Source organism: Stenotrophomonas sp. 14P6.2.3 (genome assembly GCF_057799055.1).
This window is the reverse complement of record NZ_JBYOLA010000002.1, coordinates 163131-275357: the sequence shown is the minus strand read 5'-3', so window position 1 is coordinate 275357 and position 112227 is coordinate 163131. Positions and strand designations below refer to the sequence as shown.

The 112227-nt window shown below is 66.2% G+C and carries 105 protein-coding genes and 6 tRNA genes (2 of these 111 running past the window's edge); 53 read left to right on the top strand and 58 right to left on the bottom strand.

The genetic code is table 11. The features are described from left to right. Together parC and AC27VL_RS03130 are read right to left on the bottom strand one after the other, a co-directional pair. Positions 1-1657 carry the 5' portion of a DNA topoisomerase IV subunit A gene (parC, locus tag AC27VL_RS03135; protein ID WP_488765516.1) on the bottom strand. 587 nt of this gene lie to the left of the window's left edge, so only the first 1657 of its 2244 coding nucleotides appear in the window; the start codon lies at positions 1655-1657; the stop codon falls past the left edge of the window. Positions 1658-1716: 59 nt separating this feature from the next. After that, positions 1717-2625 (bottom strand): AraC family transcriptional regulator, encoded by a 909-nt coding sequence (locus tag AC27VL_RS03130; protein WP_100552030.1) that lies wholly within the window; start codon positions 2623-2625, stop codon positions 1717-1719. Between the two features lie 145 nt (positions 2626-2770). Between AC27VL_RS03130 and emrR the strand changes: the two genes are divergently transcribed. From emrR to emrB, 4 genes are read left to right on the top strand one after another with little or no spacing between them, the layout of a single operon-like run. Then, the gene (emrR, locus tag AC27VL_RS03125) at positions 2771-3214 is read left to right on the top strand and encodes a multidrug efflux system transcriptional regulator EmrR (RefSeq protein WP_089239884.1); all 444 of its coding nucleotides are present in this window, start codon (positions 2771-2773) and stop codon (positions 3212-3214) included. Continuing rightward, the gene (gene emrC / locus AC27VL_RS03120) at positions 3211-4704 is read left to right on the top strand and encodes a multidrug efflux transporter outer membrane subunit EmrC (protein WP_100552031.1); all 1494 of its coding nucleotides are present in this window, start codon (positions 3211-3213) and stop codon (positions 4702-4704) included. The genes emrR and emrC overlap by 4 nt, the downstream gene beginning before the upstream one ends. Before the next feature lie 11 nt (positions 4705-4715). After that, entirely contained in the window at positions 4716-5894 is a 1179-nt protein-coding gene (gene emrA, locus AC27VL_RS03115) for a multidrug efflux MFS transporter periplasmic adaptor subunit EmrA (protein WP_089239888.1), read from the top strand. An 8-nt stretch (positions 5895-5902) separates the two neighbouring features. Beyond that, complete coding sequence (gene emrB / locus AC27VL_RS03110) at positions 5903-7489, top strand: multidrug efflux MFS transporter permease subunit EmrB (RefSeq protein WP_488765514.1); 1587 nt, start codon at positions 5903-5905, stop codon at positions 7487-7489. Between the two features lie 161 nt (positions 7490-7650). Here the strand turns inward: emrB and AC27VL_RS03105 are convergent. Beyond that, positions 7651-7737: transfer RNA gene (locus AC27VL_RS03105), tRNA-Leu, on the bottom strand. Positions 7738-7787: 50 nt separating this feature from the next. After that, on the bottom strand, positions 7788-8699 hold the full coding sequence (locus AC27VL_RS03100) for a LysR family transcriptional regulator (protein WP_488765513.1): 912 nt from the start codon (positions 8697-8699) through the stop codon (positions 7788-7790). Positions 8700-8798: 99 nt separating this feature from the next. Between AC27VL_RS03100 and AC27VL_RS03095 the strand changes: the two genes are divergently transcribed. Continuing rightward, positions 8799-9545, top strand: a complete 747-nt coding sequence (locus AC27VL_RS03095) for a sulfite exporter TauE/SafE family protein (protein ID WP_180164197.1) — start codon at positions 8799-8801, stop codon at positions 9543-9545. A 60-nt stretch (positions 9546-9605) separates the two neighbouring features. Here AC27VL_RS03095 and AC27VL_RS03090 read toward each other — a convergent pair. Both AC27VL_RS03090 and AC27VL_RS03085 read right to left on the bottom strand, forming a co-directional pair. After that, a tRNA-Leu gene (locus AC27VL_RS03090) sits at positions 9606-9692 on the bottom strand. 159 nt (positions 9693-9851) lie between these two features. Beyond that, positions 9852-9936, bottom strand: a tRNA-Leu gene (locus AC27VL_RS03085). Between the two features lie 23 nt (positions 9937-9959). Here AC27VL_RS03085 and rnr point away from each other — a divergent pair. The 3 genes from rnr to rlmB all read left to right on the top strand — a co-directional run bounded on the left by rnr (position 9960) and on the right by rlmB (position 14004). After that, the gene (gene rnr, locus AC27VL_RS03080) at positions 9960-12524 is read left to right on the top strand and encodes a ribonuclease R (protein WP_488765512.1); all 2565 of its coding nucleotides are present in this window, start codon (positions 9960-9962) and stop codon (positions 12522-12524) included. A gap of 121 nt (positions 12525-12645) precedes the next feature. Next, a complete protein-coding gene (locus AC27VL_RS03075; RefSeq protein ID WP_488765510.1) occupies positions 12646-13131 on the top strand; it encodes a GFA family protein in 486 nt (161 codons plus the stop codon). Positions 13132-13260: 129 nt separating this feature from the next. After that, positions 13261-14004, top strand: coding sequence for a 23S rRNA (guanosine(2251)-2'-O)-methyltransferase RlmB (gene rlmB, locus AC27VL_RS03070; RefSeq protein ID WP_488765509.1), 744 nt, complete (start codon positions 13261-13263; stop codon positions 14002-14004). 113 nt (positions 14005-14117) lie between these two features. Here rlmB and AC27VL_RS03065 read toward each other — a convergent pair whose 3' ends face one another. The 3 genes from AC27VL_RS03065 to AC27VL_RS03055 are packed head-to-tail and all read right to left on the bottom strand — an operon-like array spanning position 14118 to position 18747. After that, positions 14118-15557, bottom strand: coding sequence for a TolC family protein (locus AC27VL_RS03065; protein ID WP_488765508.1), 1440 nt, complete (start codon positions 15555-15557; stop codon positions 14118-14120). Next, positions 15554-17512, bottom strand: a complete 1959-nt coding sequence (locus AC27VL_RS03060) for a MacB family efflux pump subunit (RefSeq protein WP_100552038.1) — start codon at positions 17510-17512, stop codon at positions 15554-15556. The genes AC27VL_RS03065 and AC27VL_RS03060 overlap by 4 nt, the downstream gene beginning before the upstream one ends. Beyond that, complete coding sequence (locus AC27VL_RS03055) at positions 17509-18747, bottom strand: efflux RND transporter periplasmic adaptor subunit (protein ID WP_089239906.1); 1239 nt, start codon at positions 18745-18747, stop codon at positions 17509-17511. Before AC27VL_RS03055 ends, AC27VL_RS03060 begins: the two co-directional genes overlap by 4 nt. Before the next feature lie 205 nt (positions 18748-18952). On the opposite strand from AC27VL_RS03055, the gene AC27VL_RS03050 reads away from it, so the two are divergent. From AC27VL_RS03050 to AC27VL_RS03040, 3 genes are all read left to right on the top strand, one after another. Continuing rightward, entirely contained in the window at positions 18953-19681 is a 729-nt protein-coding gene (locus tag AC27VL_RS03050; protein WP_025875399.1) for a response regulator, read from the top strand. A gap of 6 nt (positions 19682-19687) precedes the next feature. Continuing rightward, positions 19688-21079 carry an ATP-binding protein gene (locus AC27VL_RS03045; RefSeq protein WP_191077551.1) on the top strand — a complete coding sequence of 464 codons (1392 nt, stop codon included), beginning with the start codon at positions 19688-19690 and terminating at the stop codon, positions 21077-21079. Between the two features lie 204 nt (positions 21080-21283). Then, positions 21284-24304: a two-component regulator propeller domain-containing protein gene (locus tag AC27VL_RS03040; RefSeq protein ID WP_488765507.1), complete on the top strand. Its 3021-nt coding sequence runs from the start codon at positions 21284-21286 to the stop codon at positions 24302-24304. 288 nt (positions 24305-24592) lie between these two features. On the opposite strand, the gene rnt is transcribed toward AC27VL_RS03040, so the two are convergent. From rnt to AC27VL_RS02960, 16 genes are all read right to left on the bottom strand, one after another. After that, on the bottom strand, positions 24593-25177 hold the full coding sequence (rnt, locus tag AC27VL_RS03035; protein ID WP_032951815.1) for a ribonuclease T: 585 nt from the start codon (positions 25175-25177) through the stop codon (positions 24593-24595). 157 nt (positions 25178-25334) lie between these two features. After that, complete coding sequence (locus AC27VL_RS03030; RefSeq protein WP_346558806.1) at positions 25335-25856, bottom strand: HvfX family Cu-binding RiPP maturation protein; 522 nt, start codon at positions 25854-25856, stop codon at positions 25335-25337. Between the two features lie 23 nt (positions 25857-25879). Continuing rightward, positions 25880-26635, bottom strand: coding sequence for an HvfC family RiPP maturation protein (locus tag AC27VL_RS03025; protein ID WP_100554075.1), 756 nt, complete (start codon positions 26633-26635; stop codon positions 25880-25882). Further along, complete coding sequence (locus tag AC27VL_RS03020) at positions 26628-27503, bottom strand: HvfB family MNIO-type RiPP peptide maturase (protein ID WP_488765505.1); 876 nt, start codon at positions 27501-27503, stop codon at positions 26628-26630. Before AC27VL_RS03020 ends, AC27VL_RS03025 begins: the two co-directional genes overlap by 8 nt. Next, positions 27490-27840: an HvfA family oxazolone/thioamide-modified RiPP metallophore gene (locus tag AC27VL_RS03015; RefSeq protein WP_100552043.1), complete on the bottom strand. Its 351-nt coding sequence runs from the start codon at positions 27838-27840 to the stop codon at positions 27490-27492. Before AC27VL_RS03015 ends, AC27VL_RS03020 begins: the two co-directional genes overlap by 14 nt. Positions 27841-28020: 180 nt before the next feature. Continuing rightward, positions 28021-28728: a phosphate signaling complex protein PhoU gene (phoU, locus tag AC27VL_RS03010; protein ID WP_108267825.1), complete on the bottom strand. Its 708-nt coding sequence runs from the start codon at positions 28726-28728 to the stop codon at positions 28021-28023. A gap of 65 nt (positions 28729-28793) precedes the next feature. Beyond that, a complete protein-coding gene (pstB, locus tag AC27VL_RS03005; protein ID WP_025875381.1) occupies positions 28794-29624 on the bottom strand; it encodes a phosphate ABC transporter ATP-binding protein PstB in 831 nt (276 codons plus the stop codon). Between the two features lie 19 nt (positions 29625-29643). Beyond that, positions 29644-30507 carry a phosphate ABC transporter permease PstA gene (gene pstA / locus AC27VL_RS03000; protein ID WP_089239920.1) on the bottom strand — a complete coding sequence of 288 codons (864 nt, stop codon included), beginning with the start codon at positions 30505-30507 and terminating at the stop codon, positions 29644-29646. Next, positions 30507-31475: a phosphate ABC transporter permease subunit PstC gene (gene pstC / locus AC27VL_RS02995; RefSeq protein WP_033830733.1), complete on the bottom strand. Its 969-nt coding sequence runs from the start codon at positions 31473-31475 to the stop codon at positions 30507-30509. Before pstC ends, pstA begins: the two co-directional genes overlap by 1 nt. An 82-nt stretch (positions 31476-31557) precedes the next feature. After that, positions 31558-32646 carry a phosphate ABC transporter substrate-binding protein PstS gene (gene pstS, locus AC27VL_RS02990; protein WP_099819984.1) on the bottom strand — a complete coding sequence of 363 codons (1089 nt, stop codon included), beginning with the start codon at positions 32644-32646 and terminating at the stop codon, positions 31558-31560. A gap of 460 nt (positions 32647-33106) precedes the next feature. After that, positions 33107-34126: a phosphate ABC transporter substrate-binding protein PstS gene (gene pstS, locus AC27VL_RS02985; RefSeq protein ID WP_025875374.1), complete on the bottom strand. Its 1020-nt coding sequence runs from the start codon at positions 34124-34126 to the stop codon at positions 33107-33109. Positions 34127-34262: 136 nt separating this feature from the next. Beyond that, positions 34263-35042, bottom strand: coding sequence for a PA3715 family protein (locus AC27VL_RS02980; RefSeq protein ID WP_488765504.1), 780 nt, complete (start codon positions 35040-35042; stop codon positions 34263-34265). A gap of 110 nt (positions 35043-35152) precedes the next feature. Continuing rightward, positions 35153-36364 (bottom strand): OprO/OprP family phosphate-selective porin, encoded by a 1212-nt coding sequence (locus AC27VL_RS02975; protein WP_100552046.1) that lies wholly within the window; start codon positions 36362-36364, stop codon positions 35153-35155. Positions 36365-36592: 228 nt separating this feature from the next. Continuing rightward, positions 36593-37282 (bottom strand): endonuclease III, encoded by a 690-nt coding sequence (gene nth / locus AC27VL_RS02970; RefSeq protein ID WP_099819987.1) that lies wholly within the window; start codon positions 37280-37282, stop codon positions 36593-36595. Next, on the bottom strand, positions 37282-37635 hold the full coding sequence (locus tag AC27VL_RS02965) for a hypothetical protein (RefSeq protein WP_099819988.1): 354 nt from the start codon (positions 37633-37635) through the stop codon (positions 37282-37284). The genes nth and AC27VL_RS02965 overlap by 1 nt, the downstream gene beginning before the upstream one ends. Before the next feature lie 4 nt (positions 37636-37639). Then, the gene (locus AC27VL_RS02960) at positions 37640-38434 is read right to left on the bottom strand and encodes an enoyl-CoA hydratase/isomerase family protein (protein ID WP_100552047.1); all 795 of its coding nucleotides are present in this window, start codon (positions 38432-38434) and stop codon (positions 37640-37642) included. A gap of 166 nt (positions 38435-38600) precedes the next feature. On the opposite strand from AC27VL_RS02960, the gene AC27VL_RS02955 reads away from it, so the two are divergent. From AC27VL_RS02955 to AC27VL_RS02945, 3 genes are all read left to right on the top strand, one after another. Continuing rightward, complete coding sequence (locus AC27VL_RS02955) at positions 38601-39302, top strand: FKBP-type peptidyl-prolyl cis-trans isomerase (RefSeq protein WP_089239934.1); 702 nt, start codon at positions 38601-38603, stop codon at positions 39300-39302. Positions 39303-39430: 128 nt separating this feature from the next. After that, positions 39431-40234, top strand: coding sequence for a CoA pyrophosphatase (locus AC27VL_RS02950; protein ID WP_100464395.1), 804 nt, complete (start codon positions 39431-39433; stop codon positions 40232-40234). After that, positions 40231-41133, top strand: coding sequence for a sulfurtransferase (locus tag AC27VL_RS02945; protein WP_180164234.1), 903 nt, complete (start codon positions 40231-40233; stop codon positions 41131-41133). Before AC27VL_RS02950 ends, AC27VL_RS02945 begins: the two co-directional genes overlap by 4 nt. A 216-nt stretch (positions 41134-41349) precedes the next feature. Here AC27VL_RS02945 and AC27VL_RS02940 read toward each other — a convergent pair whose 3' ends face one another. After that, positions 41350-41916 carry an N-acetylmuramoyl-L-alanine amidase gene (locus tag AC27VL_RS02940; RefSeq protein ID WP_488765503.1) on the bottom strand — a complete coding sequence of 189 codons (567 nt, stop codon included), beginning with the start codon at positions 41914-41916 and terminating at the stop codon, positions 41350-41352. Positions 41917-41988: 72 nt separating this feature from the next. Between AC27VL_RS02940 and AC27VL_RS02935 the strand changes: the two genes are divergently transcribed. Beyond that, entirely contained in the window at positions 41989-42516 is a 528-nt protein-coding gene (locus tag AC27VL_RS02935; protein WP_488765502.1) for an alpha/beta hydrolase, read from the top strand. Between the two features lie 144 nt (positions 42517-42660). After that, on the top strand, positions 42661-44799 hold the full coding sequence (rlmKL, locus tag AC27VL_RS02930; protein ID WP_488765500.1) for a bifunctional 23S rRNA (guanine(2069)-N(7))-methyltransferase RlmK/23S rRNA (guanine(2445)-N(2))-methyltransferase RlmL: 2139 nt from the start codon (positions 42661-42663) through the stop codon (positions 44797-44799). A 150-nt stretch (positions 44800-44949) separates the two neighbouring features. Here rlmKL and AC27VL_RS02925 read toward each other — a convergent pair whose 3' ends face one another. The 7 genes from AC27VL_RS02925 to aptA all read right to left on the bottom strand — a co-directional run bounded on the left by AC27VL_RS02925 (position 44950) and on the right by aptA (position 53574). Then, positions 44950-45279, bottom strand: a complete 330-nt coding sequence (locus AC27VL_RS02925) for a DUF3325 domain-containing protein (protein ID WP_100552051.1) — start codon at positions 45277-45279, stop codon at positions 44950-44952. Then, positions 45276-46904 carry a PepSY-associated TM helix domain-containing protein gene (locus AC27VL_RS02920; RefSeq protein ID WP_488765499.1) on the bottom strand — a complete coding sequence of 543 codons (1629 nt, stop codon included), beginning with the start codon at positions 46902-46904 and terminating at the stop codon, positions 45276-45278. The genes AC27VL_RS02925 and AC27VL_RS02920 overlap by 4 nt, the downstream gene beginning before the upstream one ends. Continuing rightward, positions 46901-47221 (bottom strand): DUF3649 domain-containing protein, encoded by a 321-nt coding sequence (locus tag AC27VL_RS02915; RefSeq protein ID WP_089239947.1) that lies wholly within the window; start codon positions 47219-47221, stop codon positions 46901-46903. Before AC27VL_RS02915 ends, AC27VL_RS02920 begins: the two co-directional genes overlap by 4 nt. A 106-nt stretch (positions 47222-47327) precedes the next feature. Further along, complete coding sequence (locus tag AC27VL_RS02910) at positions 47328-49556, bottom strand: TonB-dependent siderophore receptor (RefSeq protein WP_488765498.1); 2229 nt, start codon at positions 49554-49556, stop codon at positions 47328-47330. A gap of 306 nt (positions 49557-49862) precedes the next feature. After that, on the bottom strand, positions 49863-51149 hold the full coding sequence (locus AC27VL_RS02905) for a DUF445 domain-containing protein (RefSeq protein WP_488765497.1): 1287 nt from the start codon (positions 51147-51149) through the stop codon (positions 49863-49865). A gap of 124 nt (positions 51150-51273) precedes the next feature. Beyond that, complete coding sequence (locus AC27VL_RS02900) at positions 51274-52158, bottom strand: ParB N-terminal domain-containing protein (RefSeq protein ID WP_089239953.1); 885 nt, start codon at positions 52156-52158, stop codon at positions 51274-51276. 63 nt (positions 52159-52221) lie between these two features. Then, complete coding sequence (gene aptA, locus AC27VL_RS02895) at positions 52222-53574, bottom strand: omega-aminotransferase AptA (RefSeq protein ID WP_488765496.1); 1353 nt, start codon at positions 53572-53574, stop codon at positions 52222-52224. Positions 53575-53727: 153 nt separating this feature from the next. Between aptA and AC27VL_RS02890 the strand changes: the two genes are divergently transcribed. Further along, complete coding sequence (locus tag AC27VL_RS02890) at positions 53728-55224, top strand: aldehyde dehydrogenase (RefSeq protein ID WP_488765495.1); 1497 nt, start codon at positions 53728-53730, stop codon at positions 55222-55224. A 220-nt stretch (positions 55225-55444) separates the two neighbouring features. Then, on the top strand, positions 55445-56725 hold the full coding sequence (locus AC27VL_RS02885; RefSeq protein WP_100552058.1) for an MFS transporter: 1281 nt from the start codon (positions 55445-55447) through the stop codon (positions 56723-56725). Here AC27VL_RS02885 and AC27VL_RS02880 read toward each other — a convergent pair whose 3' ends face one another. After that, on the bottom strand, positions 56726-57187 hold the full coding sequence (locus tag AC27VL_RS02880) for a bacteriohemerythrin (protein ID WP_025875341.1): 462 nt from the start codon (positions 57185-57187) through the stop codon (positions 56726-56728). 85 nt (positions 57188-57272) lie between these two features. Continuing rightward, positions 57273-58616: a diguanylate cyclase gene (locus AC27VL_RS02875; RefSeq protein WP_089239961.1), complete on the bottom strand. Its 1344-nt coding sequence runs from the start codon at positions 58614-58616 to the stop codon at positions 57273-57275. 202 nt (positions 58617-58818) lie between these two features. On the opposite strand from AC27VL_RS02875, the gene AC27VL_RS02870 reads away from it, so the two are divergent. After that, complete coding sequence (locus AC27VL_RS02870; protein WP_223880014.1) at positions 58819-59205, top strand: hypothetical protein; 387 nt, start codon at positions 58819-58821, stop codon at positions 59203-59205. 112 nt (positions 59206-59317) lie between these two features. Here the strand turns inward: AC27VL_RS02870 and AC27VL_RS02865 are convergent, their stop codons facing one another. Continuing rightward, a complete protein-coding gene (locus AC27VL_RS02865; RefSeq protein WP_243381702.1) occupies positions 59318-60928 on the bottom strand; it encodes an MASE1 domain-containing protein in 1611 nt (536 codons plus the stop codon). Positions 60929-61125: 197 nt separating this feature from the next. After that, positions 61126-62403 carry an NAD(P)/FAD-dependent oxidoreductase gene (locus tag AC27VL_RS02860; protein WP_100552061.1) on the bottom strand — a complete coding sequence of 426 codons (1278 nt, stop codon included), beginning with the start codon at positions 62401-62403 and terminating at the stop codon, positions 61126-61128. 161 nt (positions 62404-62564) lie between these two features. Between AC27VL_RS02860 and AC27VL_RS02855 the strand changes: the two genes are divergently transcribed. From AC27VL_RS02855 to AC27VL_RS02825, 7 genes are all read left to right on the top strand, one after another. After that, the gene (locus AC27VL_RS02855; RefSeq protein WP_100552062.1) at positions 62565-63326 is read left to right on the top strand and encodes a gamma-glutamyl-gamma-aminobutyrate hydrolase family protein; all 762 of its coding nucleotides are present in this window, start codon (positions 62565-62567) and stop codon (positions 63324-63326) included. Beyond that, positions 63323-64717, top strand: coding sequence for a glutamine synthetase family protein (locus AC27VL_RS02850; protein WP_089239973.1), 1395 nt, complete (start codon positions 63323-63325; stop codon positions 64715-64717). The genes AC27VL_RS02855 and AC27VL_RS02850 overlap by 4 nt, the downstream gene beginning before the upstream one ends. A 91-nt stretch (positions 64718-64808) precedes the next feature. Beyond that, entirely contained in the window at positions 64809-65918 is a 1110-nt protein-coding gene (locus AC27VL_RS02845) for a polyamine ABC transporter substrate-binding protein (protein WP_100552063.1), read from the top strand. Positions 65919-66107: 189 nt separating this feature from the next. Continuing rightward, positions 66108-67244, top strand: a complete 1137-nt coding sequence (locus AC27VL_RS02840; RefSeq protein WP_089239975.1) for an ABC transporter ATP-binding protein — start codon at positions 66108-66110, stop codon at positions 67242-67244. Further along, entirely contained in the window at positions 67241-68173 is a 933-nt protein-coding gene (locus AC27VL_RS02835) for an ABC transporter permease subunit (protein ID WP_089239977.1), read from the top strand. The genes AC27VL_RS02840 and AC27VL_RS02835 overlap by 4 nt, the downstream gene beginning before the upstream one ends. Beyond that, positions 68170-69012, top strand: coding sequence for an ABC transporter permease subunit (locus AC27VL_RS02830; protein ID WP_100464457.1), 843 nt, complete (start codon positions 68170-68172; stop codon positions 69010-69012). The genes AC27VL_RS02835 and AC27VL_RS02830 overlap by 4 nt, the downstream gene beginning before the upstream one ends. A gap of 64 nt (positions 69013-69076) precedes the next feature. Beyond that, positions 69077-70441 carry an NAD-dependent succinate-semialdehyde dehydrogenase gene (locus AC27VL_RS02825; RefSeq protein WP_488765493.1) on the top strand — a complete coding sequence of 455 codons (1365 nt, stop codon included), beginning with the start codon at positions 69077-69079 and terminating at the stop codon, positions 70439-70441. A 79-nt stretch (positions 70442-70520) separates the two neighbouring features. Here the strand turns inward: AC27VL_RS02825 and AC27VL_RS02820 are convergent, their stop codons facing one another. The 6 genes from AC27VL_RS02820 to AC27VL_RS02795 form a co-directional block, all read right to left on the bottom strand. Next, positions 70521-71555 carry a magnesium and cobalt transport protein CorA gene (locus AC27VL_RS02820; protein ID WP_089239983.1) on the bottom strand — a complete coding sequence of 345 codons (1035 nt, stop codon included), beginning with the start codon at positions 71553-71555 and terminating at the stop codon, positions 70521-70523. Between the two features lie 6 nt (positions 71556-71561). Beyond that, positions 71562-72803, bottom strand: a complete 1242-nt coding sequence (locus AC27VL_RS02815; RefSeq protein ID WP_488765492.1) for a lipoprotein N-acyltransferase Lnb domain-containing protein — start codon at positions 72801-72803, stop codon at positions 71562-71564. Next, the gene (locus AC27VL_RS02810) at positions 72800-73681 is read right to left on the bottom strand and encodes a CorC family transporter (RefSeq protein WP_089239987.1); all 882 of its coding nucleotides are present in this window, start codon (positions 73679-73681) and stop codon (positions 72800-72802) included. Before AC27VL_RS02810 ends, AC27VL_RS02815 begins: the two co-directional genes overlap by 4 nt. Positions 73682-73745: 64 nt before the next feature. Continuing rightward, on the bottom strand, positions 73746-74300 hold the full coding sequence (locus AC27VL_RS02805; protein WP_488765491.1) for a hypothetical protein: 555 nt from the start codon (positions 74298-74300) through the stop codon (positions 73746-73748). Between the two features lie 117 nt (positions 74301-74417). Beyond that, positions 74418-74903, bottom strand: a complete 486-nt coding sequence (gene ybeY, locus AC27VL_RS02800) for an rRNA maturation RNase YbeY (RefSeq protein WP_100552066.1) — start codon at positions 74901-74903, stop codon at positions 74418-74420. Further along, on the bottom strand, positions 74900-75886 hold the full coding sequence (locus tag AC27VL_RS02795) for a PhoH family protein (RefSeq protein ID WP_100552067.1): 987 nt from the start codon (positions 75884-75886) through the stop codon (positions 74900-74902). The genes ybeY and AC27VL_RS02795 overlap by 4 nt, the downstream gene beginning before the upstream one ends. A 364-nt stretch (positions 75887-76250) precedes the next feature. Here AC27VL_RS02795 and AC27VL_RS02790 point away from each other — a divergent pair, with 364 nt between their 5' ends. The 3 genes from AC27VL_RS02790 to AC27VL_RS02780 are packed head-to-tail and all read left to right on the top strand — an operon-like array spanning position 76251 to position 79260. Then, positions 76251-77207, top strand: a complete 957-nt coding sequence (locus tag AC27VL_RS02790; protein ID WP_488765490.1) for an HlyD family secretion protein — start codon at positions 76251-76253, stop codon at positions 77205-77207. A 20-nt stretch (positions 77208-77227) separates the two neighbouring features. Continuing rightward, the gene (locus AC27VL_RS02785) at positions 77228-78151 is read left to right on the top strand and encodes an ABC transporter ATP-binding protein (RefSeq protein ID WP_488765489.1); all 924 of its coding nucleotides are present in this window, start codon (positions 77228-77230) and stop codon (positions 78149-78151) included. Continuing rightward, positions 78148-79260, top strand: coding sequence for an ABC transporter permease (locus AC27VL_RS02780; protein WP_488765488.1), 1113 nt, complete (start codon positions 78148-78150; stop codon positions 79258-79260). Before AC27VL_RS02785 ends, AC27VL_RS02780 begins: the two co-directional genes overlap by 4 nt. Before the next feature lie 125 nt (positions 79261-79385). Here the strand turns inward: AC27VL_RS02780 and miaB are convergent, their stop codons facing one another. After that, a complete protein-coding gene (gene miaB / locus AC27VL_RS02775) occupies positions 79386-80804 on the bottom strand; it encodes a tRNA (N6-isopentenyl adenosine(37)-C2)-methylthiotransferase MiaB (protein WP_100552071.1) in 1419 nt (472 codons plus the stop codon). Positions 80805-80973: 169 nt separating this feature from the next. Next, positions 80974-81594: a glutathione S-transferase family protein gene (locus AC27VL_RS02770; protein ID WP_488765486.1), complete on the bottom strand. Its 621-nt coding sequence runs from the start codon at positions 81592-81594 to the stop codon at positions 80974-80976. 80 nt (positions 81595-81674) lie between these two features. On the opposite strand from AC27VL_RS02770, the gene AC27VL_RS02765 reads away from it, so the two are divergent. From AC27VL_RS02765 to AC27VL_RS02735, 7 genes are all read left to right on the top strand, one after another. Beyond that, the gene (locus AC27VL_RS02765) at positions 81675-82643 is read left to right on the top strand and encodes a helix-turn-helix transcriptional regulator (RefSeq protein WP_488765484.1); all 969 of its coding nucleotides are present in this window, start codon (positions 81675-81677) and stop codon (positions 82641-82643) included. A gap of 46 nt (positions 82644-82689) precedes the next feature. Continuing rightward, a complete protein-coding gene (locus tag AC27VL_RS02760) occupies positions 82690-83619 on the top strand; it encodes a lytic transglycosylase domain-containing protein (protein ID WP_488765483.1) in 930 nt (309 codons plus the stop codon). A gap of 159 nt (positions 83620-83778) precedes the next feature. Continuing rightward, positions 83779-84399 carry a ubiquinol-cytochrome c reductase iron-sulfur subunit gene (gene petA / locus AC27VL_RS02755; RefSeq protein WP_447934458.1) on the top strand — a complete coding sequence of 207 codons (621 nt, stop codon included), beginning with the start codon at positions 83779-83781 and terminating at the stop codon, positions 84397-84399. After that, positions 84399-85658: a cytochrome b gene (locus tag AC27VL_RS02750; protein WP_025875284.1), complete on the top strand. Its 1260-nt coding sequence runs from the start codon at positions 84399-84401 to the stop codon at positions 85656-85658. The genes petA and AC27VL_RS02750 overlap by 1 nt, the downstream gene beginning before the upstream one ends. Beyond that, complete coding sequence (locus tag AC27VL_RS02745) at positions 85651-86400, top strand: cytochrome c1 (RefSeq protein ID WP_191077584.1); 750 nt, start codon at positions 85651-85653, stop codon at positions 86398-86400. Before AC27VL_RS02750 ends, AC27VL_RS02745 begins: the two co-directional genes overlap by 8 nt. Positions 86401-86534: 134 nt before the next feature. After that, positions 86535-87170 carry a glutathione S-transferase N-terminal domain-containing protein gene (locus AC27VL_RS02740; protein ID WP_089240017.1) on the top strand — a complete coding sequence of 212 codons (636 nt, stop codon included), beginning with the start codon at positions 86535-86537 and terminating at the stop codon, positions 87168-87170. 84 nt (positions 87171-87254) lie between these two features. After that, positions 87255-87710 carry a ClpXP protease specificity-enhancing factor gene (locus AC27VL_RS02735; RefSeq protein ID WP_100464519.1) on the top strand — a complete coding sequence of 152 codons (456 nt, stop codon included), beginning with the start codon at positions 87255-87257 and terminating at the stop codon, positions 87708-87710. Between the two features lie 83 nt (positions 87711-87793). On the opposite strand, the gene AC27VL_RS02730 is transcribed toward AC27VL_RS02735, so the two are convergent. From AC27VL_RS02730 to AC27VL_RS02715, 4 genes are all read right to left on the bottom strand, one after another. Then, positions 87794-88144: a DUF3301 domain-containing protein gene (locus AC27VL_RS02730; RefSeq protein WP_180164286.1), complete on the bottom strand. Its 351-nt coding sequence runs from the start codon at positions 88142-88144 to the stop codon at positions 87794-87796. 69 nt (positions 88145-88213) lie between these two features. Continuing rightward, positions 88214-89194, bottom strand: coding sequence for a DUF2272 domain-containing protein (locus AC27VL_RS02725; RefSeq protein ID WP_191077585.1), 981 nt, complete (start codon positions 89192-89194; stop codon positions 88214-88216). Positions 89195-89318: 124 nt separating this feature from the next. Next, entirely contained in the window at positions 89319-90170 is an 852-nt protein-coding gene (gene nadC, locus AC27VL_RS02720; RefSeq protein ID WP_346577562.1) for a carboxylating nicotinate-nucleotide diphosphorylase, read from the bottom strand. Beyond that, the gene (locus tag AC27VL_RS02715) at positions 90167-90436 is read right to left on the bottom strand and encodes a Trm112 family protein (protein WP_099820028.1); all 270 of its coding nucleotides are present in this window, start codon (positions 90434-90436) and stop codon (positions 90167-90169) included. The genes nadC and AC27VL_RS02715 overlap by 4 nt, the downstream gene beginning before the upstream one ends. A gap of 58 nt (positions 90437-90494) precedes the next feature. Between AC27VL_RS02715 and purE the strand changes: the two genes are divergently transcribed. Both purE and AC27VL_RS02705 read left to right on the top strand, forming a co-directional pair. Further along, positions 90495-90998: a 5-(carboxyamino)imidazole ribonucleotide mutase gene (purE, locus tag AC27VL_RS02710; RefSeq protein WP_025875268.1), complete on the top strand. Its 504-nt coding sequence runs from the start codon at positions 90495-90497 to the stop codon at positions 90996-90998. Then, positions 90995-92143, top strand: coding sequence for a 5-(carboxyamino)imidazole ribonucleotide synthase (locus tag AC27VL_RS02705; RefSeq protein WP_100552078.1), 1149 nt, complete (start codon positions 90995-90997; stop codon positions 92141-92143). The genes purE and AC27VL_RS02705 overlap by 4 nt, the downstream gene beginning before the upstream one ends. Before the next feature lie 160 nt (positions 92144-92303). Here AC27VL_RS02705 and AC27VL_RS02700 read toward each other — a convergent pair whose 3' ends face one another. Continuing rightward, positions 92304-92882: a superoxide dismutase gene (locus AC27VL_RS02700; RefSeq protein ID WP_100552079.1), complete on the bottom strand. Its 579-nt coding sequence runs from the start codon at positions 92880-92882 to the stop codon at positions 92304-92306. Between the two features lie 119 nt (positions 92883-93001). Here AC27VL_RS02700 and grxD point away from each other — a divergent pair, with 119 nt between their 5' ends. The 11 genes from grxD (at position 93002) to AC27VL_RS02645 (ending at position 106486) form a co-directional block, all read left to right on the top strand. Then, a complete protein-coding gene (grxD, locus tag AC27VL_RS02695) occupies positions 93002-93322 on the top strand; it encodes a Grx4 family monothiol glutaredoxin (RefSeq protein WP_025875264.1) in 321 nt (106 codons plus the stop codon). Continuing rightward, positions 93319-94116, top strand: a complete 798-nt coding sequence (locus AC27VL_RS02690; protein WP_488765481.1) for an SDR family NAD(P)-dependent oxidoreductase — start codon at positions 93319-93321, stop codon at positions 94114-94116. Before grxD ends, AC27VL_RS02690 begins: the two co-directional genes overlap by 4 nt. A gap of 208 nt (positions 94117-94324) precedes the next feature. Continuing rightward, positions 94325-97534, top strand: coding sequence for a TonB-dependent receptor (locus tag AC27VL_RS02685; RefSeq protein ID WP_415846942.1), 3210 nt, complete (start codon positions 94325-94327; stop codon positions 97532-97534). Positions 97535-97788: 254 nt separating this feature from the next. Further along, positions 97789-99177, top strand: coding sequence for a nucleotide 5'-monophosphate nucleosidase PpnN (gene ppnN, locus AC27VL_RS02680; protein WP_089240035.1), 1389 nt, complete (start codon positions 97789-97791; stop codon positions 99175-99177). Between the two features lie 173 nt (positions 99178-99350). Next, positions 99351-99866 (top strand): GspH/FimT family pseudopilin, encoded by a 516-nt coding sequence (locus AC27VL_RS02675; protein WP_191077588.1) that lies wholly within the window; start codon positions 99351-99353, stop codon positions 99864-99866. Then, positions 99863-100339 carry a type IV pilus modification protein PilV gene (pilV, locus tag AC27VL_RS02670; RefSeq protein ID WP_100552083.1) on the top strand — a complete coding sequence of 159 codons (477 nt, stop codon included), beginning with the start codon at positions 99863-99865 and terminating at the stop codon, positions 100337-100339. The genes AC27VL_RS02675 and pilV overlap by 4 nt, the downstream gene beginning before the upstream one ends. Continuing rightward, a complete protein-coding gene (locus AC27VL_RS02665) occupies positions 100336-101502 on the top strand; it encodes a PilW family protein (RefSeq protein WP_180164298.1) in 1167 nt (388 codons plus the stop codon). The genes pilV and AC27VL_RS02665 overlap by 4 nt, the downstream gene beginning before the upstream one ends. Before the next feature lie 4 nt (positions 101503-101506). Then, a complete protein-coding gene (locus AC27VL_RS02660) occupies positions 101507-102016 on the top strand; it encodes a pilus assembly PilX family protein (RefSeq protein ID WP_488765478.1) in 510 nt (169 codons plus the stop codon). 10 nt (positions 102017-102026) lie between these two features. Next, a complete protein-coding gene (locus tag AC27VL_RS02655; protein ID WP_488765477.1) occupies positions 102027-105890 on the top strand; it encodes a pilus assembly protein in 3864 nt (1287 codons plus the stop codon). Between the two features lie 39 nt (positions 105891-105929). Continuing rightward, positions 105930-106355 (top strand): type IV pilin protein, encoded by a 426-nt coding sequence (locus AC27VL_RS02650; RefSeq protein ID WP_279324068.1) that lies wholly within the window; start codon positions 105930-105932, stop codon positions 106353-106355. A 54-nt stretch (positions 106356-106409) separates the two neighbouring features. After that, positions 106410-106486: transfer RNA gene (locus AC27VL_RS02645), tRNA-Asn, on the top strand. A 77-nt stretch (positions 106487-106563) separates the two neighbouring features. On the opposite strand, the gene AC27VL_RS02640 is transcribed toward AC27VL_RS02645, so the two are convergent. Further along, the gene (locus tag AC27VL_RS02640; protein ID WP_100552087.1) at positions 106564-107079 is read right to left on the bottom strand and encodes a GspH/FimT family pseudopilin; all 516 of its coding nucleotides are present in this window, start codon (positions 107077-107079) and stop codon (positions 106564-106566) included. Between the two features lie 150 nt (positions 107080-107229). Here AC27VL_RS02640 and uvrB point away from each other — a divergent pair, with 150 nt between their 5' ends. From uvrB to AC27VL_RS02625, 3 genes are all read left to right on the top strand, one after another. Then, entirely contained in the window at positions 107230-109254 is a 2025-nt protein-coding gene (gene uvrB, locus AC27VL_RS02635; protein ID WP_180164302.1) for an excinuclease ABC subunit UvrB, read from the top strand. Between the two features lie 107 nt (positions 109255-109361). Next, a tRNA-Val gene (locus AC27VL_RS02630) sits at positions 109362-109436 on the top strand. Between the two features lie 97 nt (positions 109437-109533). Further along, a tRNA-Val gene (locus AC27VL_RS02625) sits at positions 109534-109608 on the top strand. Between the two features lie 112 nt (positions 109609-109720). Here the strand turns inward: AC27VL_RS02625 and AC27VL_RS02620 are convergent. The 5 genes from AC27VL_RS02620 to AC27VL_RS02600 all read right to left on the bottom strand — a co-directional run bounded on the left by AC27VL_RS02620 (position 109721) and on the right by AC27VL_RS02600 (position 111573). After that, entirely contained in the window at positions 109721-110053 is a 333-nt protein-coding gene (locus AC27VL_RS02620; protein WP_100552089.1) for a hypothetical protein, read from the bottom strand. Between the two features lie 261 nt (positions 110054-110314). After that, complete coding sequence (locus AC27VL_RS02615) at positions 110315-110509, bottom strand: hypothetical protein (RefSeq protein ID WP_312707155.1); 195 nt, start codon at positions 110507-110509, stop codon at positions 110315-110317. Positions 110510-110540: 31 nt separating this feature from the next. After that, positions 110541-110732: a hypothetical protein gene (locus tag AC27VL_RS02610; protein ID WP_488765473.1), complete on the bottom strand. Its 192-nt coding sequence runs from the start codon at positions 110730-110732 to the stop codon at positions 110541-110543. A gap of 65 nt (positions 110733-110797) precedes the next feature. Continuing rightward, positions 110798-110992 carry a hypothetical protein gene (locus AC27VL_RS02605; RefSeq protein ID WP_025875233.1) on the bottom strand — a complete coding sequence of 65 codons (195 nt, stop codon included), beginning with the start codon at positions 110990-110992 and terminating at the stop codon, positions 110798-110800. 11 nt (positions 110993-111003) lie between these two features. After that, the gene (locus AC27VL_RS02600; RefSeq protein WP_375067441.1) at positions 111004-111573 is read right to left on the bottom strand and encodes a TlpA family protein disulfide reductase; all 570 of its coding nucleotides are present in this window, start codon (positions 111571-111573) and stop codon (positions 111004-111006) included. Between the two features lie 107 nt (positions 111574-111680). On the opposite strand from AC27VL_RS02600, the gene AC27VL_RS02595 reads away from it, so the two are divergent. Then, positions 111681-111821 (top strand): hypothetical protein, encoded by a 141-nt coding sequence (locus AC27VL_RS02595; protein ID WP_165780968.1) that lies wholly within the window; start codon positions 111681-111683, stop codon positions 111819-111821. Between the two features lie 8 nt (positions 111822-111829). Here the strand turns inward: AC27VL_RS02595 and AC27VL_RS02590 are convergent, their stop codons facing one another. Beyond that, positions 111830-112117 (bottom strand): hypothetical protein, encoded by a 288-nt coding sequence (locus AC27VL_RS02590; RefSeq protein WP_025875229.1) that lies wholly within the window; start codon positions 112115-112117, stop codon positions 111830-111832. 39 nt (positions 112118-112156) lie between these two features. Beyond that, on the bottom strand, positions 112157-112227 hold the 3' portion of the coding sequence (locus AC27VL_RS02585; protein ID WP_488765471.1) for a MipA/OmpV family protein. 697 nt of this gene lie beyond the right edge of the window; 71 of the gene's 768 nt are visible here — the last part of the coding sequence; its start codon lies off the right edge, out of view; the stop codon is at positions 112157-112159.

Here is a 112227-nt window from a genome sequence, read left to right as displayed (position 1 = left end):
GGAACGCGACCTGCTGGGTGCTGCGTGCACGCACCGCGCCCTGCAGGGCATCGCCATCGCGATAGGACAGGGTCGAGGCGTCGATGTCGTGGCCCTTGGCCGCGCGGATCCAGCCCTTCTCGGACATCACCACCGTCATCGGCTCGCTCGGCACCAGCTCGGTCTCGTCGATGGCCTGCGCGGCCTGGCGCTGCACCAGCGGCGAACGGCGCGCGTCACCGAACTTCTTGGCATCGGCCTGCAGCTCGTCGCGGATCAGCTTCTTCAGCTTGGCCTTGCTGTCGAGGATGCTCAGGATCTTGTCGCGTTCCTTGGCCAGCTCGTCCTGCTCGCCGCGGATCTTCATCTCTTCCAGGCGGGCCAGCTGCTTCAGCTTGGTTTCCAGGATGTACTCGGCCTGATCCTCGGACAGGCCGAAGCGCGCGATCAGCGCCGCCTTCGGTTCGTCCTCGGTACGGATGATGTGGATCACCTCGTCCAGGTTGAGGAACGCCACCAGCAGGCCTTCCAACAGGTGCAGGCGACGCTCCACCTTCTGCAGGCGGTGCTGCAGGCGGCGGGTGACGGTGGTGCTGCGGAACGCCAGCCATTCGCTGAGCAGCGTCTTCAGGTTCTTGACCTGCGGACGGCCGTCCAGCCCGATCACGTTGAGGTTGACGCGGTAGCTGCGCTCCATGTCCGTGGTCGCGAACAGGTGGCCCATCAGCTGCTCGGCGTCGACGCGGTTCGAGCGCGGCACCAGCACCACGCGCACCGGGTTGGCGTGGTCGGACTCATCGCGGATGTCTTCCAGCCACGGCAGCTTCTTGGCGCGCATCTGTGCGGCGATCTGCTCGATCACCTTCGACGGCGACACCTGGAACGGCAACGCGGTGACCACCACGTTGTGTGCTTCCTTGATGTAGGTCGCACGCGCACGCACGCTGCCGTTGCCGGTCTCGTACATGTTCCGCAGGTCGTTGGCCGGGGTGATGATCTCGGCGTTGGACGGGTAGTCGGGGCCCTTCACATGCTCGCACAGGTCGCGCACGCTGGCGTCCGGATCGTCCAGCAGATGCAGCAACGCACTGACGATCTCGTTGAGGTTGTGCGGCGGCACATCGGTGGCCATGCCCACGGCGATGCCGGTGGTGCCGTTCAGCAGCAGATGCGGCAGGCGTGCCGGCATCCAGGTTGGCTCCTGCAGGGTGCCGTCGAAGTTCGGCGCCCAGTCGGTGGTGCCCTGGCCCAGTTCGCCCAGCAGCACTTCGGCGATCGGGGTCAGCTTGGATTCGGTGTAACGCATCGCCGCGAACGACTTCGGGTCGTCGCTGGAACCGAAGTTGCCCTGGCCTTCGATCAGCGGATAGCGGTACGAGAACGGCTGCGCCATCAGCACCAGCGCTTCGTAGCACGCGCTGTCGCCATGCGGGTGGTACTTACCGATGACGTCACCGACGGTACGCGCGGACTTCTTCGGCTTGGACGCGGCATTCAGGCCCAGCTCGCTCATCGCATAGATGATGCGGCGCTGCACGGGCTTCAGGCCGTCGCCGAGGAACGGCAGGGCGCGATCCAGGACCACGTACATCGAGTAGTCGAGGTAGGCGCGTTCGGCGTACTCGCGCAGCGGCAGTTGTTCGAAACCGTGGAACACGGGGCGGGCAAGATCGGTCATGCGGCGTTGTTACCTATGTCGGGAGGCGGTGACGGCGGTCGCCGCTCTCAATCCAGTGATTATCCGGATGCGGCGGGGGATGCCAAGCCGCGTGCAGGATCCAGGCCCGGTTCCAGGCCGTGGCCGGCCCGTGCCAGGTAGCGTCCGGGCGGTAGCCCGAAGTGTCGCCGGAACACGGTGACGAAGGCGCTGGCGCTGCTGAAGCCCAGTGCGTGGGCGATGTCGGCCACGCTGCGGCCCTCGCTGAGCTGGCGCAGCGCCTCGGCCAGCCGCGCCTGCTGGCGCCACTGGGCGAAGCTGAGGGTGGTCTCGTCGCGGAAATGGCGGGTCAGGCTGCGCGGCGACAGGCCGGCCCAATGCGCCCACTGCGCCAGACCGCGCTCGTCGGCCGGGTCGGCCAGCAGCTGCGAGGCGATCTTCAGCAGGCGCCGGTCGCGTGGCATCGGCAGGTGCATGCGCTGGCGCGGCGCGGTGCGGATCTCGTCCAGCAGCACGTTGATGATGTGCTGCCGTTCGGTGGTGCTTTCGTAGTCCTGCGGCCAGTCGCAGATGCGTTCGGCCACCGCCTGCGCCAGCCGCGAGATGCCCAGCACGCACGGATCGGCCGGCAGTTCGGCGCACAGCGGTGCGGCCAGCACCATGCCCCAGCCGCGCAGGGGTCCATCGATGTGGACCGTATGTGGTTCGGCCGGTGGCATCCAGCCCGCCGAGCCTGGCGCCAGTGACCAGGTGCCATGTGAGGTGCGGGTGGTCAGCAGGCCGCGTTCAACGCAGATCAGCTGCGCGCGGACGTGGTGATGCCAGTCCACTTCGCGGGCCAGCCCCTGCGGGCTGTCGAAGCGGAAGGCGATGACCGGCGGGCCGTCGTTGCGCTCGAACCAGTCCAACGCTTCTTCACGCAGCAGGGTGGCAGGTCCGGGTTCGCCCGCCTTCACGTGGACTGGGGGTGGCTTGAATGTGACATTCATTGGCTGGATTGTACTACCGGGCCAGTTGGGAGCGCCATTAAGGTGGCGCCTTCACCTGATCCAGCCCATTGCTGCAACACAGCATTCGATGCCAGATCGAATATTTCCATTGAGAAATATTTTTTTTGGAAGAGAATGCTCCCCCATGATCTGTCCTGCAACCACTCCCCCCAGCTTCGGTCTGCTGCTGCGCCAGGTGCGCGACGGCCTGGTCCGCCAGCTCGACGCGTCCATGGCCGAAGAAGACCTCGGCATCGGCTTCACCCACTACATCGGGCTGAAGGTGCTCTCGAACATGGCGCCGTGCACGGCCAACGAACTGGCCCAGGCCATCGACCAGGTGCCCAGCGCGGTCACCCGCCTGCTGGACAAGCTGGAAGCGCTCGGTTGCGTGCGCCGCGAGCCGCATGCCCAGGACCGGCGTGCGCTGCAGATCGTATTGACCGAAGAAGGCCGCGCGCTGTGGGCGCGGTTGAAGCTGCGCGGCGACGCGGTGATGGATTACGCCCTGCGCGATCTGTCCGCCGACGAACGCACGCAGCTGCTGTCCCTCCTGACCCGAATCCGCGATTCCCTGACGACCCCATGAACCCGATCCCGCATCCCACTCTCCGCCGGTCCGGGCGCGCGCTGCTGGTTTCAGCGCTGGCCCTGGCCCTGGCCGCCTGCGCCAGCAGCCGCGGCCTCACCCCGCAGGGCCACGTGCTCGACGTGGACAGCCTGCACAGCGAACGCACCTTGTCCGACAGCGACCTGAGCGCCGCCGGTTTTCCCGCCCAGGACTGGTGGAAGGCACTGGGCGATACGCAGCTGGATGCGCTGATCGCCGAAGGCTTGGCCGGCCATCCGAGCCTGGACGCCGCCGACGCCCGCCTGCGCCAGGCACAGTCACAGGTCGGCACCGCGCGCGCCGATCGCCTGCCCAGCCTGTCCGTGTCCGGTGGCTACACCGGTCTGCGCCTGCCCGAATCGATGGCCGGCGATGAAATCGGTGGCCACTACGCCGGCAGCAGCCAGGTTGCCTTCGATTTCAGCTACGGCATCGACCTGTGGGGCGGCAAGCGCGCCGCCTGGGAGGCCGCCGTGGACGGCGCTCATGCCGCTACCGTCGAGGCCCAGGCCGCACGCCTGAACCTGTCCACCGGCATCGCCCAGGCTTATACCGATCTGGCTTACGCCTGGCAGCTCAATGACGTAGCCGAAGAAGAACTGGCGCGCTCGCAGAAGTCGCTGGAACTGACCCGTCAGCGTCGCAGCGCCGGCATCGACAGCGACCTGCAGGTGCGCCAGGCCGAAGCCCGTGTGCCGGCCGCACAGCAGCAGTTGCTGGCGGCGCAGCAGCGCATCGATGCGGGCCGCACTGCGTTGGCCGCGCTGGTCGGCAAGGGCCCGGACCGTGGCCTGTCGATCGAACGCCCGCGCGCGATGAACCCGTTGGCGCTGCAGCTGCCGGGCGTGGTGCCCAGTGAGCTGCTCGGTCGCCGCCCCGACATCGTCGCCGCGCGCTGGCGGGTAGAAGCGGCCGACAAGCAGATCAAGGTCGCCAAGACCAAGTTCTACCCGAGCCTCAACCTGACCGCACTGGCCGGCGTGGTCGCACCCAACGTCGGCGACCTGCTGCAGAGCAGCTCCAGCTTCGCCTACATCGGTCCGGCGCTGAGCATGCCGATCTTCGAAGGCGGCAAGCTGCGCGCGAACCTGGCCAACACCGATGCGCAGTACGACCTGGCCGTAGCGAACTACAACCAGGCGGTGCTCGATGCACTGCGCGACGTCGCCGACCAGGTCAACGCAGTGCGCTCACTGGCGCAGCAGGCGCAGTCGCAGCAGCAGGCGGTGGATACCGCACGCGCCGCGTTCGACCTGGCCCAGCAGCGCTATCGCGCCGGCATCGGCAGCTACCTGGACGTGCTGACCGCGCAGTCCACCCTGCTGCAATCGCAGCAGCAGCTGGCCGGCCTGCAGTCGCAGCAGCTGCAGACCTCGGTGCGCCTGAGCAAGGCGCTCGGCGGTGGTTTCCAGCCCAGTGACGCCGACGCCGCACCGCTTGCTTCCCATTCCGATTCCTCGCATTCCTGAAGACGCCTGCCATGAGCCAGACCCAAGACACTGCGGCCCCCGCCGCCCCCAACCGTCGCGGCAAGCTGCTGCGCGGCCTGTTCGTGATCGTCGTGCTGCTGCTGGCGGCACTGGCGCTGTGGTACTTCATGTTCGGCCGTTGGTTCGAAGAGACCGACGACGCCTACGTGCAGGGCAACCAGGTGCAGATCACCCCGCTGGTGGCCGGCACCGTGGTCGCCATCAATGCCGATGACGGCATGCGCGTGGAGCGCGGCCAGCTGCTGGTGCAGCTGGACCCGGCCGATACTTCGGTGGCCCTGCAGCAGGCTGAAGCCAACCTGGCCAAGACCGTGCGCCAGACCCGCGGCCTGTACCGCAGCGTCGAGGGTGCACAGGCGGATCTGAACGCGCGTCAGGTGACCCTGAAGCGCGTGCGCGACGACTTCGCACGCCGCAAGGGCCTGGCCGCCACCGGCGCCATTTCCAACGAAGAACTGGCCCACGCCGGCGATGAGCTGGCGGCTGCCGAAGCGGCCGTGGCCGGTTCGCGCGAGACCGTCGAGCGCAACCGTGCACTGGTCGATGACACCGTGATCGCCACCCAGCCGGACGTGCAGGCCGCCGCCGCGCAGTTGCGCCAGGCCTTCCTCAACAATGCGCGTTCGGGCATCGTCGCGCCGGTCACCGGCTATGTCGCCCGTCGTTCGGTGCAGGTCGGTCAGCGCGTGCAGCCGGGCAATGCGCTGATGGCGGTGGTGCCGACCGAGCAGATGTGGGTCGAAGCCAACTTCAAGGAAACCCAGCTGCGCCACATGCGCCTGGGGCAGGAAGTGGAGCTGAAGTCGGACCTGTATGCCGGTGACGTGAAGTACAAGGGCCGTATCGACAGCCTCGGCCTGGGCACTGGTTCGGCGTTCTCGCTGCTGCCGGCGCAGAACGCCAGCGGCAACTGGATCAAGATCGTGCAGCGCGTGCCGGTGCGCATCGCCATCGATGCCAAGCAGCTGGCCGAACACCCGCTGCGCATCGGCCTGTCGATGAAGGCCGAAGTGAGCCTGCGCGACCAGAAGGGCGAAGTGCTGCCGAGCGCGGCCGCCAAGGGCACGGTGTTCGACACCGACGTGTACGCCAAGCAGTTGCACGATGCCGATGAGGTGATCCACACGATCATCCAGGGCAACCTGCCGCAGCAGGGCAAGGCGAGCTGAGGCCGGCCATGTCCGCACAAGCTCCAGCTGCGCCCGGCTCTCCGGGCGCACCGGCGGCGCCGGGTGCGGCCGCCGGCTTCCTGCCACCCAGTGTGGCCCTGTGCACCGTGGGCCTGGCGATGGCCTCGTTCATGCAGGTGCTCGACACCACCATCGCCAACGTCTCGTTGCCGACCATCGCCGGTAATCTTGGCGCCAGTTCGCAGCAGGCAACGTGGGTCATCACCTCGTTCGCGGTGAGCACCGCGATCGCGCTGCCGTTGACCGGCTGGCTCAGCCGTCGCTTCGGCGAGCGCAAGCTGTTCGTGTGGGCCACGCTGGCCTTCGTGATCACCTCGCTGCTGTGCGGGCTGGCCCAGAGCATGGGCATGCTGGTGCTGTCGCGCGCGCTGCAGGGCTTCGTCGCCGGCCCGATGTACCCCATCACCCAGTCGCTGCTGGTCTCGATCTATCCACGAGAGAAGCGCGGACAGGCGCTGGCGCTGCTGGCGATGATCACCGTGGTGGCACCAATCTGTGGGCCGATCCTCGGTGGCTGGATCACCGACAACTACAGTTGGGAATGGATCTTCCTGATCAACGTGCCGCTGGGCATCTTCGCAGCGCTGGTGGTGGGTAACCAGTTGAAGGGTCGCCCGGAGCAGGTCGAAAAGCCGAAGATGGACTACGTTGGCCTGGTCACCCTGGTGATCGGCGTGGGCGCCTTGCAGCTGGTGCTCGACCTGGGCAACGACGAGGACTGGTTCTCGTCGATGAAGATCGTGGTGCTGGCCTGCGTGGCCGTGGTGGCGCTGACCGTGTTCCTGATCTGGGAACTGACCGACAAGGATCCGATCGTCGACCTGAAGCTGTTCCGGCACCGCAACTTCCGCGCCGGTACGCTGGCGATGGTGGTGGCTTACGCGGCGTTCTTCAGCGTGGCCCTGCTGATTCCGCAGTGGCTGCAGCGCGACATGGGTTACACCGCGATCTGGGCGGGCCTGGCGACGGCGCCGATCGGCATCCTGCCGGTGATCATGACCCCGTTCGTGGGCAAGTACGCATCGCGCTTCGACATGCGCATGCTGGCCACGATCGCGTTCGTAGTGCTGTCGATGACCAGCTTCCTGCGTTCGGGCTTCAACCTGCAGGTGGACTTCAATCATGTGGCCGGCGTGCAGCTGATCATGGGTATCGGCGTGGCGTTGTTCTTCATGCCGGTGCTGCAGATCCTGCTGTCGGACCTGGATGGTCGTGAGATCGCGGCCGGCTCGGGCCTGGCCACGTTCCTGCGTACGCTGGGCGGCAGCTTCGCCGCGTCGCTGACCACCTGGTTGTGGGCGCGTCGTACGCAGGTGCATCACGCAGATCTGACCGAACACATCTCGGTGTATCAGCCGGGCATGCAGGACCAGGTGGCGGCGATGGGGCAGGGCGACCTGCAACACGGTGCGGCGGTGCTGAACAACATGATCAACCACCAGGCATCGCAGATGGGCTTCAACGACATCTTCTTCCTGCTGGGCTGGATCTTCCTGGCGATCATCACCTTCCTGTGGCTGGCCAAGCCACCGTTCGGTGCAGGCGCGGGTGCCGCAGCCGGTGGCGGGCACTGATCGATCGTTGTTGTTGAAACGCAGAAACCCCGCCGGAAGGCGGGGTTTTTGTTTGCAGTAGATCCACGCCACGCGTGGATGAACCGCCGCGATAACGATCGCGTTTTAAATTCCGGACATGAAAAAACCCGCTTGCGCGGGTTTGATCATTGTCTGAGTCATGGTGCCCAGGAGAGGACTCGAACCTCCACGAAGTTGCCCCCGCTAGCACCTGAAGCTAGTGCGTCTACCAATTCCGCCACCTGGGCGACTCAGGAGGAGAATTTTGCAGGAAGGTTGGATATGTGTCAACACCATTTCACACATTTTTTTCTGCATCCATTTCCGCGGCCACATCCAGATGCAGCAGCAGGCTGCGCATCGGCGGCGAGAGCGTTTTCCAGTCGGCAAACGCGGCGCACAGTCGGCGCTGTGCCCATGCGTTGCCGAGTGCAACGGCGACGATGCCGGTGGCCCGTCGGTGCTGCCGTGCGATCGTGCGTGGCGCGATGCCCACGCCGATGCCATGGCCCACCATCGTGCACAGGCCTTCAAAGGTCTTCATGCGGATGCGTACGTCGAGCGTGCGTCCGGCCTCTGCTGCCAGTTCTTCGATATAGGTCTGCAGTGCGTTGCCGTCGGCCAGTGCGACGAAGGTCTCGCCCAGCACATCGCTGAAGTCGAGCGAGCGCCGCGCGGCGAAGCGATGGCCGGCCGGCAGCAGCATCATCAGCGGGTCTTCCGCAACCACATGGCGGCGCAGCCCATCGGCGGGGACGGCGTCACTGATGATGCCGGCCTCTGCCTGGCCGGCACGGATCGCACGCACGACTTCATTGCTGGTGCGTTCGTGCAGTTCCACGCGCAGGCGAGGGCGTTCGGCCAGCCATGGGGCCAGTCGCGCGGGCAGATAGTTGGTCAATGCCGCGGTGTTGGCATACAGGTGCAGCGTACCGCGCGCGCCGTGGGCGAAGGCCTGTAGTTCGCCGCGCAGCTGTGCCTGCTGCTGCAGGATCAAGCGCGCGTGATGGGCCAGTGCGGCGCCCGCTTCGGTGAGGCTGACGCCGCGTGGGTGACGGGTCAGCAGCGCGGTGCCGGCGTCGGTTTCGATCGCGCGCAGGCGTTCGCTGGCCGAGCCCAGTGCCAGATTCGCCTCTACGGCGCCGGCGGTGATGCTGCCGGCGTCGGCCACCGCCAGGAACAGGCGCAGATCGGCAATGTCCAGGCGCATGTCATGACCTCGCATCGTGGCCGTTGCCTTCGGAGCAGCCGAAGGGTGGGGCGTGAATGCCGCATTGTGCGCTGAAGTGCCGCCGGCTCCAATGAAGGCATGAACGAAACGATCTACTTCTATGGATTGCTGGCGGGGGTGTTCCTGTTGGCCGGGGTGGTCAAGGGCGTGACCGGCATGGGCCTGCCGACCGTGGCGATGGGGCTGCTGGGCGGCGCACTGTCGCCGGTTGCGGCGGCCTCGATGCTGTTCATTCCCACCTTTGTCACCAATGCCTGGCAGCTGCTGTCCGGGCCATCGGTGGGGCAGATCGTGCGGCGGCTGTGGCCGATGATGCTGGCGGTGGTGATCGCTACGCTCGGTGCCGCCGCGTTGCTGGTGCGGGTGGATCGTGATGTCTCGCGTGCCGCGTTGGGCGTGGCGCTGGTGGTCTACGCCGGGTACGCGTTGCTGGCGCCGGTGTTGCGGGTACCGGCTCGGCGCGAGCGCTGGCTCGGACCACTGGTGGGCGCGATGTCCGGCGTGGTGACCGGCGCAACCGGCGTGTTCGTGATGCCGGCAGTGCCCTACCTGCAGTCGCTGGGGTTGCAGCGCGACGAGCTGGTGCAGGCGCTGGGGCTTGCATTCACGGTGTCCACCATTTCGCTGACCACAGGCTTGGTGCTGCACGGTGCGTTCGGTGTGCAGCAGCTCGGCCTGAGCGCGTTGGCGGTGGTGCCGTCGCTGGCCGGGATGTGGCTGGGGCAAGTGATCCGCCAGCGCATCAGTGCGCGGGTATTCCGTGCCTGCTTCCTCGGCTTCCTGTTGCTGCTTGGCCTGGAGCTGGTGCTGCGTTCGTGGTGGTGATGCCGGCTGGAGGCCAGACAAGAAAAAACCCGCTTTCGCGGGTGTTTTTCATTCTCGACATGGTGCCCAGGAGAGGACTCGAACCTCCACGAAGTTGCCCCCGCTAGCACCTGAAGCTAGTGCGTCTACCAATTCCGCCACCTGGGCGTCGAGGAGGAGAATTATGCGGTGCCGTGACGGAGGTGTCAACACCCTTGTGAAACTCCCGCGTCGGTCGCGCTCTGCATATCCACGCCATGCGTGGATGGGTGCCGAACCCGGATCGCAGGCAAAAAAAATCCCCGCCGAAGCGAGGAGTTTTTTCGTTGGTGCCCAGAAGAGGACTCGAACCTCCACGGTTTTACCCGCTAGTACCTGAAACTAGTGCGTCTACCAATTCCGCCATCTGGGCGTTCCAGAGGCGCAATTGTGAAGATGAACCGGGGGGCTGTCAACGATTTCCCGAAAATTCTTAATGGGGATGCTTCAACCGGTCTGCTGACCCGTTCTGCACGCCCGCAACGGCTACCATGGAGGGCGATGACTACCAAAAAACCAAGCAAGGGCGGGAGCAAGTCCCGCAGTGAAGCCCCCAACAAGGGTGTCAAGGCCGGCCCGGCCCGCAACAACAAGCCAGGCAAGCCGTTGCCGGGCTGGCTCCCCACACTGGCCGAAGGTGGCGCACCGCCGTCTGGTCGAGGCCGCCGCAACGCAGAGGCACCGGCCCCCGCGCCGGGCCGCAAGCTGCCGCCGACGGGCAAGGTGATCGACGATCCCTATGCGTCCCGCGAAGCAGAAAAGTACGAACAACCCATCGCCAGCCGCGAGGCCATCCTGGCCCTGCTGGAGCGCTGCGAAGGGCCGCAGACCGCTGAAGAACTCGGTGCGCGCCTGGGCCTGACCGCACCGGACCGTGCCGAAGCGCTGTCGCGCCGGCTCGGCGCCATGGTCCGCGATGGCCAGCTGGTGCAGAACCGCCGCGGCGGTTTCGCGCCCATCCAGACCTTGAATCTGGTCACCGGCGTGGTGATCGCCAATCCGGAAGGGTTCGGCTTCCTGCGCCCGGTTGAAGGCGGCGACGACCTGTTCCTGCCGCCGTACGAAATGCGCAAGGTGATGCACGGCGACAAGGTGTTGGCCCGTGTCACCGGCATCGATCACCGCGGCCGTCGCGAAGGCAGCATCGCCCGTGTGCTTGAGCGCGGCATGACGCGCCTGATCGGCCGCTTCAGCGTCGAGATGGGCATCAACTACGTGGTGCCCGATGACAAGCGCATCCAGCGCAACGTGCAGGTACCGCCGGACCAGACCGGCGGCGCGCGCGATGGCCAGCTGGTCGTCTGCGAACTGACCCAGGCACCGGACAGCCGCCGCCCGCCGATCGGCCGCATCATCGCCGTGCTCGGCGACAAGCTGACCGCATCGCTGGTGGTGGAGACTGCGATTCACGGCCATGAGCTGCCGTTCGAGTTCCCGCAGGAGGTGCTGGACGAAGCCGCCTCGGTGCCGCTGGTGGTCGAGCCGGCGATGATCGGTGACCGCGTCGACCTGCGCAGCACGCCGCTGGTCACCATCGATGGCGAGGACGCCAAGGACTTCGACGACGCGGTGTACTGCGAGCCGAACGCCGATGGCTTCCGCCTGGTGGTCGCCATTGCCGACGTCTCCAACTATGTCCGTCCCGGCACGCCGCTGGATGATGAAGCGCAGAAGCGCGCCACCTCGGTGTACTTCCCGGGCTTCGTGGTGCCGATGCTGCCGGAAACGCTGTCCAACGGCATCTGCTCGCTGATGCCGAAGGTCGATCGCATGTGCTTTGTCTGCGACATGCAGATCGACCGCGAAGGCGTCGTCACCCACTCGCGCTTCTACGAAGCGGTGATGAATTCGCACGCGCGCCTGACCTACACCCAGGTGTGGCAGGCGGTAGGCGAGGATGATGCCGGTGCGAAGGCGTTCATCGGCGACCTGCTGCCGCAGGTGCAGCGCTTGCACCAACTGTACAAGGTGCTGTCCAAGGCGCGCACCAAGCGTGGCGCGATCGAGTTTGAAAGCAGCGAAGTCCGCTTCGTGCTCGACAATCGCGGCGAAGTCACCCAGGCCGGCATGCTGGTGCGCAACGATGCGCACAAGCTGATCGAAGAATGCATGATCGCGGCCAACGTGGAGGCGGCGAAGTATCTGTTGTCGCGCCATGTGCCGGCGCCTTACCGCGTGCATGAGAAGCCGCCGGAGACCAAGTACGCCGATCTGCTGGAGTTCCTCAAGGAGTTCAAGCTGAGCCTGCCGCCGTGGTCGAAGGTGCGCCCGGGCGATTACACCAAGCTGCTGAAGAAGATCCGCGACCGTCCCGATGCCACGCTGCTGGAATCGGTGCTGCTGCGCAGTCAGAGCCTGGCCGTGTACAGCCCCGACAACAATGGTCACTTCGGCCTGGCGCTGGAGGCGTACGCGCACTTCACCTCGCCGATCCGTCGTTACCCGGATCTGCTGGTGCACCGTGCGATCAAGCATGCGCTGTCGGGCAAACCGCTGGACAAGTTCACCTACAACGCCCGCGAGATGGCCGCACTGGCACTGCAGTGCTCCGAGCGTGAGCGTCGTGCCGATGAGGCAGAGCGCGAGGTGGATGAGCGTTACCGTGCCGCGTGGATGGAAAAGCACGTGGGTGGCCAGTTCGACGGCGTGATCAGCGGCGTGACCAGCTTCGGCCTGTTCGTGGAGCTGGCCGACTCGAAGGTACAGGGCCTGGTGCACGTGACCCAGCTGCCGCAGGACTATTACAAGTTCGACGCGACCCGCAAGACGTTGACCGGTGAGCGCCGTGGCAGCAGTTATCGGCTGGGGGACCAGGTGCGCATCCTGGTGCTGAAGGCCAGCATGGAAGAGCGCAAGATCGACTTCCGTCTGGTCGAGCACAAGGGCGAGGAAGAGGTGGCAAGCCCGGCCCCGTTGCCCGAGCGCGGCAAGCCGGCCAAGCGCACGAAAAAGAAGTATTGAAAGGTGTGCCGACCAACGGTCGGCACCCACCTCGCCCGGTAGGTGCAAACCAACGGTCGGCACCCACCTCACCCGGTAGGTGCCAACCGTTGGTTGGCACGACGTTTCGGAGAAATCCACCATGCAGGGCCAACCCGAATACAGCGGCGGCTGCCAGTGCGGTGCAATCCGCTTCCAGGTGCGTGGCGAGCTGACCGACAGTTCGATCTGCCACTGCCGGATGTGCCAGAAGGCCTTCGGCGCGTACTACGCGCCGCTGGTCTCGGTGCGCGGCGTGCAGTTCAGCTGGACCCGCGGCCAACCGCGTTATTTCCAGTCGTCCAACGTGGTGCGGCGCGGGTTCTGCGCCGACTGCGGTACGCCGTTGACCTATGAAGCGCCCGATGGCGTGGCGGTGGCCGCCGGTGCCTTCGATCAGCCTGAGCGCCTGCCGCCGACCATCCAGTATGGCGTCGAGCGCAAGCTGCCCTTCGTTGACGGGCTGGGCAGGCTGCCGGCACGCCGCACCGAGGAAGATGTCGCCGCGCTGGAGTTCCTGGCCACGATCGTGTCCCACCAGCACCCCGACCACGACACCCCGCACTGGCCGCCGCGCACGCGCGGGTAGCGCCGGGCCATGCCCGGCGGGGGCGTCGGACAACGGTCGCCGGGCATGGCCCGGCGCTACCGGCGAGCCGCCGCAGCGCCCGGCCCGCCGATGCTCTACCATAGCCACCCCCTTTCCGGTCCTGCCCGCATGAGCAAGAACAGCCAGTGGATCGTCGGCGTCAACGCCGTCGCCTCCTCCATCGAGAACGACGCCGAGAACGTCCGCGAAGTGCTGGTCGAGGCCGGTGCGAAGAACCCGCGCCTGACCGAGATCGAGGAAAACGCCCGCCGCAAGGGCATCGACGTGCGCAAGGTCAACAGCCAGGCGCTGGACGGCGTGGGCGGTTCGGTGCGCCACCAGGGCGTGGCCGCGCGTTATGCCGCCGCCCGCACCTACAACGAGAACGAGCTGGAAGGCCTGGTCACCGCTGCGGAAGGCAAGGCGCTGCTGCTGGTGCTGGACGAGGTGCAGGACCCGCACAACCTCGGCGCCTGCCTGCGCTCGGCCGCTGCGGCCGGTGCCACCGCCGTGATCATCCCCAAGGACAAGTCGGCCACGGTCAACGCCACCGTGCGCAAGACTTCGGCCGGCGCCGCCGACCGCATCCCGGTGGTGGCGGTGACCAACCTGTCGCGCTGCCTGAAGGACCTGCAGAAGCAGGGCGTCTGGATCTACGGCCTGGCCGGTGAGGCCACCGCGTCGCTGTACCAGCTGGAACTGAAGGGCAACATCGCCCTGGTGCTGGGCGGCGAAGCCGATGGCCTGCGCCGCCTGACCCGCGAGAACTGCGACGGTCTGGTCAAGATTCCGATGCCGGGCGAGATCGAGAGCCTGAACGTTTCGGTCGCTGCCGGCGTCAGCCTGTTCGAGGTCGTGCGCCAGCGCGGTTGATCAGGCAACCGTCCCTGTAGAGCCGAGCCCACGCTCGGCTGCCGCGCACCGCGCGGCACCGGCATCGAGACGAAAAGCAGCCGAGCGTGGGCTCGGCTCTACAGAAGAAGAAGTCACCCTGCGCTGCCACCCAGTGCCTTGAACAGCGTCACGTCGTTGTTCAACTGGCTTTGCCGCACGCGCGCCAGTGACAGTTCCGCATCGCGGCGGGTCTGCTGTGCTTCCAGCCAGGTACGCAGGTCGGTGGCGCCCACGCGATAGCGCACTTCCTGCGCGCGCTCCACTTCCACCGCTTCGTCGTAAGACGCCTGCGAGGCGGTCACCTGGCGCAGCAGCTGCTCACGGGCGGACAGGGCGTTGTCCACCTCCGACAGCGCGGTGTACAGCGTCTTGCGGAAGTTGGTGGCAGCGATCTGGTAGTTGGTACCGGCCACGTCCGTATCCAGCTGCGCGCGCTGCAGGTTGAGGAAAGGCAGCGACAGGCCAGCCCCGAGCGTCGCCACCGGATTGCGCAGTACATCGCCCAGCGAGGTCGCGCTGGAACCCAGGCTGCCGGTCAGGCTCAATGCCGGGTAGTACTGGGTAGCGGTCACCCGGATCGTCTTCAGGCTGTTGCGCAGACGCAGTTCGGCTGCACGCAGGTCGGGCCGGCGACCGAGCAGGTCGGCCGGCAGGCCTTCGGCAATGGTCGGGCTCTGCGCCTCCAGCAGGTTCTGCGGTTCGTCCTGCTGCGGCCACGGCGTGCCATCCAGCAGCACGGTCAGCGCATTGCGCACTTCCACCCGCTGTTGCTCCAGCGCGCTCTGCGCCGAACGCTGCGACTGCAGGTTCTGCAGTGCCTGGCGTACTTCCAGCCGCGAAACCGCACCGGCATCGAAGCGTGCCTGCACCAGTTCATGCGTGCGTTGCAGCCGCTCGAGGTTGGCCTGGCCGGTGGCGATGGACTGGTTGAGATAGGCCAGTGCCCAGTACTGGTTGATGACATCGCCGATCACCAGCAGGGCGGTGTTCTGCTGGTCTTCTTCGCTGGCCTGTGCCTCCCAGCGGGCAATGTCGCGCTGGCTGCGCAGGCGGCCCCACAGGTCGATTTCCCACCCCAGCGACACTCCGGTGGAATAGCTGCGGCGCCAGTCGTCAGCCTGGTCGGTGGCACGGCTGCCACTGCCGCTGACGCCGGACGATGAAGGCTGCGGCCACAGCGCGTTGCTGGCCAGCCCGGCCTGCAGGCGTGCACGCTGCACGGCCAGGCCGGCAGCGCCGAGGTCACTGTTGGCGGTCAATGCCTGTGCGACCAGGCGGTCCAGACGCGCATCGCCGAAGCCGGTCCACCAGTGGTCCTGGCGGATGTCGCGGGCCGGGGTGTCCAGGCCACTGCGCGGGTCGTCGGCCGGCGCGTTGAGGGTCGCATCGCCACGACCATAGGTGGCGGCAACGCTGGGGTCTTCAACCGGATAGCGGCCTACCGAAGCGCAGGCGGAGAGTGCAAGCAGCACGGCGCCGGCCAGCAGCAGGCGCGAGGGAGCGGGGAAGGGCAGTCGGGTCATCATCTTCATTCGCGGGCCAGGGCCTCCACCGGGTCAAGCTGGGCGGCACTGCGCGCCGGCAGGAAGCCGAACGCCACGCCGATCAGGGTTGAACAGGCGAAGGCGGCAATGATGGAAGCGGTGGAGAACAGCACCTGGAAATCGCTGGCGAAACGGCCGATCAACACGCCCATCAGCAGGGCCAGGCCGATGCCGAGCAGTCCGCCGAGCAGGCACACCAGCACCGCTTCGATCAGGAACTGCTGGCGGATATCGCTCTGCCGCGCACCCACCGCCATGCGCACGCCGATCTCGCGGGTACGCTCGGTGACCGAGACCAGCATGATGTTCATCACGCCGATGCCACCGACCAGCAGCGCGATGGCGGCAATGGCGCCGATCAGCAGGGTCATCGTGCGCGTGGTCTGTTCGATGGTGTCGCGGATCTCGGCGCTGTTGCTGAGGAAGAAGTCCTCGGTCCCGTGGCGCATGGTCAGCAGCCGGGTGATCGCTTCCTGCGCCGCATCCATCGGCGTTTCATCGTTCACCCGCACGGTGATGCTGGAAACGTGGCTCTGCCCGAGCATGCGCGACATCACCGTGGTGTAGGGCACGAACACGCTCAGGCTGGTGCTGCCGCCGAAACCGAAGCTCTGTTTCTTGGCCACGCCGACCACGCGCACCGGCACATTGCCAAGCAGGATCACCTGGCCGATCGGGTCGCTGTCGGGGAAGAACTGGGTCCTGGTGTTCTCATCGATCACCGCCACCTGGCCGAGTCCCTTCACCGCATCGGTGTCGAAGAAGCTGCCGCTGAGCAGGCTCACGCCCTTCACCCGGAAGTACTGCTCGCCGACGCCGCTGATCTGCGCGGTGGCTGACTGGTTGCGGTAGCGCGCGGTGACCGAACTGGACACGCTGGGGGTGGCGCTGTCGACGTAGCTCTGCCGTGACAGAGCATCGGCATCGCTGGCCTTGAGGGTCTGCACCCGCGCCGAACGCATGTCGCCGAATCCGCGACCGGGGTAGACGTCGATGGTGTTGGTACCCAGTGCGCTGATGTTCTGCAGGATCTGCTGCTGCGAGCCGTTGCCCAGTGCCACCACCGATACCACCGAAGCGATGCCGATGATGATGCCGAGCATGGTCAGGAAGGTGCGCAGGCGGTGGGCGTTCATTGCCAGCAGGGCCATCCGGAACGCTTCGGTGAAGCGGTCGCGGGCAGCCTGCCAGCTGCTGCCGTGGGCGACGCCGGCGCTCGGTTCGCGTTGCGCACGGTAGCTGGGCGCGGCCGGATTGGCGCGGTCGGCGATGATCTCGCCGTCGCGGATCTCGATGATGCGTTGTGCGTGCTCGGCCACGCTCATGTCGTGGGTGACGATGATGATGGTATGGCCTTCGGCATGCAGCTCGCCGAGGATGGCCATCACCTCTTCGCCGGATTTCGTGTCCAGGGCGCCGGTCGGTTCGTCGGCCAGGATCACCTCGCCACCGTTCATCAGCGCACGCGCGATCGACACGCGTTGCTGCTGGCCACCGGACAGCTGCCCGGGCTTGTGGTGCATGCGGTCGGCCAGGCCCAGACGCTGCAGCAGCTGCTCGGCACGCGCGGTGCGCACCGGGCCCGGGCTGCCGGCATAGACCGCCGGCACGGCCACATTGCCGCGCGCGTCGAGATCGCCCAGCAGGTGGTAGCGCTGGAAGATGAAACCGAAGTGCTCGCGGCGCAGCTCGGCCAGCTCGTCGGGTGCCATTTTCCCGGTCTCGCGGCCCGCTACCTGGTAGCTGCCACGGGTCGGGCGGTCCAGGCAGCCGAGGATGTTCATCAGCGTGGACTTGCCCGAACCGGACTGGCCGACGATCGCCACCATCTCACCGGCATGGATGTCCAGGTTGACGTCGCGCAGCACGGCGATGACGTCTTCGCCGGCAGGGAACTCGCGTCGCAGGTCGCGCAGGCGCAGCAGCGGCGCCGTCGTGCTCATCGGCGCCCCATGCCCGGGCCGCCGACCCGCATCTGCATGCCGCCACGGTTGCCGCCGCCAGCGGCTGCCGCAGCGCCGCCTTCGCCGACCACCACACGCTCGCCTTCCTTCAGGCCGGACAGGACCTCGACGTTGGCGCCGTTGTTGATGCCGACCTTGACCTTGCGTGGCTGCGGCTGGCCCTTGTCATCGACCACCCGCACGATGCGCTCGCCATCGCGTGACTTCGGACCCAGTGCAACGGCCGGCACCATCAGCACGCCCTTGGCCTGCTTGAGCAGCACCGATACCTGTGCGGTCATGTCGATGCGCAGGGTGCCATCGGGGTTTTCCACGTCGAACAACGCGTTGTAGTAGACCGCGCTGCTGGAGCTGGAACTGGACGAGCTGCTGGAACTGGACGAGCTCTCGTTGGCGATCGACGCCGGCGCCGGATTGATCTGCCGCAGCGTGGCGTGGTACTTGCGGTCCGGGTCGCCCAGCGTGGTGAAGTACACCGGCATGCCGGCCTTGATCTTGACCACGTCGGCCTCGGAGACCTCGGCGTTGACGGTCACCACATCCAGCCGTGCCAGCATCACGATGGTCGGTGCGGTCTGGTTGGCGTTCACCGTGCGGCCTTCCTCGGCCACCACCGCCACCACGGTGCCATCCATCGGCGCGACGATGCGGGTATAGGCCAGGTTGGCACGGGCGGTGCCCAGTTCGGTTTCGCGGCCCTTGATCTGCGCCTCGTAGGACTGCAGCTGCGCACGCGCGGTCTTCAGCTGGGCCTCGGCGGCATCGTATTCCTGGCGCGAGGTGGCTTCGGCCGCCAGCATCTGCTGCTGGCGTGCGAACTCCAGTTCGGCCTGGCGCAGGGTGGCCTGCTGCACCGCGCGCTGGGCGGTCACCTGGTCCAGCGAGGCCTGTGCGTTGAGCACCTGGTTCTGCTGGGTGGTGGCGTCGATCTCGGCGATCAGGTCGCCTTCCTTCACCGTATCGCCCAGCTGCACCTTCAGCGACTTGATCTGGCCGGAGGCCTGCGCACCGACGCTGACCAGCTTGTAGGCGTCGATCACGCCGGTAGCCTCCACCGTCTGCTCGATGTCGCCGCGGCTGACCGGGGTGGTCGCCAGGGCCGGTGCGGCCGGCTTGCGCAGCAGCCACCAGGCGGAAACGGCGGCGATCAGGACAAGCAGGGCGATCAACATCAGGCGACCCTTGCGGGTCGCGGGCAACAGGCGGGAGATCACGTGGCGGCTTCACTCTGGGGGCCGCAGTGGCGGCGTTGGTGGGCATTGTGAAGATCGAGCGACGCTGTGCTCAATCCTCGGGGTGTGTCTCTATGTAACACTGTCGCCGAGACTGCGTATCAGCAGGTATCCCGCACTGCGGGGGATACAGTGGTACGTATTGGCCTGGATGCGGTTCAGCTGCCGACACGGGATGATTCGCGACATGGAGACTGAAAACCCGATGCACCGTTTGCTGATCGTCGATGACGACAACGATATCCGCACCCTGCTGGCCGAGCAGCTTGGCCGCGCTGGCTACCAGGTCAGCACCGCCGCCGATGGCACCAGCATGCGCCAGCTGCTGGAACGCGAACACGTGGACCTGATCGTGCTCGACCTCAACCTGCCACGCGAAGATGGCCTCACCCTGTGCCGCGACCTCCGCGCGCGCTCGAACACGCCGGTGATCATGCTCACCGCGCGCGCCGAGCCGATCGACCGCGTGCTCGGCCTGGAAATGGGTGCAGACGACTACCTGGCCAAGCCGTTCGAACCGCGCGAACTGCTGGCACGCATCCGCAACGTGCTGCGTCGTACCGAAGCGCTGCCGGCCAACCTGGAACCGCTGGCGGTGCGCCGTGCGCGTTTCTCGCGCTGGATTTTCGACCTGGAGCATCGCCACCTGGTCGACCCGGACGGGCGCGTGGTGGTGCTGTCCGGCGCCGAGTTCCGCCTGCTGCGGGTGTTCATCGCACATGCCAACAAGGTGCTCTCGCGCGAGCAGCTGGTGGCCCTCAGCAGCGGCCGCAACTATGAAGCGCAGGACCGCGCCATCGACCTGCAGGTCAGCCGGCTGCGCAACAAGCTGGCCGATGACGGTGGCCCCGATGGCCTGATCAAGACCGTGCGCAATGAAGGCTATGTGCTGGCCTCGGCCGTCAACCTGGAATAAGCCGCGATGAATCGCCTGCGCCACTTCCTGTCCTCGATGGTCGGACGGCTGTTCGTGATCCTGCTGCTGGGCATGAGCGTGGCTGCGATCGGCGCCACCATGCTGGCCAGTTCCAAGCGGCAGCAGGAATTCGAGCGGCAGAACCTGAACCGCATCGCTGATCGCCTTCAGGGCTACATCAATCTGCTAGACGGCAATCCGGAGCTGCGCGAGCGGTTGCTGGAAGTCGGTGGCCCCAGCGTGCGGGCACTGCAGCCCGGCGCACGCATCGGGCGGGCCGACAAGGCGCTGATGGAAGTACTGGAGGACCGCCCGGGCCCGGTGTCGCGGGCGCATGTGCACTTCGCCTCGTTCCGTTCGTGCATTCCCAAGCTGCAGGATCTGCTGCCGCCGCCGCCGCCGGGCCACCGCAAGCCACCACGCGAACGCGATCCCACCTTCATTCCACCCAAGTGCCGGGCGGTGGACGTGGTGCTCAACGACGGCACGTTGCTGAAGCTCGCCCTGGATTCGCCGGCGATCGCGCATAACGGCATTCTCGCCGTGGACCCGCTGTTCCTGACCCTGCTGGTGCTGGCCATTGCCGTGCTGGCGTACGTGGTGGCACGCATGGCCAGTGCGCCGTTGCAGGAGCTGGCGGCCGCTGCCGAGGACCTGGGCGATGACCTGCAGCGAGCGCCATTGCCGCTGCGCGGGCCACGCGAAGTGCAGCGCGCCGCCGAGGCCTTCAATGCCATGCAGCATCGGCTGCAGCGCCATCTGGCCGAACGCACGCAGATGCTGGCAGCGATCACCCACGACCTGCAGACGCCGCTGACCCGGCTGCGCCTGCGTTTGGAAAACGTGACCGACGAGACCCTGCGCGAGCGCCTGATCGGCGACCTGGCCGCGATGCAGGCGCTGGTACGCGAGGGTCTGGAACTGGCCCGAAGTGCGGAGAGTGCCGAACAGCGCGCCGCGCTGGACCTGGATTCGCTGCTGGAGAGCATCGTCGAGGACACCGCCGAGGACGGCGCCGACGTCGTCTTCGAAGGCCGCAGCGGCGCAGTGCTGATGCTGCGCCCTTTGGCGATGCATCGCCTGTTCTCCAACCTGGTGGACAACGCGGTGATGTACGCACAACGCGCCCGGGTACGTGTCGAGCGCGGCGAGGGCACGATCACGGTGGTCATCGCCGATGACGGCCCTGGGCTGGCGGATGACCAGCTGGAAGCGGTGTTCGACCCGTTCGTGCGGGTGGAGACCTCACGTTCGCGCGAGACCGGCGGTGCCGGCCTGGGCCTGACCATCGCCCGTGCGCTGGCCGAAAAGGACGGCGGCCGACTGTGGTTGCGCAACCGCCCCGAAGGTGGGCTGGAAGCGGTGGTGCAGTGGTCCACCAGCGCCGAGGCGCGGTAGCAGCGGCAATCCCTGTCCAGGCCCGGTTGCGCCGGGCGCGGTGACGCCGAAGACAGGGTTTGCCCTATCATCTGCGTACTTCCCCATTCTTCGTCCGATGAGCCTGCCCGTTCCTGCCGGCATGCCGCCCTGCGCGGTGCGGCCATTCCTGTTCGCGTCTGCCGGCACCACCGGCATCCGCAGCTGGCCGCCGCCGCTGCGCTGATGGGCGGACAGGGGGCGGAAAGGCGCCGGGCGGGGCGCCACGCGGAACGGATCGGTTGCCTGCTGCGACTGGGCATGCTGTGGCTGCTGCTGGCGATAGCCGCGCCGCTGGCCGCGCAGAGTGGCGCACCGCCGCTGCGCGACTACGCCATCGACGTGTGGACCTCGCGCAATGGGTTGCCGCACAACTCGCTGCGTGACATCGCGCAGACCCCGGAAGGCCACCTCTGGTTCGCCACCTGGGAAGGCCTGGTGCGCTACAACGGCCTGGATTTCACCGTGTTCGACCGCAGCACCCGGCCAGGGCTGCGCGACAACGGCATCGGCGCGCTGCTGGTCGACCCGCAGGGCGGGCTGTGGATCAGCGACTCGCGCGGCAATGTCAGCCACCGCGGCAATGATGGCCAGTGGCGGGTCTGGGAGCACCAACCGGATACGCCGCAGGTGCTGATCCAGTCCATGCAGATGGACAGCCAGGGACGCCTGTGGCTGCTGTATGAAGGCAAGGGCATCGCCTACCTGACCCCTGACAAGGGCATCGTCTACCAGCGCCCACCGCCGGACCTGCCGCTGGCGATGAGTTTCACCAAGATGGCGGTCGACGCGCAGGACCGGGTCTGGATCGGCACCCTCGACGGCCTGGTGCTGCGTGACAACGACGGCGTGCTGCAGCGCGCGCCGGCGGCGTGGGGCGTGGACAAGGGCCTGTCATGGCCTTATCGCGCGCCCGATGGCGCGCTGTGGATTGTCGCGGGCGAGCGCCTGTACCGGGTGGAGGATGATCGCCTGGTGCTGGTGCACCGGCTGCCCGGCCAGCTGCACTTGACCGCGATGCTGCAGGACCGCCATGGCGACCTGTGGCTGGGCACCGAGAACCAGGGCCTGCTGCGCATTTCGGCGCATGGCCTGGAGCGCCTGCCGGCCGGTCTGAACCTGCCCGGCGGGCGTGTGGTCAGCCTGCGCGAGGATGCCGAGGGCAGCATCTGGGTGGGTGCCAACGGCGGCCTGTACCGCCTGCGCGAAACCCTGTTCAGCAGCTACACCGAGCGCGATGGCCTCAGCGGCGACTACGTGCGCACGGTGCTGGAAGACCGTGACCGCCACCTGTGGGTGGGCAGTGCCAGTGGCCTGGACCTGCAGACTGCTGACGGTCGATTCCGCGCGATGCCGCTGCACAACCGCGGTGGCAAGGCGCCCTCGGTGTTGAGCCTGGCGCAGGATGCTGGCGGCGATCTGTGGGTGGGCACCTTCGGCGACGGCATCTACCGGTTGCGCGCCGATGGACGGCTTCGCCACAACTACGCTGCGGCCGATGGCCTGCCCGGCGGCAACATCCGCGCGATCAGCATCGCCCCTGACGGCGTGGTCTGGGCGGGGACGCAGAAGGGCGTGGTCCGCATCGAGGGTGACGAGGTAAGTGTGCCCACGGTTCCCGGCATGCCGGCGGGCCTGACCACCGCGCTGGAACACGATCACCAGGGAAATCTGTGGATCGGTACCATCGAAGGCGTCCGCGTGCTGCGTGGTGATCGCGTGCAGTCGATCGACCTGGCGCCGCTGGGCGGTGGCCGCAGCGTGTTCGGCTTCCACCAGATCGGCGATGCGATGTGGATCAGCAGCGACCGTGGGCTGTACCGCTGGCAGCGCGGCACGCTGGCGCGCGTGGGCCTGGAGCAGGGCATGCCGGTGGATGCGGTGTTCCAGCTGGTGCCCGACCGGCTGGGCAATGTGTGGATCAGCAGCAACCGCGGTGTGCTGCGTACCGATATGGCAACGCTCAACGCCGTGGCCGACGGACGCGCGCCGCGGGTAACCGTGGAGCGTTACAACGAAATCGACGGCATGGCCAATGCGCAGGCCAACGGCAGCTCCGGACCCTCGGCGATCCTGCGCCAGGACGGCACGTTCTGGGTGGTGACCGCCGGTGGCCTGAGCACGGTCGATCCGCAGCGGCTGCAGCGCTTCCGCGAGCGTCCGGCGCCGCCTGCGGCGATCGAGAACGTACAGGTGGACGGTGCGCCGGTGCACTGGGAAGGCCGCGAGCGCAACCTGATTCCCGGTGGGCGACGGCTTGCGGTGAGCTACGTGGGCCTGAGCTATCTGATGTCCGACCGCATCCGCTACCGCACGCGGCTGGAGGGTCTGGACAACGGCTGGGTGGAGCGTGGCCCGCAGCGCAGCGTGGAGTTCGTCGGCCTGCCGCCGGGCGATTACACGCTGCACGTGGCCGCTTCGCACCCGGGCGGCAGCTGGGGCCATCAGGAAGCGGTGTGGAGCTTCACTGTCGAACCGTTCTGGTGGCAGCGGCGCAGCGTGCAGGCGCTGACCGGGCTGGTGCTGCTGGCCGCGCTGGTAGCGCTGTACCGCTTCCTGCTGCAGCAGTACAAGGCCAGCAACCTGCGCCTGGCACGGCGCGTGGATGAGGCAACCTTCGACCTGCAGGCGCAGACCGTGCACCTGCAGGCGTTGAACCAGGAAAAGACCGAGCTGGCCGAGCGCCTGGCGCGGCAGGCCGAGGCATTCGAACGACAGGCCCGCGAGGACGCGCTGACCCGGTTGGCCAATCGTCGCGGTTTCGACGAGGCTCTGGCCCGCGATTTCGCCCGCGCCCAGCGCAGCGGCCACCCGCTGTGCCTGGTGGTGCTGGACATCGACCACTTCAAGGACGTCAACGACCAGCACAGCCACAGCGTTGGTGATGCGGTACTGGTGGAAGTGGCCCAGGTGATCGCAGCGGCCAGTCGCGATTCGGACCTGCCGGCACGCACCGGCGGCGAAGAATTCGCGCTGCTGCTCAACGACACCCGGCTGGAGGAGGCAGCGCAACTGTGCGCGCGCCTGCGTGGCCTGTTCCATGACCACCCGGACTGGGCCGGCATACCGGGCCTGCGGGTGACCTTCAGTGCCGGGCTGGTGGAACTGGATGGCGACGACCGCACCCCGGCGCTGCTGTACCAGCGCGCCGACCGTGCGCTGTACCGCGCGAAGAGCGACGGCCGCGATCGTACGAGTATCGGTTGATCAAGTGCGAAGCATCCACGCATGGCGTGGATCTACTGGAGTGCCGTACCAACGGTCGGCACCCATCGAGCGCAGCGACCCGCTGTTGCTCCCGTTTTTCTGATCTTTCCGTGGCGCCCAGCAACGTGTCCGTGGCCGGGCGGGTGGGCTGCGCAGGGGCGTGAGCCGCATGGATGCGGCGACCGAGCTTATAGGGACGTACTTGCAGCGTCCCCTGCGCAGTCCACCCGCCCGGCCTTAACCGGAATCGCTGTCAGCCCGCCACGAGGGGCTCCGCCGTTGGCCGCTTTACCGCGGCCAGGCGTTGGCGATCGTGCAGAACAACCGCGCCGTCTGCTCGGTGTCGTACACCGCGCTGTGTGCCTCGTTGGCATCCCAGCCCAGCCCGGCCGCCGTGGCCGCGCGCGCCAGCACGGTCTGACCGTAGGCGATACCCGCCAGAGTGACCGTATCGAACACGCTGAACGGATGGAACGGATTGCGCTTGTGCCCGGTACGGGCGACGGCCGCGTTGACGAAGCCCAGGTCGAAATGGGCGTTGTGGCCGACCAGGATCGCGCGCTGGCAGCCGTACTTCTTCATCGCCGCGCGCACCGGAGTGAAGACGTGATCAAGCGCGGCCTTCTCTTCCTTGGCCAGCCGGAACGGATGGTCGAGGATGATGCCGGTTACTTCCAGCGACTTCGGGTCGATCTCCAGACCCTCGGCAGGCACCACATGGGCGCTGGCGGTCTGGCCGGGGTAGAGCAGGCCGTTCTCGTCCATCTCGATCGGCACGGCAGCGATTTCCAGCAGCGCGTTGCGCTGACTGTCGAAGCCGCCGGTTTCAACATCCACCACCACCGGCAGGAAGCCGCGGAAGCGTTGTGACATCGCGCGCTGCGCCTGGGGTACGTCGGAAACAGGGGCGGCGGCAGGTGCGGAAGTGGGGTCAGTCATGTACGGATTCTAGCAGAGCGACCCTGAGCGCCCGGGATCCCGGTAGGTGCCAACCTTGGTTGGCACACTGCGCGCCGACCAAGGTCGGCATCTACCGGACCGCGGGCTGCGCCGTGGGGGCCGACGGATACCAGCGTGCCAGCACTGCATCCACGCTCAGGCGCCCGGCACCGGTGAACAGCAGCGGCAGCAGCATCGCCATGAACAGCAGCGGCAGTTTGAAGTTGCCAAAGCCCTGGTCGCTGATCGCATAACCCATCGCCAGGTCGCCCAGCGAGCCCCATTCGGCTGGCCAGTGCACCGCATACGTGGCCACGACCGTCAGCACCAGCAGGCTGGCGGCGGCGAAACGGGTACCGAAGCCGAGCAGCAGGCAGGCTGCGCCCAGCAGTTCGAACCAGGTGGCCAACTGCCAGTTCAGCGCAGCGGGCAACTGGTCGAAGGGGAACGGGAACGCGCCCTGCAGGTCGGCGAACCAGTTCTCGCCGTGCAGTTTCTCGCGCCCGGATTCAAAAAATTCCCAGGCCAGCAGTATGCGCAGACCAAGCGGGGCCAACCACGGGGCGAAACGGTCCAGCTGGCCGCGGGTTGCGGCCAGGATCGGGGTCTTCATCGGTGAATCTCCTGGAAGGGGCGTCAGGGTGAAGCGGAGAGCGGACCGATCACGCCGGCACGCAGGAACTGCTGCAGCAGTTGCGCACCCGGGGCGGCCAGGGTCTCGGGATCGAGGTGGTGCAGGACGGCCAGTTGCTGCAGCTGTTGTTGGCCGGTGGCCCCGGGCGCCTCGCCGATCAGCGTCAGCAGATGCACCGCCAGGCTGGTCAGGGTGGCAAAGCGCACTGCGCCATCGGCATCGCGCCGTACCAGCAGGCCGGTGGGCTCTGCTGGCGGTTGCGACGCTGCATCGTCGCTACCCAGTTGATGCACCGGCCAGCGATACAGCAGCGGCCAGGCCAGTGGCGAGCGCTGCAACGGTACCTGCAACGGATCGATGTCGCCCGGTTCCGGCAGCGGATCAGCCTGCAGCTGGTACAGCGCAGTCTCCACCCACTCGTAATGGGCCAGCTCGGCCAGCGCCGGATGCGGCAGTTCCGGTTGCACCTGCAGCCACTGCACGAACTCGGCAGCCAGCTCGGTGAACAACGGGGTGTGGCAACGGTGGCTGGCGAAATAGTGGCGCACCAGCGCACTCCAGGCCGGTTCGCCCAGCAGGCGCACGCAGACCGGGAAGCCGTTGCTCAACAATCCCAGCAGATTGTTGAACAGCAGGCGTTCGTACACCGCCACCCGGCGCGGGTCCATGCCGGGCGGCGCCGGTACCTGCGCCGGGTCGCGCAGGTGGGCGGTGAACGCGTGCTGCTGCGCGCGCAGTCGTTCGGGGGCATCAGCCATGGGCGGCTCCGGCATGCACGGCCTGCAGGCGGTGGATGGTCTGCAGTTCATCCCGCAGCTCGGCGTAAGGCGGGAAATTGAAGTCGCGCTCGAGCAGCGTAGGGCGCGGGCCGATGCGGGCGTAGGTACGCGCCAGCAGATCCCACACCGGGTCGATTACCGGGCTGCCGTGGGTGTCGATCTTCAGGTCCGGAGTGTCGTCCAGGTGCCCGGCGACGTGCAGGCAGACGATGCGCTGCGCGGGCAGGCCGGCAATGAAGGTATCCGCGTCGTAGCCGTGGTTGCAGGCATTGACGTACACGTTGTTGACGTCCAACAGCAGATCGCAGTCGGCCTCGGCCAGCACCGCATTGGTGAAGGCCAGTTCGTCCATCATCGGCTCCGGGGCCAGGTAGTACGACACGTTTTCCACGGCGATGCGGCGGCCGAGAATGTCCTGTACGCGGGCGATGCGTGCAGCGGTGTGGCGTACCGCTTCATCGGTGAAAGGAATCGGCAGCAGGTCGTACAGATGGCCCTCGTCGCTGCAGTAGCTCAGGTGTTCGCTGTACAGCGGCACCCGGTGTTGCTCAAGAAAGGCACCCACCTGCGCCAGCAGCTGGGTATCCAGTGCTGCGCTACTGCCCAGTGACAACGACAGGCCATGGCAGCTCAATGGATGGCGCGCCGCCAGTTCGGCCAGCGCGTCACCGGCGGGGCCACCGACACCGATCCAGTTCTCCGGCGCGCACTCGAGGAAATCGAAATCGCCGGCCGGTGCATCGCGCAGGTCCTGCAGAAGGGCGCGGCGCAGGCCCAGGCCCACGGCCGCCGCGGGAAGCGGCGACCGCGGGTGGACGACGCCGGTGCGGACGTCAGTGCTTGGCACCGCACTTGCCTTCGCCGCACTTGCCTTCGGCCGACTTCTTGTCGCCGCCGGTCTTGGCCTTGGCGTCGGTACCGGCCGCTGCCTTGCCCTTGTCGCCGCCGCACTTGCCCTCAGCGCTCTTGCCGTCGGCGCCACACTTGCCTTCTGCATGCTTGGCCGCGTCGGCGGATTTCGCATCGGCCGCCTTCGCGTCGGTGGCCTTGGCCGCCTGGCCGGCAACCAGATAGCCCTGGGCGAGATCGCTCATGCTCAGGGCCGAGGCGGAGGCGGTCATGCCGAGGCCTGCGGCCAGGGCGGTGGCGGTCAGCAGGGACAGGGTCTTGTTGGAGGTGCTCATCGGTCGTGCTCCTGGGTGGTGGGCGGCTGCCCGTGGTGAAGCAATGGTGCAGCGATCCTACTCAACGAATCCTCGCCGGGAATTCAAATTTTCGTGAGAAGTATTACAACGCCAACAAAAAGGCCGCTGTCGCGAGGACAGCGGCCACCCTGGAGTCGAATCCGGTGTTGCAGTGCAGTATCAGATATCGCCGGCGCTGGAGGTCTCGTCGCGCTTCTGGCGCGGCGGCAGCGGCTGTTCGCCGTGCACCAGGAACCACACGTTCTCGGCGATGTTGGTGGCGTGGTCACCCACGCGTTCCAGGTTCTTGGCCATGAACAGCAGATGGGTGCACGGGGTGATGTTGCGCGGGTCTTCCATCATGTAGGTCAGCAGCTCGCGGAACAGCGCGGTGTACTGCGCATCCAGGCGGGCGTCGTCCTCGCGCAGTTCCAGTGCGGCATCGGCATCGTTGTCGCGGTAGGCGGCGATGGCGCGGCGGACCTGCTGCGCAGCAAGCCGGCCGAGGGAACGCAGGCCCTGGATCTGCGGCAGCGGCGGCACCTTGCCCAGCGCGATGGAGCGCTTGGCGACGTTGGCCGCGTAGTCGCCGATGCGTTCGATATCGGCGGGAATGCGCAGGCCGGCAAGAATCTCGCGCAGGTCGCGTGCCATCGGGCCGCGCAGCGCCAGGCGCATCACGTCATGGCTGATCTGCTGTTCCAGCGAATCGATCGCTTCATCGTTGGCGATGATGCGATGGGCGGCGTTCTCGTCGCGCTTCTCGATGACGTCCATCGACGCCTCCAGCTGGGCGACGGCCATCTCGCCCATGCGCACGATTTCGGCCACCAGGCGCTGCTGCTCTTCGTCGTAGCTTTTGACGATGTGGTCGTTGGGAAGGTTCATGTTCTGCAATCCAGGTAGAGCCAGGCCGCGCCTGGCTGGGACATGTGGCGAAGCGTCAGCGCCGATCAGCCAAAGCGACCGGTGATGTAATCCTCGGTCTGCTGCTTGGACGGCTGCGAGAAGATCACTTCGGTGCGGTCGTGCTCGATCAGGTCGCCCAGGTACATGAAGGCGGTGTAATCGGACACGCGTGCAGCCTGCTGCATGTTGTGGGTGACGATCACGATGGTGTACTCGTGCTTCAGTTCTTCCACCAGCTGTTCGATGCGGCTGGTGGAGATCGGATCCAGCGCCGAGGTCGGCTCGTCCAGCAGCAGCACCGACGGCCGCAGGGCCACGGCACGGGCGATGCACAGACGCTGCTGCTGGCCGCCGGACAGGCCCAGCGCGCTCTGGTTGAGCTTGTCCTTCACTTCGTCCCACAGTGCGCCCTGGCGCAGTGCGTGCTCGACACGGTCGGCCATGTCCGCCTTGGACAGCTTCTCGTGATGGCGGATGCCGTAGGCCACGTTCTCGAAGATGGTCATCGGGAACGGCACCGGCTTCTGGAACACCATGCCGACCTTGCTGCGCAGGCGGTTCATCGGGTACTTCGGCGACAGGATGTTCTCGCCGTCGAGAATCACCTCACCGCGCGCCTCCAGCTTCGGGTACAGCGCGTAGATGCGGTTGAAGATGCGGAGCAGGGTCGACTTGCCGCAACCGGAGGGACCGATCAGCGCGGTCACGCGCTTTTCCGGGATCTCCAGGTTGATGCCCTTCAGGGCATGGAACTTGTCGTAGTAGAAGTCCAGTCCACGCGCGGCGAGCTTGACCGGTGCCGGAGCGTGCAGGTTCTCGTGCGAGGCCGGCACCACGATGCGCTGCATCGGCACGGCGTTGGAAAGGTCGTTCATGGCGGTATCCACGGAAAGGTCAGTCATGGGAGATACGGTTGCGCAGCAGGAAGCCGCGAGCGGCGAGGCTGACCAGCAACACGAAGACAGTCAGCACCAGGGCACCTGCCCAGGCCAGCACCTGCCAGGATTCGTACGGGCTGCCGGCGAACTGGTTCATCACCACCGGCACCGAGGCCATCGGCTGGAACACGTTGCTGTTCCAGTACTGGTTGCCGAACGCGGTGAACAGCAGCGGTGCGGTCTCGCCGGAAATGCGCGCCAGCGCCAGCAGGATGCCGGTGATGATGCCGGCCGAGGCACTGCGGTACAGCACCTGCACGATCACCTTCCACTGCGGGATGCCCAGCGACAGGGCGGCTTCGCGCATCTGCGAAGGCACCAGGCGCAGCATCTCGTCGGTGGTACGCACCACCACCGGCAGCACGATGAAGGCCAGCGACAGCGCACCTGCGAACGCGGAGAAGCTGCCGCCGGTCTGCATCACGTACAGGGTGTAGACGAACAGGCCCAGCACGATGGACGGCGCCGACAGCAGGATGTCGTTGACGAAGCGGACCACGGTGCCGGCCTTGCGGGCGTTGCCGTACTCGGCCAGCCAGGTGCCGGCCAGCACGCCCAGCGGGGTGCCGATGCCGATCGCCAGTGCACACATCACCGCACTGCCGAAGAAGGCATTGGCAAGACCGCCTTCCTGCATCGGCGGCGGTGTCATCTTGGTGAACAGGTCCAGGTTGATGCCGGCCAGGCCCTTGGAGGCCAGGGTGAACAGGATCCAGCCGAGGAAGAACAGGCCGAACAGCGCAGTGGCGCAGGACATCGCGATGGCGATGACATTGCCGATGCGGCGGCGCAGGTACAGGGAGTCAGCGGTGCTGGACATCAGTTGCCCTCCTTGCGGGACAGGCGCATCAGCATCAGGCGGGCGATGGCGAGCACCACGAAGGTGACGATGAAGAGGACGAAGCCGAGCAGCAGCAGCGCCGAGCGGTAGGTTTCAGTGGCCTCGCCGAAGTCGTTGGCGATCAGCGCGGCGATGGTAGTGCCCGGTTCCAGCAGCGACGGCGACAGGCGCACGCTGTTGCCGATCACGAAGGCCACCGCCATCGTCTCGCCCAGTGCGCGGCCGAGGCCGAGGAACACGCCACCGATCACCGCCGAGCGGGTGTAGGGCAGCACGATGTCCCAGCTCACTTCCCACTTGGTGGAACCCAGCGCGTAGGCCGATTCCTTCAGGCGCGTCGGCACGGTCAGGAACACTTCGCGCATCACCGAGGAGATGAAGGGGATGACCATGATCGCCAGCACGAAGCCGGCGGTGAGCATCCCGATGCCCAGCGGCGGGCCCTGGAAAACCGGACCGATGATCGGCCATTCGCCCAGGGTTTCGTTGAGGAACGGGGTGACGTACTCGGTCATCACCGGCACCAGCACGAACAGGCCCCACATGCCGTAGATGATCGAGGGAATGCCCGCCAGCAGTTCGATGGCGGTACCGACCGGACCCCGCAGCCAGCGCGGTGCCACTTCGGTGAGGAAGAAGGCGATGCCGAAGCTCACCGGCACGGCGATGACCATCGCGATCAGCGCGGTGACCAGGGTGCCGTAGATCGGGGCGAGGGCGCCGAACTTGTTTTCGACCGGATTCCAGTCGGAAGAGAAGAAGAAGCTCAGGCCCTGCACCTGCAGGGCGTGGCGACCACCCCACAGCATCGACAGTGCGGCGCAGGCCAGTGCGATCAGGACGAAGATGACGGTGCCGACCAGCACCCATCGGAACAGTTTGTCGTTGCGGGCATCACGCGTATCACGCGTGGACGGGGCGGCTACAGGCTGGGCGATGGCATTCATGGGGACGGCAGGGCCAGGAAGGGGCGGGGCAGCACGATGTTCAGGAGACGGTGCCCGCACGTGGCGGGCACCGTCGGTTCCATCACTTCAGTTCGGTCGCCCAGTAGGCTTCGATCTGCTTGACCAGCTCGGCCGGCAGCGGCACGTAGTGCAGTTCGTTGGCCTGGGTCTGGCCGCTTTCGAAGGCCCACTTGAAGAAGGCCAGCGCATCCTGGTTGCGCTTGGCATCCTTCGGCTTCTTCTGCATCAGCATGAAGTTGGTGGCAGTGATCGGCCACGCCTGCTCGCCCGGTGCGTTGGTGATGACCAGGTTGAAGTCCTTGGCGCTGGCCCAGTCGGCGCTGGCAGCAGCGGCGGCGAAGGTTTCAGCGTTCGGCTGCACCCAGGTGCCGGCGGCGTTCTGCAGCGAGGCGTACGGCATCGCGTTCTGCAGGGCGTAGGCCAGTTCGACGTAGCCGATGGAACCCTTGATCTGCTTCACGTACGAAGCGACGCCTTCATTGCCCTTGCCACCCACGCCGTCCGGCCACTGCACCGAGGTACCTTCGCCGACCTTGCTCTTCCACTCCGGGTTGACCTTGGACAGGTAGTTGGAGAAGTTGAAGGTGGTGCCGGAACCGTCCGAACGGTGGACGATGGTGATCTTGCCGTCCGGCAGGGTCACGCCCGGGTTGGCGGCGACGATGGCCGGGTCGTTCCAGGTCTTGACCTTGCCCAGGAAGATGTCGGCGAGCAGGGCGCCACTGAGGCGCAGCTTGCCGGCTTCCAGGCCGTCGATGTTGACCACCGGCACCACGCCACCGATGGCCGACGGGAACTGGGCCAGGCCGGCCTGGGCCAGCTCGTCGCTGCTCAGCGGCTTGTCGGACGAACCGAAATCAACGGTGCCGGCCTTGATCTGGGCGATGCCACCACCGGAACCGATCGACTGGTAGTTGATCTTGGCGCCGGTGGCGGTGTTGTAGTCGGCCGACCACTTGGACACCAGCGGGAAGATGAAGGAGGCGCCAGCACCGGAGACCTCAGCGGTCACCTTGTCGCCGGCAGCGGCCGGAGCAGCGGCGCCGTCAGCGGCCGGCTGCTGTGCGGCCTGCTTGTCGCCACCGCAGGCAGACAGGCCCAGGGCGATGGCCAGGGAAAGGGCGGCAAGGCTGGCCGAGTGCAGTTTCATGGTCACTCCATAGCGGGGTAGAGCCGACGGTGTCGGCGGATGCGGCTATGAAATGATGTTTTTGTTACAGCCGTATGACGTCCATGACAGAGGTGTCCTGGATCACGTTCTGGCAAGGGTTTCACAGCGTTGGCCGGCCCCAGGCGGGGTCCCGGAGACCACGGATCTGCGCACCGATATGGCAATGGAGGCAGGGTAGAGCCGAGCCCATGCTCGGCTGCCCGCGAGGCCAGGCCAGATGCAGCCGAGCATGGGCTCGGCTCTACAGATGCTCCTGCATGACCCCATCGCCGCAACAACAGATCAACGGAAGCGCAGCGCTCTTCACGACCAACCCAACAAACCAACCGCACAAAAAAGAAGAGCGCCGGACCCCGAAGGATCCAGCGCCCGGTGGGGCCGGCGGGGGAGAGAGGACCCGCCGACCCCGTTCCTGCGGGGGAACGCCTTGCAACGAAACTCAGTACTTCAGGTTCTGCGTCCAGTAGGTCTCGATCTGGCGCACCAGTGCGTCCGGCAGCGGCACGTAGTCCAGCTGCTTGGCCTGCGCATCGCCATTCTTGTAGACCCAGCGGAAGAACTCCTGGGTGGCCTTGGCGCCAGCCACGTTCTTCGGCTGCTTGCGCACCAGGATGAAGTTGGTGGCGGTGATCGGCCATGCGTCAGCGCCCGGGGCGTTGGTCATCACCAGGTAGAAGTCACGGGCGTTGGCCCAGTCGGCGCTGGCCGCGGCGGCCGAGAACGAGGCGTCCGACGGCTGCACGATCTTGCCAGCCGCGTTCTTCATCGCCGCGTAGGACATCTTGTTCTGCAGCGCGTAGGACAGTTCGACGTAGCCGATGCCGCCCTTGATCTGCTTCACGTAGGCAGCAACGCCTTCGTTGCCCTTGCCGCCGATGCCGGCCGGCCACTGCACCGAGGTGCCTTCACCGACCTTGCTCTTCCACTCCGGGCTGACCTTGGACAGGTAGTTGACGAAGTTGAAGGTGGTGCCCGAGCCGTCCGAACGATGGACAATGGTGATCTTGCCGCTGGGCAGGGTCAGGCCGCTGTTGAGGGCGGCGATGGCCGGGTCGTTCCAGGTGGTGATCTTGCCCAGGAAGATGTTGGCCAGGGTCGGACCGTCCAGCTTCAGCGCGCCCGGGGCGACGCCCGCGACGTTGATCACCGGCACCACGCCGCCGATCACCGACGGGAACTGGGCCAGGCCGGCGGCAGCCAGCTCTTCCGGCTTCAGCGGCGCATCGGACGAACCGAAGTCCACGGTCGCGGCCTTGATCTGGGCGATACCACCGCCGGAACCGATCGACTGGTAGTTGACCTTCTTGCCGGTGGCGGTGCTGTAGTCGGCCGACCACTTGGACATCACCGGGTAGATGAACGAAGCGCCCGCGCCGGTGACATCGGCGGCGTTGGCGGCGAACACGGACGACGCGGCCAGAATGGCGACGGCGGCGCGCGACTTGAAGGCGTGGATCACGGGAGAGACTCCTGGGGTGGTCGAGGGGCGGCTGCCCGACGTTTCGGTGCACATTCCATAACGGTTCCATGACACGCCCGCGTCTGTCATATGACGCGGACGTGACAGCCGTCATGGCGGTGCTCCGGCCTCCCTTTCAGAGCCCTCGCAACGCCTCCGGAACGGCATAGCGGCCGTCGCTGGGCAGCAGTGTCCAGCGCTGCGCAGGAGCCGTCGTGTCGGTTGCATGGCAGTCATCACCCGCAGCGACGCTGATCGTATCGGTGCGCTTTTCGCGTACCAGGATCGGTGCCAGGCCAGGGCGAGTGCTACTGCCCATTTCCAGCGTGCGCTCGAAGCGGCTGAACTCGCCGGCGCAGCGCGTATCCCATTCGCCGCGACTGCCGCTGACCGCCAGCGGGGCAAGCACCCGGCGCAGCTGTCGGCCATTGCGCACGAACAACTGCAGTTCGGTCTGTGCGAACGGGTTGGGGCCTGAGCTGCCGCTGTAGTCCATGCGCACGCCAAACGCGCGGGTGGCCGGATCCAGTTGCCAGCGTGCGGTGTCCAGGCTGAGTCCGGTGAAGCGCAGCGCATCACTGCTGACCGCATCGGCCACGCGGGTCCAGGCCAGCGGCCGGCCACTGGCGGTATCAATCAGCAGCAGGTCGAGGTCGCCGCCGCGCGCCTCTTCCGAGGCGGGCTCGGTCCATTGCGCGACGGCCAGCAGGGTCGTGCCGGGTTGTGCGGGCCACGCACGGCAGGCGGTGCTGTCGGCATCGGTGAAGCGTGCCGTCACTGGCAACGTGCCAGCCGGCAACTGCCGATACGCGGCCTCGCGCACGGCCTCTGCATCGTCACAGGCGAGCGCGGTGGCGGGCAGCGCGGCGAGCAGGGCAGCGCACAGCAGGCGGCGCAGGCGGAGGGGAGTGGGCATCCCGAAGGTCCATGTCGACAGGGCAGGGCATCATCGCGCGGCCACCGCCTGCCCACAACGACGAAGGCACGGCTGGAGCCGTGCCTTCGTTCGAACGCGTGCTTCCGGTCTTACCAGAAGAACTGCGCGCGGGCTTCCAGGATGTTCGGATCGTCGTTGACGAAACCACGGGCGGTCGAGCTGTACTTCTTGCTGTCGACCATCACGTAGTTGAGCATCAGCTTGAAGTTCGAGCGCCAGTACCAGTTGGCGCCAACGGTCCAGATGTCCATCTTGCCGCCGAGCACGCCATCGACGATCGGCGGACGGCCGGCCACCGGGTTGGCAGCGAGGTTGCCATCGTTCAGATCCATGTGGTCGTAACGCAGGCCCAGCTGCCACTGGCCGCCGGCCGGGTTGTTCGGCAGGCCGGTGCCCGGGGTGCCGCCCTTGTAGCTCCAGCTTTCGCCGGTGACATTCCACACGCCGCTGACGTAGTAGCCGTCGGTGGTGTAGTTGTCATGGGCATAACGCTTGGCCTTGCTGGTGTAGTACTCGGCCTGGGCCTTGAACGGACCCTGGAAGTACATCGCTTCGGCGCCGATGGTGCTGACGCGGTCGGTGTCGGTCATGTTGCCGCCATCGATCAGGCGCGCGGTGGCCAGGTCAGCGTTCGGGCGGGCACGCACGCGCAGGGTGTCTGCGTCGGTGTCGTAGTCCACGTAGCTCAGGCCGAAGTGCAGGACCTGGCCCTTCTCGTTGATCGGGGCCCAGGTGCCACGCGCGCCGTAGCCGCTGCCGTGGGCCAGGTTGCGGGTCAGTTCGCGGCCGAAGGCGCTGGCGGTGACCGACCAGTTGTCCTGGCCGTAGCTGTACGCGCCGCCGAGGCGACGGGCGATGGCATAGGTGTTGGTGACCGCAGCCTTGGAGATGAAGTCGTTGTTCTTGGTGCTGGACAGCTCTTCCAGGCTGTTGGGCTGCTTGAACTGGCCGACCTGGATGAAGTGGTTGGCGTTGCCCAGCAGCTTGTACTTCACGTTGGTGTCGAGGAACTTGTCGGCCTTGGCGTCATAGCCGACCACCCACTCCACGTTGCCCGGGCCCTTGCCCTTCAGCACCAGCTCGGCGCGACGCAGTTCGAATTCGCTGTTCTTGCCGTTGCCGGCGTCACCGCCGTTGAGGTCCACGACGTCATTGTCGTACCAGTTGCCGTCGGCCTGGACCAGGCCTTCGAAGGTGATTTCCGAACCGCCGATCACATCGATGGCGACTTCGGCGTGGGCGGCCGGCACATACAGCGCAGCAGCCACGGCGACCGTCAGGAGTTGGTGATGCAGTTTCATGGAGAGGAGCCTTGCAGGCAGGTGGGAAGATGCGCGCAGGCTAAAACGTGAAGATTGCGTAAATGTGACAGTTCGCGCACGGCCGCGATCCGCCGCAGGCCCCGTCGCGGCTGGGCCTGCCATTGGAACCGGTTACGTATGACGCCCGGATTGCGCCCCGGTTGCAGTAGATCCAGGCCATGCAAGGCTGGTGTTTCCGTGCATCCACGTCATGCGCGGATACCGCCATCACTCGGCGAGGGTCTTGTCCTTGAACCGGCAAAGATCGGCAATCACGCACCCCGGGCAATCCGGTTTGCGTGCTTTGCACACGTACCGTCCGTGCAGGATCAGCCAGTGGTGCGCATCCAGCAGGAACTCGGCGGGTATCGCTTTGACCAATCGATCTTCGACCTCGCGCACGTTCTTTCCTGGCGCAAGTCCAGTGCGGTTGGCGACACGGAAGATATGCGTGTCCACCGCCATCACCGGTTCGCCGAAGGCGGTGTTGAGTACCACGTTGGCGGTCTTGCGACCGACACCGGGCAGGGCCTCCAGTGCATCGCGATCGCGTGGCACTTCGCCGCCGTGCTTCTCCAGCAGCAGCGCGCAGGTGGCGATCACGTTCTTCGCCTTTGCGTTGAACAGGCCGATGGTGGCGATGTACTTCTTCAGTCCCTCTTCGCCCAGGGCGAGGATCTTCGCCGGCGTGTTGGCAACCGGGAACAGGCGACGGGTGGCCTTGTTGACGCCGACGTCGGTGGCCTGCGCCGACAGTGCGACCGCCACCAGCAGTTCGAACGGCGAACTGTATTCCAGCTCGGTCTTCGGATGCGGGTTGAGTTCGCGCAGGCGGGTGAACATTTCCACCACGTCGGCACGCGGCATCGTACCGCCGCGGCGCGCAGGTGCGCGCGCGGTCTTCTTCGCGGTCGCCATTACTGCTCCTTGCCGGCGGCGCGGGCCTTGGCCCGGGCGAGGATGGCGGCCGCTGCGGCAGGCAGGGCGGGTTTTGCGTCCGGCGCCGGGGCGGGCGTGCGACGCGCATCACGCTCGGCCTCGCGTCGGGCCAGGCGCACCGCGCGTGCGCGGAAACGTTCGCGCGCGGCCCAGGCACGCTGCAGTTGCAGCTGCATCTGGCAGAGGCGGTCGGGCAGGTCTGGATGGTCGGGCAGCAGCCGGTCATCGCCAGCGCGCACGACGTAGTCCATCAGTCCAGCCTGCAGCGCGCCATCAGGATCGTCTGCCTGGACCCGGGCGAACAGCAGCACGGGGTTGGGTCGGGATGCCATGGCGTCAGCGGTTCTGGAAAGCGGGGGGACGGCGCTGCAGGAAGGCGTTGGTGCCTTCGCGCATGTCTTCAGTGGCGAACAGCAGGCCGAACTGCGCACTTTCATATTCCAGGCCGGCGTCCAGGCTGCATTCGCCACCCACGTGCACCGCATCGAGCAGGCCACGCAGCGCCAGCGGCGCCGACTGTGCCAGCTGCCGGGCCAGGGCCTGCACGCGGGCGTCGAGCTCGGCGGCAGGCACCACTTCGTTGACGATGCCCAGGGCCAGCGCGCGTGCGGCATCGATCGGGGTGCCCAGCAGGCACAGCTCCAGCGTGGCCGCGCGTCCACACAGGCGCAGCAGGCGCTGGCTGCCGCCGAAGCCGGGAATCAGGCCGAGATTGATCTCCGGCTGGCCGACCTTGGCCGAATCGGCCGCAATGCGCAGGTGGCAGGCCATGGCCAGCTCCAGCCCGCCGCCCAGCGCAAAACCGTTCACGCGGGCGATCACCGGCTTGGGCATGCGTTCGATGCGGCGCATCAGCGCCTGGCCGAGCAGGGAGAAGTCACGTCCCTGAACCGCGCTCAATGTGTTCATTTCCGCGATGTCGGCCCCCGCCACGAAGGCCTTGGGGCCGGCGCCGGTCAGCACCACCACCCGTACCGCCGTATCGGCGGCGGCGTCGCTGAACGCCTCGGCCAGAGCCTGCAGGGTCGCGGCATTGAGGGCGTTGAGCTTGTCCGGTCGCTGCACGGTAATGGTGCGGATGGCGCCGTCGTCGCTGATGGCGACCGGGTGGGGAGCGGGGGCCTCGGCCACGGGAAACTCCTGGAACGTTAAAAAAAAGTGAGATTGAACTCTGTAAACGCAGACAGGTCATAGCCTGCGTGGTGAGTAGCGGTTACACGTTGTGGCCGTTATCCTAACCCGTCGCCTCAGGGCGGCGCAGAACGTCCCTGAGTTACCACCCCTGGAGAACTGTTTGATGAAGTTGCGTTCTATCGCGGTCGCCGTCGCGGCCCTGGCCCTGACGGGCAATGCCTTCGCCCAGGACATCGCGTCCGAGAAGGGCAAGCTGAGCTACTACTTCGGTTACGACTACGGCAACAACCTGGCGGAGCTGACTGGTCGCGGTGAGCAGCTGGACATCAACTCGGTGGTGAAGGGTCTGCAGGACGCCTACGCCAAGAAGCAGCCGGCGATCACCGCCGAGCAGCTGAAGCCGGCCGTTGAAGCGTTCCAGAAGCGCGAGCAGGGCCGTGCCCAGGCCGCCAAGGCCGAGTACGAAAAGGCTGCTGCCGACAACAAGACCAAGAGCGATCAGTTCATGGCGCAGAACAAGGCCAAGGCGGGCGTGCAGACCCTGCCGAGCGGCGTTCAGTACCGTGTGATCGAAGCCGGCAAGGGTGCCAAGCCGACCCAGGCCAGCACCGTGCAGCTGGAAGTGGCCGGTCCGTTCCCGTACGGCCAGCGTCCGACCGAGGCTCGCCCGGCCCAGCAGATTCCGTCGATCAAGGTCAGCGAAGTCGAAATGAAGGCCATGCGCGAGACCCTGCTGCAGATGCCGGCTGGCTCGAAGTGGGAAGTGTCCCTGCCGCCGGATCAGGCCTATGGTGCCGACCCGCGCACCCCGTTCCCGCCGAACGTGGCTGTGCAGTTCGAGATCAAGCTGATCAGCGTCAAGTAAGAAGAAACAGCGTCAACATCCACGCGCCGGTGATTCCACCGGCGCGTTTTTGTTTCTGCGGTACGCAGCAGCCGTGTGGGCCCATCCCAAATCCAGCTCATTCGCGCTACTGTTGACCGGTGCAAATAATGGAAGAAACGGCGCGTGCTGTCGCAAGCCCCTGCATCAACGTGTGCAAGCTGGATCGCAACCGGCTGTGCGCCGGCTGCGGGCGGCATATCGACGAAATCGCACGGTGGTCGTCGATGAGCGACAGCGAGCGCACCCACATCCTGCAGCGGGTGTTGCCACTGCGCCAACAGCTGCAGCAGTCGCTGCGAGGCTCGCTGGCCGATCACGAGCGCCTGCTGCGCGCGCTGCATCCGCTGGCCGAACCGCCGGCAGGTGACGGCTGGAACCGTAGTGAACTGGATGACCTGCTGCCCCCGGGCCCACCGGTCGAGGCGGCCGTGCTGGCCGGCATCGTCCCGCGCGCCAACGGTGCGCAGGTGATCCTGACCCGGCGTACCGAAACCCTGCGGCAACATGGTGGCCAGGTCGGTTTTCCCGGTGGCCGTACCGAGCCGGATGATCGTGATGCGCTGGCCGCAGCACTGCGCGAAAGCCAGGAAGAAATCGCATTGGCGCCGACGCAGGTGCAGGCACTGGGTTATCTCGATCCGTTCGTGACCATCACCGGCTACCGGGTCACCCCGGTGGTAGCGGTGATCGATCCGGATTTCGTGGCGGTACCGCAGCCCAGCGAAGTGGCCGAGGTGTTCGAAGTGCCGCTGGACTATCTGATGGCCGCCGACAACCTGCGCCAGGTCGAAATCAACCATCGCGGCCGCGTCCGCCATGTCCTCGAATACGGCTGGCCCGGCCAGCGCATCTGGGGCGCCACTGCGGCCATCCTGTACAACCTGCGTCGCCGCCTGGAGCAAGTGCAATGAAGCCGACCGATCCGCCGTGGACCACCCTCGTCGATGTTGCGACCCTGGCTGCGGTGCTGGGCGATGGGGTACGCGTGGTCGATGCCCGCGCGACCGCAAGCACTGCCGTACGCGTGGTCGATGCACGTGCATCGCTCGCCGATCCGCAGGCGGGCAATGGCCTCTATGCGCAGGGACACATTCCCGGTGCGGTGCATGCCGATCTCAACCGCGACCTGTCCGACCTGACGCGGGTCGGACATGGGCGCCACCCGTTGCCGGACAGCGATGCGTTCGCCACACGGCTGGGGCAATGGGGCATCGGCCCCGACACGCAGGTGGTGGTGTATGACGGCAGCGATGGCAGCATGGCCGCTGCGCGACTGTGGTGGCTGCTGCGCCTGATCGGGCACACGAAGGTGGCTGTCCTTGATGGCGGCATCGCTGCCTGGCAGACCGCCGGCCAACCGCTGGCGACCGGCAGCAGCGAGGTCGCGGCGTTGCCCGCATATCCGGGGCGTTTCGATACCAGCCAGATTGCCAGCGCTGAAGAGGTCGAGTCGCGCCTGAAGCATGCTCCGGGCTGGCTGGTCGACGCCCGCGCAGGCGAGCGTTTCCGTGGCGAGGTGGAGCCGCTGGACCCGGTCGCCGGCCATGTGCCGGGGGCAGTCAATCGACCGTTCGCATTGAACGTGCTGGACGGCCGACTGCGCGACGCACAGGAACTGCGCGCCGAACTGCAGGGCGTGATCGGCAACCAGGACCCGCAGCGCGTGGTCCTGATGTGTGGCTCGGGTGTGACCGCCTGCCATCTGCTGCTGGCGATGGAAAGTGCGGGCCTGTCCGGCGCGCGCATCTATGCCGATTCCTGGAGTGGCTGGGTCAGCGACAGCAGCCGCCCGGTGGCTACCGGCGCCTGAGCGAAGCGGGCAGATCGATTTGACGTTCATCCACGCATGGCGTGGATCTACTGGCCACCGGTTCATATCCGGGGCAGAGCCCCCTGAGTCAGGGGGCGGCCGCGAAGCGGCGGGGGTGTGGGAGCTGGTAAGCGGGGCCCGCGGTTCGCGCAGCGAAGCGTGGGAGCGACAGCGCGTATGCGATGGCGTGTACCCAGGGCGCAGCCCTGCCGGCCCTCATCCCAGCGGCTGCAGCGGCACCTTGGCCAGGATCCGCGGCCACGGGAACAACGGGCCCGGATCCCGCTTGCGCGCCACGGTCACGGCCGGGTCGTCACTGGCAGGTACCTGCTCCAGGTCCAGCTGGTCGTGGCCGGCGATCTGCCGCAGCGAGGGGTAGTGCGCCACCAGCGCCTGCAGCAACCGTTCCAACGCCAGCAGCTGCGCTTCGGTGTAGGGCTCGTCCATCGCTTGGTGTCGGCTGTCGAGCCAGTGCGGGTAGCGCCCCGAATTGACCAGTTCGATGCCCACCGAATCGGCATTCATGCCGCGCACGTGGTGGGCGATGCGCTCCGGCGCCACGTACTGCACCACGCTTCCGTCGCGGTCGATGTAGAAATGCCCGCTGTTGCCGGCACCGCTGTCGTACAGCACGCGCTCGCCGTACTCGCGGGCGGTGGCCAGGTCGGGCAGTTCGGTGCAGTGGATCACCACCATCGCCAGGCTGGATGGATCGCGCACGGGCAGGCGGTCGTGGTAGGGCAGCGGCTGCAGCTGCAGGCCGGGCAGGAGCGGGTTGGGCATGCGGCGATGCTAGCATTGCCGAATGAAACTGCCTTCCCTTCTGCTGTCGGTCCGCTCCGTGGGAGCGCACGCATGAGCCGCGGTCACTGCATCCTGTCGCACGGTTTCGAGAGCGGCCCGGAGGCGACCAAGGTCACCGCCCTGGCCGAGGTCGCCGAGCGCCTGGGCTGGACCCATGAGCGCCCCGATTACACCGACCTGGACGCGATGAGCGAGGTCAGCCGCGTTGGCGACGTGCGCACCCGCCTGCAACGCCTGATCGAGCGCACGGCCGCGGCCGCTGCGCAGGGGCCGGTGGTGCTGGCCGGCTCCAGCCTGGGCGCCTACATCTCGGCCATCGCCTCGCTGCAGGTGCCGGTGGCCGGCCTGTTCCTGATGGTGCCGCCCACCACGATGGGTCCGATGCCGGCGCTGGACGCCGCGCCGGTGCCAACCACGGTGGTGCAGGCCTGGCATGACGAGGTGGTGCCGGCCGCCGGGGTCATCGCCTGGGCGCAGGCGCGCTCGGCGCAGCTGCTGCTGGTGGACGACGGCCATCGCCTGGTACACCACGTGGAGGCCTCCGCGCAGGCCTTCGAGCGCCTGCTGCGGCAGCTGTGAAGCCCGGGCGCACGGCGCGCCCGCCCGCATTGACTACAATGGCAGCCCCGCCGCCCCTGGCGCGGGCCTGCCGGCCGTGCCTACGGCCCTCCCTTCCGAATGGCCCGGCCCCCTGCCGTGCCTGACCACCTGCGAACCGATCCCGTGAAATTTTTTGTCTCCTGCGCCAAGGGCCTGGAATACCTGCTTGCCGATGAGCTGTCGGCCCTCGGCCTGGAAAAGGCCACTGCCACCATCGCCGGCGTCAATGCCGATGGCGAACTGGATCAGGCGCTGCGGATCGTCATGTGGTCGCGGCTGGCCAGCCGCGTGCTGTGGCCGATCGACGAATTCGAATGCCCGGACGAGCAGGCGCTGTATGACGGCGTGCGCGCGCTTCCGTGGCACGAGCACATCAAGCCGGAGATGACCCTTGCGGTGGACGCGCATGTGTCCGGCGACAAGATCACCCATGCCCGTTTTGCCGCGCAGCGGATCAAGGACGCCATCGTCGACCGCATGCGTGACGAAGGGCTCGAGCGCCCCTCGGTCAACACCGATCTGCCGGATGTGCGCGTCAACCTGTCGCTGCGCAAGGGCCGCGCCTCGCTGTCGATCGACCTCGGTGGTGGCCCGCTGCACCGCCGTGGCTGGCGCGGTGCTGCCCATGACGCGCCGTTGAAGGAAAACCTGGCTGCCGCGCTGCTGATGCGTGCACAGTGGCCGCGCCTGCATGCTGCCGGTGGCGGCCTGCTGGACCCGATGTGCGGCAGCGGCACCCTGCTGATTGAAGGCGCGCTGATGGCCGCCGACGTCGCTCCCGGCCTGATGCGTCATGGCAGCCTGCCGCCGAGCCGCTGGCTGGGCTTCGACAAGGCGGCCTGGAAAACCATCCAGAGCGAAGCGCGTGATCGCGAAGCGGCCGGCTTGGCCGCGCTGAAGCCGGTCGTCCACGGCAGCGACATCGACCCGGTGGCGATCCAGGCGGCACGCGAGAACGCGGAAGTGGCCGGCGTCGCCCATGCCATCCGCTTCACCCGCGCCGATGTGGCTGACCTGCCCACCCCGGAGCAGGAGATCGGCGCGGTGGTCTGCAATCCGCCGTATGACGAGCGCCTGGCCGCCGATCCGGCGCTGTACCGCAAGCTGGGCAATGCCCTGCAGAAGGCGGTGCCGCAGTGGCGCGCCAGCCTGCTGTGCGGCAATGACGAACTGGCCTTCGCTACCGGCCTGCGTGCGGGCAAGAAGTACCAGATGTTCAATGGTGCACTGGAATGTGCACTGATCGTCTGCGATCCGATCGCGGTGCCGGGTCGCGATCCGGCACAGGTGCGCGAGCTGAGCGAAGGCGCGCAGATGGTAGCCAACCGCCTGCGCAAGAACCTGAAGAAGTTCAAGAGCTGGCGCGCGCGCGAAGGCATCACCTGTTTCCGCGCCTACGATGCCGATCTGCCGGAATACGCAGCGGCCATCGATGTGTACGAGGAAGACGGCGGCCAGCGCCGCACGTTCCTGCATGTGCAGGAGTACGCCGCACCGGCCGCGATTCCCGAGAACGACGTGCGCCGTCGCCGCAATGAACTGCTGGCCGCTGCGCGCGAGGTGTTCGGCGTACCGCCGGAACAGGTGTCGATGAAGTCGCGCGAACGTGGCAAGGGCGGCAGCAAGTACGGCCGTTTCGAGCAGCGTGATGAGTTCCTCGTGGTACGCGAGAACAACGCGCTGCTGCAGGTGAACCTGTTCGATTACCTTGATACCGGCCTGTTCCTCGACCATCGCCCGCTGCGTCGCCTGATGGCCGAGCAGGCGCGCGGCAAGCGTTTCCTCAACCTGTTCTGCTACACCGGCGTGGCCAGCGTGCAGGCGGCGGTGGCCGGTGCGGCCAGCACCACCAGCGTCGACCTGTCGGCCACCTACCTGCAGTGGTGCTACGACAACCTGGCCTTGAACGGGCAGGGCGGCAATCAGCACCTGCTGGTGCAGGCCGATGCAATGGCATGGCTGGAAGGCGATCGCGGCCAGTACGACGTGATCTTCTGCGACCCGCCGACGTTCTCCAACTCGGCCCGCGCCGAGGACTTCGACGTGCAGCGCGAACAGGTGAAGATGCTGCGTGCCGCCGTCGCACGACTGGCGCCGGGTGGCGTGCTGTACTTCTCCAACAACTTCCGCCGCTTCAAGCTGGAAGAGAACGCCATCGCCGAATTCGCCCAATGCCGCGAGATCAGCGCCAGCACCATCGGCCCGGATTTCGAGCGCAACGCACGCATCCATCGTGCGTGGGAGCTGAAGCGCCTGGCGTGAACCGACGTCTGGGGTCGGATCCCCTGCGCCTAGCGCAGGGGCTCTGACCCCATCAAGGTCGGTAGATCCACGCCATATGTCGATGGCGGTACGTACCTGGGGTCAGAGCCCTTGCGCTGCACGCAAGGGATCCGACCCCGGCGGCTTCTGCTACAACAACGCCACCACCAACCCGATTACCGGCAGCGCGACCGCCAGCGGTGCGATCCATTTCGGCCGGTACGGATACAGCGCGAACGCCAGCACGATGCCACCCAGCGTAAGCGCGCCGAGCCACAGCACCGGGCCCATCGCCCAGCCCTGGTCGACCACGCACAGGGCGAACGCCACGGTCAGCAGCACCCAGCCCAGCACCCGCCATTGCATGCGCCGTACCGGTGACGCCGCTGCCTTGCCGTGCAGCTCCTGCTGGTGCTTTTCCATCGCCAGCGACAGCGCGGTGAACGCTGTGAACGACAACCCCAGTACCAGCAGCATCATGCGCTGGCCTCCGCTTCCACTGCATCGGCCGGTGCCTTCGTCGCTGCAGTGGCGGCCGCGCGCTTCTTCTTCTCGGCGGCACTCAGCGGCGGCGTCCAGCGCTGCATGCGCCAGCCGCACAGGGCCAGCATCGCGCCGAAGGCGATCATCGACAGGTCGAAGCCGGCCAATGCCCAGTCACCATTGAACAGCGTCACACCCAGGTGTGCGTGGGTGGTCAATGCGTTCACTACCGGGATCAGCGCGAACGCGGCCGCGCCGATGTACAGCTGCCACGCCCACATCATCCGCTTGGGCCAGATGAAGGCCGCCAGCAGCGACGCGCCCCACGCGTAGAAGAATACGTTCGCCTCGGCGTTGGAGCGTTCGGCCAGGCCCAGCGGCAGCAGCCGGTTGCCCCAGAAGTAGGCGGCAAAGGCGATCGGCAGGCCGGCCACGGCGCCGATGTTCAGCGCATCGACCAGGCGCAGGCCGAAGCCGGTGCGACCGCTCTTGGCATGCTTCGGGCGCTCCTTCACCGCCCACAGCACCACGCCGCTGGCCACCATCAGGCAGCCGGTCAGGCCGGACAGGAAGAACAGGGCGCGTACGCCCCAATCGGCGAAGCGTGCCAGGTGCAGGCCATAGAGCACGCCACGGGTGGCGGTGGCGCCACCGGAAGGCGGGGTTTCCTGCAGCAGTGCACCACTGACCATGTCATAGCGCAGCGCGGGTGTATCGATGGACAAACGCTTGCCGTCGCGCTGGCGGATGTCGATCACCGCATTGGCAGCACCGGGGTTGGCAACGCTGAAACCAGCGACCTCGGTTCCGTGCCAGTGCGTGCGGGCACTGTCCAACAGCTGCCGCAGCGGTAGCGGTGCAGCCTTGCCTTCGGCGGGCGCGGTGACTTCGGGCAGGCCACCGAAGGCCTCCGCGTAGAAGGCATCCTGGTCGGTGCCGTAGGCCGCGTTCACTCCCCACGGCAGGTACATGATCATCAACGTGACGATGCCGGTGTAGGTGATCATCGCGTGGTAGGGCAGGGCCATCACCGCGCTGACGTTGTGGAAGTCCAGCCAGGAGCGCAGGCCCTTGTCCTTCCGGAAGGTGAAGAAGTCCTTGAATATCTTCTTGTGGGTGATCACGCCGGTGATGATCGCCACCAGCATGAACATCGCGCAGAAGCCCACCAGGTAGCGCGCCCACAGCACGGGAATGTAGTGCAGGTCGAAATGCAGGCGGTAGAAGAAGTCGCCGCCACGGGTCTCGCGGGCCTTCAGCTCGGTGCCGGTGTTGGGATCCAGGGTGGCATCGCCAAAGGCGCCGCGGCGTCCCTTGCTCGGATCGGCCAGTGCCTCTGGCAACCGCCAGAACATCTGCATGGCCGGATTGCGCGGCTGCGGCAGGGTGACGAACCAGCTCTCGGCCTGGGGGGCATTGGCCAGCAGGTAGTCGGCCGCGCGCTGCGCCGCCTGGTCGGTGCTGACCGCGCTGCGCGGCAGTTCCGGACGCATCCAGCGGCTGATTTCCTCGCGGTAGTAGCTGGCGGTGCCGGCCATGAAGATCAGCAGCAGCAGCCAGCCGACCAGCAGGCCGGTCCAGGTGTGCAGCCAGGCCATGGATTGGCGGAATCCATTCTTCATGCCCACGCTCCCAGCAGGCGCGAAACGCCGGCCATCAGCAGGGTGGGGGCGAGAATGCCGACCCAGGCGCGCAGCGCACTGCGGGTGGCGAACGCCCACAGTGCCGCACAGGCGGCGACCAGGATCGCCAGCAGCATGCCGGTCAGCACAGCCTGGCCGCGCGCGCCCGGCAGGGCCAGCGCACAGAACACGGTGGTCATCGAGGCAAGCGCGTAGCCGCCGAAGATGGCGGCAAGGGATCGGGACAGCACGCCCCATCGCGGGTTGGCGAAGAAGGTGCTGAGGCGGGGGCTGGCGGTTGCGGGCGAGCGGTCCACGGCGGTCCTGCAGGTTGAATGAAAGAGGACCGGCGCACCGAAGCGCGCCGGGGTTGGCCATCCGTGGCCGGGGCCGGTCGCAGAACCGGCGCCATCCATCAGATCGTCAGAGCTTCCAGCGCAGCGTCATCATCACGTTGCGCGGTTCGCCCCAGTACACGCCGTCGTAGAAACCGACGCGGTTGTAGTACTTCTTGTCCAGCAGGTTGTTCACGTTCACCTGGGCGGTGAAGTTCTCGTTGAAGCGATAGCCGGCCGACAGGTTGAGCAGGTAGATGTCACCCTGTTCGATCGCCACGCGGTCGCGCTTGCCGCTGACCAGGAAGTCCTCGCGCGGCTTGTTGCTCAGGCTCCAGATGCCGCTCTGCCAGGTCGCGCCGCCACCGATCCAGAAGCGGCCTTCGGCACCACCCGGGCGCCAGCTGGCGTTGAGGCGGAACAGATCGACCGGAACGGTGGTGTTCTGGCGAACGCCCAGCGCATTGCGGCTGACGGTATGGGTGAACCCGGTCGACAGGTTCCAGTGCTCGCCCAGGCTGCCCTGTGCTTCGATTTCCCAGCCCTTTACCTTGTTGCCCTTGCCGGTGGAGCGGTAAGCGCTGATGCCACCGGGCAACGAGTTCTCCGGCACCGAATCATCGAGCTCGGCGACGTTGTCCTTCTCGCCCTTGAACACCGCGACCGAGGTGTTGAGCAGGCCATCGAAGAACTCGGCCTTGAGCCCGGCTTCCCACATGTCACCGACGACCGGTTCGAGGTAGTTGTTGGCCTTGTCGCGGTAATTCTGCGGCTGGAAGATGTCGGTGTAGCTGACGTAGCCGCTGAAGTAACGGTTGAAGTCGTAGATGAAGCCAGCGTACGGCGTGAGTGAGTCGTCCGGCTTGTAGCCGCCGCGGCGGGTATCCGTCAGACGGCCGGCGGCGTCATGGGTGTAGGTCCAGTTGCGCGTTTCCCAGCTGCCGTAACGGGCGCCGAGCACGGCGGTCAGCGGCTCGGCCAGCTGCAGGCGCGCGGCCAGGTAGGCGGCGCGCTGGCGCAGTTCGTCCTCCGATGCGAGATAGCCCAGGCGGGTGACCTGCAGCGGCGCGACGTCGCCGTTCCAGCTGCGCCAGTCCGGCACACGCTCGTAGTTGGCAGGGTAAGCGGCGGTTTCACTCGCAGGCACTTCACCCTTGCGCACCGACTGGCCGAAGCCGAACACCAGTTCGTGTTCGCGGCCGAACAACTGGAACGGACCGCCGACGTTGAAGTCGAACACCTGCATGTCGCCGTTTTCACCGAAGCTGCCGACGAAGGCAGAGATGCCGCTGCCATCGGCATGCGGGTAACCGGACGCGCCATACCAGACCGCGCCGTCGGTCTCGCGCTTGGAGCGGGTGTAGGCGAATTTCGCGGCCCAGCCGTGGCCCAGCTGCTGTTCCAGGCGGGCGAAGGCGCTCTTTTCGATGATCGGCCAGCTGCTCCAGCGCGCCGACAGGTTGGTCGAGCGCGGCAGGTTGGCCGGCTTGCCATCGGCGCCCCAGTACGGCACCACGCCCCAGGTCACGCCGGTGGTGCGCGGCGACTGGTACTCGTAGCCGGCTTCCAGCAGGGTGGTGTCGGTGATGTCGGCCTGGACGATGCCGTAGAAGACGTCCTTGTCCAGCTTGTACACATCGCGGAACGAATCGCTCTGCTGCTTGGCGGCGACCACGCGGGCGCGGATGCGGCCATCCAGGGCGATGGGGCCGCCGAGGTCGGCTTCCAGGCGCTGGTTGCCCCAGCGGCCGAGCGTGAGGTTGGCGCTCATCTGGAACGTATCGGTGGGGCGCTTGCGGACGAAGTTGATGGTGCCCGATGGATCACCGGCACCGGTGGTCAGGCCGGTGGCACCACGCACCACTTCGATACGGTCGTAGATCACGCTGTCGGTGTTGGTCTTGATGTAGCCACCGAAGGTGTTGAGCATGCCATCGACCTGGAAATTGGTGATGTTGTACCCGCGCGAAACGTAGTTGATGCGTTCGCTGTCGGTGACCGACACTGCTACGCCGGTGACCTGGCCCATCACATCGGACAGCGAGAACAGGCCCATGTCGTCCAGCCGCTGCCGGGTCACCACGGTCATCGACTGCGGGGTGTGGCGCAGCGACAGGCCGAGCTTGGTCGCCGTGCTGGCCCGCTTGACGGTGTAGCTGTCGGCAATGTCGCCATCGGCGGTTACCTGGACGGTGTCCAGGGTGCGCGCAGATGGGTCGGCAGAACCTTCCTCAGCGTGTGCCAACGGTGCGATCAACAGTGCGGTCACGGCCAGGGTCAGCAGGGTTGGACGGGGAGTAATCAGGGACGAAGCCATCGGTGCGATTCCATGCAGGACAAAAAACAGGCGATGGCAAACGCACCCATGGCAGCCATGCGCTCCGCGCACGTCGCCCAGCGTGATTCCCATCGACGGTGCGCCACCTGCGGCAGGCAGGCGACCCAGTGGTCGGGGGATGTACACGGGCGAAGGGGCGGGTGGGCGCGTGCTTCCGTGCCCCGCTTGGCTAAGCGTACAACCGATCAGTAAATGATAGGCATTCGCATTTCGTTAAGCAAGCGTGACAGCTTCCCTCATCCACGCGTGGCGTGGATCTACTGGCCAGGACTCCGGAATCTCAGCCTAGAAACGGAACAACACCGTGGCCGCGTGCAGCAGCAGGCCGATCAGGCCGCCCACCAGGGTGCCGTTGAAGCGGATGAACTGCAGGTCGCGGCCCACGCTCAGTTCCAGCTGCTCGACCAAGTGGCGTTCGTCCCAGCTCTTCACGGTCTGTGCGATATGGGTGGTGACGCCCTCGCGCAGGCGCCCGGTGAGGCGCTGTGCGCCTTCCAGCAGGTGCTGGTTCAACGCCTCGCGCAACGCCGGGTCCGATTGCAGGCTGTCGCCCAGCGAGGCCAGGCTGCGCTGCAGATGGCCGACCAGGGCCGAGTCCTCGCGCTGCAGATCGCCGCGCAGGCTGGCCTGGATGCGCGACCACAGGCCCTGTACGTACTCCTGCAGGGCAGGGTGGTCGATCATTTCCTGCTTGAGCTGCTCAATGCGCTCGGCCAGTGCCGGGTCTTCGCGCAGGCGCTGCATGTAGTTGCCGAGCCACTGCTCGTAATCCTGGCGCAGCGGATGCTGTGGCTCGGCCAGCACCTGCTGCAGTTCTTCCAGCACCGCCCGTGCCAGGCGTTCGGCAAGGTTGTCGCCGATCTCATCGATCGGCTTGATCCAGTTCACCGTGCTCGACAGCGTCGGCCATTCGCGCTGGATGTAGCGCACGATCAGCTGCGAAGCGCGTTCCCTAACTTCCGGCTGTTCCAGCCAGCGCCCCAGCCGTTGCAGGCCTTCGTCCAGCACCCGCTGGTGGCGGCCATCGGCGGTCAGCAGGCCCAGCAGTTCGCCGGCGGTGGCCGCGGCATTCCACTGCCGCAGCTGCTGCACCACGAAGCTGTGCAGCTGCCGCCGCACCGCAGCTTCATCGAAGAAGTCCAGCGCCTGCAGTGCCCAGCCACGGGCCATGTCGGCCAGCATCCGCGACCGCGCGGGATCGGCCAGCCAGCTGCCGAGGCGGCTGGCCGGGTCGAACACCTGCAGCTTGGCCAGCAGCACCGTCGGTTCCAGGAACTGGTCGCGCACGAACAGGGCCAGGCTGTCGCCGATGCGTTCCTTGCTGCGCGGAATGATCGCCGTATGCGGAATCGGCAGGCCCATCGGCCGCCGGAACAGGGCGACCACCGCGAACCAGTCCGCGAGTGCGCCGACTGCGGCAGCCTCGCAGAAGGCCGAGACCCAGGCCCAGATGCCGCGCTCACCCTGCCAGTGGCTGACCGCGAAGCCGGCCAGCATCAACAGCAGCAGGCCAAGGGCGAGGGCTTTCAGGCGCCGCAGCTGAGCGCGGCGCGGATCGATGGCAGACGTCATGCCTGAAGTCTACCCGCAGGCCGGTGACGCCTACCTGTAGAGCCGAGCCCATGCTCGGCTGCTCTTTGCCGCGCGCAAGGCAGCCGAGCATGGGCTCGGCTCTACAGCGGCGTGACGCGATCGGTTACAGCGCTTCCAGCTGCTTTCGCAGGTGGGCCAGCTGCGCGCGCAGGGTGTCGTTCTCGCGGGTCAGGTTCACCACGCGACGGCGCAGCGCCGGGGCATCCTCGCCCAGCTGCTCCAGCGCAGCCAGTACCTCGGCATCGCGGCTGGCGATCTCATCCTCGTTGGCTTCTTCGAAGTCCATTTCCGGCGACTCCGTTTCCGGCTTCGGCGCGCGCGGCTTGCGCTTGGATTCACGCACACGCTTTGCAGCCTGCTTCAGTTCATCCTTGCCACCGGCGGCAGCGGCGCGCTGCTCTTCTTCCGGCAGGTCAGCCACGGCAGCAGCGGCGCTGATCGAGATCATGCCGGCCTTCACCGCTTCCACCACCTCGGCCGCGGCCTGGGCGTGGATGCGCTCGATCATGCCGACCTGGCTGGTGCTCAGCTTGGCTTCGCGGGCCAGTTCGGCACGGCTGATCTTCGGCGCCGGTTCCCACGGCGGGCTGTCCTCGCCGGCCTCGTCGGCAGGCTCGGCGGTGCCGTCACTTTCCCGCTGCAGCTGCGCCTGCTCGACCTGCTTGCGGGCGGACAGGATGTCGCGCTTGCGCAGGGCCAATACGCCGCGCTGGAAATCGGAGACGCTGCGCCGTCCCAGATGCTGCTCGATCATCCACAGGTGCACGTCTTCCATGCTCTGGAAGCGGGTGTTCTGCACGGTGTTGAACGGCAGGTCATGCTTCTGGCAGATGCCGAAGCGGTTGTGTCCATCCACCAGCACCTCGCCCCACAGCACCAGCGCATCGCGGCAGCCTTCGGCGAGGATGCTGCGCTCCAGCGCCTCGTGTTCGTCCGCGGTGAGCGGGTCGATGTAGGCCTTGAGTTCTTCTTTGACGACGATGTTCATGGGCACGGCAACGGGCAGGAGCGGAACCGCCCATTGTACCCGCTCGCCACCACCGTCCCGGCCTCAGGCGGTGGCCCGGATCATCTCGCCCAGGGTGCCGGTGATCTGGTCGATCTGTGCCTTGTCCACGATCAGCGGCGGTGACAACGCGATGATGTCGCCAGTACAGCGCACCAGCAGGCGCCCGTCGTGGAAGCAGCGGCGGAACACCTCGTAGCCACGGCTGCCGGGTGCGTCCTTGCGCGGCGCCAGCTCCACCGCACCTACCAGGCCGAAGTTGCGGATGTCGATCACGTTCGGCAGCCCCTGCAGGGCATGCAGGCGCTCCTGCCAGTACTCGCCCAGTTCGATCGCACGCTCGAACAGGCGTTCCTCGGCGTAGACGTCCAGCGTGGCCAGCGCCGCGGCGCAGGCCAAGGGGTGGCCCGAATAGGTATAGCCATGGAACAGCTCGATGGCCTGTGGCGGACCCTGCATGAAGCTGGCATGCACGCTGTCGCCGACCAGTACGCCACCCAGCGGTACCGCGCCGTTGCTGGCGCCCTTGGCGAAGGTCAGCAGGTCCGGGGTGACCCCGAAACGCTGTGCGGCGAACGCCATGCCGACCCGGCCGAAACCGGTGATGACTTCATCGAACACCAGCAGGATGCCGTGCTGGTCGCAGATCTCGCGCAGGCGCTGCAGATACCCCGGTGCCGGCAGGATCACGCCGGCCGAACCGGCGATGGGCTCGACGAACACGGCGGCAATGGTGGAGGGATCGTGCAAGGCGATCAGCCGTTCCAGATCGTCGGCCAGCTCGGCACCCTGGCGCGGCAGGCCCTTGCTGAAGGCATTGCGTGACAGGTCCAGGGTGTGCCGCAGATAGTCCACGCCGCCGAGCTGCAGGCCGAACTGGCGGCGGTTGTTGGGCAGCCCGCCCAAGGCCATGCCGCCGAAGCCGACCCCGTGGTAGGCCTTCTCGCGGCTGATGAAACGCGTGCGCTGGCCTTCGCCGCGCAGGCGGTGATGGGCCAGCACGATCTTCATCGCCGAATCCACCGCCTCCGAGCCCGAGCTGGTGAAGAACACGTGGTTGAGCCCGGCCGGGGCCAGCGCCGCCAGTCGCTGCGCCAGGGCGAAGGCCGGCGGCGAACCCATCTGGAAGGCGGGCGAGTAATCGAGCGTGGCGGCCTGCTCGGCGATCGCGTCGACGATGCGCCGGCGCGCATGCCCTGCATTGCAGCACCACAGGCCAGCGGTGCCATCAAGGATGGCGTGCCCATCCACGTCTTCGTAGTGCATGCCCTCGGCGCGTACCAGCATGCGCGGCGCGCCCTTGTACTGGCGGTTGGCAGTGAACGGCATCCAGTACGCGTCCAGTGAATCGGGGCGCTGGGTGGCCAGGTCGTGCAGGTCGCTTGCAGGGGTTTTCATGCCGGCTCCATCGGGTCCGATGGTTGTGACTCTAGCGCAGCTGCGTCACGGATCTGTCGGCGGGCACGGCCCGGTACGGGCGGGATGTGCACGTCACGGCCCGGTAGCGGCCGCGTCGGTATAACGGCGGACAGTCGATACGCGGAGGACCCCATGACCCACTTCCCCGACCGCAGCCACTGGCAGGCCCTGTCCCGCCGCGTGGCGATTCCCGGCCAAGCGTTCATCGATGGCCGTTACATGGATGCCGCCAGCGGTGCGCGCTTTGATTGCATCAGCCCGATCGACGGGCGCGTACTGGGCGCGGTGGTCGACTGTGATGCGCAGGACGTGGACCGTGCGGTGGCCTCGGCGCGCCGCGCGTTCGAGGCAGGCCACTGGTCGCAGGCCAGCCCTGCCCATCGCAAGCGCGTGCTGCTGGCACTGGCAACGCTGGTGGAGACGCATGCCGATGAGCTGGCCCTGCTGGAAACGCTGGACATGGGCAAACCGATCCGCGATGCGCGTCGCATCGACCTGCCTGGTGTGGTGCGCTGCCTGACCTGGACCGCCGAAGCGGTGGACAAGCTGTATGGTGAAATCGCGCCCACCGGGCCGCACGAGCTGGGCCTGGTGACACGCGAGGCCGCAGGCGTGGTGGCGGCCATCGTGCCGTGGAATTTTCCGCTGTTGATGGCCTGCTGGAAGATCGCGCCGGCATTGGCGATGGGCAACTCGGTGGTGCTCAAACCCTCTGAGCGCTCGCCGCTGAGTGCGTTGCGGTTGGCCGCACTGGCGGCCGAAGCGGGTTTGCCCGAGGGCGTACTGAACGTGCTGCCGGGCCACGGTTCACGCGTGGGCGAGCCGCTTGCGCTGCACATGGATGTGGACGTGCTGGCCTTCACCGGCTCCACCGCTACCGGCGCGAAGCTGCTGGAGTACGCCGGTCGTTCCAACCTCAAGCGGGTCTGGCTGGAATGTGGTGGCAAGAGTCCGCACGTGGTGTTCGCCGATGCACCGGACCTGGATGCGGCGGCCAAGGGCGTGGCGCAGGGCATCTTCTTCAACCAGGGTGAAGTCTGCACGGCCGGTTCGCGGTTGCTGGTGCAGCGTGCGATCCGCGATGACTTCGTGCACCAGGTGATCGCCTATGGCCAGCGCATGCAGCCCCGCCATCCGCTGGAGGCAGATGCACCGATGGGGGCGCTGGTCGATGCCGCGCATGTGGACAAGGTGCTGGCCGACATCGCCCGGGCCGAAGCCGATGGCGCGCGCCTGCTGCTGGGCGGCCAGCGTGCCGAGGTGGAGGCGGGCGGTTGTTATGTGCAGCCGACGGTGTTCGACCAGGTGCGGCCGGAGCAGGCGCTGGCCCGCGAGGAAGTGTTCGGCCCGGTGTTGGCCGTGCTCGGCTTCGACGACGAAGCCGAGGCCGTGCGCGTGGCCAACGACAGCCGCTACGGGCTGGCTGCCGGCCTGTGGACGCGGGATCTCGGTCGCGCCCATCGCGTGGCGCGCCAGCTGCGTGCGGGCAGCGTGTGGGTGAACGGCTGGGACGGCGGTGACATGACGGCGCCATTCGGTGGCTACAAGCAGTCCGGCAACGGCCGCGACAAATCGCTGCATGCCTTCGACAAGTACAGCGAGATGAAGGCCACCTGGATCCAGTTGTAGCGCCGAGCCGCGCCGCGCCCGGCTGCCTTTGGTAGACGCCAACCTTGGTTGGCGCCGGGCAGATTCATCCACGCATGGCGTGGATCTACTGTAGAGGCGGCATGGTGGGATTCATCCACGCAGAAAGAATTCATTGGCGTCGGTGTCGCCTGAAACCATTGCCCCGGGGGGACCGTCAAGCGTGGCAGAATCGGTCGATCCGCCGTTACCCGCCTTGCCGATGTCGACGATCACCGCTGCCGCGCCACCCGTGAATTCTCCCCGCCGTGTCCTGCTGGCCAGCCTGATCGGCACCACCATCGAGTTCTTCGACTTCTACATCTACGCCACTGCCGCGGTGCTGGTGTTCCCGCACCTGTTCTTCCCGGAAAGCAGTGACCAGGCCGCATTGCTGCAGTCCCTGGCGACCTTCGCGGTGGCCTTCATCGCGCGCCCGGTCGGCTCGGCGGTGTTCGGCCACTTCGGTGACCGTATCGGCCGCAAGGCCACACTGGTGGCTGCATTGCTGACCATGGGCCTGTCCACGGTCGCCATCGGCCTGCTGCCGACCCATGCGCAGATCGGCCTGTGGGCGCCGGCGCTGCTGGCCCTGTGCCGCTTCGGCCAGGGTCTGGGCCTGGGAGGCGAGTGGGGTGGGGCGGTGCTGCTGGCCACCGAAAACGCACCGCCGGGCAAACGCGCCTGGTACGGCATGTTCCCGCAGTTGGGTGCACCGATCGGCTTCCTGCTGTCAGCGGGCATCTTCCTGCTGCTCGGTCGCTGCCTGGGCCAGGACGATTTCCTGCAATGGGGCTGGCGCATTCCGTTCGTGGCCAGCGCACTGCTGGTCGGCCTGGGCCTGTGGGTGCGCCTGAACATCCATGAGACGCCGGATTTCAAACGCGCGCTGGAGCGCAAGGCGCCGGTGCGCCTGCCGATGTGGACGGTGCTGCGCGACCATCCGCTGCCGATGCTGCTGGGCACGCTGGGTGCATTCGCCACCTTCGTGCTGTTCTACCTGATGACAGTGTTCAGCCTCGGCCACGGCACCGCCGTGCTGGGATACAGCCGCGAACAGTTCCTGCTGATGCAGATGGTGGCGATGCTGTTCTTCGCCGCCGGCATCCCGCTGTCGGCACGTTACGGCGACCGCTGGGGGACACGCCGCACGATGGCCATCGCCAGTCTGCTGATCATCGGCTTCGGCGTGCTGTTCGCACCGTTGTTCCAGCCCGGCAGCCCGTGGCTGGTGCTGACGTTCCTGTGCCTGGGCCTGTTCCTGATGGGGCTGACCTACGGCCCCTGCGGCACCTTCCTGGCCGAGATCTACCCGGTGGAGGTGCGCTACACCGGCGCCTCGCTGTCGTTCAACCTGGCGGGCATTCTTGGTGCAGCGCCGGCGCCGTACCTGGCGACCTGGCTGGCCGAGCGATACGGGCTGGTCGCGGTCGGCTACTACCTGTGCCTGACCGCGGTGGTCACGTTGTGTGCGCTGCTGGCACTGCAGCGCCGCCAGCACTGATCAGCCGAAGAAGCGCTTGAGCGTGCGGCCCAGCCAGCCGCCGCTCTGGTGTTCGCGGGCAAACTGGTTCAGGTGCTGCTTGACCTGTTCGGCATAGGCCTGGTCGTCGCCGCGGATGTGGTTGAACAGCCAGCGCGAGAGCATGGTGCGCAGCTCGTCACTGATGTCCTCGCCGGCCTGGAAGCGCATGCGGTATTCCGATACCCGCTTGATGAAGACCTCATGCACACGTTTGTGCGCGGCGCAGAACGGATAGCCCGCTTCCTCCATCAGCTCTTCTTCGAATGCGAAGTGCGACATGGTGTAGTCCACCACCTCGTCGATCACTTCGCCTACCGCCGCGCGCTGCAGGCTGGTCTGCGCCACGTGCAGGTGGTTGAGCATCTCGATGATGCGGCGGTGTTGTTGATCGATCACATCGATGCCGATGTTCAGATCGTCCTGCCAGACCAGTAGTGCCATCCCCGGCTCCCCTTCATGCTGATGTCGGGGCCGACTGTAGAGGCGCCGCCCGCAGGCGGCGTTGATCTGGATCAAAGCATGCCGGTCAGGACAGCGCAGCCTCGCGCGGACGCAACGGGCTGGCCACCGTGGTGCAGCTGACCCGGTTGCGGCCGCCGGCCTTGGCCAGGTACAGCTGGCGATCGGCCTCGGAAATCAGCCGGTGCAGGGCATCGCGCTGCGGCCGCAGGCAGCACAGGCCGATGCTGACCGTCATGCGCAGGGTGGCGCTGCCGATGTCCACTTCCAGCGCGGCGATGCGCTGGCGCAGCTCCTCGAAATAGAGCAGCGCTTCGTCCTGTTCCATGTCCGGCACCAGCAGGCAGAATTCCTCGCCGCCGAAGCGCGCGATCAGGTCCTGGCTGCGCGCGTGGTCGCCGACGGCACGGGCTACCGCACGCAGCGCATCGTCACCGGCTTCGTGGCCGTGGGTGTCGTTGATGTGTTTGAAATGGTCGATGTCGATCATCGCCACCGCCACGCACTGGCCATGCAGCTGCAGTTGCGGCAGCTGGCGCTGGCTCTGTTCCAGGAAGCAGCGGCGGTTGGGCAGGCCGGTGAGGAAATCGCGGGTGGCCAGGTCCTGCAGCGTGCCGATCAGCTCCAGCTGGTCGACGTTCTGCGACACACGGCAGAAGAACTCTTCGCGCGAGAAGGGCTTGCGCAGGAAGTCATTGGCGCCGTTCTTCAGGAAACGCGGGATCAGCGACGCATCGGTATTGCCGGAAATGCCGATCACCGCCACCTTGTCGCGCGAACGCAGGGTGCGCAGGCGACGGGTGAACTCCACGCCCTGCATGCCCGGCATTTCCTGGTCGACCACGGCCAGGCGGATCGCCGGGTGGGCCTCGATCGCCGCCAGGCCTTCGTTGCCATCGGCCGCTTCGTACACCTCGTGACCGTACATGCGCAGCAGGGCGGCGGCATAGCCACGCGCGGACGGCGAGTCGTCCACCACCAGCGCGGCGATGCGCCGGTTGCGCTCCAGGCGCTGCACCAGCCAGACCAGATAGTCGATGCTGCCCGGGGTGTTCTTCAGTACGTAGTCGATGATCTGCTGCTGCAGCACGCGCTTGCGCAGGTCCTCGTCATACACACCGCTGACCACCACGGTGGGCAGGTTGCGCTTGAGGAAGAACTCGACCACCGCGTCGCGGTCACCATCGGCCAGCACCAGCCCGGTCAGGACCAGGAACCAGCCGTCCTCGGTGCTGAGCAGCCGGTCGGCCTCGGCCAGCGAGCTGGCCACCACCACCGGCAGCTCCAGGCGTTGTTCGATTGCCTCGCGCAGCATGCCGGTAAACGCGCGCGAGTTTTCCACCAGCAGGATCCGCTGAGGCAGGGGATCGGTCAGGTCGCCATCCAGAGCGGCCTGCGACAGGACGGGCATGATGCGGTGGCTCATGTGGGAAAGTCTTGGCACGGATAGCGGCGGTTTCGGGCGTAACTTTAGGACGAAAACGTCCATGCCCGTCGCTTGGCCAATTGATTGGACAGGAAGCGGTTAGTATCTGCTGGAGGTTCCCGACGTTAACTTCGACCTGGAGGTCATTGTGCGATTTTCATGTTTTGGTGCGGCTACTGGATTTCTGATGCTTGCCGCTGCCCCGGCAATCGCGGGCGGTCCGTCGGATTTCCATGGAAAGCCGTTGGCTACGGCTGGATTGGGGCAGGCCAGTCCGGCCGCGATCAATCTCAGCCAGGACCCCAGCTGGCAGCTGTATGGATTCCAGCGTGACGGCATCACCTATCTGCAGGTGAATGACCTGCTCGGAAATGTGCAGCTGATCATCGGCAATGCAGGAGGCACCTACTGGGTGCTGCCGGCAGGCAACAACGCAGCCCGGGTTTCGCTGCCCCAGCAGCAGATCCAGATTCCGGCAGGTGCCAGTCGCTCGCAGATCTACAGCGGCAGTGATTTCTCGCTGGTGCGCTATCGCAGTGGCGGCGACGTCATCTGGTCGGTGGAAACACCGTAAAGACGGTGAAGTGCGCAGCGGCGTCGGGATCTCCCACGCCGCTGCGTTTGCCGCGATGGATGTGGCCGAAGCACGATATGCGGCAAGGGAGGCCCTCGGCGGATACCGGCCGTCAGGTCTGGGTCTGCGAGTTTCCCTGCCCGAAGGCCGTCACGTGATCCATTGGGTTGAACGACGCCAGGCCGAGGGCAGCGGAATCACCCGTTTCCACCATCGCCATCCGTATCCGGTTCCGATGGCACTGCACCGTTCCACCATAGGCAATCGTCCGGCCAGCCAAGCGCTCCACTGTGGCGGTGACGGTGGACGGTGCCAGGCTGCGATATGAATCCAGCAGTGCGACCGTCATCAGGATGCCGCGGCGCCCGCCTGCCTGGCCGCAACGCACGCGGATGCGGATCTGGCCTGATTCACTGTTGATCAACAGCGAAACGGCATCGGTGAGGGCGCGATAGGCGGCCAGCTGCAGGCCGACACTGAGCTGACAGGGATCGCCGAGCAGGCGAGGGCGCATCACCCGATGGCTCAGGTCCCAGGTTTCACGTACGCCGCCGGCCTGGAGGGCGACATAGAGCCCAAGATGTTCCAGCGCTGCGGGGTAGACCATGCTGGTCTGTTCCCGGAACTGTCGCGAATGGACCGAAGCCATGTGCAGGAGACTGTTCGCTATCGTGGGATGGCCCTGAGCATTGAGCCAGTTCACCACCTCGCTGAGCGAGGTGTCGATGCCGTCCCCCAGCTTCCTCAGGTGCCGGGCGCGCTCGCGGAGATCAAGCTCGCTTGCCACCAGTGAATTACGCGCATGCTTGAGCGCATCCTTTTCACCCACTTCGCCCAGTCTCGAACGGTGGTAGTAGTGGGTGATGCGCGAGCCCAGCACCAGCAGCGCGGCGCCGGTGACCGCCATGATCTGCTGGGTTGCGAAGGCGGCTGGATCGAACGCACCCGTGTAGGGGCTGGGCGTGGTCAGGCCAATGATCAGGTTGAGCGAGGGCACGCCGATCGCCGCACCTCGCCAGCCGTACAGGCAGGTAAGCACGACGACCGGCAGCGCCATCAGCAGCTGCATCGACGTCTTGGCGTTGACTTCGTCCAGGGGCAGCTGTGCGGCATACAGGCCAATCATCGCCATCAGCGTCAGGGCAGCGAGTGCAGGCGGGGCGAAACCCGACGTCCATCGGGCGTTGCTGGTCCGTCGTGTCCACAGCAATGCGAGTGGCGCAAGGGTCAGAATGCCGATGAAGTCGCCGACGACCAAGCGCGCGATGCTGGCAAGTACCGGCATCTCCGGTGGTGTCGGCCACAGAAGGTGTGCCAGCACCAGATTGAGCGCCGTGACCACCAGCGCCGACGCCGCCGCGACTGAAATCAGCCACGCGTTCTTCGTGTTCAGCATCATCTTCCGGTGCAGATGCACGATCAGCATCACGGCAGGCATCAGCAGTGCCGAACCCAGCACGATCCAGGCCAGCCCATACTTCTCGATCATTGGCACGCGCATCTGCGCAAAGTAGGCATATTCGCCCAGCAGCAGATATGGCCACCAGCGAGGGGGGAACAACAACACTGCAGCGACGCGGACGCCGGCAGGCAGATAGAACTGGTCGAGCGACAACTGGCGCGACGCCCAGCATGCGACGGCGTACAGCAGCGCAAGGACCAGCCCCGCCGGGCGGATACGCAACTTCAACTGCAGGCCTTCATTCCACCAGTTCAATCGCACTACCCCTTCACAGTACGTTCCCTGTCAGCATCCATTCGCCGCGGGACCCGGTTCTTACCGACGGTATCGACACACGTTCGATTATGCAATCGCCTCAGTGGTCTGCCCGACAAGTGGGAAAGTCATCACATGATTACCTGCGGCGACGAGTTTCACAGTTTTCGGGGGACGGTATATTCAGCTCGCTTCCCGATGACTCACCACAGCGCATCCCGCAGTTTGTACCAGGACATGGCCGCTACCAGCAGCGGCATGCGCAGCAGGCGTCCGCCGGGGAAGGGCGCATGCTGCAGGCGCTGGAACACGTCCAGACGCTCGCTCTGGCCCGCAATCGCGGCGGCGATGACCTCGCCGGCCAGCCCGGCCGCTGCCACACCGTGGCCGGAGAAGCCCTGCGCGAAGTACAGATTTCCATCCAGCCTGCCCCAGTGCGGGGCGCGGTTGCGGGTGATATCCACGTAACCGCCCCAGACCTGCTGCAGCGGAATGTCGGCCAACTGCGGGAACACCTGGTGCATGCGCCGCTGCATCACCCGGTGCAGGCCGGGCGGGGGCAGCGCGGAATAGCTGGCACGGCCGCCGAACAACAGGCGGTGGTCATGGCTGAGGCGGAAATAGTCCAACGCCCAGGCGGTATCGGAGACCGCCATGTTGTTGCCGATCAGGGCCTGTGCGCGCTCGGCACCCAGCGGCGCGCTGGCGCCGATATACGTTCCGACCGGCATGATGCGCCGTTCCAGCTCAGGCACCAGCCCCTGCAGCAGGGCGTTGCCGGCCACCACCAGCTGCGGCGCGCGCACGCTGCCGTGGTCGGTATGCAGCACCGCGTGTGCACCACGTTGAATGCGCGTTACCGGCGACTGTTCGTGGATGACCACGCCGGCCGCGCGCGCGGCATCGGCCAGCCCACGGGCGTAGGCCAGCGGATGCAGGTGCGCGCTGAGCGGGTCGAACATCGCCGCGCGGTAGCGCGGGCTGTCCAGCTGCATGCGCAGGGTATCGCGCGGCCACCACTGCATCGGGTAGTCGTAGTGCTGCTGCAGATGCTCGCAGTTGGCGCGCAGGTCCTGCTCGTGGCGTGCGCGGATGGCGACGCTGGCGTGGCCCTGCACCCAATGGCAATCGATGCCATGCCGGTCGATGCGCGCGCGCATCGCCTGTACCGCGTCACGCGACCAGTCGAACAGGTGGCGTGCATCGTCCCGGCCGAGCTGGCGTTCCAGCTCGTCCACCTCACACCCGTAGCCCACCAGCGCCTGGCCACCATTGCGGCCAGAGGCTCCCCAGCCGATCCGTTGTGCCTCCAGCAGCACCACCCGCTGGCCGCGCAGGGCCAGTTCCAGTGCGGCGGTGAGGCCGGTATAGCCGGCGCCCAGTACCGCTACATCGGCCTGCAGCTCACCGCGCAGTGGCGGCAACGCGGGCGTTTCGGGCAGGCTGCTGGCGTACCAGCTGGGCGGGAAGGCGGCGCTCACCGGCGGCCTCGCAGAAGCGGGAAAGGGCGTCGGAGCGGGGGAGGACGGTCGGGCTTCACGCCGATAGTTTGGCCCAAGCGGAGCGCCCGTGGTGTGAGGGCAGCGGCTTGCCGTTGCCAGTGCCGGGCGGGTAACGTGATTGCACGCCAAGGAGTTTTCCCATGCGCCGCCTGCCCTGGGTGGGCCTGCCCACCGACAGCACCGTGCTCGGCCATCATCGTTTCGCGGTGGCCGGGGAAAAATATGTGCGTGCCTTGGTTGACGCTGCGCAGGCAACGCCACTGGTGCTGCCGAGCCTGCAGCCGCCGCTGCCGGCACGCGACTGGTTGCAGGGCCTGGACGGCCTGCTGTTGACCGGCGCGGTCAGCAACATCGAGCCGCAGCATTACGAAGGGGGCCGCACCTGGGAGGGTAACCTGCACGACACGGCCCGCGATGCCACGGCGTTCGCCCTGCTGCACGAGGCGCTGGCGATGGATCTGCCGGTGCTGGCGATCTGCCGCGGATTCCAGGAATTGAATGTGGCGCTCGGCGGCACGCTTCATCCGCAGGTGCATGCGGTGCCTGGCCTGACCGATCATCGTGAAGACCCGCAGGCGCCGGTGGAGGTCCAGTATGGGCCCGCTCATGCGATCACCCTGGCCGATGGCGGTTGGCTGGCACAGTGGTCTGCCGGCGATCGGGTACAGGTCAATTCGGTGCACGGGCAGGGCATCGCGAGACTGGCCGAAGGCCTGCAGATCGAGGCCCGGGCCGATGATGGCCTGGTCGAAGCGGCACGCAGCCAGCGCCATCGATTCGTGCTCGGCGTACAGTGGCATCCGGAGTGGCGTGTCATGCAGACGCCGTTCTATCACGCTATTTTCCGTGCGTTCGGCCAAGCTTGCCGGCAGCATCAACAGAATCGACTGGAATCCCCATGAGTTCGCGAACGCGCCCGCGCAAGACGGCTACGCCCACGCCACCGCAGGAAAGCAGCCTGCTGCGCTGGCTGAAGGAGCGGCGCATCACCGAGGTCGAATGCCTGGTTCCGGACATCACCGGCAATGCGCGAGGCAAGATCATCCCGGCCGACAAGTTCTCGCACGATTACGGCACGCGCTTGCCGGAGGGCATCTTCGCGACCACGGTCACCGGCGAATTCCCGGACGACTACTACGACCTGACTTCGCCGTCGGACTCGGACATGATCCTGCGCCCCGATCCGGACACCGTTCGCATGGTGCCGTGGGCGACTGACCCGACTGCGCAGGTCATCCACGACTGCTACACCAAAAACGGCGAGCCACACGAACTGGCCCCGCGCAACGTGCTGCGCCGGGTGCTGGATGCCTACACCGAGCTCGGCCTGCGACCGGTGGTTGCGCCCGAGCTGGAGTTCTTCCTGGTGCAGAAGAACACCGATCCGGATTTCCCGCTGCTGCCCCCGGCTGGCCGCTCGGGGCGCCCGGAAACGGCGCGGCAGTCGTACTCGATCGACGCGGTCAACGAGTTCGACCCGATCCTCGACCTGATGTACGACTACTGCGATGCGATGAAGCTGGACGTGGACACGCTGATCCACGAATCCGGCGCGGCGCAGCTGGAGGTCAACTTCACCCACGCCAACGCGATGGATCTGGCCGACCAGGTGTTCCTGTTCAAGCGCACCATGCGCGAGTCGGCGATGCGCCACGGGGTGTATGCCACCTTCCTGGCCAAGCCGATGGAGAACGAGCCGGGCAGTGCGATGCACATCCACCAGAGCCTGCTGCGGATCAGTGATGGCCAGAACGTGTTCACCGGCGAGCACGGCGGTGAGGATTTCAGCCCGCTGTTCGCCCACTACCTGGCTGGCCTGCAGAAATATGTGCCGATGGCCATGGCGTTCTTCGCGCCGAACGTGAATTCCTACCGGCGCCTGGTGTTCGGCGAAGTCTCGCCGAGCAACGTGCACTGGGGCTTCGACAACCGCACCTGCGGCCTGCGGGTACCGTTGGATACGCCGGAGAACATGCGGGTGGAAAGCCGCTTTGCCGGCTCCGATGCCAACCCTTACCTGGCGATGGCCGCGACCCTGGCCTGTGGCCTGCTCGGCATCCGCGAGCGCCTCGCGCCGGATGCACCGGTGACCGGCAGCGCCAAGGAGCTGGGCTACGACCTGCCGCGTTCGCTGGGTGAAGCACTGGACGGGCTGGAGCAGTGCAGCGAGCTGCAGGCATTGCTCGGCGAGCGCTTCTGCCGCGCCTACATCTCGGTCAAGCGCAAGGAATACGAGACGTTCTTCCGCGTGATCAGTTCGTGGGAACGCGAGTTCCTGCTGCTGAACGTGTGAAGGCCGCGAATAGAAAAATCCGTCGCCGGGGGGTAGGCTGGCACCCGTCGCCGGCCCGGCCGGCCCCCCTTTCCGCATTCTGGAGCACCCGATGAAGCTGCGTATCCTCACGCTCGGCCTGGCCTCCGCCATGCTTTCCGCCTGTGGCGGCGGCAACGGCGGCGGACAGGACAGCAAGGTCCTGAACGTCTACAACTACAGCGACTACATCGCCGAAGACACCATCCCGAACTTCGAGAAGCAGAGCGGGATCAAGGTCACCTACGATGTGTTCGACAGTGACGAGATGGTCGAGACCAAGCTGCTGGCCGGCAACAGCGGCTACGACGTGGTGGTGCCGACGCTGAACTTCTTCGGCCGGCAGATCCAGGCCGGTGTGTTCCTGCCGCTGGACAAGTCGAAGATCCCGAACCTGGCCAACCTCGACCCGGCGGTGATGAAGCGCATCGCCACCCAGGATCCGGGCAACCAGTACGGCGTGCCGTACATGATCGGCACCACCGGCATCGGCTACAACGTGGACATGCTGAAGGAGCGTTTCGGTGGCAGCGCCGACATCGCCAACAGCTGGGACCTGGTGTTCAAGCCGGAAAACATCAGCAAGATGAAGGACTGCGGCGTGACCATCCTGGACACGCCGGCGGACATGATTCCGATCGCGCTGCACTACCTCGGCCTGGATCCGCACAGCGGCGATCCGGCCGACCTGCAGAAGGCGGCCGACCTGCTGAAGTCGATCCGTCCGTACGTGCAGAACTTCCACTCCTCGCAGTACGTTGGCTCGCTGGCCAACGGCGGCACCTGCCTGGTGGTGGGCTGGTCGGGTGACATCATCCAGGCCCGCGACCGCGCGGCCGAAGCCAGCAATGGCGTGCACGTGGCCTATTCGATTCCCAAGGAAGGCGCGCCGCAGTGGTTCGACATGCTGGCGATTCCGAAGGATGCCAAGCATCCGGAAGCGGCCTACGCGTTCATCAACTACCTGCTGGAACCGAAGGTGGCCGCGGCCAACACCAACTTCATCCACTACGGCAACCCGGTCCCGACTGCGACCCCGCTGGTGGACGAGGCAATCCGCACCGACCCGACCATCTATCCGCCGGCCGACGTGGCCGAGAAAATGTTCACCTATTCGATCAACACGCCGGAGACCGACAAGCTCTACACCCGGCTGTGGACCGAGGTGAAGACCGGCAGGTAAGGGCCGGCTGGCAGGTGGGTGCCGGCCGTTGGTCGGCACGCTTTCCCGGCAGGGCCGACCAACGGTCGGCACCCACCAGATCTGCAGATCCCCCCGGCCCGGTGGGTGCCGCCCGTCGGCCGGCACGCACTTGCGGCCCCCGGCCGTTAGAATGGCGGCCGCTGTCCACCGCCCGCTCCCGGAGCCCCCATGCCCGTTGAAGCCCAGCCGGAAGCCGCCGTCGTCGAAGCGACCGGTGTGCCCGGCTATCTCTCCATTCGTGATCTGCGCAAGGAATTCGATGGCTTCGTCGCCGTCGATGACGTCAACCTGGACGTCCGCAAGGGCGAGATATTCGCCCTGCTGGGCGGCTCGGGCAGCGGTAAATCGACCCTGCTGCGCTGTCTGGGTGGGTTCGAGACGCCCACCAAGGGCAGCATCACCGTCGATGGCCAGCGGATGGATGCGCTGCCGCCGTACCAGCGGCCGGTCAACATGATGTTCCAGTCCTACGCCCTGTTCCCGCATATGACCGTGGAGCAGAACATCGCCTTCGGCCTGAAGCAGGATGGACTGGGCCGCGAGGCCATCGGCAAGCGGGTGGGCGAGATGCTCGACCTGGTGCAGATGGGCCACCTGGGCAAGCGCAAGCCGCACCAGTTGTCCGGCGGCCAGCAGCAGCGCGTGGCGCTGGCGCGGTCGCTGGCCAAGGGGCCCAAGCTGTTGCTGCTGGACGAACCGATGGGCGCGCTGGACAAGAAGCTGCGCTCGCAGATGCAGCTGGAGCTGGTCAGCATCATCGAATCCTCGGGCGTGACCTGCGTGATGGTCACCCACGACCAGGAAGAGGCGATGACCATGGCCACGCGCATCGCGGTGATGGACGCCGGCTGGATCCAGCAGGTCGGCAAGCCCGACGAGGTCTACGAGCAGCCGGCCAACCGCTTCGTCGCCGAGTTCATCGGTTCGGTGAACCTGTTCGACGGCGTGATCGACGAGGACCTGCCCGAATACGTGACCGTGCGCTCGCCGCTGTTCCCGGCGCCGGTCTACATCGCCCACGGCATCACCTGTTATGAAGGGCAGCCGGTCGCGTTCGCGCTGCGCCCGGAGAAGGTGATGATCGGCAAGGACGAGCCGGAAGGGCACACCAACAAGGCGCAGGGCGTGATCGAGGACATCGCCTACTTCGGCAGCCATTCGGTCTACCACGTGCGCCTGCCCAGTGGTGCCAAGGTGCTGGCCAACTTCGCCAACTCGCAGCGCTGGGCCAGCGATGGCCTGACCTGGGGCGACGAGGTGTGGGTGCACTGGCGTGACAACGATGGCGTGGTGCTGACCTCATGAGCACGGCGGGCCTGAAGCGCTGGCTGCCGGGCACGCGTGCCACGGTCATCGGCATTCCGTACCTGTGGCTGCTGCTGTTCTTCGCCGTGCCGTTCCTGATCGTGCTGATGATCAGTTTCTCGCACAGCCGGGTCGGCTCGCCGCCGTATACCTGGTTGCTGCAGTACGTCGATGGCGGCCTTTCACTGAAGCTCAACCTCGAGAACTACCTGGCGCTGTTCCGCGATTCGATCTACGCGCAGGCGTTCCTGAGCTCGATCAAGATCGCCGCGATCTCGACGTTCCTCACCCTGCTGATCGGCTATCCGATGGCCTATGCCATCGCCCGCCTGTCGCCGGCCGCGCGCAACGTGGCGATGATGCTGGTGGTGCTGCCTTCGTGGACTTCGTTCCTGATCCGCGTCTATGCCTGGAAGGCGATCCTGGACCGCAACGGCCTGCTCGACCAGTTCCTGCAGTACACCGGCCTGCAGACGCTGATGACCAACATGGGCCTGCCCAAGCTGCAGCTGATCGATACCCCGACCGCCGCCTATATCGGCATCGTGTACTGCTATCTGCCGTTCATGGTGCTGCCGCTGTACGCCAACCTGGTCAAGCATGACCACCGCCTGCTGGAAGCGGCCTACGATCTCGGTGCCAAGCCGTGGCAGGCGTTCCTGCGCATCACCCTGCCGCTGTCGAAGGCGGGCATCATCGCCGGCTGCATGCTGGTGATGATTCCGGCGATCGGCGAGTTCGTGATCCCGGAAATGCTCGGTGGCTCGGAAACGCTGATGGTCGGTCGCCAGCTGTGGAACGAGTTCTTCAACAACCGCAACTGGCCGGGCGCCTCAGCGATGGCAGTGGCGATGATCCTGTTGCTGCTGGTGCCGATCCTGCTGTTCAACCGATCCCAGCAGCGACTGCTGGAAGGGAAGCAGGCATGAGCCCGCGTTCTGCCAAAGGCCTGGGGCTGGGCGTGCTGCTGCTCGGCTTCGCCTTCCTGTACCTGCCGATCCTGCTGCTGATGTTCTATTCGTTCAACAGCTCGCGGTTGGCCATGGTCTGGGCCGGGTTCTCCACCCGCGCTTACAGCGATCTGTTTGCCGACCGCGCGCTGATGGATGCGATGTGGACCAGCCTGGTGGTCGCGTTCTGGACCGCCTGTACCGCCACCGTGCTCGGCACGCTGGCGGCGATGGTGATGACCCGCTTCAAGCGCTTCCGCGGCAAGCCGTTTTTCGGTGCGCTGGTGACCGCGCCGCTGGTGATGCCGGACGTGATCCTCGGCTTCTCGCTGATGGCACTGCTGGCCTCGATGGGCGCGATTCCGGGTTTCCCGGCGCGTGGCCTTGCCACCATCTGGATCGCCCACGTCACCTTCACCCTGTGCTTCGTCACCGTGGTGGTGTCCTCGCGCCTGCAGGAGATGGACCTGTCGCTGGAAGAGGCGGCGATGGACCTGGGCGCGAGCCGGCTGACCGTGTTCGGCCGCATCACCCTGCCGATCATCGCGCCGGCGCTGGTGGCCGGCTGGCTGCTCGCCTTCACCTTGTCGCTGGATGACGTAGTGGTGGCCAGCTTCGTCGCCACGCCGGGCTCGACCACGCTGCCGATGAAGGTGTTCGCCTCGGTGCGCATGGGCATCAGCCCGAAGATCAATGCGCTGGCCACGCTGCTGGTGTCGGCGGTGTCGATTGCCGCGGTGATCGGCTGGTACATCAACGCGCGTGCCGAGAAGCGACGCCAGCGCGATCTGCAGCTGGCACGCCAGGACAACGGCTGAGCCAGCAACATCCGGCTCACGGCGGCCGGCGCACAATGGGGGTCTACCTGATGGAGACCCCCCAATGACCGTCGAGATCATCAACCCGGCCACCGGCCAGGTGACCTACCGCCATGAGCTGATGGACGCCGCTGCCATCGAGCGGCGCCTGCAGGCGGCAGCCGATGCATTCCCGCGCTGGGCCGAGCGCTCGCTGCAGGAACGTGGGGCGATCCTCAAGCAGATCGCTGGCCAGCTGCGTGCGCGCCGCGACGACCTGCAGCAGGCCATGACCAGCGAAATGGGCAAGCTGAAGGCCGAAGCCCTGGCCGAAGTGGAAAAGTGCGCGACCACCTGTGAGTTCTATGCCGACCACGCCGCCGACTACCTGAAGCCGCAACTGATCGATACCGAGGCGCAGCGCAGCTACGTGCGCTATGAGCCGATCGGCTGCGTGTTCGCGGTGATGCCGTGGAATTTCCCGATCTGGCAGGTGTTCCGCTTCCTTGCTCCGGCGTTCATGGCCGGCAACGTGGCGCTGCTCAAGCACGCCAGCAACGTGCCGCAGTGCGCCGACCTGATCCTGGCCGTATGCCGCGATGGTGGCCTGCCTGACGGCGTGTTCGACGTGCTGCACATCGACAACGACCAGGCCGCCGAGGTGCTGCGCGATGCACGGGTGAAAGCCGTGACCCTGACCGGCAGCGAGCGGGCAGGGCGCTCGATCGCATCCAACGCTGGCAGCCAGTTGAAGAAGTCGGTGATGGAGCTGGGCGGCAGCGACGCCTTCGTGGTGCTCGATGATGCCGACCTGGACAAGGCGGTGGCCGCCGCGGTGAAGTCGCGCTTCGACAACAGTGGCCAGACCTGCATTGCCGCCAAGCGGTTCATCGTGGTGGACGCGGTGGCCGATGAATTCACCCGGCGCTTCGTCGAGGCCGCAGGCGAGCGCCAGTACGGCGACCCGAACGAGCGCGACACCACGCTGGCGCCGATGGCCCGTGCCGACCTGCGCGACGAACTGCACAAGCAGGTGCAGGCCAGCGTCGCCAAAGGTGCGCGCGTGCTGATCGGCGGCGAACCGATCGCCGGTTCGCATGCGGGCTACCCGGCCAGCGTGCTCGACCAGGTGGGGCCGGGCATGCCGGCCTATGACGAAGAACTGTTCGGGCCGGTCGCCGCCGTGATCCGGGTCAAGGATGAAGCCGAGGCACTGCGTGTGGCCAACGACACCCGCTTCGGCCTCGGCGGCAGCGTGTGGACGCGTGACCCGGTGCGCGGTGAGTCCTTCGCCCAGCGCATGGAATGCGGCGCGGCGTTCGTCAACGCCATCGTCAAGAGCGACGCGCGGTTGCCGTTCGGCGGCAGCAAGGAATCAGGTTTCGGCCGCGAACTGGCCGACCACGGCATCCATGAGTTCATGAACATCAAGACCATCTACGTGGCTTGATGGATCGTCCAATGCGCCACGACCAACGGTCGTGGCCTACCGGTCTGGTGGGTATCGACCGTTGGTCGATACGCCTTTACTACAACCACTTCACCCGCTTGAACAGCCGGTACAGGCCGACGCAGATGCCACCGACGCCGACGATCATCAGCGGGTAGGCCCACGGCTGGTTCAATTCCGGCATGTGGCTGAAATTCATGCCATACCAGCTGGTGATCAACGTCGGCGCGGCCAGCAGCGCGGCCCATGCACCCAGTCGCTTCACCGTCTCGCCCTGGGCCAGCGTCACCAGTGACAGGTTCACGCTCAAGGCCGTGCCCAGCATCTCGCGCAGGGTGTCGATCACATCGCTGATGCGTACCGCATGGTCGTGCACGTCGCGGATATACAGCTTCACTTCGTCCGGGAACAGTTCGCCCTGGTAGCGGCGCAGCTGCGCCAGTACATCCTGCAGTGGCGCCACTGCCATCCGCATCTTGTTCAACTCGCGCTTGAGCTCATACAGGCGCACAACGGTGCTGCGCTTGTAGCTGTCGGCGAAGATGTCCTTCTCCAGCAGTTCCAGGGTGTCGCGGAAACGGTTGGTGATGGGCAGGTAGTTGTCCACCACGAAGTCGGCCACGGCGTACAGGCAGTACGACGGCCCCATCTTCAGCAGTTGTGGTTCGCGCTCGACGCGTGCGCGCACCGGCGCGTACGACAGCGAGGCGCCATGGCGCACGGTCACCAGGAACCGTGGGCCGAGGAAGGCATGGGTTTCGCCGTACTGGATGCGCTCGTCGACCATCTGCGCGGTGGTCACCACCACGAACAACGAGTTGCCGTAGGCCTCCACCTTGGGGCGCTGGTGCGCGTTGCGTGCATCCTCGACCGCCAGGTCGTGCAGGCAGAATTCTTCCTGCAGCTTCAGCAGTACGTCTTCGTTCGGGTCGTACAGGCCGACCCAGACGAAACCGTTGTTGCTGGCGATGACATCGCTGATGGCATCCAGGCTGATGTCGTGGCGTTTGCCGTCGTCATCGTAGTGGACGCAGTTGATGACGCAGGTGGGATTGGCTGCGGCGGAGGCGGCAGCAGGGGCGGGCAATGAGGCGGGCAATGACATGCCCGCCATCGTGCGTCAGTGCTGCGTTTCCGACAAGTGAGGACGGCGCCCCAGCACCCAGGCCAATGCAGCGTGGACCGGCAGCAGCAGCACGATCCACTGCACGTTGTACTGCGCCTGCAGGCTCAGCCAGTGCAGCACCAGCGCGGCCACGGCCTGCACCGCCACCAGCCACAGCACGATCCTGAACATGCGACCGGGCACGCGCCGCCGCAGCAGGCTGATCGCCCCCGGCAACAACAGCAGGCACAGCGGCGAGAGCAGCAGCAGGTTGCGGTTGGCCCAGGCGGCGTAGTGCGTGCTGAAGCCCCACAGGAACACCAGCAGGCCACCGGCGATCGTGCACAGCAGCCACAGCGGCAAGGCCAGGCCGGCCAGCAGGCGCGGACGGTTGCGCAGCGCCAGCACGCCCGCCGCGATCACCAGGCCACACAGCAGCCACGGCCACCAGCGGCGCGCGAACTCCTTCGGCTCGGGGTCGATGCGGTGCGGCAGCAGTTCCTGCTCGGACTGCACCAGCGGGTGGCCGTCGCTGTTGCGGGCTTGGCGCAGGGCGTCGGCCAGGCGCATCGGCACGAAGGCTTCCTGCCAGCGCGACAGCGGCTGGTCGGCAAACGGGCCCAGGCCGATATCAAAGCCCAGCCACATCCACGGGGCAGGGGACGCCAGCCGTACCGACTCGCTGCGATAGGTGTTGCCGCGCGAACGGCCGGACAGCTGCGAGTGCAGCCCGCCCCCCAACGCCTTGTCGAGGGTGTCGCGCACCATCGTCGCGCAGTTGGCGGTGTAGTAGTCGTAGTGGTAGCGCGCGTTTTCCGGCTTGGCCCGTTCGGCCAGGTCGGCGGCCAGCGAGCGTGCCTGCGCAGGGGTGATATCCAGCCACTGTACGCTGGCGCCGCGGCCGGTCTCGTCGTAGTACGACAGGTCCTGCTGCAGTGGCAGCGCCACCAGGTAATACATCATGTCGCCGCGCACGAAGCGGCCGATGAAATCCTGTTCGGACGGATCGAAGTAGCCGAAATTGTACGAAATCGCCTCGCCGCTCACCGGGTCCAGCACGACGATCGCATCGTGGCCGAAGCGCTCGAAGAACACGGTGCCCGGCTGCATGGTGACCACGCCGACACGCGGGGCAGGGGCATCGCTGGCCGTCGAAACGGTCGGCGCCGCTGCCTGCGCGAACGCAGCCAGTGGAAGGGCGGTGGCCAGCAGGCACAACGCCAGCCACAGGGTCAGGATCAGGCCACGGTGTTTCAAGCGTCGTCCTGCGCGTCCGGTGCCAGCACCGTTACATGGAAAGCCTGGACCCGGCGCGCATCGGCGCGGGCCACACGGAACATGAAACGGTCCAGGGCCAGCTCATCGCCGACTTCCGGCAGATGGCCGACGGCTTCGGTCACCAGGCCGCCGATGGTGTCGTAGTCTTCATCGGAGAAGGTGGCACCGAACCGCTCGTTGAAATCGCCGATCGGCGTGAGGGCATCGACCACGTACTGGCCATCGGCCTGGATGGCGATCTGCGCCGAGAAATCCTCGGCCTCGTCGTGTTCGTCGTCGATGTCGCCGACGATCTGCTCCAGCACGTCTTCGATGGTGACCAGGCCGGCGACACCGCCGTACTCGTCCACCACGATCGCCATGTGGTTGCGCGACAGGCGGAACTCCTTCAACAGCACGTTGAGCTTCTTCGCTTCCGGAATCAGCACCGCTGGGCGCAGCAGTTCACGTACGTTGCCCGGACCATTGTCGGCAACCACGCCGCGCAGCAGGTCCTTGGCCAGCAGCACGCCGAGGATGTCGTCCTTGTTCTCGCCATGCACCGGGAAGCGCGAATGGCCGGACTCGACCACTTGCTTCATCAGCTCCAGGAAGGGCGCCTCCACCGGCAGCGAGACCATCTGCGAACGCGAGATCATCACGTCGCCCACGGTCAGCTCGGCTACCGAAATGGCACCTTCCATCATCTTCAGGGTATCGGCGGCGATCAACCCTTCTTCCTGCGCGGTGTGCAGGACAGCGACCAGCTCGTCGCGGGTGTGGGGTTCGCCGGAAAAAGCGGACGTCAGGCGTTCAAGCCAGCCGCGCTTCTTTTCACTGTGCTCCACGGAGGAGCTACTACTGTCGTCTTCTGACATCTCTGGAAAAAAGGCACCCGGCAGGCCGGGCGATGGCTCCAGTCTAGCAGGATGTGGGGGCCTGTCAGTGACCCTCGCCAGCCGGGGCGGCGGCGGCCGGGCCCTCGTCCTCGGCCGGCAGGTCCAGGCTGTAGGTGCAGCCGGCCAGGGTCTTGCCCGGGTGGGTGGCGACGGTGGATACGCTGAGGATGATCGACTCGATCTGCGCCTCGCCGGTCTTCGGGTCGGTCACATCGCGGCTGACCAGCTCGCGCCCGGCCATGAACTTGCCGTCCTGGTCGTAGCCGGTCTCCAGCGCCAGCTGCGTGGCAAGCGGCCGCGGGTCGGCCTGGTCGAGCACGGCCATGATGCTGGCGCCGGCCACGGCTACGCGCTCGGTCTGCTGGCCGAACACGGTGATCGGACTGGCCAGGCGGTACTCGCTCATGAACTGGTTGCCCTGCGGCAGCGGCTGCAGGCCGTTGGCCACGGCCTTCAGCGGATCGGCCAGCAGGGGTGCCAGCGCAGCATGTTCGGGCACGCCCTGGCGGCACTCGATCAGTGCAGGCAGGTCCAGCGGCGCGGCGGAAGCGGTGGCGGCAAGCAGGAGCGGCAGGAGCAGGAAGGTACGCAGCAGCACAAGCGAGGTTCCGTGGTAGAGCCGAGCCCGTGCTCGGCTGCTTTTGGGTCGGGTCTGCGGGGCGCAGGGCGTACCACGGCCGAGCATGGGCTCGGTCACGCAGCGCCTGGCCAGGTGTCAGCGCTCGCCGGCGTAGGGATCGTCGATGCCGAGCTCGGCCAGGATCTCGCGCTCCAGCTGTTCCATCGCCTCGGCTTCCTTGTCGTCCTCGTGGTCCCAGCCGAGCAGGTGCAGCACGCCGTGCACGGTCAGGTGCGCGTAGTGGGCATTGAGCGCCTTGCTCTGCTCGTCGGCTTCACGGGCCACTACCGGCGCGCAGATCACCAGGTCGCCCAGCAGCGGGAACTTGACGCCCTTGGGCAGGCCCTCCGGCACGTCCGCCGGGAAGCTGAGCACGTTGGTAGCGTAGTCCTTGCCCCGGTAATGCCGGTTCAGGGATTGGCCTTCCTTGCTGTCGACCACGCGGATGGCGAGGTCGGCCTCGCGGATGCGCCCCTTCAGCGCGGCCGCGACCCACTTGCGGAAGCTGACGGCCGAGGGCAGGCCGGCACGCGGCAGGGCATAGCTGACGGCGACATCCAGTCGCACGGGACCACGGGTCATGGAGTCGCTCCAGGTTGGATCTGATGCAGGTCGCGGCGGTCGTAGGCGCTGACGATGCGCGCCACCAGCGGGTGGCGGACCACGTCGCGGGCTTCGAAGAAGGTGAAGCTGACGCCCTCCACATCGCGCAGTACGTCGATGGCATCGCGCAGGCCCGACTTCACATGCTTGGGCAGGTCGGTCTGGGTCAGATCGCCGGTGACCACGGCAGTCGAGCCGAAGCCCAGTCGGGTCAGGAACATCTTCATCTGTTCGATGGTGGTGTTCTGCGCTTCGTCCAGGATCACGAACGCATCGTTGAGCGTGCGGCCGCGCATGTAGGCCAGCGGCGCAATCTCGATGACGTTCTTTTCCAGCAGCTTGAGCACCTTCTCCACACCCAGCATTTCATACAGGGCGTCGTACAGCGGTCGCAGGTACGGGTCGACCTTCTGGCTCAGGTCGCCGGGCAGGAAGCCCAGCTTCTCGCCGGCTTCGACGGCCGGGCGCACCAGGATCAAGCGCTGCACCCGCGATTCGTTCAGTGCTTCCACCGCACTGGCCACGGCCAGGAACGTCTTGCCGGTACCGGCCGGGCCGATGCCGAAGTTGATGTCGTGGCTGACGATCTGGTGCAGGTAGCGGCTCTGGTTGGAACCTCGCCCGCGCACGGTTCCGCGCTTGACCTTGATTGCCACGTCCTGCGCTTCGTAGGAGCGGTCGGCGATCTGTTCGATGTTCGCCGCGTTCAGGCGCAGGTGGATGCCGTGGCTGTCGAAGGTGGTCTCGGCCGCCTCTTCATACAGCGCCTCGATCAGCTTCTGCGCCTCTGCACTGGCTTCAGTCGGGCCGCTGATACGGAACACGAAGCCGCGGTTGGCGATTTCCACGCCAAGCTTCAGTTCGATCTGGCGAAGGTGGCCGTCGAACGGGCCGCACAGGTTGGCCAGCTGCGCGTTGTCTTCCGGCGACAGGGTGAAGTCTCGATGCTCGATGCTTTTCATTGCTTGGGGTGGGGCGGGGTCGCCGTCCACCGCGATGGCGTCAGGGACGACAAGGGTAACGCGCAAGGCGGCAGGACGACAGTTCTCCACACCGGGTGTGGACCGGCGCCGAAGAAACCTGTGGATAGTCCTTCGCAGCGCTTGTGCCACAAGGAAGATGATGCGGTGGTGAAAATTGCGCCAGTGCCCGCGGGGTTCTCCACATGTGGTGTGGACGGTGTTGCAGCGAACCTGTGGATAGGTGGCAGCGAGCCTTGCGGCAGTGGCGTTGCCGGCGGGTGATCAATTATTGACCAGCCCTGTTCTGGATCATTGCGGGTGCACAGGGAGCATGGCACCGTGGCGCCATCGGAGGAGGTGGCGCATGGCCGTGGGCACGTGGATGCGCAGGATGGGGCTGCTGGGCAGCTGCCTGCTGGCGGGCTGTGGCGAAGCACCGCCGGCGGCACTGGGTACGCTTGAATGGGACCGGATCAGCGTGCCCGCACCGGCGGCGGAAGTGATCAGTGCCGTTGACGTGCGCGAAGGGCAGGCGGTCAAGGCCGGCGAGCTGCTGATGCGCCTGGATCCTGCCCGTGGCGCCGCCCAGTTCGACGCCGCACAGGCCGAAACCGCCCGCGTGCAGGCGCAGCTTGAAGAACTGCAGGTGGGCCCGCGTCCTGAGCAGATCGCCCAAGCGCAGGCACAGCTCACGGCGCTGCGCGCGCAGGCGGCTGAAGCCACTGCGTACTACCGCCGGGTGCAACCGCTGGCCCGCCAGAGGCTGGTCGCTGCTGCCGACCTGGACCGGGCCCGCGCGGCCGCCGACAACGCCGTGGCCAGCGTGCGCGCTGCCGAACAGGCGTGGCTGGAGCTGCAGCGCGGCAACCGTCGTGAGGACATTGCCCAGGGCCAGGCCGCCTCCCGGGCAACGCAGGCACAGGAGGTGGTGCAGGCCGTCAACCTGCAGAAGCTGCAGCTGCGTGCGCCGCGCGATGGCGTGGTCGATGCGTTGCCGTACCGGCAGGGCGACCAGGCACCGATCGGTGCGCCATTGGTGATGCTGCTGGTGGGCGAACGCCCCTATGCGCGCGTGTATCTGCCGCAGCCATTGCGCCTGCGGGTGAAGGTGGGGCAGGGAGCGCAGGTGCAGCTGGATGGTGCCAACACCGTGCTGAAGGGGCATGTGCGGTCGATCCGCAGCGACCCTTCCTTTACGCCGTATTACGCGCTGACCGGTGATGACGTCTCGCGGCTGAGCTACCTGGCCGAGATCGAGCTGGACGACAGTGCCGACATGCAGGCGCTGCCCGCCGGGCTGCCGGTGCAGGTGCGCTTCTGAATCCTGTCGATGACATTGCCGTGCGTGCGCAGGGCCTGAGCCGCCGTTTCGGCGAGCTGCTGGCAGTGGACAACGTCGATCTGCAGGTGCCGCGAGGGCAGGTATACGGCTTCCTCGGCCCGAACGGCTCAGGCAAGTCGACCACCATCCGCATGCTGTGCGGGCTGCTTGAACCAAGCGCGGGACAGATCGAAGTGCTGGGCCTGGCGATCCCGGCGCAGGCCGAAGCGCTGCGCCGCCGCATCGGCTACATGACCCAGCGCTTTTCGCTGTACGAAGACCTGTCGGTGCGGGAGAACCTGGAATTCCTTGCCGCCATCCAGGATCTACCGCGCACGCAGGCGCGGCAGCGGGTCGATGCGCTGCTGCTGCAGTACCGTCTGCAGGACCGCCAGGTGCAGTTGGCAGGCACCCTCAGCGGCGGGCAGAAGCAACGGCTGGCGCTGGCCGGTGCGGTGATCCATGCGCCGGAACTGCTGTTCCTGGATGAGCCGACCAGTGCGGTCGATCCTGAGTCGCGGCGCGATTTCTGGGAGGCGCTGTTCGAGCTCGCCGATGCCGGCACCACGGTGCTGGTGTCCACCCACTACATGGACGAGGCCGAACGCTGCCACCGGCTGGCGATCCTCGATCGCGGTGCCCTGGTGGCCGATGGCACCCCGGCCGAGCTGTGCGCGCAGCTGCAGGGCCGTACCCTGAAGGTCACCGCCTCGCAGCCCCGGCAGGCCAGCCGCGCGCTGGCGGCGTTGCCGGGTGTGCTCAGCGTGGCCCAGATCGGCACCGAACTGCGCGTTCTGTGCAGCGAGGGTGCGGCCGATACCACCGTATTGGCGCAGGCACTTGCCGCCGCCGATCCGCGTGCCAGCATCGAACCGGTGGCGCCCAACCTGGAAGACGTATTCGTTGCCGCCACCCGTGGCCGTGGTCGGGAGCCGGCCGCATGAGCGTGCGACGGCTATGGGCGATCATGCTCAAGGAGCTGCGGCAACTGCGCCGTGACCGCATCACCCTGGCGATGATCGTCGGCATCCCGGTGATGCAGCTGCTGCTGTTCGGCTATGCGATCAACCTCAACCTGCGGCATCTGGATGCCGGTATCGCCGACCAGGCCAACAGTGCGGCGTCGCGCGCGCTGGTGCAGGACATGGTCGCCACCGGCGTGATCACGCCGCGCGCGCAGGCCTATACGCCCGATCAACTGATGGAGGCGTTGCGACGGGGCCGGATCAGCGTGGGCATCTTCATTCCCGCCGATTTCGAACGACGCCGCTACGAAGGCCGCGAAGCATTGCAGGTGCTGGTCGACGGCAGCGACACGGTGGTGCAGAGTGCGGCGATCCAGCTGGCGCAGGTGCCGCTGGACACGCGCCCGGCCAGCAACGCGCGACCACTGCGCGAAGGCAGCATCGCCAGCGGGCAGGTGAGCGTCATCAGTTTCTACAACCCGCAACGGCGCTCAGCAGTGAACATCGTGCCCGGCCTGATCGGGGTGATCCTGACCATGACCCTGGTGATGTTCACTGCAGTGGCGGTGGTACGCGAACGCGAGCGCGGCAACATGGAACTGCTGATCGCCACGCCGGTATCGCGCAGCGAACTGATGGTCGGCAAGGTGTTGCCGTATGCGGCGATCGGTCTGTTGCAGACCACCCTGGTACTGCTGCTGGGAACCTGGTTGTTCGAGGTCCCGATCCGCGGCAGCCTCGTTGATGTCTACCTGGCGGCGGTGCTGCTGGTGCTTGCCAACCTCGCACTGGGCCTGTTGATTTCCACGCGCGCGCGGTCGCAGTTCCAGGCCATGCAGATGACCCTGTTCCTGTTCCTGCCTTCGATCCTGTTGTCAGGTTTCATGTTTCCGTTCGCCGGCATGCCCAGGCCGGTGCAGTGGCTGGCGGAAGTACTGCCGCTCACCCATTTCCTGCGCCTGGTGCGCGGCATCATGCTGCGCGGGGCCTCGCTGTGGGAGCTGTGGCCGGACGCACTGGCACTGCTGGTGTTCATCGTGGCGATGATGACCCTGGCCATCCTGCGCTTTCGCAAACGCCTGGATTGAGGCATGCCGACCAACGGTCGGCATCCACACAGTAGGTGCCGACCGTTGGTCGGCATCAACTGCGGTGAGTGCCGACCGCTGGCCGGCATCAATTGCGGTGGGTGCCGACCGTTGGTCGGCACACCTTATTCCGCCACCACGCGGCCGCGCAGCGAATTGGTCAGCGCTTCAGTGATCACCACGTCCACGAACTGGCCGATCAGGCGCGGGTGCGCCGGGAAGTTCACCGAACGCATGTTCTCGGTCTTGCCGGTCAGTTCATTCGGGTTCTTGCGTGAAGGGCCTTCCACCAGCACGGCCTGTACGCTGCCAACCATCCTTTCGGAGATGCTCGCAGCGTGTGCATTGATGCGTTCCTGCAGGCGCGACAGGCGTGCATGCTTCTCCGCATCGCTGATCGTGTCTTCCAGGTCCGCTGCCGGCGTGCCCGGGCGACGCGAATAGATGAAGGAGAAGCTGTGATCGAAGCCGATGTCCTCGATCAGTTTCATGGTCTTCTCGAAATCCGCATCGGTCTCGCCGGGGAAACCGACGATGAAGTCCGAACTGATCGAGATGTCCGGGCGGACCGCACGCAGCTTGCGGATCTTCGACTTGAATTCCAGTGCGGTGTAACCGCGCTTCATCGCTGATAGCACGCGGTCGCTGCCAGCCTGCACCGGCAGGTGCAGGAAGTTGGCCAGCTGCGGCACATCGCGGAACGCATCGATCAGCGAATCGCTGAACTCCAGCGGGTGCGAGGTGGTGAAGCGGATGCGGCCAACGCCATCGATCTCGGCGATGGTGCGGATCAGCAGGCCGAGGTCGGCGAACTCGCCGTCGCCATACGGCCCGCGGTAGGCGTTGACGTTCTGGCCGAGCAGGTTGATCTCGCGCACGCCCTGCGAAGCAAGCTGTGCCACTTCCACCACCACGTCCTCGAACGGGCGGCTGACTTCGGTACCGCGCGTGTAGGGCACCACGCAGAACGAGCAGTACTTGGAGCAGCCTTCCATGATCGACACGAACGCCGACGCGCCATCGGCACGTGGTTCGGGCATGCGATCGAACTTCTCGATTTCCGGGAAGCTGATGTCCACCTGTGGGCGCTGCTGTTCGCGGCGGGCGCGGATCAGTTCCGGCAGGCGATGCAGCGTCTGCGGGCCGAACACCAGGTCGACGAACGGCGCACGCTTGATGATCGCCTCGCCTTCCTGCGACGCCACGCAACCGCCAACGCCGATGATGACCTCACGGCCCTGGTTCTTCAGGCTCTTCCAGATGCCCAGCTGGCTGAACACCTTCTCCTGCGCCTTTTCGCGGATCGAGCAGGTGTTGACCAGGATGACGTCGGCGTCCTCGGGGCGATCGGTCAGTTCCAGGCCATCACTGGCGGCGAGCACGTCGGCCATCTTGGCCGAGTCGTACTCGTTCATCTGGCAACCGTGGGTCTTGATGTACAGCTTGCCTTTCACCTGGTCGGGCTTGCGCGGACCGGCGGGCAGGGCAACGAGCGGGGTACCGCCCGGCGTGGCGGGCGGAAAGACGTCTGGCGTCCCGGTCATGGCGCTTAATCCATTCGGGTGGCGGGAAAGGGGGCGATTCTACCCGCATCCCGTCGCGCTCGCCCTGCACAACGTCAACGGCGCCGCGCTGCGCGCTCGCGGGGCATGGCCCCGCGCTACCCGTATCCCGCGCCGTTCGGTAGCGCCGGCCCGTGCCCGGCGAGTGCCCTTACGCCGCGATCAGCTCCGCATCGATCTGCCGCGAACGATCAAACGCGGTCAGCGCACTCATCCGTTCGATGTAGGCGGCCGTCGCCGGTGCTGGCTGCACCAGGCCGAACGCACTGGTCCATGCCAGTGCATTGCCCCACAACACGTCTGCCGCACTCATCACCTCGCCCAGCAGGTACGGCCCCTGCGCCAGCTGTGCTTCGATCACCTGCAGCACCGTATCGGCGTCGTTGTAGGGCGACATCGCATGCGGCGGCGGGTCGCGACGCATCGCCCGGTCGATCATCGCCGGTTCGAAGCAGGCGCCGTAGAAGGCCATCCAGCGCAGATAGGGGCCGCGCAGGGCGTCGCCGATCGGCGGCGCCAGCCCGGCTTCCGGGTACAGGTCGGCCAGGTACAGGTAGATCGCCACCTGCTCGGTCACCAGGGCACCGTTGTGCACGATGGCCGGCACCTTGCCCATCGGATTGATCGCCAGGTAGGCCGGGGCCAGGTTGGCGCCAGCCTTCAGGTCCAGCACCTGCATGTGGTAATCGGCGCCCAGTGCTTCAAGCAGGGCCACCGCGCCGCTCGAGCGTGAACGGGCGGCGTGGTAGAGGGTGATCTGGCGTGACGTCATGGCATTGCTCCTTGCAGGTGGTGGTGAAGTGGGGCCCATGCTGAGGCACAATTGCGGACGACTTCTGTCCGCGATCCGTCATGCGCCATACCGCCCATCGCCTGCTTCGCCTGATCTCGCTGCTGCAGGCCCGCCGTCACTGGTCCGGTGCCGAGCTGGCCGAGCGCATGGGCGTGGACCGGCGCAGCATCCGCCGCGATGTCGAGCGCCTGCGCGAGCTGGGATATCCGGTGCAGGCCTCGGCCGGCGTGGGCGGGGGCTACCGGTTGGGCGCGGGCGCGCCGGTCCTGCCGATGCTGCTGGACGAGGAAGAGGCCACCACACTGGCGATTGCCCTGCGCGCGGCGTCGGCCACGGTCTCCGGCATCGACGACACCGCACGGGGCCTGCTGTCCAAGCTCGACCCGCTGGTGCCGGCGCGTCGCCGCCAGCAGGCCGGCGAAGTGCATGCCGCCACCGCGACCCTGTCCGACCTGCCATCCACCGATGCGCGCCTGCTCGGGCGGCTGGCCCAGCACTGCCGGCAGGCCGCGCGGCTGGCCTTCGAATACCGCAGCGCGCAGGACGCGGTGACGCAACGGGAAGTCGAGGCCCAGCACCTGGTCAACTACGGGCGGCGCTGGTATCTGCTGGCCTGGGATCTGGGCCGGCAGGACTGGCGCACACTGCGCGTGGACCGGATGGGGGCGGTGCGGCTTCTGCCCGAGCCTGGCCTGCACCGGCGAACCCCGGCGCCGCCCGATGTGATGGTGCGGCAGGCGGTCAGCCAGGCGCCGTTCGCGCTGCAGGCCGTCCTGCGCCTGGCCGGCAGCGAAGCGGAGCTGACTGGGCGCATTCCGCCCTGGTGCGGCGTGCTCGAGGCCGATGGGCCAGACCATTGCCTGTTGCGGATGGGCGCGGAAAGCCGCGGCATGATGCTGGCGCAGATCCTCAGCCTGGATCGCCTGCCGGTGGCACTGTGGACCACGCCGGCCGAGCTGCGCGAGGAGCTGGCTCAGCGTCTGACCGGGCTCAGCCAGGTACTGGCCGTGTCCGCGGTCACGGTCTGAGCAGGTGCCCTTGGCAAGCCGCAGTGAAGCTGGGACACTCGCGGCCATGAAGGGGAGACTGGGGACAACGGCGATCATCATCGCTGCGCTGACCGCTGCGCCGGCCAGCGCCGGCACCCTGTACAAGTGCCTTGGCGCCGACGGGGTCACCAGCTATGTCAGCAAGCGGGTGGCCGGTGCCCAATGCAGCACCATCAGCTACACCCGCAGCGCGGGCAGGGCGGTGCGCGCCCCGATCGTCAGCTCGGCGCCGACGCCAGTGCCCGTGCCTGCTGCAGTGGTGGCCAGCGCCGAGCGCAACCCGGTTGCCGTGGCCGCCAGCGCTGCCAGTCCCGCTGTCGCGCCGGCTCCTGCGCCCGCGGCAGCGTCCACGCCGGCCAGCCCACGCGGCGGCAAGATGGTCAGCGGACAGGTCTATTCGTACATGCAGGACGGGGTGCGCCACTACACCAGCGCACGCCCGACCCAGGTCGCCAACCTCGGCCCGGTGCGGACCATCCGCTACAGCTTCATGGAGCGCTGCTACGCCTGCGGGGTCAATCCGCGCGTTGATTTCGGCAGCGTGCGCCTGAACACCACGGCCTTCCAGAGCGAGATCACCTCGGCCGCACGCGAGTTCGGGGTGGAAGAGGCGGTGGTGCGCGCGATCATCCATGCCGAGTCGGCCTACAACCCGACCGCGCTCAGCCGTGCCGGTGCGCAGGGCCTGATGCAGTTGATGCCGCCCACCGCCGCACGTTTCGGCGTCAGTGATTCCTACGACGCCGGGCAGAACATCCGTGGCGGTGTGCAGTATCTGGCGTGGTTGTTGAAGCGGTTCAACGGTGATCTGACCCTGGCCGCCGCCGGCTACAACGCGGGCGAGGGCGCGGTGGATCGCCATCGCGGCGTGCCTCCCTACAGCGAGACCCAGTATTACGTGCGCCGGGTCGGCCAGCTGGCCGAGCGTTATCGTACGGTGCTGAGCAAACAGTAGTGCCAGGCCATGCCCGGCAACCCCCCAAAGCAATGTTGTTGCAATGCGTTGTGTGGCGCGCGACGGTTCCGCTACACTCGACCGAGATTCAATGCGGCTCTGGCCCCCACCGGAACCGCTGGCAGCCTTAAAGCTACCTAATCAATATCGGAGTGCCGGATGGCCAACGATGGGGTACACGATCCAGTCAACACCGGACGTCGGCGTTTTCTTACTGCCACCACAGCCGTGGTGGGCGCCGTCGGCGTCGGATTCACCGCAGTTCCTTTCATCAAATCCTGGAACCCCAGTGCCCGCGCCAAGCTTGCCGGCGCACCGGTGGTGGCCGACATCAGCGCCCTGCAGGAAGGCCAACGCCTGATCGTGGAATGGCGTGGCCAGCCGATCTGGATCGTCAAACGGTCCAAGGCGATCCTCGATGCGCTGCATGGGCTGGATGGCCGCTTGAAGGACCCAGAGTCCGGCGAGAAGGACCAGCAGCCGGAGTACGTGCTCAAGCAGAACCCCGAGCTGCGCTCGATCAAGCCCGAGATCTCGGTGCTGGTCGGTCTGTGCACGCACCTGGGCTGCTCGCCGGAAATGGTGGGTGAAATCCGCCCCGAGCCCTACGACCCGCAGTGGAAGGGCGGCTATTTCTGCCCCTGCCACAAGTCGCGCTTCGACATGTCCGGCCGCGTCTTCAAGGACGTGCCCGCACCCATCAACCTGAAGGTGCCCGCGCACCACTACCAGGACGACAACACCATCATCATCGGTGTCGATCCGCAGGGGGTTGCCTGATGTCCAACATCCTCAGCCGTACCGCCACCGGCGTGGCCGACTGGGTCAATGCCCGCGCGCCGGGGTTGATGCCGATCTACCGCAAGCATGTCAGCGAGTACTACGCGCCGAAGAACTTCAACATCTGGTACTACTTCGGCTCGCTGGCGCTGCTGGTGCTGGTCAACCAGATCGTCACCGGCATCTTCCTGACCATGCACTACAAGACGAATGCCGCCGAAGCATTCGCCTCCATCGAATACATCATGCGTGACGTGGAGTGGGGCTGGCTGATCCGCTACATGCACTCCACCGGTGCCTCGCTGTTCTTCATCGTGGTCTACCTGCACATGTTCCGCGGGCTGCTGTATGGCAGCTACCAGAAGCCACGCGAGCTGGTGTGGATCCTGGGCATGTTGATCTACCTGGTATTGATGGCCGAAGCCTTCATGGGCTACGTGCTGCCGTGGGGCCAGATGTCGTTCTGGGGCGCCAAGGTGATCATCTCGCTGTTCGGCGCCATTCCGGTCATTGGTAACGGCCTCACCGAATGGATCATGGGCGATTACCTGCCCAGCGACGCCACGCTCAACCGCTTCTTCGCACTGCACGTGATCGCGCTGCCGCTGGTGCTGTTGCTGCTGGTGGTGCTGCACCTGGGTGCGCTGCATGAAGTGGGATCGAACAATCCCGATGGCGTGGAGATCAAGAAGGGGCCGAAGGGCAACCGCTGGTCACCGAACGCGCCGACCGACGGCATTCCGTTCCATCCCTATTACACGCTCAAGGATGGCGTCGGTGCGGGCTTCCTGCTGATCATCGCGGCCTTCATCATCTTCTTTGCGCCGGCCTTCGGTGGCCTGTTCCTGGAACACGACAACTTCACCGAAGCCAACCGCCTGGTCACCCCCGAGCACATCAAGCCGGTCTGGTACTACACGCCGTACTACGCGATGTTGCGGGTGGTGCCGAACAAGCTGGGCGGCGTGATCGTGATGTTCTCGGCCATCGCCATCCTGTTCCTGGTGCCCTGGCTCGACCGCGCCAAGGTCAAGTCCTACCGCTACCGCGGCTGGCTGTCGCGCGGCCTGCTGGGCATGTTCGTGGTGTGCTTCGCGTGGTTGATGGTGATCGGCTCCGGTCCTGGTACCGATGCGCACGAGACCTATGTCGGGCGGGTGCTGACCTTCCTGTACTTCGCCTTCTTCATCACCATGCCGATATGGACAAGGCTGGACAAGACCAAGCCGGTACCGGAAAGGGTGACCACGCATGACTGAGCGCTGGATGGTCCGGCTGGCCCTGGCGGCCGCCCTGATGCTGGGCAGTACCCTGGCCATGGCCGCCGAGGGCGGCACCAAGCTGCTGCAGGCCGGCAACGACCTGGGTGACCGGGCGTCGCTGCAGCGCGGCGCCCAGCTGTACATGAACTACTGCAGCGGTTGCCACGCATTGAAGTACCTGCGCTATTCGCGGATGGGCGAGGACCTGGGGCTGAGCGAGGAAGAGGTGATGAACAACCTCAACTTCACCGGCTCGGCGGTCGGCGATCCCGTGCCCGTGGCGATGCCCAAGGAGCAGGCCGAGAAGTGGTTCGGCAAGATGCCGCCGGACCTGAGCCTGATTTCCCGGGTGCGCGGCAGCGATTGGGTCTATACCTACCTGAAGTCGTTCTACCTGGACAGCAGCCGCCCGCTGGGCTGGAACAACGCACTGTTTGCCAACGCCTCCATGCCCAATCCGTTGTGGGAGATGCAGGGCCTGCAGCACGCGGTGCATGGCAAGGCCGAAGCGCCGGGCATGGACCCGCCGGTGACCGGCCTGCGCATCGAAAGCCCGGGCTCGGTCGACGCGGCCCAGTACGACCAGGCCGTGCGGGACATCACCAACTTCCTTGAATACGCAGGCGAACCGGCCGCGCTGAAGCGGCAGCAGCTCGGTGTCTGGGTGATCCTGTTCCTGGCCCTGCTGACCTTCCTGGTGTACCTGTTGAAGAAGGAATACTGGAAGGACGTGCACTGATCCAGAGCCGGCCATTGCATCGGGCCTATTGGCTTTTGTGATGGTCGGTTGCACACTCGGGGAGGAGTCGACCGCCGGCACGGTGCTGGTGGCGCCGATGCGGCAGGCGGTCTCCTGTCGTAGGAGAGCCTTTGATGGCGGCGAGCGTACGCATGCGCAATACACTGACGCTGTTTTCCTCGAACGACGATGTACTGTGCCACCGTGTGCGCCTGGTGCTGGCGGCCAAGGGCGTGAGCTTCGACTTCGTTCCGGTCGATCCACAGAATCCGCCGGAAGATCTGATCGATCTCAATCCGTACCACTCGGTGCCGACCCTGGTCGAGCGCGAGCTGGTGCTGTATGCCGCGTCGGTGGTCAGCGAGTATCTGGACGAGCGCTATCCGCACCCGCCGCTGATGCCGGTCGACCCGCTGTCGCGCGCGCGCATCCGCCTGGCCATGTTGCGTATCGAGCATGACTGGGTGCCGCAGGTGCAGGCGATCCAGCTGGGCAACAAGACCCAGGCCGAGGCAGGGCGCAAGCGGCTGAAGGAACTGCTGACGGCCTCGCTGCCGTTGTTCAAGGCCAGCAAGTTCTTCCTCAACCCGGAAATGAGCCTGGCCGACTGCGCGATGGCGCCGATCATCTGGCGCCTGCAATCGCTGGATGTGCCGTTGCCGAAGGACAGCAAGGCCATCGAGGACTACGGCAACCGGATTTTCCGCCACCCTGGTTTCGTTCGCAGCCTTACCGATCAGGAAAAGAAACTGCGCGATCTGCCGGGCTGATCCGGCATCCGCTTTCCCGTCTGCACGCCGACCGGCGCGCAGGCGATCCGCCCCGGCAGGGGCGTCGGGCGCTACACTTCACGCATGACCGAAGACTTCTTCCACATGACCAGCCACCGCCCGTATCTGTTGCGGGCTCTGGTGGAATGGATCAACGACAACCAGCTGACTCCGCACATCCTGGTCGACGCCGGCGTTCCCGGCGTGCAGGTTCCGCCTTCGGCCGTCAAGGACGGCCGGGTGGTGCTCAACATCGCCGAGCGCGCAGTCGTGCGGCTGGTGATCGACAACGAGTCGGTGAGCTTCTCGGCGCGCTTCTCCGGCACCAGCTATCCGGTGCAGGTGCCGATCAGCGCGGTGCTGGCGGTGTATGCGCGCGAGACCGGGCAGGGCATGGCGCTGCCGGACGACATTCCCGGTGGCGAGCCGGCGCAGGCCAGTGATGAGCTGCTGCACGACGATGAGCAGACGCCGCCTGACGACACGCCGCCCGCTGGTCCGCCGCCGAAAGGCCGTCCGACCCTGCGCGTGGTCAAGTAGTTTCCGCAGCTTTTCATCCACGCATGGCGTGGATCTACCGGCGCGATATCCAGTAGATCCACGCCATGCGTGGGTGCTTCTGCTCACACATCCTCGGCATCTTCATTGTCGGTGCGGATCTGGCTGATCCGCGCCGCGCCCGGGCCGGTGAAGGAAATCAGCTGGTCGCCGCGCAGCACCATGCGGCCGACATGGCGATCGATGCCGTCGTAGGAATACTCGAACTTGAAGGTGCGCTCGAAACCGAGCCGGCCATCTTCCCCGCGCGACAGCCGCAGGCCCGTGGCGTGCACCGCCTGGTCCAGCCACTGCACATCGGCGGCGCGGCAGGCATTGCGGCCCAGTTCAACCGCACGTTCGGCGGCCGAACGCGCTGCGTTCCAGAAGAAGTAGACGATACCGCCGGCAATCAGCAGGATCAGCAGGGTGGGCATGGCTTCAGCCGTCAGGTGTCGATCCGCCAAAGATGGCGACGAATGGCGACCGGATCAAGCTGCATGTGCTCAGCGATCGCTGCCAGGCTCCGTTGCCGGCTGCGGCGCCAGTGGTGTCGGCGCAGTGGGTACCGCCGGCGGAAGCGGTGCAATCCGCGGTGCAGTGGCATTCAACTGCAGCAGTGCGGCCCAGTCCTGCCGGTTGAAGCTGCACTCGTCCTCGCGACCCGGTGTGCAGGTCGGGTCGATGCCGGTGGTGTCGCGCTCGCGCGGCGGCGGCAGCTTGATCATGCCGGTGCGATCCAGTTGCAGCAGGCGCATCGCCACGGTGTTCATGACATTGCCGCCCACCAGATAAAGCGTCTGGTCGCCACCGAGGTTGGCCGCCACCACCACTTCGCAATGCGACTTCCAATGGCCGACCGAGCCGTTGCCCAAGGCCTGCACCAATCCGCTGTAGCTGAGTGTGCTGCTGCGGTCGCGCAGGAAGCACAGCAGGTCGCCCGGTGCCGGCTTGGCGGTGGCCGGGTCCACCAGGCGGTAGGGCACGCCGGAAGGGCCTGCCTGGTAGGCGGCGCGGATGTAGTCGATATGGCGTGGGGAGGTATTGAAACCGGGTACGCCGGCACGCACCATCACCCAGGAAATGAACGCCGCAGACCACGGATTGTCGATCAGGAACGCGCGGCAATCGCTGTCGGTGTAGCGCGTTCCCAACGGGGCCAGGCAACTGCTGGCACCGGGCTGGCTGCCCAATGCATTCAGCGTGCCGCTTTCGCGCCAGTAGCTGCTGACCCGTTGCCAGGCGATCAGGCCATTGTCGGCCAGATGATCGCTCTCGGCCTCGGTGACACTGAGGCTGGCGGCGCGGCCGTCACGGTCGATGAAGGGGCGGAACCAGAGGCGATGCTCGTTGCAGGCAGTGTTGCGGATAGCGATCGCCAAAGGGCTCAGGCCGAAACGCGGGGGTACATCGCAGGCTTCGACGGCGGCGGCCGAGAAGGGCGCTGCGGCCAGCAGCAGGCAGGCAGGCAAGAGCATCCGGCGCATGCGCGGCTCCTGTGGGGGATGGGCGCAGCGTCGCAGCGCTGTTGTGAACGCCGGGTGTGAGAACGGGGTCAGATCCCTTTTCCTTTGGAAAAGGGATCTGACCCCGAGGCCCGCGTCCCCGGCATCAACCCGGCGGCGGACCCAGCTTCAACGACAGGTCGATTGCCTGCACATGCTTGGTCAGGCCGCCGATGGAAATGCAGTCCACGCCATCTTCAGCGATCGAACGCAGGCCGCCGAGGCCGACGCTGCCGGACACTTCCAGAGGAATGCGGCCTTCGGTGATGCGCACCGCTTCGCGCCGCAGCTCCGGGCTGAAGTCGTCCAGCAGGATGCGTTCACAGCCGGCCTGCAGCGCCTGCCGCAGCTGTTCCAGGTCCTCGACCTCGACCACCAGCGGCAGTTGCGGCCATTGCCGGCGGGCGGCCGACACCGCGGCAGCCAGTGAACCGGCCGCGCGGATGTGGTTCTCCTTCAGCATCACCGTGTCATACAGGCCGAAGCGATGGTTGTCACCGCCGCCGCAACGCACCGCGTACTTCTGCGCCAGGCGCAGGCCGGGCAGGGTCTTGCGGGTATCGAGGATGCGCGTGCCTGTCCCTTCCACCGCAGCCACATAGCGGGCTGTGGTGGTGGCGGTGCCGGACAGGGTCTGCAGGAAATTCAGCGAGGTGCGTTCGGCGCTGACCAGACTGCGGCTGCGCCCATGCAGCAGCGCCAGCACGGTACCGGCGCTGACATGGTCGCCTTCGGCTACCCGCCACTCGATCTGCACGTCGGCATCGAGCGCGCGATGGGTGGCATCGAACCACGGGCGGCCCGCGATCACCGCATCCTGCTTGCACAGCAGGTAGGCGCTGTCGGGCTGGTCGGGCAGCAGGGCGGCGGTAACGTCACCGCTGCCCAGGTCCTCGGCCAACGCGCGCGCGACATCGGCCGCGACGACGGCTGGATCCGGCGTCGGCAGCGCGTTCATGCGGTCGGGAAGTCGGCGATCTGTGCGGTCGGGATGGCCTCTTCGGCCAGCAGCACCGGAATACCGTCGTCGACGCGGAATACCTGCTTGCGGTCGCGGGTGACCAGGGCTTCGCGCAGTGGCTGCGCCAGCGGGTTGCCATCGGCGCGGTTGACGGAACCGGCGGCGATCGCCCGGTTGAGGGCTTCCAGGCCCTTGCCATCCAGCAGGGACAGGGGCTGGCGGGTATCGGGCGACACCAGCAGGTCGAGCAGCTTGCGATCCATGGTTCTTCGTCTTGCGTGGAAGATGGCTAGAATACGTCTTTAAGGCAGGTGACGGCCAATGACCCCCAACCCGATCGCGCCGCTTGTCGGCATCGTCATGGGTTCCCGCTCCGACTGGGAAACCATGCAGCACGCCGCCCAGAAGCTTGAAGCCCTGGGTGTTCCGTTCGAAGTGAAGGTGGTGTCCGCGCATCGGACGCCGGATGTGTTGTTCAGTTATGCCGAGCAGGCGGGTTCGCGCGGGCTGCGCGCGATCATTGCCGGCGCCGGCGGTGCCGCGCATCTGCCGGGCATGATCGCGGCCAAGACCGCAGTGCCGGTGCTGGGCGTGCCGGTGCAGTCCAAGGCCCTCAACGGCATGGATTCGCTGCTGTCGATCGTGCAGATGCCGGCCGGCATCCCGGTCGCCACCTTCGCCATCGGCAATGCCGGCGCCTCCAATGCCGCGCTGTTCGCCGCGGCGATGCTGGCCAGCGACCAGCCGGCCATCGGCCAGGCGCTGGACAGCTTCCGCGCGCGCCAGACCGAAGACGTGATGGCCCACGACGATCCGCGCCAATGAGCCTGACCGTCGGCATCCTCGGCGGCGGTCAGCTCGCCCGCATGATGGTCCTGGCTGGTGCGCCGCTGGGACTGCGCTTCGAACTGTACGATCCGGCGGCCGATGCCTGCAGCGGCCCGCTGGCGCCGCTCACCGTCGGCGCATTCGATGATCGGCAGGCGCTGGCGGACTTCGCTGCCAAAGTCGATGTGGTGACTTTCGATTTCGAGAACGTGCCGGCTGACAGCGCGCAATGGCTGGCCGACCGCGTGCCGGTCTACCCGCCGCCGTCGGCGCTGGCCGTGGCCCAGGACCGGTTGAGCGAGAAGACCCTGTTCCAGCAGCTGGGTATCCCGCTGCCGGCGTTCGCCGATATCCGCAGCCGCGACGAACTGGCCGCCAAGGCCGCCGAATTCGGTCTGCCGTGCATCCTCAAGACCCGCCGCCTGGGCTACGACGGCAAGGGCCAGTTCCGCCTGCGCAGCGAAGCGGACATCGATGCGGCTTGGCAGGCGCTGGGTGCGCAGGTCGAGCGCACCGGCCTGATCCTCGAGGGCTTCGTCGCCTTCCAGCGCGAAGTCAGCGTGGTGGCCGTGCGCGGTCGCGATGGCAGCTTCCAGGCCTGGCCGGTCACCGGCAACTGGCATGTGGACGGTGTGCTTTCGGCCAGCGTGGCACCGGCGGTGCTGTCCGCTGCCGAGCACGAAGCGGCGATCGGCTATGCCCAGCGTGTCGCCGAGCACCTGCAGTACGTGGGTGTGTTCGCGTTGGAGCTGTTCTGCCGCGACGGTGAACTGCTGGCCAACGAGATGGCGCCGCGTGTGCACAACTCCGGTCACTGGACCATCGAAGGCAGCGAAACCTCGCAGTTCGAGAACCACCTGCGCGCGGTGCTCGGTCTGCCGCTGGGCAGTACCCGCATGCTTGGCCATGCCTGCATGCTGAACTGGCTGGGGGCGATGCCTGACCCGACGCCGGTGCTGCAGCAGGCCAGCGGCCATTGGCACGACTACGGCAAGGAATCGCGTGATGGCCGTAAGGTCGGTCACGCCACCCTGCGCGATGATGATGCCGGTGCACTGGCGGATGCGTTGGTGCAGGTTGGGCTGGAACTGGACCGTCAGGCCCAGGTGGCTCCAGCGGTGCACGCGCTGCGCAACGGCTGATCAAACGGGGCCGGCCGGCGGACGCCGCTGATCCAGGTAGTGCCGGCCGCTGGCCGGCAATGCCCACCAAGGTGGGCAGCTACCAGAGCGGTGCCCACCAAGGTAGGCATCCACCACGGCATGGCGTGATGCCGGTAGCGCCGGGCGATGCTCGTCCGTATCAGCGCAGCTGGCTCTCGGCGAACTCCCAGTTCACCAGTTGCCAGAATGCTTCCAGATAACGCGCACGATCATTCTGGTAGTCGGTGTAGTACGCGTGCTCCCAGACATCGCAGCACAGCAGTGGCGTGCTGTCGCCGGTGAGCGGCGTGCCCGCGTTGCGCGTCGCCTGCAGGCCGAGCTGCCCACCCGGGTGCTGTACCAGCCACACCCAGCCGGAGCCGAACAGGCCAAGCGCGGTCCGGTTGAACTCTTCGCGAAGACGCTGGCCGTCGCCGAACTGGCGTTTGACCAGTTCGCCCAGGCGGCCCTGCGGTTCGCCACCGCCACGCGGGCGCAGGCACTGCCAGTAGAAGCCGTGGTTCCAGGCCTGGGCAGCGGCATCGAACAGCGCGCCCTGGGCGTGGCGGACGATGTCCTCCAGCATGGCTTCTTCCCATTCGGTGCCGACGATGGCGGCATTGACCGCGTCGACGTAGGCGCGATGGTGGCGGCTGTGATGCAGTTCCACGGTCTGTGCCGACAGGTGCGGCTGCAGGGACGAGGGCAGGTAGGGCAGGGCGGGCAATTCGACGGGCATGGACAGGTTCGTGGCCAGGGGGCGGCGGCAGCCGGTACCATCGGCTTACAATGGGGGCTACCGTGGGCAGTCTAGCCGACCATCACGGTTGGTTTGTCCGGCGACGCAAGGAGTGAGGTGTGGCGGTAATGCAGCAAATCCAGGCCGAGGTGGATCGTTACCCGCTCGTGCTGTTCATGAAGGGCACCCCGCAATACCCCATGTGCGGCTATTCCAGCCGCGCCGTGCAGGCCTTGATGGCCGCAGGCGCCGTGGCGCTGCGCACGGTCAATGTGCTGGAAGAGCCCGAGATCCGCGCCAACCTGCCGCGCTTCTCCAATCTGCCCACCTTCCCGCAGCTGTTCATCAACGGTGAGTTGATCGGCGGCTGTGACATCGTCATGGAACTGTTCGAAGCCGGCGAGCTCAAGCGCATCGTCGAAGAGGCTGCGCAGGGATGAGCGCCTGGCCATCGACGTCACCGGCAGACGGGGCGCTCGATCGCCGCCCGTTGCAGGATCGCGTGGTGCTCGTTGCCGGCGCCGGTGGTGGGCTGGGGAGTGCCGCCGCTGTGGCTGCCGCCGAGGCGGGAGCGACCGTGGTCCTGTTGGGGCGCAAGCCACGACGGCTGGACCGGGTCTACGCCCAGGTGCAGGCGGTCGGGCCGGAACCCCTGTTGTACCCGTTGGACCTGGAAGGTGCAGGTCCTGACGACTATGCCGAACTGGCCCAGGCCGTGGCGCAGGAGCTGGGACGTCTTGATGGCCTGCTGGTCTGTGCAGCGCACTTTCCCGGCCTGACCCCGTTCGAGCTGGCCGACCCGGCCAGTTTCGCCCGTGCCGTGCACGTCACCCTGACCGCTCCTGCCTGGCTGGCCCAGGCCTGCCTGCCGTTGCTGCGCCAGCGTGAAGATGCGGCGCTTGTGTTCACCGTCGATGCCCCCGAACGGGTGGGGCAGGCGTACTGGGGCGGCTATGGCGCCGCCCAGCACGGTCTGCGCGGGCTGATCGGCAGCCTGCATGACGAGCTGGCCCGCAGCCCGGTGCGGGTAAGTGGCCTTTACCCCGGCCCCTTGCGTACTGCCCTGCGGGCGCGGGCCTATTCGATCGACCAGGACCCGGCCGCGCGTGGCCCGGAGGCTGCCGCTGCGGCGGCCGTGACCCTGTTGTCCGCCGCTGGACAGGCGTGGCGGGGGCAGGTGTTCGATGCGGGCAATCCGCCATCGACGGGTGAAGACGTTCGTAAAGCGGAATGAAGATCCCGTCACGATAGCGTTGCGATCCGGTGCCGTTTGTCGCACAACCGTCACATTGAAAGCGTAGCGTGTTAATCTAGTGTTAACCGTTGCGGCAGCTGCCGTTCACGGTAGGGAACCCCAGATAAATGTCCGAACAGCCGCCCGCAAGGCTGCTTGGATGCGCTTTTTTTCCGCCATCGCCAACTCGCATCGAGGCTACCGAACAATGACTCACCCATTCCGGATGTCCAAGCTCACCCTTGGTCTCGTGGCTGCGCTCGCCGCCGCTCCCGCCTTCGCCCAGAGCACCTCTGCCGGTGTCGGCGGCCAGGTCGTGTCCCGCGCCGGCCAGCCCGTCGCCGGTGCTGAAGTCACCATCACCCACACCGAGTCGGGCACCGTTTCGCGTGCCACCACCGATGCGGCGGGTCGTTACAACGCGCGCGGCCTGCGCGTGGGCGGTCCGTACTCGATCACCATCACCAAGCCGGGTGAAGGCACCAAGACCGAAGATGGCGTCTACCTGGGCGTGAACCAGACCGGCACCATCAACGCCACCTTGGCCGGCGACCTCGCCGCGACCAACCTGGACACCGTGCAGGTCACCGCTGTCGGCGGCGGCTCGGAAGTGTTCAGCGCCACCAAGATGGGTTCGGGCACCAACATCAGCCAGCAGCAGATCGAAGTTGCGCCGTCCATCGGCGGCAACATCCAGGATCTGATGCGTCTGGATCCGCGCGTGACCTTTATCGATCGCGCCTCGGGCTCGATCTCGGCCGGCGGCCAGAACCCGCGCTTCAACTCGATCAGCATCGACGGCGTTTCGGCCAGCGATACCTTCGGCCTGGAAGGCAACAACATGCCGACCCGCCGCCAGCCGGTCGCGATGGAAGCCATCGAAGCGCTGGACATCAACCTGTCCAACTACGACGTCAGCATCGCTGCCGCTGCCGGCGCTACCGTCAACGCGGTGACCAAGTCGGGTACCAATGAATTCCACGGTTCGGTGTACGGCACCTACCGTGACGGCGACTGGTTCGGTGACAACCCGGAAGGCCAGCCGTTCAAGGGCTTCACCAAGGAAGAAACCTACGGCATGACCTTGGGCGGTCCGATTATCAAGGACAAGCTGTTCTTCTTCGCCAACTACGAAAAGTTCAAGCAGGCCGCGCCGGGCGCCGACCTGAGCGGAACCGCGCTGGGTAAGGCCAATGCGCAGTTCACCATGGCCGACGTGACCCGCGCGCAGCAGATCGCGCAGGGCTACGGCATCAACGCCGGTGGCCTGGAAAGCAACGGCGACACGGAGATGGAAGAGTACGCGCTGAAGCTGGACTGGAACATCAGCGAAAACCACCGTGCCAACATCCGTTACAGCAAGATCGACCAGAGCAAGCTGCGCATCAACGGCATGACCACCAGCTCTGCCTCGCTGAGCTCGTACTGGTACCAGCATGACAAGACCAACGAGAGCTACGTCGCCCAGCTGTTCAGCGACTGGACCTCGAACTTCTCGACCGAACTGAAGGCCTCGTACCGCGAGTACTCGGCGATCCGCAACGTGTCCACCGATGCGCCGAGCATCCGCATCTTCTTCGGCGGCAACCAGGGTTCGCCGTCGGGTGACTCGCTGTACCTGGGTACCGAAGTCAACTCGCAGAACAACATCCTGGAAACCAAGGCGTGGAACTACTACGCCGCCGGTACATGGACCCTGGGCAACCACGATGTCAAGTTCGGTGCGTCGTACGACACCAACGACATCTACAACTACTTCGGCGCCAACTCGTGGGGTGCCTACACCTTCTACGGTCTGGACAACTTCGCCGCTGGCCGCTGGAGCAGCTACAACTACAATCCGGAGCGTACCCCGGGCTCGATTCCGGCTGACTACAAGTTCAGCAACCTGGCCCTGTTCGTGCAGGACACCTGGTATGTCAACAACAATCTGACCCTGACCCTGGGCGTGCGTGGCGACCGTGCTGACACCAGTCCGGCCCCAGCCTACAACGCTGCGGCGTCGACGTTCTTCGGTCGCAACAACAGCGATGTGCTGAGCAACAAGTTCCTGATCCAGCCGCGCTTCGGTTTCAACTACACCTTCGACAGCGAGCGCCCGACCCAGCTGCGCGGTGGCGTGGGCCTGTTCCAGGGTGATGCCCCGCAGGTGTGGCTGAGCAACAGCTATTCGGCGACCGGCTTCAACAATTCGGTCTACGCTTACACCTCCAACAACCCGGCGCTGCCGTTCAACCCGAACAAGGACAGCCAGCCGGTCCCGACCACCCCGGGCTCGAATCGTCAGAACGTCAACTTCGTCGGCAGCGACTTCAACATGCCGTCGGTGTACAAGGCCAACCTGGCCTTCGACCATGAGACCCCGTGGTACGGCATCGTGGCTTCGGCCGAGCTGCTGGTCACCAAGGTGAAGGACGCGCTGTACTACAAGAACCTGAACCTGGGTCCGGTGCAGCAGCTGGGTCCGGACGGCCGTGCGCTCTACTACGCAGCGGCACGCAACGGCAACCTCTGGACCAATAACGACGCACGCGCCGGGCGTAATGGTGCCTACGACTCGGTGTACGAAATCGCCAACACCGACAAGGGCCGTACCTCGCAGTTCACCGTGTCGTTGAGCAAGCCGTGGTCGGAAGCCAGCGACTGGTCCTGGAACATCGGCTACACCTACACCGACGCCACCGAAGTGGGCTCGCTGACCAGCTCCACCGCCAGCTCGGGCTGGGGCTACCAGTACGCCTTCAACGCCAACAGCGAAACCGAGAACACCTCGCGCTACGAGATCCGCGACCGCCTGTCGGGCTCGCTGAACTGGAAGCACAAGTTCTTCGGCGACTACGAAACCAAGGTGGGCCTGGTGTACGAAGGCCGTAGCGGCCGTCCGTACAGCTACGTCTACGTCAACGACGCCAACGGCGACAGCCGTAGTGCGAACGACCTGTTCTACGTGCCGAACCGGGGCGATGTGCTGTTCGGTGACATCAACAAGGACACCGGTCGGTTCACCGCCAACCCGGAAATGGAGAAGTCGTTCTACGAGTGGCTGGCCGCCAACCCGCAGCTGGCCAAGTATGCGGGTAGCTACGCTCCGGCCAACCAGTTCCGTACCGGCTGGATCAACACCTTCGACATCCGCATCAGCCAGCAGCTGCCGGGCTTCATGAAGGGTCACAAGTCGGAAGTGTGGCTGGACATCCAGAACGTCGGCAACATGCTGAACAAGAAGTGGGGCAACATCTACGACTACGGCTTCTTTGCCGATGCGCGTGTGGCCACCCTGCAGGGCATGAAGGACGGCAAGTACGTGTACAACTTCCGCGGCGCTGACCTGCCGGCGGTGGCAAACAATGACGCAGACGGCTTTGATGTCGGTGTGTCGCAGTGGTCGCTGCAGCTGGGCTTCCGCTACCAGTTCTGATGAACTGACGTAGCAACAGCTGTGCACGGAAACGGCCGGGGAAACCCGGCCGTTTTCCGTTCAGGCGAAAGTCCTTGCGGGGGTGCCTGCATCGGCGTAGCATCCAGACACGTGCGCGGCGCAGATGCCGCCGAAGCGGTCCCGAAGCGGCGAACGCGGGACGCACCTATCCAACGGTCGGGCTTCCCGGCCGTTTTGCTTTTTAAGGGGGCGGCAGTACAGTCGGACACCTTAAAGGAAGCAGAAAAGTGGATATGACAACGAACGAAAAGGCAGCGCGGACGCTGCCGGTGCAGGACGCGCGGATCTACCCGCGTGGTGGCCTGGATGTGCTGTCGCGGGCTGAGGTTGCGCGCTTGCGCGATGCCTCCGGCGGCGGCATGCACGAGCTGCTGCGCCGCTGCGCGCTGGCCGTGCTGACCAGTGGCAGTGCTTCCGATGATCCGCGCGCGGCGCGCGATCTCTATCCCGACTTCGACATCCAGGTGGCGCAGCAGGATCGCGGCGTGCGCATCGACCTGGCCAATGCGCCGGCGATGGCGTTCGTCGATGGCGAAATCATCCGCGGTGTCGCCGAACTGTTGTTTGCGGTGGTCCGCGACCTGGCTTACATGGCCATCGAGATGGGCCCGGCCTACGCGGCCGAGCTGGAGTCGTCCGAGGGCATCACCAATGCGGTGTTCGGGCTGCTGCGCAACGCGCGCATCCTCAACCCGGGTGACCCGAACCTGGTGGTCTGCTGGGGCGGCCACTCGATCTCGCGCGACGAGTACCTGTATACCAAGCAGGTCGGTTACGAGCTGGGCCTGCGCGGCCTGGACATCTGCACCGGCTGCGGCCCGGGCGCGATGAAGGGCCCCATGAAGGGGGCCACCATCGCCCATGCCAAGCAGCGCCGGACCGTGACGCGCTACATCGGCCTGACCGAGCCGGGCATCATCGCCGCCGAGTCGCCGAACCCGATCGTCAACCACCTGGTGATCATGCCGGACATCGAGAAGCGCCTTGAGGCCTTCGTCCGCATCGGCCACGGCATCATCGTGTTCGCCGGTGGCGTGGGTACTGCCGAGGAAATCCTCTACCTGCTCGGCATCCTGCTGCGCGAGGAGAACAAGGATCTGCCGTTCCCGCTGATCCTGACCGGCCCGACCGTTGCCGCGCCGTACTTCGAGCAGATCGACCGCTTCATCCGCCTGACCCTGGGCGACGCTGCGGCAGAGCGCTACGAAATCGTCATCGGCGACCCGGTGGCGGTGGCCAAGAAGATGTCGGCCGGCATCAAGCGCGTGCGTGAGCATCGCCTGGCGCAGAAGGACTCGTTCTTCTTCAACTGGTCCATCGAGATTCCGTGGGAATACCAGCAGCCGTTCGTGCCGACGCACGAAGCGATGGCGGCGCTGGACCTGCACCACGGGCGCGCACCGCACGCGCTGGCCGCCGACCTGCGCCGGGCGTTCTCGGGCATCGTCGCCGGCAACGTGAAGGAAGACGGCATGCGCCGCATCGAGGAGTTCGGGCCGTTCCAGATCCATGGCGACCCCGACATGATGCAGGCCCTGGACGCGCTGCTGCGTGCCTTCGTCGAGCAGCGCCGGATGAAGATCTCCGGCGAGTACCAGCCCTGCTACCAGGTGCTGGCGTAAGCGAGGCGAGGGCAGCTGGACGGCGCGGCGGGGACCGCGCCGGACCGGCCGGGGCAGGGCGGGTCGTCAAGCCTTTGACGCCCGTCGCCCGGATCTGACCGTTCATCCTGCCGCCGCTTGCCGGCGGCAGGCCGGTGCGCCATCGTGGCCACCAACACGCTGGGGAGCGTCCAATGTCATCGCGCCGGTCCAATGGCTTCACGCTGGTCGAACTGATGGTCACCATTGCGGTGGTCGCCATTCTCGGCACCATTGCGTTTCCGAGCTTCCAGAGCACGATCCGCTCCAACCGGATCGCTACCGCCGGCAATGAAATCACCGGCCTGTTGTCGCTCGCCCGCAGCGAAGCGGTCCGTAACAAGAGGGGAGGCGGCATCTGCGGCAGCTCCAACGGCACCAGCTGCGATAACTCCTGGTCCTCGGGCATGCTGGCCTGGGCCGACGTCAATGGCGATGGCAGCAAGGGCAGCGATGAAGCCGTGCTCCGTTTCGTCGCCGTCAGCGCAGATTCGGTCACGGTCACCGGTCCGGGTGCCGTGGTCAGCTTCGACAACCGGGGGCGACGCCGCGCGGCCACGACCCAGGAAATCGTGCTGCAGCCGGTCAAGTGCGGCAGCGATACCCTTCGGCGCACCCTGACCATCAACGCGGCTGGCCAGATCACTTCCACCAAGGCTGCCTGCCAATGACCCGTCGTCTTCCTTCTTTTTCGCGGCGGCAGGCGGGTTTCAGCTTGCTCGAAGTGCTGATCGCCATCCTCGTACTCGCGTTCGGCCTGCTGGGCTTCGCCCTGCTGCAGACCATGAATGTACGTTTCGTGCAGAGCTCGAACTACCGCACGCAGGCGACCAACCTGGCTTATGACCTGCTCGACCAGATGCGCAGCAACCGCTACCAGGCCGGTTGGTACACCAATGCCGCGTTCGCAGCCAATTCGATCAAGGCCAGCAGCTGCACTCGTGTCTTGGGTGCTGACCAGGGTGTGGCCAGCAACATCACCCGCTGGCAGTGCCAGGTCGTGCAGGCGCTTGGCGAAGGCGCGAGCGCCACCGTGCAGAACGCCAATGGTCGGGTAACGGTGGGCATCACCTGGGGAGATCAGCGCTGGGATCCCCAGAATCCGGATGCACAGACCACCTTCACTCTGGTGTCGCAGCTATGAGTTGCTCTCCTTCATTCCGCCGCCAGGCGGCCGGCCTCTCGCTCATCGAAATGATGGTGGCCATGGTCATTGGCCTGGTGCTGATGCTGGGTGTGGTGCAGGTGTTCCTTGCTTCCCGCGTTGCGTCGCGGCTGGCTGAAGGCAATGCCCGGGCCCAGGAAAATGGCCGCTTTGCCCTGGAGTTCCTGCAGCGTGACATCCGCATGGCGGGCCACTTCGGCTGCGTGAACGACCAAGCGCATTTCGTCCGTGGTGAGGGCGATCCGACCGTTGACACTGGTGCGGTCACCGGTTCAGGGGATCCGCTGGATTTCAGCGTCAGCATCCAAGGTTATGAAGCACCCAACACCGCACCGGGAGCCACCCTGACACTGGGTGCCGGCTGGGCGACGCCGACCGGTCTGCCTGCGGCGATCACCGCGCTCAAACCACGCGGTGGCAGCGACATCCTGGTGCTGCGCTACCTGGCCAGCGAAGGTGTGCCGGTAACCTCGCTGCTGCCGAGCGCCAACAGCGTGGTGGGCTTCGACGGTACCGCCGGGACGCGCCTCCTCGAGGGGGGCGTCAGCGCCCCCAATCTGTTCGGCGTGGCCGACTGCAGCCACGTCAATGTGTTCAAGGGCACATACGCCGCAGGAAAAGTGACTGCCGCAGGCTCCAACCTGAACCGCTACACGGTGCAACCCACCGGCCAGACCATGATCTATCGAGCCGAATCGGTGGTGTACTTCGTGGGGACCTCGGGCACCACCGGTGAACCGGCGTTGATGCGCGCTCGTTCCGATGGCAACAACGGTTACAGCGCAGCCGAGGAGCTCGTTGAGGGCATCGAGAGCATGCAGTTGCTGTTCGGTCTGGACAGCAATGCCGACATCACATCTGCCTCGCCGCCGACCGGCAACATCACGACGCAGGCCATCGCCAGTGGCGTGACCACCGCCGCCAATGCCGCAGGCGCCGGACAGTGGCGGCGTGTCGGCCAGGTTCAGGTCGGCATCCTGGCCCGCAGCCCTCAACCTTCCCAGGCCGAGGCGCCGACCGACGCAGTCAACTATCCGCGTGCGCTGGGCGTGGGCTTCGCGCCGGCGGCGCAGAGCGATACACGCTACCGCGCCACCTACGAATCCACCATCGCCCTGCGCAATCGCCTCTTCGGGAACTGACGCCATGAACACTCGACCCCGTATGCGTCCGATGCCGCGCCAGCAGCGCGGTGCCGTGCTGTATGTGGCGCTGATCATGCTGATCCTGCTGGCGCTGATCGGTATCGCTGGCATGCAGGTGGCGGGCATGCAGGAAAAGATGGCCGCCAACTACCGTGCGACCAACGTCGCCTTCCAGAACGCGGAGGGTGTGACCCGGCGCAGCGAGATGGCGATCGAGAGCATCGCCAACCGTACAGCCGCCGCCAGCAATGCGCCCCTGGTGGCGACCGATATCCAGGAAAACTGCGACATCGCCTTCGATCCGGTGGCCTGGGCGCGCGCGCGCCCGCTGACGACTGCCCAGGCAGTCAACGTGCGTCGCATCGATTCCTGCGTCATCGGTGGCGGGTCACTGTCGATGGGCAAGCCGCTCGACCCGGTTACTCCGATCTACCAGATCACCACCTTCGCCACCGATACCCCGACGGACTCCTCGTCTACGGCATCGGTCGATACCATCTTCAAGCTCTGAGGCCGCCGGCATGTCCCGTCGTACTTCCCGGATCATCGCCGCGTCCGCGCTCGCCATGCTTGGTGCCGGCGGCTACTTCGCCTACAACCTGTTCGCCGCACAGGGGCAGGGTGACCTGGCGCAGGCGCCGCTGAACAACACTACGTCGATCCAGCCAGCCTTCATCATGGCAGTGGATGATTCCAACTCGATGACGTTCGAGCGCATCTTCCGCGGTGGCGACGGCCGGATGCAGTGGAATGGAAGCAGCTTCTTCAGCTCGGCCGGCGTGTTCTACAACGTGGGCGAGGGCTGCTCGAACAACTCCACCGATTGCTATCTCTACCTGTTCCCGCATTCGAACTTCAATACGTCCTACTCGCCCGGGCGCGCCATTCCTCCGATCGATGCGTTCGGTTTTGCCCGCTCGCCGACCTACAACGCCGGTTACTACAATCCGGCGGTGACTTATGAGCCGTGGAGTCTGCCGCAGCGTGATGCCAACAACGCCACTCTCTGGCAGCCGGCGTCCTTCGGTGCGGCGCGCGTGGATCCGCGCGATTCGACGTTGTATGGCAGTGATTTCTACACGGGCTACAACACGGTGTACGACCTTGCCTACCGGCAGGTCAATGGTGAAGCCTTCCAGTTCCTGAGCGGCATGACCATTCCGTCCGGTACCCGATACCGTTCCAACGGCCGCAGCTGCAATTCGAACAGCAGCAATGGCCTGCCCAGCTCCGGCAACAACTGGACCAATCTGGGCAGTGACGTGACGGTGCGTGCGGACTGCACGGTGCAGATCGCCTACGTGCCAGCCACCTTCTACCTGCCGGTCGATCAGGCCGCGCCCGCAGGCTATCTCACCAGCGATGCCAACCGGCCGATCGTCAGCGACGCCTGTGGCCCCGGCTGCAACATGCGCCGGTACCAGATCCTGCCGGAGAACTACGGAGCAAATACGACGCAGCTGGCGGATGCGCAGAAGAACTTCGCCAACTGGTTCCAGTACCACCGCAACCGCATCCTGTCGATGGTGGGTTCGTCCTCGCATGCCATGTTCGGCGTGGAGAACATGCGGGTGGGTTACTTCACCATCAACAACCGCCAGGACGTGACGATGTATGACGTCGCGACCCAGCGTCCAGATCTATTCGGGCAGATCTACCGGCTCAAGCCCAACGGCGGTACGCCGAACCGTCAGGCCGTGGCTTTCCTGGGCGAGCAGTTCCGCCGTACCGACGCCGGGGCTCCGGTGATCCGCGCCTGCCAGAAGAACGGCGGAATGCTGTTCACCGACGGCTACACCAACGTCAACAACTCTGCTGGCGGTTACGGCAACGCTGACTCGGCAGGCGGCACCCACTTCCCCGGTGCGCCCTTTGCTGATGGCTACAGCAATACCATCGCCGATATTGCCGCTTCCTATTACGCAGGGCCCTCGACGCCATTGCGGTCGGGTAGCAGTTTCCAGGCCGGGCTCGTGCCCGTGCCGGAGCAGTGCAAATCGCTCAGCCAGACGTCGCCGGACTGGAAGCGCCTGGACTGCCAGACCAACCTGCACATGAACTTCTACGGCGTCACTCTCGGTGCACAGGGCCTGATTTACGAGGTCAACCAGGCCGCGACCAGTGATCCTTACGCCAATCCGCCAAGCTGGAATTCCAATGGCGATCCGCTCAGTGATGACGATGGCCGCGTGATCGATGAACTTTGGCATGCGGCGATCAACAGCCGTGGTGAATTCATCAACGCGAAGACGCCCTCGGACGTGACAGATGCAATGCGTCGTGTGCTCTCTGCGGTCGGTTCGGGTTCCTCGCCGTCCGGCACGTTTGCCCTCAGCGGCGCGCGTATCGGCGCCGGTTCGCTGACGGTCACACCGATGTACGACGTGCAGAACAATGGCACGGACTGGTACAGCCGCCTGACGGCAAGCAGTGTGTCGGTGAATCCGACCACCCGTGAAGCCCAGTATTCGACGATGTGGGAGGCCAGTGCGCAGATTCCGGCCGCTGCTGCACGCAACGTGTATTTCGACGATGGCACCAGCGTGCGTAGATTTGACACCAGCACGGTTACGCTGGCTGGGCTGTGTGGGCTGTCCAATAGTCTGTATCCGTCACAGTCGATCTGTACGACGGCCAACCTGACGGCGCTGGGGGCCACTGCCGCATCGGCAGCCAATTATCTTCTGGGCGATACCTCGGGCGAGGTGCGCAACAACGGCAAACTGCGCGACCGTACCACCGTGCTGGGCGACATCGTCAATTCGACCCCGGTCATCAGTGCCCCGGTCGACGACTTCGGCTACCGGGCCCTGGGCGGTACGCTGGCCTCCAGCTACATCACCTACCTGAACTCCAAGCGTTCCAACAATCGCTATGTGGTCTATGCGGGCGCCAATGACGGCATGCTGCACGCCTTCGATGGCGGAATGGACGCGGCGGGTACCACCGGCGGCAATGGTGGTCGCGAACTGTTCGGCTACATCCCGGCCACGTCTTACGGGCACATGGGCAACCTGCTGCTGCCGTATGACCCGGCCAAGAAGAACGCACAGCCGTTCGTCCACAAATACTTCGTGGATGGGCCGCTGACCGTTGGCGATACTTTCTATGGCACGTCCTGGCACACGACACTGGTGGGGAGTACCGGTGCCGGTGGTCGCGGTGTATTCGCGCTGGATGTGACCACGCCGGGCAGCTTCGCGGCCGGTAATCGCCTCTGGGAGATCAACGATCTGGCGGGTGATGCGGCCGTCCGCGCCAACATCGGACACGTTCTGGGCAAGCCGGTGATCGTGCCGGTACGTGCAGCCGATGGCACGGTCAGCTGGAAGGCAATCTTCGGCAACGGCTATTCCAGTGCCAGTGGCAAAGCGGTGCTGTTCGTGGTCGACATCGGCACCGGCGCGCCCACGGTGCGCATGATCGAGGCCAGCGAAGCCAACTCGACGATTGCCGGGCGCAATGGCCTTGGCAACGTCGTGGTCCTTGATCGTGTCAACAATCTGGTCACTGACCCGGCAACGGGTGCGCCGGCGCGCGTGCGCGACGGATACGCCGATACCGTGTACGCGGCCGACCTGAAGGGCGCAGTGTGGAAGTTCGATCTGCTGTCCAGTGCCACCTCGGTGACCGTGCCGGTGTTCACTACCGGTACTTTCGTACAGAGCGGCTCGACCTATCGCCAGCCCATCACCGGCGGCCTGCAGGTTGCGTCGGGTGAAGCAGGGGGCGTGCTGGTGATGTTCGGCACCGGTAGCTTCTCGTTCAACGATGACACCTTGCCGGTGTCCTATACGCAGGTCCAGAGCCTCTATGGGTTCAACGACCAGGTCAATGGCGCGGTGACCACGACGTTGACGCGTGCCAACCTGACCTCCAATTCCGTGGTGACCAGCGGCAGCTCACGTACGCTGCAGGTGGGTACGCGACCGGCAGCGTCGGTCGGCTGGTATGTGGATCTTCCGGCCGGTGAACGCTCGGTAGGCTATCCGGAGCTCGCCTCGGGCATCCTGTTCATCCCGACCTACGCGCCACAGGAAGTCACCAGCGGCTGCAGCACCTCGGGTGCGAACTGGCTATTTGGCCTGAATCCCCGCAGTGGCATCGCCGGGCTCTCCGGCGCCCGTTCGGGGTCTCCAACGGGCATCTCGGCAGCCTCGGGCACCGCGGCGATCGCGTTGGCAACCTCGGGTACCGCACCGATCAAGGATGTGGGCGTGTCCGTCGTGCCGCGCCTGCAACCGCCCACCAATCCAGGCAGTGGCGCCGAGGTTCCGGGTGTGCCGCCGGGAGCGGGTTGCTGGATGGCTGTCAGCGTTTCCGGCGCTCCCCCCCTGTACGTACCGTATCCCTGTGGCCGCCAGTCCTGGCGCCAGATCCAGTAAGCAATGGAGATTCCCGCGATGTCACCGAGTCTTTCCCGGATGCCGGCCCCCCGTTCCCTGCTGGCGCGTGCGCCCGGATTCACCCTGATCGAGCTGATGATCGTAGTGGCCGTGGTGGCCATCCTGGCAGCCGTGGCCTATCCGTCCTACGCCGACCAGGTGCGGAAGTCGCGCCGGGCACAGGCCAAGGCGGACCTGGTGGAATACGCGCAGTCGGCCGAGCGTTCGCACACCACCAACAACACGTATGCCAATTTCCGTTTCAGCAATGGAGCGACCTCCATCCAGTCGCCGCGCGAAGGCGGGACGGCGTACTACACCGTCAGCATCCAGGCGGCGCAGGGGACGTTCACATTGACGGCGGCTCCGCAGGGTACGCAGACCAAGGACAAATGCGGCACGCTCACCGTGAACCAGGCCAATGTGAAGACGCCGGCCGCGTCGACGGTGGCTGGCTGCTGGTGATGGCTGCGTGGGGTGTTGCATCTCTGTGAATCAGCTACTAGAATGCGCGTCCCCGCCCGAATAGCTCAGCCGGTTAGAGCACTTGACTGTTAATCAGGGGGTCGTTGGTTCGAGTCCAACTTCGGGCGCCAGATCCTGCAGAAGCCGCGAGAAATCGCGGCTTCTGCTTTTCTGCGGGCACGCGATGGCAGGGTGAGCGCGGCGCAGTTCAGCAAGGTGCCTGTTCGGTCGAGCGTAGCGAGCGTACGCGGCCGGTGTTGCTGACCACGACTTCAGCACGTATCTGCCCATGCTGGCAGATAACGATGCGGGCGTTGCTGCCTGCACTGCGTCCATTCGCGCGGAACACGATCTGTGGACGGCCATGGGTGGCAAACGCACTCAGTGAGCGGTGGCTGTCCAGTACCCTGGCGGCCAGTGGTTCAGGCGCCGACGCCTCTGCGCCGCGCCAGCGCTCCGGAAGAAGCAACCAGCCGCGACCCCAGTTGTCTCCACAGGTGCGGCCGTCGTCGCTGGGGCAGGCCACAACGCCTTGGCGACGCTCAAGCGCGGTGCTGCGTGCCAGATTCATCGCGCTGTGCAACTGCAGCCGCAACTGATCCGATCGCAGGCGATCCAACATGTCGCTGGCCGGAGCGAACGCCACGCTCGCGAGAATTGCCAGGACGGCAACAGTGACCAGTATTTCCGTGAGGGTATGGCCGCGAAGTCGGGACATCTGCATGGCGGGGTCCAAAGGCTGGCAAGTACCCAGCCTCCGCTGCGCCGCGGGGTTCCGCTATCGGTGCACCCCCTTCCCTGAATCAGAATCTCCATCAACCGGCCGTCACCAATGCGGCCGCTATACTCAACCTTCCCGAGACCTGGCAGCACCATGAGCGACAGTTTTCAACTTGTCTCGCCGTATTCGCCGGCGGGCGACCAGCCCGATGCCATCGCCAAGCTGACCAGCAATTTCGAGGCTGGCGTGGCCAAGCAGACCCTGCTGGGCGTGACCGGCTCGGGCAAGACCTACACCATCGCCAACGTCATCCAGCAGATCCAGAAGCCGACGCTGATCATGGCGCCGAACAAGACCCTGGCAGCGCAGCTGTACGGTGAGTTCAAGGCGTTCTTCCCGCACAACGCGGTGGAGTACTTCGTCAGCTATTACGACTACTACCAGCCGGAAGCCTACGTGCCGTCGTCGGACACCTTCATCGAGAAGGACAGTTCGATCAACGAGCACATCGAGCAGATGCGGCTGGCGGCGACCAAGACCCTGCTGTCGCGACCGGATGCGATCGTGGTGGCGACCGTTTCGGCCATCTACGGTCTGGGCGCACCGGAAGACTACCTGTCGCTGCGCTTGATCCTGTCCAAGGGCGAGCGCATCGACCAGCGCGACCTGATCAATCACCTGACCCAGCTGCAGTACACGCGCAATGAATACGAGCTGCAGCGCGGCACCTTCCGCGTGCGCGGTGAAGTGATCGACGTATTCCCGGCAGAATCGGACAGTGAAGCCCTGCGCATCGAACTGTTCGATGGCGAAGTCGAGAAGATCACGATGTTCGATCCGCTCACCGGCGAGACCATGCGCAACCTGATGCGCTTCACGGTGTACCCGAAGACCCACTACGCCACCACGCGCGAACGGGTGCTGGCAGCGGTGGAGACCATCAAGGTCGAGCTGAAGGAGCGGCTGGAACAGCTGTACGCGCAGAACAAGCTGGTCGAGGCGCAGCGCCTGGCCCAGCGCACCCAGTTCGACCTCGAAATGATGGCCGAAGTGGGCTTCTGCAATGGCATCGAGAACTACTCGCGGCACTTGACCGGCAAGAACGCGGGCGAGCCGCCGCCGACCCTGTTCGATTACCTGCCGGCCGATGCGTTGCTGGTGATCGACGAATCGCACGTGACCATTCCGCAGATCGGCGCCATGTTCAAGGGCGACCGTTCGCGCAAGGAAACCCTGGTCGAGTTCGGCTTCCGTCTGCCGTCGGCGCTGGACAACCGTCCGCTGCGTTTCGAGGAATGGGAGGCGCGCTGCCCGCGCAGCATCTATGTCTCGGCGACGCCGGGCCCTTACGAATTCCGTGAGGCCGGTGAGGACATGGCCGAGCTGGTGGTGCGCCCGACCGGCCTGATCGATCCGGTGGTGGAGATCCGCCCGGTCGGCACCCAGGTCGATGACCTGATGAGCGAGGCCAACGAGCGGATCAAGGCCGGTGACCGCGTGCTGGTCACTACCCTGACCAAGCGCATGGCCGAGAACCTCACCGAGTATCTGACCGAGCACGGCATCCGCGTGCGCTACCTGCACTCGGACATCGATACCGTCGAGCGCGTGGAGATCATCCGCGACCTGCGCCTGGGCAAGTTCGATGTGCTGGTCGGCATCAACCTGCTGCGCGAGGGGTTGGACATGCCCGAGGTCTCGCTGGTGGCGATCCTGGATGCGGACAAGGAGGGCTTCCTGCGCTCGACTGGTTCGTTGATCCAGACCATCGGCCGCGCGGCCCGCAACGTGCGCGGCAAGGCGATCCTGTATGCGGACAGGATCACCCGTTCGATGCAGGCGGCGATTGACGAGACCGACCGTCGTCGCGCCAAGCAGGTCGAGTACAACCAGGAACACGGCATCATTCCGCGCTCGGTCCTGCGGCCGATTGTCGACGTGCTGGAAGGCGCGCGTTCGGATGCTGCCGAGAAGGAAGCCAAGAAGGGCAAGGGCAAGGGGCGGGCGGGTGTGGCCGAAGACACGGCCGACTACCGTTCGCTCAGCCCGGCGCAGTTGGCCGCTCGCCTCAAGGCCCTAGAGCAGCGGATGTACCAGCATGCCAAGGACCTGGAATTCGAGGATGCCGCCCGGGTCCGCGACCAGATCAGGCAGCTGAAGGAAGCCAGCCTGGGCTGAACGCGGTAAAGCGGCTTTTCTTCACAAAAGTATTGCGCTTGCCGGTCGTCGTCCGTAATATACGCGGCCTGCACCGACGCAATCGCGGCGCTGCAGAAGCAACAAACGGGCGGTTAGCTCAGCGGTAGAGCACTACCTTGACATGGTAGGGGTCACAGGTTCGAACCCTGTACCGCCCACCACGAAGTCCCCCAGGGGGCTGTCGTGAGCATGAAAAGCCCGGCCCTGGCGCCGGGTTTTTACGTAGAAGCACCAGCCTGCGGGCTGTACGGAATTTTTGGGCGGTTAGCTCAGCGGTAGAGCACTACCTTGACATGGTAGGGGTCACAGGTTCGAACCCTGTACCGCCCACCACCGGTTCCCGGCATCGCCGGAGCAGCGGTGGACACGATGAAAGCCGGCCTTGGGCCGGTTTTTTTGTGCCTGCAATTTGCGCTCGTCTGCGCCTGGCCGGTTGCTGTCATCGTCAACCGCGTTGCTCGACACTGGCGCTGCGCTGCAGCTGCCAATGACCATCCACGCGCTGCCACAGCTGCATGAGGCCCCGGGAGTGCGTTTGCCCGCGCTGTCCCGCAGGCGCTTCAGCGTGCACGCGACCATGGGCCACCTGCAGTACGCGGTCCGCACTCAAGCGCAGGATCTGCACGCTCTGGCTGTCCGTCTGGCCGTGCGTGTCTGGCTCGCTGGCGGCACGCTGGGCATCGGCCTGCAGGATCTGCAATCGCAGCGAATCGCTTCCGTTGTCGGCGTCACGGTTGCATAGACCGGCCATCAACAGCAGCAAGGCAAGCATCGGCATGGCACGGTGCTCCGGAGAAGGGAGTCCAGCGTTGCACTGCGGCCTGTGGTGTGAAACCGGTATCCGACGAAGGCGGGAAAAGTGCGTGCCAACGAGAGCCAGCAAGGATGAATCCGGGCTGGGTCGGGGCAGCTGCAGGTCACTGCCATGAAAAAGGCCGGGCCGCCTGTGAAGGCAGTCCGGCCTATTTGCCCGGAAGTGACCCCGTTGGCCGGGAAGCCTGGGCTCAGGTCACGACATGGCTGGAACCTTCAGGCAGGCTCAGAGCGGATCGCAGCAGAGGCGAGGGCCGGACCAATGCCCTGAACCGCCGTACGGGCAACCGGGGGTGTACTCACAGCCCGGGGCGAACCCGGCCTTGGCCGGCGTGGCGAAGGCCTGCGCGGCACCGAATGACATGGCGGCAACCACGACGATGCCGGCAATGGACGAGAACAGCTTCTTCTTTCCGATCATCTGTATCTCCTTTGCAGAGCGTCGAGGTGGATCACATGGGATCGCAGCAGACCAGCAGGCCGTGAGAGCCGGCATTGCCGTACGGGCAGCTGGGATGTTCCTTGCAGCCCGGTTCGAAGCCGGTCTTCACTGGAGTGGCGAAGGCCTGAGCGGCACCGAATGACATGGCGGCAACCACGACGATGCCGGCAATGGACGAGAACAGTTTCTTCTTTCCGATCATGTGTATCTCCTTGGAATGGCGATGGAACATGAGGTCACCGCTTGCGGGGCGGTGTCGAAGCGGAATCAGTTGGCGACGCAGCAGATGCGCGTGCCGCCGGCGCGGCCATTGCCGCCGAACATGCACCCGGGGGTATCCACGCAGCCTGGCGCAAAGCCGGTCTTCACCGGTGTGGCGAAGGCCTGTGCGGCACCGAATGACATTGCAGCAACGATGACGATACCGGCGACGGACGAGAACAGCGTTTTCTTCCCGATCATGTGTATCTCCTTCAGTTGGTGTGGCTTCCCGGATTCATTGCCTTGGCGACGGCCTGTACCGTCTCTGTGTCGAGCTGGCCGACATGCTTGTAGACGACACTGCCATCCGCGGCGAGCACCATCAGCATCGGTGTCAGCGTGGCGCGGTAGCGCTTGGAGACTTCGCCCTGATCGTCGACGGCGATCGGAAACGCCAGCGCGTGTTTGCCGGCGTACCCGGCAAGCTGGTCATACGGTGGCAGGCCGACACCCACCAGTTCGGCGCTGCCGCGTGCAGCGGCGATCTGCTGCAGCTGTGGCACCGAGGCCAGGCAGTAGCGGCAGGCAGTAGAGAAGAAGTAGAGGATCTGCGGAACGGCGCGGGCGCCACCGATATCGACATGGGTCTGCTGCGTCGTCCGCAGCGTCAGCAGTTCAGGCCGGGTGCCGATGGCAGGACCATGTGCATCCAGCTGGGTCTGCTGCAGTTGCGCCGCCATCTGTTCGTTGACCTGCCGCAACTGGCGGTTCTGCCAGGAGAGCATGATGACCAGTGCGGCCAGCAGCAGGGCGACTACGGGAAACAGTGCACGCTTGAGCATCGATCATCCTTGAACGCCGCGTTGCATCGACCATACCGGAAACAGCAACAGGAATGTCAAGCTTTTGTATCATCGGTGACGCAGTTCCCAAACCACAGGACGCCACCATGAGTGACCATGCTCCCGTTTCACGGCCGAACCCGATCATCGATCTGCTGTTCGGCGGCAACATGCTGGAAGGCACCTTCAAAGCGGTGGTGTGGGTCGCACTTTTGTCTGCGGTTCTGGCCTGGACAACCTTCCGCTGACGGAATGCTCAGGCAGCAGTGAAGGCCTGCCGCAGGCTGCGCAGCGTTGCCTGCCGATACTCGGCCGCACACGGCTCGCCCATCTCCAGTTCCTGCAGGCGCAGGCCGACCAGGGTCATCGACAGGGCATAGCCGCGCGCCGCATCGGCAGCGCGCGACAGGCCAAGTGCACGTCGGGTCAGTGCATCGACATGATCCATGTCCGGCAGCAGGCCGAGGTAGGCGCGCTCGGCGCTGTCCAGATCCGGTGCGCGCAGGATCGCGTTGGCATCGGCGGTGGGGGTGACGGCGGCCATGCGGGATCCTTGTTGTCCGTGGGGCGGATGCAGGTTCGGTCAGAACGCGCGCATCAGCGAGATGAAAGCGGATGTCTGGCTGCTGCGTCGTGCCATCGGGCTGTCCTCGA

What these genes read in the sequence shown, in the direction of transcription:
- AC27VL_RS03130 (WP_100552030.1), bottom strand. Translation starts at nt 2,625, where the DNA reads ATGAATGTCACATTCAAGCCACCCCCAGTCCACGTGAAGGCGGGCGAA.
- emrR (WP_089239884.1), top strand. Translation starts at nt 2,771, where the DNA reads ATGATCTGTCCTGCAACCACTCCCCCCAGCTTCGGTCTGCTGCTGCGC.
- emrC (WP_100552031.1), top strand. Translation starts at nt 3,211, where the DNA reads ATGAACCCGATCCCGCATCCCACTCTCCGCCGGTCCGGGCGCGCGCTG.
- emrA (WP_089239888.1), top strand. Translation starts at nt 4,716, where the DNA reads ATGAGCCAGACCCAAGACACTGCGGCCCCCGCCGCCCCCAACCGTCGC.
- emrB (WP_488765514.1), top strand. Translation starts at nt 5,903, where the DNA reads ATGTCCGCACAAGCTCCAGCTGCGCCCGGCTCTCCGGGCGCACCGGCG.
- AC27VL_RS03100 (WP_488765513.1), bottom strand. Translation starts at nt 8,699, where the DNA reads ATGCGCCTGGACATTGCCGATCTGCGCCTGTTCCTGGCGGTGGCCGAC.
- AC27VL_RS03095 (WP_180164197.1), top strand. Translation starts at nt 8,799, where the DNA reads ATGAACGAAACGATCTACTTCTATGGATTGCTGGCGGGGGTGTTCCTG.
- rnr (WP_488765512.1), top strand. Translation starts at nt 9,960, where the DNA reads ATGAACCGGGGGGCTGTCAACGATTTCCCGAAAATTCTTAATGGGGAT.
- AC27VL_RS03075 (WP_488765510.1), top strand. Translation starts at nt 12,646, where the DNA reads ATGCAGGGCCAACCCGAATACAGCGGCGGCTGCCAGTGCGGTGCAATC.
- rlmB (WP_488765509.1), top strand. Translation starts at nt 13,261, where the DNA reads ATGAGCAAGAACAGCCAGTGGATCGTCGGCGTCAACGCCGTCGCCTCC.
- AC27VL_RS03065 (WP_488765508.1), bottom strand. Translation starts at nt 15,557, where the DNA reads ATGAAGATGATGACCCGACTGCCCTTCCCCGCTCCCTCGCGCCTGCTG.
- AC27VL_RS03060 (WP_100552038.1), bottom strand. Translation starts at nt 17,512, where the DNA reads ATGAGCACGACGGCGCCGCTGCTGCGCCTGCGCGACCTGCGACGCGAG.
- AC27VL_RS03050 (WP_025875399.1), top strand. Translation starts at nt 18,953, where the DNA reads ATGGAGACTGAAAACCCGATGCACCGTTTGCTGATCGTCGATGACGAC.
- AC27VL_RS03045 (WP_191077551.1), top strand. Translation starts at nt 19,688, where the DNA reads ATGAATCGCCTGCGCCACTTCCTGTCCTCGATGGTCGGACGGCTGTTC.
- AC27VL_RS03040 (WP_488765507.1), top strand. Translation starts at nt 21,284, where the DNA reads ATGGGCGGACAGGGGGCGGAAAGGCGCCGGGCGGGGCGCCACGCGGAA.
- rnt (WP_032951815.1), bottom strand. Translation starts at nt 25,177, where the DNA reads ATGTCACAACGCTTCCGCGGCTTCCTGCCGGTGGTGGTGGATGTTGAA.
- AC27VL_RS03030 (WP_346558806.1), bottom strand. Translation starts at nt 25,856, where the DNA reads ATGAAGACCCCGATCCTGGCCGCAACCCGCGGCCAGCTGGACCGTTTC.
- AC27VL_RS03025 (WP_100554075.1), bottom strand. Translation starts at nt 26,635, where the DNA reads ATGGCTGATGCCCCCGAACGACTGCGCGCGCAGCAGCACGCGTTCACC.
- AC27VL_RS03015 (WP_100552043.1), bottom strand. Translation starts at nt 27,840, where the DNA reads ATGAGCACCTCCAACAAGACCCTGTCCCTGCTGACCGCCACCGCCCTG.
- phoU (WP_108267825.1), bottom strand. Translation starts at nt 28,728, where the DNA reads ATGAACCTTCCCAACGACCACATCGTCAAAAGCTACGACGAAGAGCAG.
- pstB (WP_025875381.1), bottom strand. Translation starts at nt 29,624, where the DNA reads ATGAACGACCTTTCCAACGCCGTGCCGATGCAGCGCATCGTGGTGCCG.
- pstA (WP_089239920.1), bottom strand. Translation starts at nt 30,507, where the DNA reads ATGTCCAGCACCGCTGACTCCCTGTACCTGCGCCGCCGCATCGGCAAT.
- pstC (WP_033830733.1), bottom strand. Translation starts at nt 31,475, where the DNA reads ATGAATGCCATCGCCCAGCCTGTAGCCGCCCCGTCCACGCGTGATACG.
- pstS (WP_099819984.1), bottom strand. Translation starts at nt 32,646, where the DNA reads ATGAAACTGCACTCGGCCAGCCTTGCCGCCCTTTCCCTGGCCATCGCC.
- AC27VL_RS02980 (WP_488765504.1), bottom strand. Translation starts at nt 35,042, where the DNA reads ATGCCCACTCCCCTCCGCCTGCGCCGCCTGCTGTGCGCTGCCCTGCTC.
- AC27VL_RS02975 (WP_100552046.1), bottom strand. Translation starts at nt 36,364, where the DNA reads ATGAAACTGCATCACCAACTCCTGACGGTCGCCGTGGCTGCTGCGCTG.
- nth (WP_099819987.1), bottom strand. Translation starts at nt 37,282, where the DNA reads ATGGCGACCGCGAAGAAGACCGCGCGCGCACCTGCGCGCCGCGGCGGT.
- AC27VL_RS02965 (WP_099819988.1), bottom strand. Translation starts at nt 37,635, where the DNA reads ATGGCATCCCGACCCAACCCCGTGCTGCTGTTCGCCCGGGTCCAGGCA.
- AC27VL_RS02955 (WP_089239934.1), top strand. Translation starts at nt 38,601, where the DNA reads ATGAAGTTGCGTTCTATCGCGGTCGCCGTCGCGGCCCTGGCCCTGACG.
- AC27VL_RS02950 (WP_100464395.1), top strand. Translation starts at nt 39,431, where the DNA reads ATGGAAGAAACGGCGCGTGCTGTCGCAAGCCCCTGCATCAACGTGTGC.
- AC27VL_RS02945 (WP_180164234.1), top strand. Translation starts at nt 40,231, where the DNA reads ATGAAGCCGACCGATCCGCCGTGGACCACCCTCGTCGATGTTGCGACC.
- AC27VL_RS02940 (WP_488765503.1), bottom strand. Translation starts at nt 41,916, where the DNA reads ATGCCCAACCCGCTCCTGCCCGGCCTGCAGCTGCAGCCGCTGCCCTAC.
- AC27VL_RS02935 (WP_488765502.1), top strand. Translation starts at nt 41,989, where the DNA reads ATGAGCCGCGGTCACTGCATCCTGTCGCACGGTTTCGAGAGCGGCCCG.
- AC27VL_RS02925 (WP_100552051.1), bottom strand. Translation starts at nt 45,279, where the DNA reads ATGATGCTGCTGGTACTGGGGTTGTCGTTCACAGCGTTCACCGCGCTG.
- AC27VL_RS02920 (WP_488765499.1), bottom strand. Translation starts at nt 46,904, where the DNA reads ATGAAGAATGGATTCCGCCAATCCATGGCCTGGCTGCACACCTGGACC.
- AC27VL_RS02910 (WP_488765498.1), bottom strand. Translation starts at nt 49,556, where the DNA reads ATGGCTTCGTCCCTGATTACTCCCCGTCCAACCCTGCTGACCCTGGCC.
- AC27VL_RS02905 (WP_488765497.1), bottom strand. Translation starts at nt 51,149, where the DNA reads ATGACGTCTGCCATCGATCCGCGCCGCGCTCAGCTGCGGCGCCTGAAA.
- AC27VL_RS02900 (WP_089239953.1), bottom strand. Translation starts at nt 52,158, where the DNA reads ATGAACATCGTCGTCAAAGAAGAACTCAAGGCCTACATCGACCCGCTC.
- aptA (WP_488765496.1), bottom strand. Translation starts at nt 53,574, where the DNA reads ATGAAAACCCCTGCAAGCGACCTGCACGACCTGGCCACCCAGCGCCCC.
- AC27VL_RS02890 (WP_488765495.1), top strand. Translation starts at nt 53,728, where the DNA reads ATGACCCACTTCCCCGACCGCAGCCACTGGCAGGCCCTGTCCCGCCGC.
- AC27VL_RS02885 (WP_100552058.1), top strand. Translation starts at nt 55,445, where the DNA reads ATGTCGACGATCACCGCTGCCGCGCCACCCGTGAATTCTCCCCGCCGT.
- AC27VL_RS02880 (WP_025875341.1), bottom strand. Translation starts at nt 57,187, where the DNA reads ATGGCACTACTGGTCTGGCAGGACGATCTGAACATCGGCATCGATGTG.
- AC27VL_RS02875 (WP_089239961.1), bottom strand. Translation starts at nt 58,616, where the DNA reads ATGCCCGTCCTGTCGCAGGCCGCTCTGGATGGCGACCTGACCGATCCC.
- AC27VL_RS02870 (WP_223880014.1), top strand. Translation starts at nt 58,819, where the DNA reads ATGCTTGCCGCTGCCCCGGCAATCGCGGGCGGTCCGTCGGATTTCCAT.
- AC27VL_RS02855 (WP_100552062.1), top strand. Translation starts at nt 62,565, where the DNA reads ATGCGCCGCCTGCCCTGGGTGGGCCTGCCCACCGACAGCACCGTGCTC.
- AC27VL_RS02850 (WP_089239973.1), top strand. Translation starts at nt 63,323, where the DNA reads ATGAGTTCGCGAACGCGCCCGCGCAAGACGGCTACGCCCACGCCACCG.
- AC27VL_RS02845 (WP_100552063.1), top strand. Translation starts at nt 64,809, where the DNA reads ATGAAGCTGCGTATCCTCACGCTCGGCCTGGCCTCCGCCATGCTTTCC.
- AC27VL_RS02840 (WP_089239975.1), top strand. Translation starts at nt 66,108, where the DNA reads ATGCCCGTTGAAGCCCAGCCGGAAGCCGCCGTCGTCGAAGCGACCGGT.
- AC27VL_RS02835 (WP_089239977.1), top strand. Translation starts at nt 67,241, where the DNA reads ATGAGCACGGCGGGCCTGAAGCGCTGGCTGCCGGGCACGCGTGCCACG.
- AC27VL_RS02830 (WP_100464457.1), top strand. Translation starts at nt 68,170, where the DNA reads ATGAGCCCGCGTTCTGCCAAAGGCCTGGGGCTGGGCGTGCTGCTGCTC.
- AC27VL_RS02825 (WP_488765493.1), top strand. Translation starts at nt 69,077, where the DNA reads ATGACCGTCGAGATCATCAACCCGGCCACCGGCCAGGTGACCTACCGC.
- AC27VL_RS02820 (WP_089239983.1), bottom strand. Translation starts at nt 71,555, where the DNA reads ATGGCGGGCATGTCATTGCCCGCCTCATTGCCCGCCCCTGCTGCCGCC.
- AC27VL_RS02810 (WP_089239987.1), bottom strand. Translation starts at nt 73,681, where the DNA reads ATGTCAGAAGACGACAGTAGTAGCTCCTCCGTGGAGCACAGTGAAAAG.
- ybeY (WP_100552066.1), bottom strand. Translation starts at nt 74,903, where the DNA reads ATGACCCGTGGTCCCGTGCGACTGGATGTCGCCGTCAGCTATGCCCTG.
- AC27VL_RS02795 (WP_100552067.1), bottom strand. Translation starts at nt 75,886, where the DNA reads ATGAAAAGCATCGAGCATCGAGACTTCACCCTGTCGCCGGAAGACAAC.
- AC27VL_RS02790 (WP_488765490.1), top strand. Translation starts at nt 76,251, where the DNA reads ATGGCCGTGGGCACGTGGATGCGCAGGATGGGGCTGCTGGGCAGCTGC.
- AC27VL_RS02780 (WP_488765488.1), top strand. Translation starts at nt 78,148, where the DNA reads ATGAGCGTGCGACGGCTATGGGCGATCATGCTCAAGGAGCTGCGGCAA.
- miaB (WP_100552071.1), bottom strand. Translation starts at nt 80,804, where the DNA reads ATGACCGGGACGCCAGACGTCTTTCCGCCCGCCACGCCGGGCGGTACC.
- AC27VL_RS02770 (WP_488765486.1), bottom strand. Translation starts at nt 81,594, where the DNA reads ATGACGTCACGCCAGATCACCCTCTACCACGCCGCCCGTTCACGCTCG.
- AC27VL_RS02765 (WP_488765484.1), top strand. Translation starts at nt 81,675, where the DNA reads ATGCGCCATACCGCCCATCGCCTGCTTCGCCTGATCTCGCTGCTGCAG.
- AC27VL_RS02760 (WP_488765483.1), top strand. Translation starts at nt 82,690, where the DNA reads ATGAAGGGGAGACTGGGGACAACGGCGATCATCATCGCTGCGCTGACC.
- petA (WP_447934458.1), top strand. Translation starts at nt 83,779, where the DNA reads ATGGCCAACGATGGGGTACACGATCCAGTCAACACCGGACGTCGGCGT.
- AC27VL_RS02750 (WP_025875284.1), top strand. Translation starts at nt 84,399, where the DNA reads ATGTCCAACATCCTCAGCCGTACCGCCACCGGCGTGGCCGACTGGGTC.
- AC27VL_RS02745 (WP_191077584.1), top strand. Translation starts at nt 85,651, where the DNA reads ATGACTGAGCGCTGGATGGTCCGGCTGGCCCTGGCGGCCGCCCTGATG.
- AC27VL_RS02740 (WP_089240017.1), top strand. Translation starts at nt 86,535, where the DNA reads ATGGCGGCGAGCGTACGCATGCGCAATACACTGACGCTGTTTTCCTCG.
- AC27VL_RS02735 (WP_100464519.1), top strand. Translation starts at nt 87,255, where the DNA reads ATGACCGAAGACTTCTTCCACATGACCAGCCACCGCCCGTATCTGTTG.
- AC27VL_RS02730 (WP_180164286.1), bottom strand. Translation starts at nt 88,144, where the DNA reads ATGCCCACCCTGCTGATCCTGCTGATTGCCGGCGGTATCGTCTACTTC.
- AC27VL_RS02725 (WP_191077585.1), bottom strand. Translation starts at nt 89,194, where the DNA reads ATGCGCCGGATGCTCTTGCCTGCCTGCCTGCTGCTGGCCGCAGCGCCC.
- nadC (WP_346577562.1), bottom strand. Translation starts at nt 90,170, where the DNA reads ATGAACGCGCTGCCGACGCCGGATCCAGCCGTCGTCGCGGCCGATGTC.
- AC27VL_RS02715 (WP_099820028.1), bottom strand. Translation starts at nt 90,436, where the DNA reads ATGGATCGCAAGCTGCTCGACCTGCTGGTGTCGCCCGATACCCGCCAG.
- purE (WP_025875268.1), top strand. Translation starts at nt 90,495, where the DNA reads ATGACCCCCAACCCGATCGCGCCGCTTGTCGGCATCGTCATGGGTTCC.
- AC27VL_RS02705 (WP_100552078.1), top strand. Translation starts at nt 90,995, where the DNA reads ATGAGCCTGACCGTCGGCATCCTCGGCGGCGGTCAGCTCGCCCGCATG.
- AC27VL_RS02700 (WP_100552079.1), bottom strand. Translation starts at nt 92,882, where the DNA reads ATGCCCGTCGAATTGCCCGCCCTGCCCTACCTGCCCTCGTCCCTGCAG.
- AC27VL_RS02690 (WP_488765481.1), top strand. Translation starts at nt 93,319, where the DNA reads ATGAGCGCCTGGCCATCGACGTCACCGGCAGACGGGGCGCTCGATCGC.
- AC27VL_RS02685 (WP_415846942.1), top strand. Translation starts at nt 94,325, where the DNA reads ATGACTCACCCATTCCGGATGTCCAAGCTCACCCTTGGTCTCGTGGCT.
- ppnN (WP_089240035.1), top strand. Translation starts at nt 97,789, where the DNA reads ATGACAACGAACGAAAAGGCAGCGCGGACGCTGCCGGTGCAGGACGCG.
- AC27VL_RS02675 (WP_191077588.1), top strand. Translation starts at nt 99,351, where the DNA reads ATGTCATCGCGCCGGTCCAATGGCTTCACGCTGGTCGAACTGATGGTC.
- pilV (WP_100552083.1), top strand. Translation starts at nt 99,863, where the DNA reads ATGACCCGTCGTCTTCCTTCTTTTTCGCGGCGGCAGGCGGGTTTCAGC.
- AC27VL_RS02665 (WP_180164298.1), top strand. Translation starts at nt 100,336, where the DNA reads ATGAGTTGCTCTCCTTCATTCCGCCGCCAGGCGGCCGGCCTCTCGCTC.
- AC27VL_RS02660 (WP_488765478.1), top strand. Translation starts at nt 101,507, where the DNA reads ATGAACACTCGACCCCGTATGCGTCCGATGCCGCGCCAGCAGCGCGGT.
- AC27VL_RS02655 (WP_488765477.1), top strand. Translation starts at nt 102,027, where the DNA reads ATGTCCCGTCGTACTTCCCGGATCATCGCCGCGTCCGCGCTCGCCATG.
- AC27VL_RS02650 (WP_279324068.1), top strand. Translation starts at nt 105,930, where the DNA reads ATGCCGGCCCCCCGTTCCCTGCTGGCGCGTGCGCCCGGATTCACCCTG.
- AC27VL_RS02640 (WP_100552087.1), bottom strand. Translation starts at nt 107,079, where the DNA reads ATGCAGATGTCCCGACTTCGCGGCCATACCCTCACGGAAATACTGGTC.
- uvrB (WP_180164302.1), top strand. Translation starts at nt 107,230, where the DNA reads ATGAGCGACAGTTTTCAACTTGTCTCGCCGTATTCGCCGGCGGGCGAC.
- AC27VL_RS02620 (WP_100552089.1), bottom strand. Translation starts at nt 110,053, where the DNA reads ATGCCGATGCTTGCCTTGCTGCTGTTGATGGCCGGTCTATGCAACCGT.
- AC27VL_RS02615 (WP_312707155.1), bottom strand. Translation starts at nt 110,509, where the DNA reads ATGATCGGAAAGAAGAAGCTGTTCTCGTCCATTGCCGGCATCGTCGTG.
- AC27VL_RS02610 (WP_488765473.1), bottom strand. Translation starts at nt 110,732, where the DNA reads ATGATCGGAAAGAAGAAACTGTTCTCGTCCATTGCCGGCATCGTCGTG.
- AC27VL_RS02605 (WP_025875233.1), bottom strand. Translation starts at nt 110,992, where the DNA reads ATGATCGGGAAGAAAACGCTGTTCTCGTCCGTCGCCGGTATCGTCATC.
- AC27VL_RS02600 (WP_375067441.1), bottom strand. Translation starts at nt 111,573, where the DNA reads ATGCTCAAGCGTGCACTGTTTCCCGTAGTCGCCCTGCTGCTGGCCGCA.
- AC27VL_RS02595 (WP_165780968.1), top strand. Translation starts at nt 111,681, where the DNA reads ATGAGTGACCATGCTCCCGTTTCACGGCCGAACCCGATCATCGATCTG.
- AC27VL_RS02590 (WP_025875229.1), bottom strand. Translation starts at nt 112,117, where the DNA reads ATGGCCGCCGTCACCCCCACCGCCGATGCCAACGCGATCCTGCGCGCA.